The sequence below is a fragment of the Micromonospora sp. NPDC049051 genome (assembly GCF_043197575.1).
GTDB lineage: Bacteria > Actinomycetota > Actinomycetes > Mycobacteriales > Micromonosporaceae > Micromonospora.
In genome coordinates this window covers 1-115,343 of sequence record NZ_JBICTL010000009.1, presented here as the reverse complement: position 1 = coordinate 115,343, position 115,343 = coordinate 1, and the positions used below count along the sequence as shown (strand labels likewise).

Genomic DNA, 115,343 nt, shown 5'->3' with positions numbered 1-115,343 from the left:
CGCCTCGGCCAGGCGCTCGGCGATCCGGACCGCCTCCTCCGGGCGCGCCACCTCGATCACCGCCACGAACTCGTCGCCGCCGATCCGGTAGAGCTCGTCGCCGTGGCGTAGCGCAGCCTCCAGGGCCCGGGCCAGCCGGACGAGCACCCGGTCGCCGGCCTGGTGGCCGTACGTGTCGTTGACGGCCTTGAAGCCGTCCACGTCGATCGCCAGCAGGGCCGTACGCCCCGGGGTGGCGACCGCGATCCGCCGGCCGAACGGCCCGGTGTGCCGTAGCCCGGTCAACGGGTCCGAGTTGGCCTGCTCGCGCAGCCGGGCCAGGGTACGCAGCCGTTCCAGGCAGCTCCACGCCTGCCCGGCGAGCAGCTCCAACAGGTTGACGGTGGTCGGGTCGGGGCGCAGCAGCCGTTCGTCGGCGACCAGCAGCACCCCGCCGTCGTCGGGCTGGCCCACGGGCACCGCGACCAGGGTGCGTACCCCCGCCCGGGTCAGCGGCAGGTGGTCGGGGACGGGCGGGTGTCCCGCCTCGCCGAGCGTGTAGCCCACGCCGTGCCGGTGCGCGCGGGCGACCAGCCGGTCCAGCGCGGCCGGGCCCGCCTCGGTCAGCTCCGCCCGGATCCGGGCCTCCAACTCGCACGGGGTGGCCGGTGGGGTGCCCAGCCGGGGCCCGTCCGGGCCGGCACCGGCCTGGTCGCCGGCGCGGCGGGTCCGGCGTTCGTCGAGCAGCAGCACCGCCGCGGAGAGCGTGGAGACGTCCCGGGCCGCGGCGATCGCGGCGGCGAACAGGTCCCACTCCGTCGACGCGGCGGTCAGCGCGGCGGTGTGCCGGAGGAGCTTCTCGCTGCGGCTCTCCGCCGGTGGCCCGCCGAGCGCCACGATGCGGGCGCCGAGCCGGGCCGCCAGCCGCTCGGCGGTGTCGCGCCACGGGGCCAGGTCGGTCGGGCCGCTCCATTGCAGGTCCAGCACGCCGAGGGGCCGGCCCGCCGGGTCCAGCACCGGTACGCACACCTCGGCGGTGACGTCGGGGCGTACCGGGATGTAGTCGGGGTCCTCGGTGACGTCGGGCACGACGGCGGTCTCGCCGGAGGCGTACACCCGGCCCACGATCCCGGTCTTCGGCGGCACGGTGGAGAAGACCTGCCAGGAGCCGGTGGCCGCGACGCAGCGCAGCCGGTCGTGGACGTGCAGGAGGACGGAGATGGTGGCCGGCGCGTGCCGGGCGAGCGCGGTGACCGCGTACCGGCACGCCTCGACGGCGGTCGACGCCATGGGGAGGCGGACCGTGACGTCACGGATGACTCGCTCGTGATCCACTCGGCACGTCGTTCCAGGTAGGGAGGGCTGCGACCGGCGGGCGGGCCCGGATCAAGCGTACTCAGCGGGGGCCCGGAGCGCCGTGGCCAAGATCGCTCGGACGCCTTCGTACACATGTGCCATCCACAGGCTGTGGACAGGGCCTGTGGGCACGGGCAGGCCGCACGCCGGGGCTCGCGGCGATAGCGTGAGGGTCCCGGTCGAGTGGAGGCACCGATGCTCATCGCCCAGCTCAGTGATCCGCACCTGACCACCGGCGCGCTCGCCGCCGAGCCGGCCGCCGGGCTGCACCACGCCCTCGGGCGGGTGCTGGCGCTGAATCCCCGGCCCGACTGCGTGGTCGTCACCGGCGACCTGGTCGATCGTGGCCGTCCCGACGAGTACGCGACGCTGCGCGAGATCATCGGCCGGTTCCCGCTGCCGGTGCACCTGGTCGCCGGCAACCACGACGACCGGGAGTCGCTGCTGGACGCGTTCGGCGGCACCCTGTGGCTCGGCGGCGGCTTCTCGGCGTACTACCACGTGGACCACCCGGAGGCCACCGTCGTGGTGCTGGACTCGGTGATGCCGGGCGGGGACGGCGCCGGCTGTCTCGGCGAGGACCAGCTCGGCTGGCTGGACGGGGTGCTGGCCGGCCGCCCCGAGGTGCCGGCCGTGGTCTGCCTGCACCACCCGCCGGCGCCGGTCGGCATCCCGTTCCTCGACGGCATCGGGCTGACCGACGGCGACGCGCTGGCCGAGGTGGTCCGCCGGCACCCGCACGTCGTCCGGGTGATCGCCGGGCACGTCCACCGCCCGGTCACGGTGACCTTCGCCGGCACGGTGCTCACCACCGCGCCGAGCACCTGGCGGCAGAGTTCGCTCACCACCAGCGCCGACGAGCAGATCGGCTGGGTCGCCGAGCCGACCGGCTTCCTGCTGCACCAGGTCACCGGGAGCGGATGCGTCACGCACCTGGTGCAGGCCAGCCACGCCGCCGGCATCACCTGCCCGTTCTGAGGCGCGGGCGGGGCGGGCCGCGATGGGCGAGGTCTGGTACGTCGCGTACGGGTCGAACATGCACGCCGCCCGGCTGGGTTTCTACCTGGCCGGGGGCTGCCCGCCCGGCGGGCGCCGGACGTACCCGGGCTGCCGGGACCCGCGACCCCCGAGGCGTACGGTCCCGGTGGCGCTGCCCGGCGGGGTCTACTTCGCCGGCGAGTCCCGGGCCTGGACCGGCGGGATGGCGTTCTACGACCCGGCGCTGCCGGGCGAGGCGGCGGCCCGGGCCTACCTGCTCGACGTCGGGCAGTTCGCCGACGTGGCCGCCCAGGAGATGTACCGGGAGCCCGGCGCCGACGTCGACCTGATCGCCGAGGCCGTGGCCACGGGGCGGGCCACCCTCGGACCCGGCCGCTACGAGACGCTGCTCTGCCCCGGCCGGCTCGACGGGCTCCCACTCCTGACCTTCACCGCCCCGTGGGCGGCGTCCGAGGTGCCGTGGCGCGCGCCCGCCCCGGCCTACCTCGGCATGATCGCCCGGGGCCTGCGCGAGTCGCACGGCTGGGACAGCGACCGGATCGTCGCCTACCTGCTGGCGCGCCCCGGCGTCGCCGGTGCCTGGGACGCGGCGGCCGTCACGGCGCTGACCGTCGCGCCGGAGCCGCGCGAAGTGCCGGGATGAGCGTCGCGTCGGCTGCTATCCGGCACCGAACGCCGGCCGGTGACGGGACGGTCGGTGTCCGGCGGCTCACCGCCCGGTCATCCCCGCGTCCCGTCGGACGACCGGCGTACGTCCCGTCGGGCGGGAGCTGATCAACCGGCCAGCCGCAATCGCCCGGCGCGGTCGTTTCACTGTCCACAATCGCCTTCCGGCGTCGATAACCTCGGCCAGCCGTGCGTGGGGCACGGCGCAACGGCTCATCCGCCGGCCTGCGGGCCGGCTGTCCCTGTGGGGGAATCGCATGAGAAGAAGGCTGATCGGTCTCGCGGTGGCGTTCGCCGTCACGGTGGGCGTCTCGCTGACCACCGCAGGCCCGGCCCAGGCGGCCACCCCGGCCATCCAGATCACCAAGGTCTACTACAACTCGCCGGGGGCCGACAACCGCTCGAACTCCAGCCTCAACGCCGAGTACGTCCGGCTGACCAACCGGCGCTCGACCACCCTGAACCTGAAGAGCTGGACGCTGCGCGACAAGTCCAACCACGTCTACAAGTTCTCGGGCGACTTCAAGCTGCGCCCGGGCGCCAGCGTGGTGATCCACACCGGACGGGGCACCAACAGCTCGACCCACCGTTACTGGGGCTCGCGCGCCTACATCTGGAACAACACCGGCGACAAGGCGTACCTGCGCAACTCGTCCGGCACCCTGATCGACTCCTGCTCGTGGGGTAGCAGGGGCAGCTACACGAACTGCTGACGTGGGCACCGGCCCCGGGCGACCGGGGCCGGTGGTCAGACGCCCTCCGGCCGCCCGCGTGCCACCTCGGGACACCCGCAGTCATCAACAGTGGACGATCGGCGAACCCCTGCCGGGCATGTCGGAAACGTCCGCGCGGATCTCACCGGCCGCAGGCGTATCCCCAGCTCCCTGGGCCGCCCCGGTCGCGCGGTGACCGGCGGCGATGAGAGGCTGTCGGCGATCCGGCGGCGGTCACCCATCGCCGCCGACCGCGACCCGAACCCTGCCGACGGCGCGGCCGACCCGGCGTGAACCGCCGCCCGGGTGCCCGCGCCGGCTTCCCACGAGGAGTTCCATGTCCATCTCCGGGACGCGCCGGGCCGCCATCGGCCTGACCGTGCTCGCCGTGGCCGCCTTCGGCGCGGTCACGACCACCCCCGACCAGGCGGACGCCGGCCCGAAGCCGGTCGCCGTCAAGCTGCTCGCCCTCAACGACTTCCACGGCAACCTCGAACCGCCCTCCGGCTCCAGCGGCAGCATCGCCGGGCAGCCCGCCGGTGGCGTCGAGTACCTCGCCACCCAGCTCGCCGCGCTGCGCGAGCGCGCCGCCAAGAAGCAGAACACCATCACCGTGGCGGCCGGCGACCTGATCGGCGCCTCCCCGCTGCTCTCCGCCGCGTTCCACGACGAGCCGGCGATCGAGGCGCTGTCGCTGGCCGGGCTCGACTACGCCAGCGTCGGCAACCACGAGTTCGACGAGGGCGCGGACGAACTGCTGCGGATCCAGAACGGCGGCTGCCACCCGGTCGACGGCTGCGCCGACGGCACCCCGTACAAGGGCGCCGGCTTCCAGTACCTCTCCGCGAACGCGTTCAAGACCGCGACCGGCCAGCCGCTGCTGGCCCCGTACGCGATCCACAAGGTGCAGGGCGTCAAGGTCGGCTTCATCGGCATGACGCTGGAGGGCACCCCGCGGATCGTCAGCCAGCAGGGCGTCGCCGGCCTGACCTTCGCCGACGAGGCGCAGACCGCCAACCGCTACGCCCGCGAGCTGCGTCGCCAGGGCGTCGAGGCCATCGTCGTGCTGCTGCACGAGGGCGGCACCCAGGACGCCACCGGCGGCATCAACGACTGCAAGGGCATCTCCGGCCCCATCGTGGACATCGCCAACCGGATGGACCCGTCGATCGACGTGGTCGTCAGCGGCCACACCCACCAGGCGTACAACTGCGAGATCGGCGGCAAGCTGGTCACCAGCGCCAGCTCCTTCGGCCGCCTGGTCACCGACATCGACCTCTCCATCGACCGGCGCACCGGCGACGTGATCAGCGCCCGGGCCGAGAACGTGGTGGTCACCCGGGACCTCGACCCGGACCGGGCGCAGACCGACCTGATCAACCGCTACAAGACCCTGCTCGGCCCGGTCGCCGGCCGCGAGGTCGGCCAGACCACCGAAGAGATCAAGAAGACCCAGGAGACCCTCTTCGGTACGCACCTGGGTGAGTCCCCGCTGGGCAACCTGATCGCCGACGCGCAACTCGCCGCCACCGACGACGAGCAGGGCGCGGTCGCCGCCTTCATGAACCCCGGTGGCGTACGCGCCGACCTCGACGCCGGCCCGGTCACCTACGAGGAGGCGTTCACGGTGCAGCCGTTCGCCAACAACCTCGTGACGCTCGACCTCACCGGCGCGCAGCTCTACTGCCTGCTGGAGCAGCAGTTCGTCGCCGGCCGGACGCTCTACCCGTCGTCGACCGTCCGGTACGTCGTCGACCCGGCCGGCACCACCGGCACCGTCGCCGACGCCTGTGCCGGCACCCGGGTCGTCCGGGGCAGCCTCACCCTCGGCGGGGTGGCGGTCACCGCCGACGCCACGTACCGGATCACGGTGAACAACTTCCTCTCCGGCGGCGGCGACGGCTTCACCGTCCTGACGGGCGGCACCAACGCGGTCACCGGAATGATCGACCTGGACGCGTTCGTGGCCTACCTGACCGCGCAGTCCCCGGTCTCGGCGCCGACGCTGGACCGCATCCGCACCACGGCGGAGGTTGCCGCCTCCTGACGGCAGCGGTACGCACCGACGGGCCCCGGAGCACCCGCTCCGGGGCCCGTCGACGTCGGGAAGGGAGCCACGCCGGGAAGGGAGCCGTGCCGCGGCCGGGCGGGCCGACGCGGTGGCGGTGTCCCAGCGGCGCTTCCGGGGACGCCCCGGGGCGCTCAGGCTTTGGCGGGGGCCGGCTCGGCGGCCGGCGGGGTGGCCGGCGCGCGGCCGTCCTGGGCGGTCGTGAGCAACCGCCGCAGGGAGAGCGCGATGAGCGAGGCCACCAGGCAGCCGCTGACGACCGCCACGACCCAGATCCGGCCGTTGGCCGCCCCGATCAGCGGGCCCGCCGTGACCGGGCCGATCACCCCGCTGACGCCGAAGATCATCGAGCTCATGGCGTTGTAGCGGCCCCGCAGCTCGTCCGTGGCGAGGGCGTTGGTCAGCGCCGGCATGACCGGCGACAGCAGCGTCTCGCCGAAGCCGAAGACCGCCGAGCAGGCCACGACGCAGAGGGCGGCGAGCAGGGCGTTGCCGGGGCCGACCACGCCCCCGGCCCCCAGCACCAGCCAGGCGGACGCGAAGACCCCGCCGACGACCGCCAGCGCGCCCGTCCGGCTGCGCCCCTCCATCCGCCGCAGGACCAGCAACTGGGAGAGCACGATCATCACCGTGTTGCCGGCCAGCGCCCAGGCGACCACGCGCGGCGTCACCTCGACCACCCGCACGGCGTACGCGGTGAAGCCGACCTCGATCTGCGCGTAGCCGCAGGTGGTCAGGACCAGGCCGAAGATGACGAGCCGCCGGAACGGGCGGTCGCGCAGCACGGTGAGGTAGCCGCCGGCCGACCTCTGCTCCCCGGCGGGCCCGGCGGCGAGCCGGCGGCCCACGTGCGGCAGGGTCAGCAGGATCAGCGCGGGCATCAGGTAGCTGATCGCGTCGAGCACGTAGATCGCCTGGAAGGTGACCGCGCGGGCGGTGTCGACGATCGCGCCGGAGGTCAGGCCGCCGACGCCGATACCGAGGTTGAGCAGGGCGAAGTTCAGCCCGAACACCCGTTGCCGCTCGTCGGCGTCGGTGATCGAGGCGAGGATCGTGTTCTGCCCGGGCCAGATGACGGAGCTGCCCATCGCGACCAGCGTCATCACCCCGAACGCCGAGGGCGTCGAGTCGACCAGCGCCAGCGAACCGGTGCCGACCGCCTCGATCAGCAGGCCCGACAGCAGGATCCGGCGCGCGCCGAACCGGTCGATGAGGGTGCCGCCGATCGGCGACAGCGCCAGGGTGATCACGCCGTACCAGCCGATGACCAGGCCGGCCCGGGTGTCGGTGAGGCCCCGCACGTCGGTCAGGTAGATGAACAGGAACGGCAGGGTGAGGCCGCGCCCGATCGCCGACAACAGCGTGCCGACGAGCATCCGCCGGGCTTCGGGACGGCGGGGCAGGGCGCGACTGAGCATCCCCCGATTCTGTGTCGTGGGTGTGACGCGGCGCGAGGCCTTTTGCCGTCGAGTTTTCCGGCCGCCGTGTGCGTGGGGTCACACCCCGGGCGCGGCGGCGGGGCGTCGTACCCTTCTGCGATCCTGGTCGCGATGACCACCACCTGGCGGCACCTGCCCGCACCGGCCCGCGAGATCGCCACCGCCACCACCGACGCGGTCGCCGCCGCACGCGAGCGCGCGCCCGAGGCGTACGACGTCGCGGTGGCCCGGCTCGCGGCGGCCGAATGGTCCGGCCTGGTGCTCGGCGCGGTGGTCCGCCTGCTGTTGGAGGAGACCCACCCCGACGGCCTGGACGGCGACGACGTCCGTCAGGTGCTCGAAGGTTGCGTACGCGACGCCGCGCAGTGGCGGTCCGACGTGGACCCGCACGTGGTGCTCGTCCTGCTGGCGGGTGCCCTCGGCGTCTACGACCCGGACGGCGACGAGTCGCCGCCCGACCCGCCCGCCGTGGCGCGGCACGCGCCGCTGCTCGTCGCCGACCTGCTCGCCGCCACCGGCCGGCCCGTCGACGGATATCTGACGGCGGCGTTCACCGAGATCGCCCGCACCGAACGGCAGGACTGACCGGCTACTGAGGGCTGGTGTCTAGGACGCCTGGCGGACGGGCAGATCGGCCAGCCAGACGTCGGCCAGGTCGGCGAGGGGGACGTCGAGGGCCTGGCTGAGGCAGACGACGGTGCCGAACGCCGGTGCGGGCAGGCGGCCCGCCTCGATCTTGCGCAGTGTCTCGGGGGAGATGCCGGCTGCCAGGGCCACCTCGACGAGGCTGCGGTTGGCCCGCGCGGCCCGGAGGGCGGCTCCGAGGCGCTGGCCCGCGGCGATCTGTTCGGCGGTGAGTGGTTGGCGAACCATGGCAGCAGGATATCCCTCCTGAGCGCCCCGACCTGGCGTGGTATAAAAATACCGGTATAAAAATACCGCGCGGGAGAGGGAGGCTGTCGTGATCGAGCTCAAGTCCGCCGAGGAGATCGGCCGGATGGCGGTGACCGGGCAGTTCGTCGGCGAACTGCTCGCCGAGCTGAGCGGTGTCGCCGCGGTCGGGGTCAACCTGATGGACCTCGAACACCACGCCCGTCGCCGGATCGCCGAACGCGGCGCCGAATCCTGCTACTGGGACTACGCCCCGTCGTTCGGTCGTGGCCCGTTCCGCAACGTGCTGTGCCTGTCGGTCAACGACGCGGTGCTGCACGGCCTGCCGCACGACTACGTCCTGCGCGACGGTGACCTGCTCAGCATCGACATGGCGGTCAGCATCGACGGCTGGGTCGCCGACTCCGCGCTCTCCGTCGTCGTCGGCACCCCCGACCCGGCCGACCTGAAGCTGATCGAGGCCACCGAGGTCGCGCTGGAGGCCGCCATCGCCGCAGCCCAGCCCGACGGTCGCCTCGGCGACATCTCCGCCGCGATCGGTGAGGTCGCCCGCTCCTACGGCTACGGCGTCAACGCCGAGTTCGGCGGCCACGGCATCGGCCGCACCATGCACGAGGCCCCGCACGTCTCCAACGACGGCCGCCCCCGGCGCGGCCTGAGACTCGACCCCGGCCTCACCCTCGCCATCGAGCCCTGGTTCTGCCGCTCCACGGACAAGATCAAGTTCGACGGGGACGGCTGGACGATCCGCTCCGCCGACGGCTCCCGTACCGCCCACTCCGAGCACACGGTCGCCATCACGGCCGCCGGCCCCCAGGTCCTGACTTGCCGCCCCACTCCCGGCGACGCCCCGGCCGACGCCACCAGGAAGCCCGCCGCAGCCGCCTGAGCCCTCGCCCACCCGGGACCTGCCAGCCTTCGGAGCGACGGCACGCGCGCTACGGGCCAGCCCGGGACAGGATCGTTCAGCCCAGCCCGAGGGTGACGGCGAGCTGCGTGAGCGTCGCCGAGGCGTGCGGAGCGCGGGTCACCTGGGCCAGCACGCCCCGGGCCGCCGGTCGATGCCGGATCTCGGCCGGTGCGGTGCGTTCGGCCTCCAGCAGGGCCCGAGCGGCGTTGGCCGGATCGTCCGCGCCCAGGTACGCGCGGGCCGCGTCGACCAGGTGGGCGGCGCGGTGTTCGGCGGGCAGCCACAGCCAGCCGTCCCGCCGGATGGTCTTCTCGTGCCAGGCCACCGCGTCGCGGGCGTTCCCGAGTTCGACCGCTGCGGTGGCCCTGGCCAGGTCCACCGCCGTCGCCCCGAATCCGGTCCGGTGGTGGTCGTCTCCGTCCCCCACGCGGACAGCCATGTCGGTGGCCTCGTCCAGCAGCCTGGCAACGGCGGACTCGTGCCCGTAGGCGGCTGCCGCCAGAGCCGCCTGCACGAGCAGCGTTCCGCACAGGGACAGCTCGGCGGCGGTGCCGGACTCGACCACGGGCGGGGCGATCCGGTACGCGGCAGCCACCATCGCCGGCTTCGCCACCCGTGCCCGCCCCGACGCCCGCAGGACCTGACCGAGCTGCACCGCCGCGGCGGCGATGAGGAACCGGTCACCGGTCGCGGCGATCATGGCCCGATCGGCGGCCAGCCACGCCAGGTCGACCTCGCCGAGCTTGACCAGCAGCGCGGCCGTGATCCGGCCTCCACCAGAGGCACCCGGGCCGCAGCGGGATCGTCGGCGTGGGTGCGCTGCGCGTCGACCAGCAGGTCCGGCAGCAGGTGGATCACCTGCGGGTAGCGGGCGTGCTGGAAGGTGGTCCACACGTGCGCGACATCCCGGGCCACCCGGTCAGCGGGCAGGACCGGGCGGCGGGCCGCCGGGCGTCCCAATGCGATCTCGTACGTGGACAGGGCCGCCCGGATCCGCTCCACACCCTCGGCGCGTTCGGTCACCTCAGCGGGCTGGACGCCCCGACCGAGCAGCATGGCCGTGTCGATCCGCAGCACGGCGGCGATGTCCTGGAGGGTCGACACCCTGTCGAGGGCGCGGACACCCCGCTCGACCTTGTCCACCCAGCTCTTCGACTTGCCCAGCCGGTCGGCGAACACCTGCTGCGACAACTTCCGCCGCCCCCGCCAGTACGCCACCCGCCGCCCGATCGGCAGCCGCTCACTGCTGTCCACGCCGCCACCGCCGGTCGGGCAGAGCACGGGCGATCTCCTCGGCCGGTATCCGTTCGGCCTCCGCCTGCGCGAGAAGGCGCTGCTTGGCCGCCTCACGTTCCGCCTGCTGGATCTGCTCGCCTCTGGCCTGGTCCGGAGCTTCGTCGCTCATCCCGCCTCCGCTGGTAGGGGCGCGGCGACGCTGCTCTCGCATTAACGACACCGCCGCACCCGAGTTGGCGACGCAACGAAGGCCGGGTTCTCGCCTGGCAGCGCTTGCCGCGTCTGGGATCTACTTTGGTGACCCCACGATTACGCTCGGAAGCGTCTCGATGCTTTCAAGACCTTTCACGGGGGCTCCGGTGGATGACCTCGGCGCAGAACTGAGGCAGGCTCGTACCGAGGCCGGCGTGACGCTGGCCTCCATCGCGGCCCGTACCTGCTACTCGGCATCGCACCTGAGCAACGTCGAGGCGGGACGCCGAACCGCGACACCGGACATCGTGCTCGCCTACGCGCGAGCGTTGGGAGACCCGGACGTGCGACGCAGACACCTGCTCAAAGCCGCGACCATCGGCCCGATCGCCGCCAACGAGCTGATCCGATCCGGCTTCACCGCAGCGCTGACCGGCAAGCGGGACAGCGAGGACCGCTGGCGCGACCGGGTCGACCAGTACGGCCGCGACTACATGGAGATCGGCGCCGACTCCCTCCAGGTCCAGCTCGCCGGTGACCTCGTCGTCCTGCAACAGCAGCTCGACTCCCCGGCGATGTGGGCGACTGCCGCCCGCGCCCTCACGACCTACGGCAAGACCACCAAGGACCCGACCGAGGCGATCGGCTGGTACGATACCGCCCGGATCGCCGCCGACCGTTCCGACGACCTGGCCGTCCGGGTCTGGGTACGCGGCCGGGCCGCCATCGCCCTGGCCTACGAGGGTGCAGCTCTGCCCGTCGCCAAGCGGTACGCCGACGAAGCCATCGCCCTGTCCGACCGGCCGTCCCTCGGACGCCTCCAGGCACTGATGGCCCGCGCACACGTCGCCGCCGGGCGAGGCGATATCGGCGGAGCAATCACGGCCGACGAGGACGCACGACGGATTTTCGACCTAGCTGCCTCACCAGACGGGGAGATCTCCGACGCCGCCGTACCCGCCTGGCGAATGGCCACCTTCCGGTCGATGCTCTACGCCCGACTTGGCATGACCGGCCCCGGTGAGCAGGCCCAAGCCGACGCCGACCGGCTCCGGCCGGCATCACTGACCCGGTTCGCCACCCACATCGAGTTGCATCGCGCCCTCATGATGACCAAGTCCGGAGACCGGTCCGGAGGACTCGCCTACGCCCGACGAGCCTGGGCGACACTGCCAGCAGACCGCCGCTCACAGACCCTCGGACTGGTCCTACAAGAAGTCGAGAGAGCAGCGCGCCACCCAATCTGACCCGAGGCGGGATCGGACCGCTGCCCTGCAAAGCGTCGCGGGTTGCTCGGTATTCTCCGGTCGACAGCATCTGATCCTGTTTATCGCCGCTGGCATCGACCAGAACGTGGTCGCCCACGACCGTAAGCACATCACGTCTTTCACGGCCCTGCGAGAGCACTGATCGCCGGAAACGAATCAAGGCCCCTCCGGTGGAGGGGCCTTGACCTGCTGTTACCTCTGGTCGGGGTGGCCGGATTCGAACCGACGACCTCTTCGTCCCGAACGCCCGTACGACTCGCTAGAGGGTGCCAACGGTTGTTGCCGGCTGCGGCGTAGTGCAGGCTGCGCGCCGTTCCACGTCAACGGCTGTCGTTCGCTGTCGTTTGGCGTGCTGACTTCCTGCTGACTCTGCCGACTGCACGTACCAGGCGGCGTCGGAGAGAGTGACGACGTGACGACTGGACCCGACCCGCAAGCCGAGTGGTGGATCACCTCCGACGTTGCTGCCTACATCGGGGTTCAGGTGGCAACGGTGGTGACGTACCGGAAGCGTGAGCAGATGCCCGCTCCTGACATGACGGTTGGGCGTACGCACATGTGGCGACCAGCACGGATCATCGAATGGCACGCCGCCCGTCCCCGTCCCGGCGTCGGGGGCCGCTCTGGCTCCAAGAGGAGCTAGGAGGCGTTTGGTTGCTCGGGAGCGGAGGGTGTGGGATTCGAACTCACGAAGGACATCGCTGCCTCCCGGTTTCCAAGACCAACCGTTGCAAGCCTCTGAGCAGGCAAGATGCCGGCGATTGGTCCCTCCCGTGTCGGCCATTTGCCGCCAGGCCGCTTAGACACCTGTCCTGCCCCGTCCTGCGGACGTGAGTTGGACGTGCCGGCTGCTCGCGCTGCCGGCCGCCGAGGCAGGGGGCCGCGAGCTCACGCCTATCGCGGCAGCTCACGCCTTTCTGCTGGCTGCCTCTAACTCAGTAGGCGGCGCGGTCGAAGAGAATCTGTGGGAAGTGTGCCATTTAGCATACTTGGGAAAAACATTCAAGGCGCGATGCGCATTGATGAAAGGCATGATCCTCGTTATGCTTCAAGGGTCCGACAGCGGGAGGAGAAAATAATGCGAGACTTGCGGAAATCGACCCTTAGGGGTCTGACCGTTACCGCAATGGCATTCGGGGGTTTGGCTGTGGCAGCAACTCCCGCCATGGCTGACCACGGGGCATACATGACGGTTTCGTATTGGAACAATGGTAACGATTGCAACAACATGGCAATCGCTTACAACTTCAACCCGTTGGACGACTGGACGGATGCTAGCTGCCACTACGTCAATGGCCGGTGGGCCCTAGTGGCAAAGCACGCCTAGTGCCCTGACAAATTCAAGCGATGCTGGTCGGGCCGCTCTTGACGGCCCGGCCAGCATTGCGTGCCGTTCAAACCGAACTCGACACTTTGCATGAGCAGCGACGCCGCCGCAGGTCAGTTACGTGTGGCACTGAATGCGCCCTCAATGGGTTGCAGATGTGGCGCTTTTGCATAGAACAAAGCGCATTGCTGGCGGCTGGAGAGTTTACAGTCTTGAGCCCCGATTCCCTTGTGGTAATCATCCGTTGCTGCCTGCGCCCAGAGCTGCAGCTCGACGAGGACCACGCTAGCGGCGTCTTGCCCCAGTAGCGCTCGTGTCGAAGAATAAGCCAGCGAACGGAATTTCTCAGTTTGGCTCCACGCCAAAATCCGCTCAGCCGTGTCGCCAGTAGCTCGGGCTACGACTCTCTCCGCTGCCACTTTTTCCGAACGGCGAGTCACTCTACCGCTGGCTTGGCTTCGTCCGCACAGCCAATCCTGCCATGCGACTTCGACTGCCTGCGTCAGACGCCTGAGAACTACCGCCGGGTGATTAACCGCTCAGCGTCCGAGCGCTTGAAGCTCTTCAAGGAAGGCGGCGGCCTGTTGTTCTGACGGGTATTTGTCGGCAAGAACTCGGCGCAGTTCGCCCGAAACCATGAGCAGCGAAGGAAGAGACTTCCGTTCACCCGATATCGCGCGCTGACCGAGGGATACGGCTTGCTCAACGTCGCCTTCACGGGCGGCCACTACGCCGAGAGTGATTTCCGCCTCCGCAATTCTCATGGGCTTGCGCGGCGTGCCGTCCATGTCAGTTGAAGACCGTATTACCTCCTCGGCATAGACCCGTGCCCGCTCGTTGTCGCCAAACAGTCTGTAGCAGTCCATCGCGTAAAGGTCGAACTTTGACGGATCGACTACGAAGTGATGGTCAACGTCTTCCGGGTAGGGCAGGGTTTCCAAGATTGCCCGGCCCTGGTCTAGGGCCTTTTCCATCTCGCGGCGGTCGCCAATACGTGCCCAAGCCTTCGCCTTCTGTGCTGCAAGCTGGACGGTCACGCTCCTGTGACCAGCGACGAACTCGCCCGCGTTGGCTGCGGCAATCACTCCCCGGTAATCCCCCTGCGTAATGGCGAACCATGCCGCCATTTCGTGCGCCCACCCCATCACGTCGGCGTCGCCGGCTACCTCGCCTAGGGAGAGCGCCGCCCGTTGTGTAGCCCTCGCCTCATGCCGGCGGCCCATGTCGTATTCCACGCAGCCGATCAGCAGGGATACCGTTCCTGCCAGTGAGAGAACTTCCTGATGTTGGGACAGGGTTAGGCGACGGTCCAAAAGGCTGCAAATTCGCCTCAGCCACGCGTGGCCCTCGATAGCGAGCTGTTCCGGGCTCATGTACGGATATTCGGAACAGAGGCGATCGGCAGTAATGCGCAAAGCCTCCAAGGTTGCGGGAGATGCGTCGGAAGTGCGCAGCCGAGACACCAGCTCAAGGGTGTTCATACCGACACCGCTTAGCAGTTCCGAATCTCCGCTTCGGTGACTCGGGGAAGAATGCCGCGCTGACAGTTCCGAATGTCTTTGCAATGAGCGGCTTGTAAAAGTCGTCAGGCTCGACCTCGCCCGCTTCCCATCGCTTCCAATTCCTGAGCAAGCTTGAGGCAGAAGGAATCCTCTTGTCGGCGTGGCTCTCCAATGCTCGAACGGCGTCCATCTGGGACCAGCCTCGCGCCTGTCGCTCTGCCCGCATCCGCCGCGCCCATGCCGGCCTGTCGTCGCCGTGCGTGCCGTCGCTCCCCATGCGGCCAGTATCGCGTCGCCGGTGCGGTGACAGGGAAGGGGACAACGGCCTGTCCCTACCGATGACACTCGTCGCCCGCCCCATGACCGACCAATGTGGAGGCCAAGACGGGTCGGGAGCGCCGGGCGACTTCCGTTGACGCGATGGGTCGACGAAGTGCTAGTTGAGCTAGTAATTTCCGGGTTGAGGGCGCGCTAGCTGAGTTAGTAATTGGCCTCGGAAGTTGGCCCCGGCGGGCTCCTACCCCCGCCGAGGCCGGCACATCAACGGCTCTCCCAGCGAAAGGAGTACGAAGATGCAGGTCAAGGGTATATCTCGGTAGCGCCAACGATGGACAGCCGCGCGTTCGCGGGGCTGGCGGTCCAGTACCGGCCAGCACGGCTGAACCCGGCGGGGGTGTGCCTGTACTGCGAGACGCGCTGGTGCCGGTCGTCGAAGTGCATCGAGGCGCACGCGGCGTCGCTGTGGGCCCCCTGCCCGGTGTGCGACGGGTTCAGCTTCGGTCGCTGCAACAACTGCATGAACGGCGTGGTGGAGGTGTCCCGAGACGGCCTGATTGAGTTGGCCGATCGGGTGCTGCCGCGCCGTGCGGAAGAGCCTGTCGCGTACGCGGTGGCGGCGTGATGGAGACCCGGTGGAAGCGACTGGGGTTTGAGCGTGGTTGGTCGCAGCGTGACGTGCTGCGGCGCTTGGCGGCGGCGGCCCGCCGCCAGGGCGTGGACCTGCCGGCCGAAGAGTCGGTGAAGAAGCAGCTCAGCCGGTGGGAGAACGGGCACAGCCGCCCAACCTCGTTCTACTACGGCCTGCTGACCGAGGTGTTTGACCTGCCGCCGGACGACGGCCCGATGCCGGTCGCCGCGCCGAAGCCGGGCACGGTGACCGCCGAGATGGCGTCGCTGCGCGCCGAGGTCGCCCGCCTGGCCGAGTTGGTGTCGCGCCTGACAACCCCGGTTGCCGCCACCCGGTGACGCAACGCCCGCGGGCGGGTGACGGAACCCGCCAGGCGGCAAGCGTCACGAGATCAAATTGGCAACCAGTCACGCTCGGGGCCGGCGTCACGGACCCGGGTCCGACCAGCACCGATCCCACCCTCTACCCGACGAACGGGAGTCACGCTGTGACCGCCACGAGCAACGGCAGAAGGGACCGCCTGACGGCGGACTCACCACCACCACCGACCACGCCGGCCGATCTTCGAACCCGGGTGTCCGACCACCACAACCGGCTGAAACACCCCGCAGCGCCGCGACGGGCGGACCTGATCCCGCTGCGCTGTGTTTCAGCCGGTCTGACCCGGAGATGCCTTCCGCGCCGGACGGTCTGGACGGCGTTGCCGCTGGGTCCGGCCCGGATGGCGAACCGGTTTACGAAACGGCCGGCGCGGATCAGGGTGAGCCCGCCGCGTCTGCCCGCCGCATCCTGCTGACCCCGGCCTCTCAGATCAAGATGAAGCCGGTCGCGTGGACGTGGACCGACCGCATTCCGTCCGGTGCGCTCACGGTGATTCCCGGCCGGGAGGGCATCGGCAAGTCTCTCACCCTGGCGTGGCTCACCGCGCAGATCACCCGGGGCGTTCTGCCGGGCCGGCACTACGGCACCCCGCGCCCGGTCATCTACGCGGCCACCGAAGACTCGTGGTCGCATACCATCGGCCCGCGCCTGTTCGCCGCTGGTGCCGACCTGGACCTGGTGTACCGGGTCGACGTGCAGCACGACGGCGGGTTCGACGCGCTCACCCTGCCGCGCGACTGCTTGGCTCTCGGCCGGGAGATCACCCGTCTCGGCGTGGCACTGCTGGCCGCCGACCCGCTGCTGTCCCTGATCCACAGCTCGATCGACACGCACCGGGACCGCGACCTACGGACCGCGCTTGAGCCGCTGGTGAACATGGCCGACCGCACCGGGTGCGCGGTGGTCGGCCTGGCGCACTTCAACAAGTCGGCCAGCGCCGACGCGCTCAACCTCATCACCGGGTCGCGGGTGTTCTCTGCCGTCGCGCGAGCGGTCATCGCCATCGCCCGCGACGACGAGGCCGGCGACGGCTCGTGCGTCATGAGCCAGGCGAAGAACAACCTCGGCCGCCTCGACCTGCCCTCGCTGCGGTACGTCGTCGAGTCGGTGGAGATCCCCACCGACGAGGGACCGGCCTACGTCGGGAAGCTCACCGTCACCGGAGAGTCCGACCGGTCGGTATCGGACATCCTCGGCGACGGCGCGGCCGGCGGCGACCGCGAGGACCGCCCTGAACGAGACGAGTGCGCCGCCTGGCTGGCCGACTACCTCATTGCCCAGGGCGGCGAGGCTGCCCGCGAAGACGTGCTCAAGGCCGCCCGCGCCGCCGGCTTCGCCGAAGCGACGCTCAAGCGCGCCCGCACCCGCGCCCGCGTCACCACCACCCGCGCCGGCTTCCCGTCCCGGTCGATCTGGCAACTCAACCCCGGTGACGGACCGTCACCGACGCTGCCAGTCAGCTCACAGTCGGCGCAGTCAGCTCACCTCACGAAAGCTGAGCCGACTGGCCTGACTGAGCCGACTGGCGCTCTCACTGGCCGAACTGGTCACGTTCCGTCACCCCGCTAGCCGTCGCCAGGTGTCAGCGCTGTCAACGCCTGTCAACACCGGGCGTTGACAGCCTGACACCGGCACTGAACAGCACAAACACGCCGATCACGTGAGTATCAACGTGTCAACGCCCCCACCACCGTTCGCGCCGGCCCACAGCGGCCAGGCTGGCGCGAACCGGCTCGTTCAGAGCCACACAGCACCCCCTAACATCCGCCGACCCCGGATCTTGGCTCCACGGCGCTTTCATCGGCCCGCCCTACGCCGTTCTGTCGGGCCGCCCGATCCGCCCTCCACAGAGACAGAGCACGGGCGGACGGCCGGCACGGGCCGCCTCAGCCGCCTGACGCAACCCCGCCGGCAGGCTTCCGTCACCCGTCCGGACGCCGGTCAACCGGCGAAAACGTGCCCGCGTCGGCCCCTAGCCCTAGGACCACGCCCCTCCTAGACCTAGGACCGCCCCTAGGACCCGACACCGCCCACCACCAGCGACCTAGGGCCTAGGACCACCCACCCACCACCCGCGACAACGCCCGAAAGGAGCGACCAATGACCACCCGCCACCACCTAGCCGACCCGCGACGGAAGCCACCTGGCGACAACCCCGGTTGTCACCACACCGCCCAGCTCGACCGCGGGCGCTGCGTCACGCCCAGGTGGCTTTCCGCCGGCGGCATCCGTCACCCGCCACCGGTTCGCGGCCCGCCCGCGACCAGTCGCGCCGACGCGACCCACGCCGCGACCGGCACGGACAGCAGCAACACGGCCAGGTCGCGGGTCGCGGCCACCACCACCCACCCGCCGAACCGACCCGCCGCATGGGTTCAGCCGGCCACCGGCCGCGCCCGCAACCGATAGCGGGCCGGACAGAGGTAGCGCGAACGCTACCCCGGCCGCTACCGGGCCTAGCAGTGCAAACGGCCGGAGGCAGCGGGTAGCGCCACCTCGCCGACAGCCCGAAAACCCCCTCTACAGCCCTCAACCGACCTGCGACAGCCGCTACCGCTACCCCAGGAGGAAGCACCCGTGAGCACGGTCATCCCGTTCCCACAGCGCCCCACCCCGACCGACGCGGGGGGCATCTCCACCGGCCGGCTCGCGCCGGTCGCTCGCGCCGTCTACACCGTCGCCGAGACAGCGCACATCCTGTCCCTGTCGCTCGGATCGACCTACGCCCTTGTCCGTCCCGGCGAGATCCCCGCCATCAAGCTCGGCGGCCGGTGGCTCATCCCCAAGCGCCGACTCCACCAGTGGCTAGACGAGCTGCCCGAGGCCACCACCGAAGACGTAGCCGCCGAGCTGGACCGCCTTGACCGCCAGGAGCAACGCAAGCGCTGCCGCAACGGCGCATGACAGCCAGTCGGGCCGCTAGGTCTAGCCCCGCCACCCGCTAGACCTAGCGGCCCCGCTAGCGGCCCACACCCGCCGCGACCTGGCACCTAGCCGCCTATCCCCACCACCGGCCACCGGCCCACCAACACGGCTTAAACACCGCTGCGGAGTGTTCCAGCCAGGGTTAGCCGTCGCGCCACGACGCACAGCAGACAGGCGCGAGATGCGCGCTCCGTGACCGGATTAGCCGGCCCTACAGGCCCCGCCGAGGGTGCTAGCCCTAGCACCCCGACCTGCTAGCGCTAGCAGAGGTGCTAGCAGCAAATCCCCGACCCCGCCAGCGGCCTAGCAGATAGCAGCCCACCAGCAGAAACAGCCCGAATCCCGACCCAAGGCGAATCGGCACCGCCGCAAGCACTGCTAGCTAGCCCACCAACCGACCCGACCGCAAATTACACACCGTGACCCGCAGGGGAGATCTACAACCGTGGGATTCGTTATCCGAACCGACGCCGGCACCTACCGCGCGAACTGGCGCGACGCCACCGGCCGGCAGAAGGCCAAGACCTTTCCGACCAAGCGCCAGGCGAGAGACTTCCTCGCCGAGACGGAGGCGGCGCTTAGCCGGGGCACCTACGTGGACCCGCACGCCGGCCGCGTGCTCTTCGAGGTCTACGCGGCCAAGTGGACCGCCGGCCGCAACGACGAGGTGGTGACCATCGCACGCGACGCCTCGGTGATGCGACACCGGGTGCTGCCCCGCTGGGGTGCGGTCCCAGTGGGCCGGATCAACCACTCCGATGTGCAGCAGTGGGCGACCGAGCTGGGTCAGCGCCTGGCCCCGGCGACCGTCCGGGAGTGCTGCCGCCTCCTGCGGGCCGTGCTGGCGCTGGCCGTCCGCGATCGCATCATCGCGGAGAACCCGGCCGATGGAGTGCGCCTGCCGAAGCGCCGCCGCGTCGACGCTGACGAGCAGGTCATTACCCGAGAGGCGTTCGCAGCGCTGCTGCCGGAGATCCCCGAGCGCTACCGGGCGTTGGTAGCGGTGGCGGGCGGCACCGGGCTGCGCTGGGGTGAGTGCGTGGGCTTGACGTGGGACGTGATCGACCTGGACAAGGCCACGGTCAAGGTCGGTCGGGTCGGTGTAGAGGTGGCCGGCACGGTGACCTTCAAGCCCTACCCGAAGTCGCGGGCGGGCCGGCGTTCGGTGCCGCTGCCGCCGTTCGCGATGCGGGAGCTGCGGCGCCACCGCGAGGCCGTTACGCCGGGCGCGGCCGGCGAGGTCTTCACCAACGAGGCGGGCGGATCGATGCGCCGCACCGTGTTTCGCGCCTGGATCTGGCGACCGGCGCTCGTGCGCGCCGGACTTCTCGGCCAGGTCGTCCAGGTCGGCCCTCGCGTGTGGCGCGCGACCTGGCGGGACCGCGACGGCAACGAGGTCAGCGAGGAACTTCGAACCGCCCGCGTGTCTCGCATGGCACAAGGCGGGCTGCGCTTTCACGACCTGCGGCACTCGTACGCCACCTGGCTCATCACGGACGGCGTGCCGCTCAACGACGTTGCCCGCGTGATGGGGCACGAGCAGATCTCGACCACGCTCGACCGCTACACGCACGCGTTCGAGGCTGGCGCGGACCGGGTGCGGGAGTCGTTCGCTGACTTCCGACCAGAGCGACGACCAGGACGGCGGGCCGGCAGCGGCGTAAACCGATGAGCTAGATCACGGCGGACATAAAGAAAGGCCAGGTGAGATGCCCTCTCACCTGGCCTTTCTCATCTCGGTCGGGGTGGCCGGATTCGAACCGACGACCTCTTCGTCCCGAACGAAGCGCGCTACCAAGCTGCGCCACACCCCGAGGCGTGCCGACAAATAGTAGCCCACCCTGCTCGGGGGTCAAACTCGGTACCCCCACCGCTGGCGCGAGCCCTGCCTGGGCCACGCGAGACCCGTCGGCACCGGGCGCACCGGCGCCTGATGTCGTAAACGATTCAGCTCGACAGGGCGAACAACGCCCACGCCCGACCCGACGCCGCACGCTCTCGCCGGCAGCCCGGGATCTCGACCGCCGAGCCTGCCTCACGCAGGCCCACCAACCCGGGCACCGCCGGCCCGGGCCAATCGGCGCCCGGCCCAACCGACCCGGGCGCCGAGGCCCGCCCGCCCGGCCCACCAACCGGCCGCAGACCGGGCCGCCGGACACGCAGGCGCCCGGCGGCCCGGCAGACCGCAGCCGTACGGGTCAGCGGGGGATCAGGGTGAGCACGCTCGCCTCCGGCGGGCAGGCGAAGCGGACCGGCGCGGTCGGGTGGGTGCCGAGCCCGGCGGAGACGTGCAGCCACGAGTCGGAGCCGGGCCAGCGGTGCAGGCCGCGCGCCATGGAGCGGGGCAGGCCGCAGTTGGTGACCAGCGCGCCGACCCCCGGTACGCAGACCTGGCCGCCGTGGGTGTGCCCGGCGAGCAGCAGCCCGAAGCCGTCGGCGGCCATCCGGTCGAGGACGGCCGGCTCGGGGGAGTGGGTGAGCGCGATCGACAGGTCGGCGGCGGGCGGCACCGGCCCGGCCACGGAGTCGTAGTCGTCCCGTTCGACGTGCGGGTCGTCGACGCCGAGCAGCTCGACGGCCCGGCCGCCGGCCTTGACGGTGGTGCGGGCGTTGTTCAGGTCCGCCCAGCCGGCGCTGACGAGGATGTCGCGCAGCTCCTCGTGCGGCAGCTCGACGCCCTCCGTGTACTCCCGGTCGGGCAGGAAGTAGGTGAAGGGGTTCTTCCAGACCGGCCCGGTGTAGTCGTTGGAGCCGAAGACGAAGGCTCCCGGGTAGTCGAGCAGCGGCTGGAGGGCGCGCAGCACGCCGGGCACGGCGTCGGGGTGCGCCATGTTGTCCCCGGTGACCACGACCAGGTCGGGGTCGAGCGCGGCCAGCGACGCCACCCAGCGCTGCTTGCGACCCTGGTCGGGCATCATGTGCAGGTCCGACAGGTGCAGGACCCGCAGCGGCTCCGCGTTGGCCGGCAGCACCGGCACGTCGTACCGCCGCAGGGTGAACATGTTGCGCTCGACGAGTGACGCGTACGCCAGGGTCGCCGCGCCGAGGGCGGCGGTCCCGGCCGCGAGCCGGAATAGTGTGCGCTTTCGCATGCCGTTCAGGGTAGTTTCACCGTCCATGAGCACGCTGAAGGACCGTCTGACCGCCGACATGCGCGCCGCCCTGAAGGCGCGCGACGAGCTGACCACCTCGACGCTGCGGATGGCGCTGGCCGCCGTCGGCACCGCCGAGGTCGCCGGCAAGGCCAAGCGCGAGCTCACCGACGACGAGGTGCTCGCGGTGCTGACCAGGGAGGCGAAGAAGCGCCGGGAGGCCGCCACCGCCTTCGGCGACGCCGGCCGCACCGAGCAGGCCGCGAAGGAGGTCGCCGAGGGTGAGGTGCTGGAGCGCTACCTGCCGAAGCAGCTCTCCGACGGCGAGCTGACCGAGCTGGTCGCGGGGGCGCTCGCCGCGGGCGGCTTCACCGGCAAGGCGCAGATGGGCCCGGCCATGAAGGCGGCCCAGGCGGCGGTGGCCGGCCGGGCCGAGGGGGGTCGGGTCGCCGCGGAGGTACGCCGACAGCTCGGCCTCTGACCCGGAGCACACCGACCCGCGTACGCGAAACGGGCGGGCACCCCGCGAAGGGTGCCCGCCCGTGGCGTTTTCGTACGGCCGGCTCAGCCGCCGGGGCGACCCGGCGGTCGGCCGGGAGTGCCCGGCCTGGTGTTGTCGGGCGGGGTGCCCGAGCCGGGGGTGGCGCTGCCGCCGCCGGCGCTGATCTGGATGGTCACCACGCCGCCCTTGATGGTGCGGCCGTCGGGGCTGGTGCCGGCGGCCTTGCCGGCGGGGCAGCTCGACGGGACCTTGACGTCGGAGATGACCGCGTCGAAGCCCTCCGCCTCGATCCGGGACTTCGCCTGCTGCGGGTCCAGGCACTTCACGTCGGGGATGCGGCGCTGGTCGCCCTCACGGATCTTCTGGCCCGGGGGCTCGAAGTTGATCCGCTTCTTGCCCTTCATGGCGTCGCGCAGCGTCTCGTAGACCGGCGGGTTGATGCCGTCCTTCTGGTTGTGCTTCATCTTGACGTTGGTCTGCGGCCAGTCCGGGTCGGCCATGATGCCGGCCACCGCGTACTGCTTGGTCATCGCGACCAGGGAGGCGGTCTTCTCCGAGTCGGTGGTGCCGGACTTGCCGGCCACCGGCGCGTTGACGATGCCCCGGACGTTCGCGGCCGTACGGCTGCCGCCGCACTTGCTGGTGGAGGAGTTGTCACCGACCGGGCAGCGGGCGGCGTCGACGGCGGCGCGGGCCACCTCGGTGCTGACCCGCTTCTCGCAGCGCGGGTTGGCGACGTCGAGCTTCTTGCCCTCCGGGTCCTTGATCGTCTGCACCGGGATGGGCTCGCAGTACTTGCCGTCCGCCGCGAGGGTGGCGTAGGCGTTGGCCAGCTCCAGCGGAGTGGTCTGCGAGACACCGAGGGTGAAGGCGCCCCACTGGTGCGCGGCCTCCTTGGTGCCGCTCAACCGGAGATCCTCGGTGGTGCGGAACTGGATGCCGAGCCGCTTGGCCACGTCGACCACGTTCTCCGCGCCGACCTGCTGCTGGAGCGGCACGAAGTACGTGTTGATTGACTGGGCGAAGGCGCTCCACATGTTCTGCACGCCGCCGGCCTTCTTGCCGGAGTTGGTCGGGCAGTACAGGTTGGTGCCGGGGCAGGCGGCGGGCCCGGGCTGGATCTTGTATTCCGACCGGAACTGCTGCGGCGCGTTGATCGTGTAGCCGAGCGGGATGCCCTTCTCCAGCGCGGCCACGATGGTGAAGATCTTGAAGGTCGAGCCGGCCTGGTAGCCCGTGAGGCCGTCGCCGCCGGTGAGCAGCGGGTTCACCGTGTTCGGGTAGTTGCCGAGCTTGTCCTTCTTGCGCTGCTTGGGATCACTGTGCGGCTTGTTGGCCGGCTTGTTCGGGTCGTCGAGCTTGAAGTTGCGGTTCACCGCCAGCGCCCGCACGTAGCCGGTGCCCGGCTCGACCACCGCCACCATGGCGGCTTCCTTGCTCTTCTCCGACTTCGCCTTGCGGACGGCCTTGTCGGCGGCCCGCTGGGCCTGCGGGTCCAGCGTGGTGACGACGGTGTAGCCGCCGCTCTTCAGCCGCCGCTCCCGGTCGTACGAGGTCGAGCCGAACGTCTCCTGCCCCATCCACCAGCGGTAAAAGTAGTCGCAGAAGAAGCCCCAGCCCTTCTCGTTGGTCGAGACGCAGCCGTTGGGGGCCCGCTTGCCGGTGACCTTGAGCTGGACGGCCTTCGCCGCGTCCGCCTCCTGGCGGGTGATGGCGCCGGTCTCGACCATGTTCTCGATGACGTAGTCGCGCCGGGCGACCGCCGCCTTGTAGCCGCTCTTGGTGGTCGGGTCGTTGGTGCTCGGCGCCTTGACCATGCCGGCGAGCATGGCCGCTTCCTCGATCTTCAACTTGCTCGGCGGCTTGTTGAAGTAGACCTGGCTGGCGGCATAGATGCCGTACGCGCCGTTGCCGAACGCGGCGATGTTCAGGTAGCGCTCCAGGATCTCGTCCTTGGAGAGCTCCTTGTCGATCTGGAGGGCGTAGCGCATCTCGCGCAGCTTGCGGGCGCTGGTGTCCTCGGTGGCCGCCACGACGTCCGCCGGGTGGCTCGCCGAGTAGGCGATGGCGAGGCGGACGTACTGCATGGTCAGCGTCGAGGCGCCCTGCTGGCTGGACGCGTTGGACTGGTTGTTGACGAAGGCCCGGGCGATGCCGTTGAGGTCCACGCCGTTGTGCTTGTAGAAGTCGTGGTCCTCGGCGGCGATGATCGCCTTCTGCATGATGGGCGCGATGTCGGCCAGCTTCACGTCGCGGCGGTTCTCGTCGTACATGGTCGCCAGCGGGGTCTTGCCGTCGGCGGCGAGCAGGTAGCTGATCTGCGGCGCGCGGGCCACCGTCAGCTCCTTGGGCAATGCGCCGAAGGTCTCGGCGCCCGCCTTCGCGGCAAGCCCGGACATCGCCACCGCGGGGAAGGCCGCCGCCGCGACCACCACGCCGGCCAACAGGCCACATATGAGTAGCGATGCGGCGTTGGTCAGCACATTGTGGTCACGTTTCCGCATCCAGGTCACCTCGACAGGGTACGCGAGTAGGGAACGAGGGGCGCTGGGGCGTTCTTTCCCCATTTCCTGCGCGCGCCGACCTCGTTGTGCTAAACGCATGACCCCCGGTAGGTGGTTGCGTGGATCCGGCGCCGAGTCTCCCTCCTGCCGGAGGGGGCCCGCAGCGTTTTCACGGACTCCGACGGGGTAACCGGCGGTCGCGAAGCCCGGGAAGCCGGGAGTGTCCGGAATGATGGATTTCGCCGACAACGTTGCGTAATCAGTCGACTACAGAGCATGATGGTGGCGGCGACAGCGCCACATGTCGTCCGTGCCGCCTTGGGGAAGGCAGGCCGGGCGCTCGGGGGGAATTGCCGGCTGGTCCGCGACGGGGTCGGTAGGTACTGCAAGGGGGGACGTGTACAGATGGGCATGATCACTGACTGGCCGTCGCTGGCGGCGTGTCAGAACGGCGACCCGGACGCGTTGTTCGTACAGGGCGCCGAACAGAACGTGGCGAAGCGGATCTGCCGGAGCTGCCCAGTTCGGTACGAGTGCCTGGCCGACGCGCTGGACAACCGGATCGAGTTCGGCGTGTGGGGCGGCATGACCGAACGCGAACGCCGCGCGCTCCTGCGCCGTCACCCGCAGGTGGCGAGCTGGCGCAAGATGTTCGAGGCCGCGATGAAGAAGAACGCCAAGGACAAGACCGGCAAGGACAAGATCCTCGTCACCACCGCCGGCTGAGCGGCGGCGTCGGAAAGTCCTGACCTGCTGCCATCCGGGCGCAGGCGGCCGTCACGGCCGGCTGATCGCCGTACCGATCGTCCGCAGCCCGTCGACGTCGTGCACGTCGGCGGGCTGCGCCGTGACCGACACGGCCGGCACCGCCGGGAACGCCTCGGTGAACCGAGCCGCCACCTGCCGCTCGCGTACCGCCTGCTGGGCCAGCGCGGCGTGGGCCCGCAGCACGTCGACGGTGCCCTCGTGCCCGCCGAGGTCGGCCAGCCGCTCCGCGGCGGCCAGGCTCTCCGCCGCGTCGAGGCCGGGCACCGCCGAGCGGTGCACCCGGTTGAGCACCAGGCCCGCCAGCGGCATCTTCTCCTCGCGCAGCCGGCCCGCGAAGTAGGCGGCCTCCCGGACCGCGTCCGGCTCGGGCGCCGCGACCAGCAGGAACGCCGTCTCCCGCGCCTGGAGGATGCGGTACGTCTGCTCGGCGCGCTGGCGGAAGCCGCCGAACATCGAATCCAGGGCGGCGACGAAACCGGAGAGGTCGGTCAGCAGTTGTGCCCCGAGCACCTTCTGCACGACCTTGGAGAACATTCCGAACGAGGCCGTGACCAGGCTGAACATGCTCCGACCGCCGGTCCGCGCCGGGGCCAGCAGCAGCCGCAGCATCCGCCCGTCGAGGAAGCGGGACAGGCGGGCCGGGGCGTCCAGGAAGTCCAGCGCCGAGCGGGACGGCGGGGTGTCCACCACGATCAGGTCCCACTCGCCCCGGGCGTGCAACTGGCCCAGCTTCTCCATCGCCATGTATTCCTGCGTGCCGGCGAAGGTCGAACTCATGGCCTGGTAGAACGGGTTGGCGAAGATCTCCGCCGCCTTCGCCGGATCGGTGTGCTGGAGCACCACGTCGTCGAAGGTGCGCTTCATGTCGAGCATCATGGCGTGCAGCTCGCCGCCGCTGGCCTCGACGTCGATGCCCTTGACCTGGCGCGGGGTGTTGTCCAGCTCGGTCAGCCCCAGCGACTGGGCCAGCCGGCGGGCCGGGTCGATGGTGAGCACCACCGTGCGCCGGCCGTGCCGCTCCGCGGCGCGCAGCGCGAGCGCGGCGGCCGTGGTCGTCTTCCCCACCCCACCCGCTCCGCAGCACACCACGATCCGGACGCCCGGATCGGCGAGGATCTGGTCGACGTCCAGTTGCGGCGCCGCGTCTTCGGAAGGCACCAATCGAGCGTATCGGGCCGGTTCGCTCCGCGCGCCGTGCCGGTGACAGGTGTGAGTCAATCGGCCCGGACGAGGGCCTCGGCGAGCCGGTCCAGGCCGGCCCGGTCCACGCCGTCGGGCAACAGCGGCAACTCCGTCATCGGCAGCCCCAGCTCCACCAGGTCGGTCCGGAGCGAATCCTCCAGCTCACGGCGTACGGCCTGGTCGCGTGCCTCGGCGGCCAGCCCGGCGACGGTGTCCCGATCGGTCGGCAGCCCGGCGGCGCGCAGCCCCCGCTCCAGCTCGGCGGCGGCCACCACCCGCCCCGCGGGCAGCGGCGGCCGGGCGCCGTTGACGATCACCCGCCCCACCGGGAAGCCGAGCTGGGTCAGCTCGGCGATAGCGTCGACCGTCTCCTGGACCGGCATCTCCTCCAGCAGGGTGACGACGTGCACGGCGGTGATCGGGGAGCGCAGCAGGGCGGCGACGCCCTCGCTCTGGGTCTTGATCGGGCCCACCTTGGCCAGCCGGGCCGTCTCGGCGGTGACGTTGAGGAACCGGCCGATCCGCCCGGTGGGCGGCGCGTCCAGCACCACGGCGTCGTACGCGCGCCGCTGCCCGTCGGTGCGGGTGGTGGCCTCCTTCACCTTGCCGGTGAGCAGGACGTCCCGCAGGCCCGGGGCGATGGTGGTGGCGAAGTCGATCGCCCCGAGCTTGCGCAGCGCCCGGCCGGCCGCGCCGAGCTTGTAGAACATGTCGAGGTACTCCAGCAGGGCCTCCTCGGCGTCCACCGCCAGGGCCCGCACCTCCCCGCCGCCCGGCGCGTCCGTCAGGTGCCGCTCCTCGTACGGCAGCGGATCGGCGCCGAAGAGCTGGGCGACGCCCTGCCGCCCCTCGACCTCGACCAGCAGCGTGCGCCGGCCACCGGCGGCCAGCGCCAGGGCCAGCGCCGCCGCGACGCTGGTCTTGCCGGTGCCGCCCTTGCCGGTCACGACGTGGAGGCGGGCCGGCCACTTCGTGCCGGCCGGATCGGCCGGCGACTCTGCTGCACGCACCCGTCGAGCCTATCCAGGCCGCCGGCTCAGGCGACCTCGCAGACCCACCAACCCGTCTTCTTCACCACGGTGAACCGCAGGTCCTGGTCGGCCACCTTCTCGTCGGCGGTGGTCATGGTGACCTTGGTGGTGACCGTGGCGCGCTCGCCGGTCTGGTTGTCCACCTGGGGGGTGCTCCACCGGAACCGGGGGTTCTGGTAGGCCGACACGTGCTTCTCCACCTCGGCCACCTTGGCGGCGATCTTCTTCTCGTCCCGGGACGAGGCGCAGACCAGCCCGGCGGCCCGGTCCGCGTCGCGCTCCTGGTAGACGGCCTTGAGGAACTCGTCCACCGCCACCGCCGGCTCCTTGGCGCCCTCGCCGCTCTCGGCGTTGCGCAGCGTCAGGAACGCGACCACGCCGCCACCGGCGCAGAGCAGCAGGATCACGGCGAGGGCGATGGAGGCGATGAGCGCGCCGCGCTTCTTCTTCGGCGCGGCGGGCGGCTGGTAGGGCGGGTACCCGGCCGGGGGAGGCGGGATCGACGGGTCACCGGCGGTGGCCGGGCCGGCGGCCGGGCCGGGCGGGCCAGCGGCCGGGCCGGGCGGTACGGCGACTGGGCCGGGCGGTACGGCGGTCGGGCCGGGCGTCTCGGCGGCCTCGGGAGCCGGTGGGAAGCCCGGCTGGTCGGCCGGCGGTCCGACGGGGCCACCGTTGGGTGGTTGGGTCATCTCATCCCCCGGGTTGCGACGTCGTCGCCTGGGGGCGACGAGCGTGATCGAGCTGGCGGCGAGCCGGCGAGCGCCCGTCCGACCGGAAGGGTAGCGGTCGGTTCACGCCTGCGGGGGGCGGCGGGTGCCGTCAATTTCCTTACCCGCACTGTGTCGCATATGTGACTTTGCGTGATCGCATGTGCGCGTCCGGTTGTCGCGACTGTCGCGGCAGACCTACGTTCTCACCGGCGCGGGGGGCGGGCCCCGACGATGTGCCCGGGCCCGCAGGCGATGACGTGACCAGGTACGACGCCCGGAGGCAAGGCATGCGCGACGTGGACAACACCCCTCGAGCCCAGTTCCCGGGCGGCCGGGCGCGGCGGCCCGGCTCCCCGGGTGAAGCCGAGGGCGGCGCCGGCCTGCCCATCAACGAACGGTCGTACCGGCGGCTCGCCGAGCCCGCCGAGGTGCTGCGCCCCGGGGGCCGGGACGAGGAGGAGCCCGGGTTCGTCATCCACCTGCCGATCCGGGTCGCCGACCTGAAGGCGGCCACGGCCCTGGCCGGTACGGTCGCCACCTCGCTGAGCTTCCTGGCCGAACTCGACGCCGGCGAGACCACCGTGTCCAGCACGGACGACCAGAACAACCGGCACCGGGTCTTCTGCGACCTCCTCCTGCCCGACCGCTCCCGCTGCCCCCAGCCGTACGAGCACGGCGGCCCCTGCGGCGAGGTGTCGGCGCCCCCGGAGCAGCGTCCCGCGCCCCGCCCGTCCGCCGGACCGTAGGCTGTGCCCCGAGAAGTCGAACTCCATCCGAGGGAGCCCTCCACCTATGCAGAAGTGGGAATACGCCACGGTCCCGCTGCTGGTCCACGCGACCAAGCAGATCCTCGACAACTGGGGTGAGGACGGGTGGGAACTCGTCTCCGTGGTTCCCGGTCCCAACCCAGAGCAGCTCGTCGCCTACCTGAAGCGGCCGAAGGCATGAGCGAGCGGAGCGAGCGAATCATCCTGAACGGCGCGTCGGGGCCTCATGACGCCGCCGAGCGCAGCGAGGTGGCGGCATGAGTAACGGCCCACACGCGAAGCTCGCCGAACTCGGGCTCACGCTGCCCGAGGTGGTCCCGCCGCTGGCCAGCTACGTGCCGGCCGTCCAGTCGGGGCAGCACGTCTACGTCTCCGGGCAGTTGCCGATGGTCGAGGGGAAGCTGCTCGCCACCGGCAAGGTAGGCGCCGGCGTCTCCGCCGAGCAGGCCAAGGACCTGGCCGAGCGGTGCGCGCTCAACGCGCTGGCCGTGATCGACTCGCTGGTCGGCCTGGAGAACGTCGTCAAGGTCGTCAAGGTGACCGGCTTCGTCGCCGCCGCCTCCGGCTTCACCGCCATCCCGGGCGTGATCAACGGCGCGTCCGACCTGTTCGGCGCGGTCTTCGGTGAGGCCGGCCGGCACGCGCGCAGTGCCGTCGGCGTCGCCGAGCTGCCCCTGGACGCCCCCGTCGAGGTCGAGGTCATCGTCGAGGTCGCCTGACCCCGCGCCGCCTCCCCGCGATCCTGCGTCTCGCCCGGCAAAAGCCGTGAAGTGGGACGTATCCACAGCCGGATCTGCAAGATCGCGGGGAGTGGCCGGCGGGGCCGTACGATCGCAGCCATGACCGGGCACTTCACCGCGCCGGCGGCGACGCTCGCCGGCGAACTGCCGGACTGGGTGACGCTGCTGCGTGCCCCCAACCCGGGGCCGATGACGCTCGACGGCACCAACACCTGGGTGCTGCGCGCCCCCGGCCAGGAGCACGCCGTCGTCGTCGATCCGGGCCCGGCCGACGAGGGGCACCTCGCCGCTATCGCCGCACAGGGCCCGATCGGCCTGGTGCTGATCACTCACGGCCACCCCGACCACACCGACGGCTCGCGCCGCCTGCACGAACTGCTCGGCGGGGTGCCCGTACGCGCCGCCGACCCGGCGCACACCATCGCCGGGCAGCCGTTGACCGGGCCGGGGGAGGAACTCGGCGGCCACGGGCTGGGCGTACGCCTCGTGCCGGCCCCCGGGCACACCGGCGACTCGGTCTGCTTCCTGGTCGAGCACGGCGACGAGCGGGTGGTCCTCACCGGCGACACGATCCTGGGCCGGGGCACCACCGTGGTCGCCCACCCGGACGGGCACCTCGGGGACTATCTGGCCAGCCTGGAGCTGCTCTCGACGTACCGGGGGATCGCGGCGCTGCCGGGGCACGGCCCGGCGCTGGCCGACTGCGGCGCCGCCGCGGACTTCTACCTCGCCCACCGCCGCGCCCGACTCGACCAGGTCAGGGCGGCGGTCGCCGCGGGCGCCACGACCGCCGCGGAGGTGGTCGCGGCGGTCTACGCGGACGTCGACCGATCGCTGTGGTGGGCCGCGGAGTGGTCCGTGCGGGCCCAACTGGAATACCTGGGCCGGGAATCCGGCGGAGGCGCCGCGGGGTTGGAGCAAGCGTGACCTGCCCGGTGTGCGGAACCGTCGCCGTCCCCGGCGGGCGGTTCTGCCACAACTGCGGCGCCGCCCTCCCGGCCGCCGCGACGCTGCCCGCGGCCGAACGCCGCGTGGTGACGGTGCTCTTCGGCGACCTGTCCGACTTCACCTCCTGGTCGGAGGACCTCGACCCGGAGCGCGTCGGCGCGGTCACCGACCGGGTGCTCGCCGCGCTGGCCGGCGCCGTGAAGACGTTCGGCGGCCACGTCGACAAGCTCACCGGTGACGGGATCATGGCGGTCTTCGGCGCGCCGGTCGCGCACGAGGACGACGCCGAGCGGGCCGTGCGCGCCGCGCTGTCGATGCAGCGGGCCGTCCGCCGGGTACTCGACGACGAGCGGGGCGGCGGCGCGCCGCTCGGCCTGCGGGTCGGCCTGAACACCGGCGACGTGATCGCCGGCATCCAGGCCGCGATCGAGTACACGGTCATCGGCGACACCGTCAACACCGCCGCCCGGCTGGCCGATGCCGCCGCCGTCGGCGCGGTCTACGCGGGGGCGCGGACCTCCGCCGCCACCCGGCACGTCGCCTCCTGGCGGGCGCTGCGTCCGCTGCGGCTCAAGGGCAAGCGCGAGCCGGTCGAGGCGTACGAGCTGCTCGGTCTCCTCGACGCCCCGGGCACCCGCTCCGGTCTCGGCGACGAGGCCCCCTTCGTCGGCCGGGAGACCGAGATCGGTCGGGTCGCCGGTCGGCTGGCCGAGGTTATCGACCGCGCCGAGCCCCGGGTGCTGCTGATGACCGCCGAGGCCGGGATCGGCAAGTCCCGCTTCGCCGCCGAGGTGGAACGCCTCGCGGCCGGCTACGACGTCGGCGCCGGCCGGTACGCCGCGCACACCGGCGCCCGCGTGCTGTCGGTGCGCTGCGCCGCGTTCGGCGAGCGGCGCCGGCTCGCGCCCCTGGCCGACCTCGTCCGGGCGGCGGTCGGCCTGCCCAGCGACGCCGCCACCGCGCTCACCCGCCCGGCCGTCGAGGAACGCCTGCGCCGCCTCGCCCAGCGACTCAGCCGCTCCGGGGAGCCGGCGCCCGTCGCCACCGACCAGCTGCTGGCCCTCCTCGGGTACGCCGAGCTGCCCGGTGGCGGCCCGGCCGAGCAGGGCGAGTGGGGCACCGCGCAGCCCGCCGACGCCGAGGCGGTGCCGAACGCGGTCGCGGACCTGCTCACCGGGCTCGCCGGGGAGGCGCCCCTGGTGGTCGTCGTCGACGACCTGCACGACGCCACCGCCGAGACCATCCGGGCGCTCGGGGTCACCCTCTCCCGGATCGCCGGACCGGTGCTGGTGCTGCTGCTCGGCCGGCCCGAACTGGTCCGTACCGCCGGGGCGCTGACCCGGGTCGCGGACGCCGAGGTGCACGCGTTGCCGCCGCTGCGCGGCGCCGACGCGGCCCGGCTGCTCACCACCTACCTCGGCGGCGGCCGGCTGCCGCAGGCCGACGCCGACCGGCTGCTCGCCACCGCCCAGGGCAACCCGTTCTACCTGGCCGAGCTGGTCACCCTGCTGATGGAGCGGGGGGCGCTGACCGCCGTCGTCGACCGGCGCTCCCCGAACCCGGGCAGCTGGCGGCTGGCACCCGGCTCGCTCGGCAGCCGCCTGCTCTCCCGCGACCTGGCCGCGGTGCTCGCCGCGCGCATCGACGCGCTGCCGGCGGAGGCCCGCTCCGTGCTGCGCGACGCGGCGGTCGTCGGCGACACGGTGCCGGACGGGGCGCTGGAGGCGCTGCGCGAACAGCGGGCCGGCCGCGACGGTCGCCCGGCGGCGGTGGTCGCCGTCGAGTTGGAACGGGCGGTGGAGGAGCTGCTGCAACGCCGCATGCTGCACCGCACCCGCAGCGGGTACGCCTTCGCGACCCCGTTGATGCGGGAGGCCGCGTACGCCGGGGTGAGCAAGGCGGAGCTCGCCGAGCGGCACGCCGCGCTCGCCCGGTGGGCCGCGGCGGACCCGCCGACGGGCGCGGGCATGCCGGGCGGATTCACCGAGGCCACCCGTGACGTCTTCGTGGCCCAGCACGTCGAACGGGCTGCCGCGCTGGCGGACGCGGTCGGGTTGCGGCCGGACGCGCCCGCGCGGGCCGTCGTCGGCCTGGGCGTCAGCGCGCTCGGCCGGGCCGCGCGTCGTTCGTTGCAGGCGGGCGAGCCTGCGCTGGCCGTGGAGTACGCCGACCGCGCCGCCGAGCTGGCCCGCGACGGGGTGCCGGTGGCCGACCGGGTGGTGCACGCGCGGGCGCTGCTCCAGGTCGGCCGGCCCGCCGACGCCCTCGCCTCCGCCGAGAAGATCGCCGCCAACGCCGGCGACGAGTCCGCCGTGCGGACCAGCGCGCTGCTGCTCGCCGGGCAGGCCCACCAGACCATGGGCGACCAGGCGCGGGCGACGGCCTGCTGGCAGGAGGCGTTGCAGGTGGCCACGGCCGGCGGGCTGCCGACGCTGCGCGCCTCGGCGATGCGTCGCCTCGGCATGGCCGACTTCATCGAGGGGCGCCTGGGCCAGGCCAGCAGCCGGCTCGCCGCGTCGTACCAGCTGAGCCTCCAGGCGCAGGACCGCCGGGGGCAGGCGTGGTCGTTGCAGAACCTGGCGTGGGTGACCACCACCCGGGGCGACTTCGCCGGCACCGATGCCGTGCTCGGCCGGGCCGCGCGCCTCTTCGCCGAGCTGAAGGACCCGTACGGGCGGGCGTGGCTGCGCGGCACCACCGCGTTCGCCCGACTGCTGGCGGGCCGGCTGCGTGAGGCGTGCCGGATGGCGCAGGTCTTCCTGCCGTTCGGCGAGCGGGTCGGCGAGGCGTGGGCGGTGGGCACGTTGCGCGCGGTCGAGGCGTTCGCCACCGCCGAGCTGGGCGAGCTGGCCGAGGCGGACCGGGGGGCCCGCAGGGCGTACGGGGAGTTCGTCGCCGCCTCCGACGACTGGGGGCGCGGGTTCGCGCTGGTCGTCCGGGGGGTCGTGGCGCGTGGGCTGGGCGAGCCGGGGCACGCCGTCGACCTGCTCACCGACGCCCTGACGTACGCGGAGCGGACGTCGCACCCGCTGCTCACGGGGATGGCCGGCACGCTGCGCGGGTTCGTGGCGCTGGATCTGGGCGACTGCGAGACGGCCGAGCGGGACGCCCGTTCGGTGCTGACCGCCGTCGAACCGCACAACCCGCAGGCACCCGCCCAGGTGGGGCCCCGGGTGCTGCTGGCCACCGCCCGGCTGGCCGCCGGCGACTCGGCGACCGCCGTCGGGCTGCTCGCCCCGGTGGCCACCGCCGCCGCCACCGGGCCCTCGCTGCTCTTCTCCCGCCGTCAGACCATGGCCCGCTACGCCTCCGCGCTGCTCGCGCACGGCCAGTGCGAGCAGGCGCTGGACTGGGCGCGGCGGGCCGTCACCGCCCCGTCGGAGGACGTGCGCAGCCAGGTCGTGGCCGCGAGCGTGCTGGCCGAGGCGCTCGCGGCCTGCGGCCGGCCGGAGGAGGCGCTGGCCAGCGCGGAGGAAGCGGTCCGCCTCGCGTACGCGACCGAGCAGCGCAGCGAGCGTCCCGCCGCCGACGCCCTGCGCGCCCGCCTCGCCACCCCCTAGTCCGCCGCCCGGAATCGACAAAGCTCTGACGATTCTGGGGATGCGGTGTGTCGGGGGTGGCCGATAGCGTGTCAGGTCCGAGGGGCGGTCGGCCGTGCGACCGTGTGGGTCTGGGGGAGGGCCGTGATGAGGTTGCCGCGTTCGGCCGCCGGGTGGACGATCGCGGTCTTCGGCGTGCTGGCCCTGCTCATGGGGGCGATCGGGCTCGTCTGGCCGGAGGCGCTGCTGCACCTGCTCGGTCTAGAGGTGCCCGCGACGCGCGCCCCGGGCGACCACACCGGCACCTTCCTGACGGCCTCCTCGATGGCCTCGTTCAACATGGGGGTCTACTACCTGCTCGCCACCGCCACCGAGTGGCGCCCGTTCTTCCGCTTCACAGTGGTGTTCCGGCTGGTCACGTTCACGGTGTTCAGCATCGCGGTGCTGACCGACGTCGCGCCGGGGCGGTTCTTCGGGGTGGCTGTCTGGGAGGCACTCGGCGCGGTGGCGACCCTTGTCGGGCTCCGGTGGGACGACCGTCGCGCGGCTTCCAAGGCGGAGGGCGGCGGGAGTGTTCTCACCGCCGGTGCCGTCCCGGCCACTGATGCGGTTCGTTGAGCCGCCGGCCCGGTTGGGTATTTTCAGAGCTGTGACCGAGACCCCGCCCGGTGCCCTGCCGGTGCCCATCGTGCCCGGTCTGACCGATCTACACGTGTTTGCCAGGGGTGGCTACGCGACCATCTACAAGGCGACCCAGATCTCGGTGGGGCGCGAGGTCGCGGTCAAGGTGGAGAACCGCACGCTCGACAGCGAGCACGACCAGGCCCGCTTCCTGCGCGAGGCGCGGGCGGCCGGGCGGATGTCGTCCCACCCGCACGTGGTCGACCTCTTCGACGTCGGGGTCACGATCGACCAGCACCCTTATCTGATCATGGAGCTCTGCGACGGCTCGTACGCCGAGCGGATGCGGACCTCGCCGCTCGGGCCCGCCGAGGCGCGCGACCTCGGGGTCAAGATCGCCGACGCGATCGCCCACTCGCACGCCGCCGGGGTGCTGCACCGCGACGTCAAGCCGGCGAACATCCTCCACTCGCACTTCAACTCCGCCGTGCTGGCCGACTTCGGGCTGGCGGTGGTGGCCGAGATGCGTGACGCCTCGGTCGCCCTGGAGGTGCTCACCCCGGCCTACGCGCCGCCGGAGATGTTCAACCACGCCCCGCCGTCGCCCGCCGTCGACGTCTACGCCCTCTGCGCCACCCTCTACGCGGTCATGCACGGTCGGCCGCCGCGCTGGCAGTCCGAGCGCAATCCCAGCCTCGTCACGGTGCTGGAGATGTTCCACCAGCCGGTCCCCGGCCTGCCCGGGGTGCCGGTCGAGATGATCGACGTGCTCCGGGCGGGGATGTCCAACGATCCCGGTGAGCGGCCCTCGGCCGTCGAGTTGCGTGACCTGCTGGCCGGCCTGCCGCTCGGTCCGGCCGGCTCCCCGGCGGGCGGCACGGGAGTGCCGGGACCGATCAGCGGCGGGCACGGCCCCGTCGGCCCGTACGCCGTCGACCACGTCTCCCAGCCCGCCCCGCGACAGCCGGTGGAGGATCTGCACCCCACGGTGCCCGCGGCCGGCCGGCGGCGTCGGCGGCGCTGGTTCCTCGGTGGTGCCGGGATGGTCGCGCTGGCCGCCTCGGCCGGCGCCGGTGCCTGGCTGGGCGGCGCGGTGTTCAACCCCGGCCCGGCGCCGCCGGCCGAGGTGGTGGCGACGAGCGCGGTGCTGCCCGCGTGCGCCCTGACGGCCGGGCTGCCCGCCGGCGCGGGCTGCGCCGACGAGCTGGAGTGCTTCGGGCCGATGGAGGTGCGCGGCGCGCGGGCCCGGGCGGCCCGGGTGCCCTGCGACGGGCAGCACACCTGGGAGAGCTACGCCCAGGGCAGGCTCCCCGACACCCTGGTGGGTGCCGACCACGACAAGGTCAGCGCGGACGCGACGGTACGCAAGGTCTGCAACGAGACCACCTTCCGGCTCACCAGCGGGATCAGCTACGCCGACGGCTGGAACCTGGAGGTGCTGCCCCCGGCCGGGGCGGACGCCGACCGGACGTACCGCTGCCTGGCCGGGCGCGGGCTCGACGCGCTCGCCTCACCCACCCTCACCGGGCGCTGAAGCGCTCGTCGGCCCGACGCGACTCCTGCGCGCTCGTCGGTCCGGCGCTGCTTCTGCACGGTCGCCGGTCCGGCGCCGCTCCCTGGGCGCTCGCTGGTCCGGCGCTGCTTCCCGGGCGGTCGGGCGAGGACGGGCGGGGGGAAAGGATGCGCGCGGTCGCGCGGGTGGATCAGGCGCCGCGTCCCCGGTGGTGCTCGCGCATGGCGCGGACGGCCTCCCGGTGGTCGAGCGACTCGAGCGTGTCGGCGTCGATGCCGTACAGGCCGCCGGCCGGCTGACCCGGGCCGCTCGGCGTGACCGCCGGCTCGGTGCCGTCCTCCTGCCGGGCCGCCGCCACCGAAACCGCCGCGACCATCGTCGCCAGTACGCAGAGCAGCGCCAGCGTCACGCCGACGAGATCCTGGCGCCCCCACACGATCAGCGTCACCAGCAGGGCGGCCGCCACCAGCGTGGCGACCACCGCCTTCGCCCGTGCATCGGGCCTCGCGACTCTCACCCGTCCAGGATGTCCGAGCGGGCCCCGCTGTCAACAGGAACGGCGACACCAGATGCGATGATCTCCGCCGAAGATCGTCCCCCGTGGGAGAGGAGTGCCGGTGACCCGCGTCCTCCGGACCGTCGCCGCCGTGCTGGTGTCGGCTGCGCTGGCGGCGTGCGGATCGGACGGAGAGCCGGCGACCCCGCCGCCGCCCGCGAGCGACGTCGCGTCCGCCCCGTCGTCGTCCGCCGCCCCGTCCTCGACCGCCGCCCCGTCGTCTGCTGCTCCGTCGTCGGCCGGCACGCCGTCGTCGGCGGGCCCCGCGCCGTCGGCCGCCGGCAGTCGCGGATACGCCAACCCGGACGCGGCGATCGCCGGGCACCTGGCGGCCGTCCCCGGGGTCCGCTACCTCGGCCTGTGCAAGAACGCGAAGCGCGATCCGGCGGCGTTCTGCGCCCTGCGGATGGGCTTCGTCGGCCAGGACGAGGTCTACGGACTGGGCGCCCCCCACAGCGACGTCGTCGCCTTCCTGCTGTTGAGCAAGGGACCCGGCGGCTGGCGCGTGGTGGACGACCACACGCCCGACGGCGGTACGCCGGCGCCGCCGTGGCTGGCCGACGTGGGATAGCCGTTCCGACGGAAGCGCCAACAGCGTCAACGGTGAATCAATCGTTACATCAGATGGCGGATTGTCGGATATATGGCCCCTCGCCGGCCTGTAGTCATGTCGCGCGATCCCTAAAGTGACGGAGGTCGAGCCACGGCTCGATCGTCCTGTCGCCCCACCGGAAGGCGTCCACATGCCACGACGAAACCGGTCCCTCGCCGCTGCGGGAATCGCCGGCGTCCTCCTCGCCGGCGCCGCGGTCGCACCCGCCACCGCCGCACCGTCCCCCGTCGGCGGGGACCGTCCGGTCACCTCCGACCGGACCAGCCCGCAGGAGGCGCGCCGGGTCGACCGCGTGCCCACGCCCACACTGGACTGGTACGCCTGCTACGACTACGCCGAGTGCGCCACCGTCCGGCTGCCCCGCGACTACGACCGGCCGAACGGTCCCACGACCCAGGTCGCCGTGCTGCGCGTCAAGGCCCGCGACCAGCAGCGGAAGATCGGCAGCCTCTTCATCAACCCGGGCGGCCCCGGCGGCTCCGGCACCGACGTCGCGCTCGCCGCGCCGTACTTCCTCGGTGACGAGGTGCTCGACCGCTTCGACATCGTCGGTGTTGACCCGCGCGGTGTCGCGGCCAGCCAGCAGGTCAGGTGCTTCCCCTCCGTCAAGGAGCAGACCCGCGCGTACGCCGGGCTGAACGTGGCGTTCCCGTGGACGAAGGCCGAGGAGAAGGCCGGCATAGTCTCCTCGAAGGCCGTCGGGAAGGGCTGCTCCACCACGGGTCGGCCGCTCACCGGCGCGATGTCGACGGCCGAGGTGGCCCGCGACATGGACGTGCTGCGCCGCGCCGTGGGCGACCGGAAGCTCACCTACCTCGGCTTCAGCTACGGCAGCATCCTCGGCCAGTACTACGCGAACATGTTCCCGGACCGGGTCCGCGCCCTGGCGATCGACGGCGTGCTGAACCCGAACGAGTGGGTCGGCCAGGGCAAGGCGCGCAGCCTGTCCCAGGAGGACCGGATGCGCAGCGCGCAGGGCGCGTACAAGGCGCTGCGGGAGATCCTGGTGCGCTGCGACCGGGCCGGCGTACAGGCGTGCCCGCTGGCCGAGGGCGACCCCGTCGCGTCGTTCGACCTGGTCGCGAAGCGGCTGCGGGCCAAGCCGGTGGTCATCGAGGACCCCGACTTCGGCCGGGTCACCATCACGTACGCCGACTTCATCGCCGCCAACCTCAGCGTGCTCTACGGCCCGACGGGCTTCGTCGAGGTCGTCGACATGACCTCCGCCCTGCTGGTGCTCACCGATCCGGCGTCGTCCCCGGCCGCCCGTCGTCCCGCGTCGGTCACCGTGACCCGGCAGGCCGCCAAGGCCCGCGAGCAGGCCCGCCGGTACGACTTCCCGTACGACAACGGGTTGGAGACCTTCCTCGGCGTGGACTGCACCGACGCGTACCACCCGAAGGACGCCGGCTCGTTCCCGGCACTGGCCGCCAAGGCCGACAAGCGCGACCCGTACTTCGGCCGGCTCTGGACGTGGGGCACCTCGTCGTGCGCCCGCAAGACCTGGACCGTGCGGGACGAGGACGCCTACACCGGGCCGTTCAACCGGCGCACCGCCGCGCCCGTGCTGGTGGTCGGCAACTACTGGGACCCGGCGACCAACTACCGGGGCGCGGTCAGCTCGGCCCGGCTGCTGCCGAACAGCCGCCTGCTCAGCAGCGACAGCTGGGGGCACACCGCGTACGGGACGTCGGCCTGCGTGACCGGCGCCGTCGACGCGTACCTGCTGCGCGGGGCGCTGCCGGCCAACGGCAAGGTCTGCGTGGGCGACGTCCAGCCGTTCGTGGAGTTGCCGGCGGAGCCGGAGGCGACCCGGCGGGCGGAGGCGTCGAAGGGCGCGCTGGCCGCCGAGGGTGCCCCCGGGCGGGGCGAGCCGAAGCGGCTCCCGCCGGTGGTCGCGCCGCTGCCGGCGGTCGGCGCGCTGACCGTCCGCTGAGGACCCGGGGTGCGACGGGCGATCGGGCGCCCGCCGCACCCCGGCCCCGCGGTCCGCGAGGAGCGCTCTGCCGACTGGCAGGGAAGCCACGGTGCGGGTCACCGACGCCATCGGAACAGCTCAGCCACGGCCTTGATGATGCCGGGCCGGTCGCCAGGCACATCCGGTGCACCCAGCGATGATCAGGACGCCATGGACCTCAAAACTGCCGGGTCACGTCCATGGCGTCCTGATCGTCAGGGGCATGCCCCGCCGGGATGCCTCACTCGTCGGTCCTCGGTCGGCGGCGTCAGTAGGACTTGTCCTGGCCGAGGACGTGCTGGGCGACGAAGTTGAGGATCATCTCGCGGCTGACCGGGGCGATCCGGCCGGCGCGTACCGCGCCGAGGAGCGTGGCCACGCCGTACTCGGTGGTCATGCCGGCCCCACCGAGCACCTGGACGGCCGTGTCGACGGCCAGCGCGGCGGCCTCCCCGGCGGCGTACTTGGCCATGTTGCCGGACACGCCGGCCTCCAGGTCGCGGCCCGCGTCGTAGAGGCTGGCCGCCTTGTGGATCATCAGGCGGGCCAGCTCGACCTGCACCGCCGCGTGCGCGAGCGGATGGGCCACGCCCTGGTGCGAGCCGATGGTGCGCCCGCCCCAGACCTTGCGGGTGGCCGTGTACTCGCTGGCCCGTTCGATGGCGTACCGGCCGGTGCCGGCGCCCATCGCGGCGACCGTGATCCGTTCCGGGTTGAGCCCGGCGAAGAGCGCCGGCAGGCCGGCGTCCAGCGACTCGCCGACCAGCGCGTCGGCGGGTACGCGCACGTCGTCGAGGTAGAGCAGGAACTGGTTCTCCGGGGACAGGATCTCCATGTCGAGCTTGGAGCGGGTCAGCCCCGGCGCGTCGGTCGGCACCACGAACAGCGCCGGCTTGAGCTTGCCGGTGGTGGCATCCTCGGTGCGGGCCACCACCAGCACGTACGACGCCTCGTCGACGCCCGAGATGTAGCACTTGCGGCCGGAGATCAGCCAGTCGTCGCCGTCGCGGCGGGCCACCGTGCCGAGCCGGTGGAAGTTGGAGCCGGCCTCCGGCTCGGTGATCGCGAAGACCACCTTCAGCGAGCCGTCCGCGAAGCCGGGCAGGAAGCGCTTGCGCTGGTCCTCGGTGCCGTGCCGGGCGATCACCGTGGCCGCGATGGCCGGCGAGACCACCACCAGCAGCAGCGGGCAGCCGGTCGCCGCCAGCTCCTCGCAGACGATGGCCAGCTCGGTGATGCCGCCCCCGCCGCCGCCGTACTCGGTGGGGATGTTGACCCCGAGGTAGCCCAGCCGGCCGGCCTCTTCCCACAGTTCGGTGGTGTGCTCGCCGGCCTTCGCCTTGGCGACGAAGTAGTCGTGGCCGTACCGGCGGCCGAGGGCGCGGACGGCGTCGCGGAGCTGGTCCTGCTCGGGGGTGAGGTCGAAGTTCATCGGGGGGCCTCCAGCATCACTCGGGGTTGACCACGGCCAGCACGGCACCCGTGTCGACCTGCCCGCCGGCGGCGACCGGAAGCTCGGCGACCACGCCGTCGGCCGGGGCGAGCACGGGGTGTTCCAGCTTCATCGCTTCCAGGGTCAGCAGCAGCTCGCCGGCCGCCACCCGCTGCCCGACCTCGACGTGCACCCGGGTCACCGCGCCGGGCAGCGGCGCGACCAGCGACCCGGCCGCCAGCTCCGCCGTGGGTTCCGGGAAGCGTGGCAGCTCCGTGAGGCTCGCCGCCCCGTCCGGGCCGTCCACGAAGACCTCCGACCCCACCCGGTGTACGCGGTACGCCCGCCGTACCCCGTCGACGTCGAGCACCACCCGGTCCGGAGCGGCCTGGACCAGGCTCACCACGGGCGTCGGCTCGTCTGCCGCCGTCCTTTCCGGCGTCGGCCCGCCTGCCGGGGCCACCGCGTTCGGCACCGGCCCGGCCGCCGGGGCTGCGTCCGCGGACGCTCCGGTGGAGCCGGCGCCCGCCGAGGTCGACCACTCGGCCAGGCCGCCAGAGCGGTCCAGGCGGTAGCGGACCCCGATCTCGTCGTCCGGGCCGGCGAAGCGGGTGGCCTGCGGGAACGCCGGCACGTTGCGCCAGCCCGAGGGGAGCCCCGCCAGCACCGGCGCCTCGGCCCGCCGGGCGGCGGCGGTGGCCAGCGCGGCGGCCAGGGCCACCAGGGGGAGCTGGTCGGCCGGCAACAGCGGGGCGAACACCTCGGGGTGCCGGTCCAGGAAGCCGGTGTCGACGTCGACGGCGGCGAACTGCGGGCTGCGCAGGACACGGACCAGCAGGTCCCGGTTGGTGGCGACGCCGTGCAGCTCGGCGCGGGCCAGCGCGCCGGCCAGGGCGCGGGCCGCCTCGGCGCGGGTGGGCGCCCAGGCGATCACCTTGGCGAGCATCGAGTCGTAGTGGACGCCGACCTCCGAGCCGTCGACCACGCCGGAGTCGAGCCGCAGGCCGACCGCCTGGAGGTTGCCGAACTCCCGGGCCACCCCCGGGACCGCGAACCGCTGGAGGGTGCCCGTGGCGGGACGCCAACCCTGCGCAGGGTCTTCGGCGCAGAGCCGCACCTCGATCGCGTAACCGCGCATCGAATGCGGGTCGGTGGCGCTCTCCGGCAGGGGCTGGCCCTCGGCGACGAGCAGTTGCAGGCGGACCAGGTCCAGGTCGGTGGTCAGTTCGGTGACCGGGTGTTCGACCTGGAGACGGGTGTTCATCTCCAGGAAGTAGATCTCCCCGTCGGGCGCGAGCAGGAACTCGACCGTGCCGGCGCCGACGTAGTCGACGGCCCGGCCGGCGGCCACCGCCGCCTCGTGCAGCCGCTCCCGCACCTGCGCGGGGAGGACTCCGGGCGCCTCCTCGACGATCTTCTGGTGGCGGCGCTGGATCGAGCAGTCCCGAACCCCGAGGGCGGCCACCGTACCGTGGGTGTCGCCGAAGATCTGCACTTCGACGTGTCGGCCGCGCTCGACGTACCGCTCGATGAAGATCGTGCCGTCGCCGAACGCGCCGGCCGCCTCACGGCGCGCGGAGGCGACGGCCTCGGCCAGCCCGGCGGCGTCGCGGACGACGCGCATGCCGCGCCCGCCGCCCCCGGCGGACGCCTTCACCAGCACCGGGAACTCGGTGATCTCGTCGGCGTCGGTCCAGGTGGGCAGCATCGGCACGCCCGCCTCGGCGAGCAGGGCCTTCGCCGCCATCTTGTCGCCCATCGCGGCGATCGCCTTCGCTGGCGGACCGACCCAGGTCAGCCCCGCGTCGGTCACCGCGGCGGCGAACTCGGCGTTCTCGGCGAGGAACCCGTAACCGGGGTGGACCGCGTCCGCCCCGGCCTTCCGGGCCGCGTCGAGGATCAGATCGATCCGCAGGTACGTCTCGGCGGGCGTGTTCCCGGGCAGCCGGACGGCGTGGTCGGCCTCGGCGACGAACGGCGCGTCAGCGTCGGCGTCGGCGTGTACGGCCACCGTCTCGACGCCCAGCGCCCGACAGGTGGCGAAGACCCGGCGGGCGATCTCGCCCCGGTTCGCCACCAGAAGTCTCGTGATCACTGAGCCTGCCTTTCGTTCGCGACTGCGGGACTCCGCTTCGCTGCGTTCCTCGCGCTCACGTTCGGAGCCTGCCTTTCGTTCGCGACCGCGCGGGAATCCGCAGCGTTCCTCGCGCTCACATTCGGAAGACGCCGAAGCCGTCGGCGCCCCTGACCGGTCCGTTGTGGATCGCCGACAGGCAGAGCCCGAGGACGGTACGGGTGTCGCGCGGGTCGATCACCCCGTCGTCGTAGAGCCGGCCGGAGAGGAAGAGCGCGTCGGACTGCGACTCGATCTGCTGCTCGACCATCATCCGCATCGCGGCGTCGGAGTCCTCGTCGTAGTCGCGCCCCCGGGCGGCGGCTGCCTGCCGGGCCACGATGGACAGCACGCCCGCGAGCTGCGCCGGCCCCATCACCGCCGACTTGGCGTTCGGCCAGGTGAACAGGAACCTCGGGTCGTACGCCCGCCCGCACATGCCGTAGTTGCCAGCGCCGTAGGAGGCGCCCAGGTTGACCGTCAGGTGCGGCACGGTCGAGTTCGACACCGCGTTGATCATGAGCGCGCCGTGCTTGATGATGCCGCGCTGCTCGTACTCGGTGCCGACCATGTAGCCGGTGGTGTTCTGGAAGAAGATCAGCGGGGTATCGGCGGCGTTGGCGAGCTGGATGAACTGCGCCGCCTTCTGCGCCTCCTCGCTGAACAGCACGCCCCGCGCGTTGGCCAGCACCCCGACGGGATAGCCGTGCAGCTCGCCCCAGCCGGTCACCAGGGCGGTGCCGTAGGCCGGCTTGAACTCGTCGAACTCGCTGCCGTCGAGCACCCGGGCCAGCACCTCGCGCGGGTCGAACGGCACCTTCAGGTCGGCGCTGGCGATGCCGAGCAGCTCCTCGGGGTCGTACTTGGGCGGGGCCGGGAACGGGTTGCGCGGCGCAGGGCCCTGCTTGCGCCAGTTCAGCCGGCGTACGCACTGCCGGGCCAGCCGGATGCCGTCGGGCTCGTCCTCCGCGAGGAAGTCGGCCAGGCCGGACGTGCCCGCGTGCATGGCCGCCCCGCCGAGGGACTCGTCGTCGGTGACCTCGCCGGTGGCCATCTTCACCAGCGGCGGCCCGGCCAGGTAGACCTGCGACCGGTCCCGGATCATGATCACGTGGTCGGACATCCCCGGCACGTACGCGCCCCCGGCGGTGGCGTTGCCGAAGACCACGCTGACCGTGGGGATCTTCGCGGCCGAGAGCCGGGTCAGGTCGCGGAACACCCGCCCGCCCGGGATGAAGATCTCCGCCTGGGTGGGCAGGTCCGCGCCGGCCGACTCGACCAGGTTCACCATCGGCAGCCGGTTGGCCAGGGCGATCTCGCCCGCCCGGCGGGTCTTCGCCAGCGACCACGGGTTCACCGCGCCGCCGCGTACCGTCGGATCGTTGGCGACGATCAGGCACTCGACGCCCTCGACGACGCCGATGCCGGTCACCACGCTGGCGCCGACCGGGAAGTCGGTGCCGTACGCCGCCACCGGCGACAGCTCCAGGAACGGGCTGTCCGGGTCGACCAGCAGCTCGATCCGTTCCCGGGGCAGGAGCTTGCCCCGCTTGTGGTGCCGGGTCACGTACTTCTCGCCGCCGCCGGCGCGGGCCTGGTCGAGGGCCGCCTCCAGCTCGGCGAGGCGCTCCAGCAGCGCCTCCCGGTTGGCGCGGTGCCCCGGCGAGGACGCGTCGACCGCGCTGCGCAGAATGGTCACAGGCCCATGCCCTTCGCGATGATCTCGTTCATGATCTCCGTGGTGCCGCCGCCGATGCCGAGGATCCGGGCGTCGCGGTAGTGCCGCTCCACCTCGGCGTCGCGCAGGTAGCCGAAGCCGCCGTGCAGTTGGAGCGCCTGGTCGACCACCTCGGCGCAGGCGGCCACCGCGACGTTCTTGGCCATCGCCACCTCGGTCACCACCGGTTCGCCCGCCGCGACCCGCGCCGCCACCTCGTGCACGTACGCGCGGGCCGCCTCGGTGCGGGTGTGCATCTCGGCCAGCCGGTGCCGGATCAGTTGCCGGCTCGCCAGGGGGCGGCCGAAGGTGGACCGGTCCCGGCACCAGCGCACCGTCAGCTCCACGCAGCGCTGCGCGGTCGCGTACGCCTGGGTGGCCAGCGAGAGCCGTTCCGCGGCGAAGTTCTGCATGATCGCCAGGAAGGCCGTGTCCTCCGCGCCGACCCGGTTCGCCACCGGCACCCGTACGTCGACGAAGGAGAGCTCGGCGGTGTCCGAGCAGTGCCAGCCGAGCTTCTCCAGCCTGCGCCCGACGGTGAAGCCGGGCGTGTCCTTGTCGATCACCAGCAGGGTCAGCGCGCCGGTGCCCGGCGGCAGGGTGCAGACGGCGGTGGTCACGAAGTCGGCCCGTACGCCGCTGGTGATGTAGGTCTTCGACCCGTTGACCACGTAGTGGTCGCCGTCGCGCCGCGCGTGGGTGCGCAGGCTCGCCACATCGGACCCGCCGTCGGGCTCGGTGATCGCCAGCGCGCCGATCATCGTGCCGGCCAGCGTCGGCCGGACGTACCTGTCGATCAGCTCCCCGTCGCCGGAGGCGACGATGTGCGGCAGCGCGATGCCGTGGGTGAAGAGCGCGGCGATCAGCCCGGACGAGCCGCCCGAGCGGATGATCTCCTCGGTGACGATGATCGAGTCGAGCAGGTCCCCGCCGCTGCCGCCGACCGCCTCCGGGAAGCCGATGCCGAGCAGGCCGAGCTTGGCGGCGGTGGCGTGCAGCTCCCGGGGGAGTTCCCCGGCCCGCTCCCAGTCACTCAGGTGCGGCAGCACCTCGCGGGTGACGAAGGCCCGGGTCAGCTCCCGCAGCTGCCGGCGTTCCGGCGTGTCCACGATGGTCATCGCTCCTCCCCGGGCGTGGCGCCGCCGGCCGGGGAGCCCGGGCCGGCAGTGAGTTCCGCCGGCAGGTCGACGAGCCGCGAGCGGAGCAGCTCGCCGAGCGCCTTGGCCTGCGGATCGAACCGGGTCGAGGCGGCCACCCCCTGCCCGAGCAGGCCCCGGACGACGAAGTTGACGGCCCGCAGGTTCGGCAGCTCGTACCGCTCGACGGTCAGCGGCGCGGTCTCCGGCAGCAGCTCGCCCAGCCGGGCGGTGGTCAGCCAGCCGCGCAGCCACGACCAGGTCGCGTCGGTGCGGGCCCAGACGCCCAGGTTGGCGTCGCCGCCCTTGTCGCCGGAGCGCGCCCCGACCAGCTCGCCGAGCGGCGCGCGCCGGGTGGGCCGGTCGGCCGGCGGGGCCGTTCCTGCGGGCGCCGACTCGTCGGACGCCGTTCCGTCGGACGGGTCGACGGCGGGCGCCGGTTCGTCCGCCGGTTCGGCGGTGCGGGGCGGCGGCGGGATCGGCACCCGCTCGCCGGAGGGGAGCACCGCGACGTGCGGCACCGCGTCCTGCGGCACGGCGTCGGCGGTGAACACCCCGTAGGGCGTCGCGTCGCCGGGCAGCGTCGTCAGGGTGCAGCCGGGGTAGGAGGCCAGCGCCAGCTCCACCGCGGCGGCCGAGAACGCCCGCCCGGCCCGCGCCTTGTCGCCGTCGCGCAGGTGTACGTGCAGCAGCGCGCTCGCCGCCTCCGTGTCGACCGCGTCCGCGTGGTCGGTACGGGCCAGCGTGAACTCCAGCCCCTCCGGACCGACGGCCGCCTCGATCTGGCTGCGGACCAGGGCCGCCTTGGCGGGGATGTCGAGCCCGCACAGGACGAAGGTCATCGAGTTGCGGAAGCCGCCGAGGTTGTTGACGCCCACCTTCAGGGTGCCCGGCGGCGGAGTGCCCCGGACGCCGCTCACGCGTACGCGGTCGGGCCCGTCGGCGGCCAGCTCGACCGTGTCCAGCCGGGTCACCACGTCCGGCCCGAGGTAGGCCGGGCCGCCGACCTCGTAGAGCAGCTGGGCGGTGACCGTCTCCACGGTGACCGCGCCGCCGGTGCCGGGGTGCTTGGTGATCACGCAGGAGCCGTCGGGGTGCAGCTCGGCGACCGGGAAGCCGGGACGCCGCCCCCCGTCGGGCAGCTCGGTGAAGAAGCTGAAGTTGCCACCGGTCACCTGCGCCCCGCACTCGACGAGGTGCCCGGCGACGGTCGCCCCGGCCAGCGCGTCCAGGTCGTCGCGCCCCCAGCCGAAGCGGGCGATCGCCGGCCCGACCACCAGGGACGCGTCGGTCACCCGGCTGGTGACCACGACGTCCGCCCCGCCGTCCAGGCAGGCCGCGATGCCGTACGCCCCCAGGTAGGCGTTCGCCGTCAGCGCGTCGGGTCGGGCGAGGGCGTCGCCCTCGACGTACCCGACGCGTACGGTCAGGCCGAGCCGGTCGGCGAGCGACCCGATGGCGGCGGCCAGGCCGGCCGGGTTCAGTCCGCCGGCGTTGGTCACGATCCGTACGCCCTCGTCCAGCGCGGTGCCGAGGCAACCCTCCAGCTGGCGGAGGAAGGTCTTCGCGTAGCCGAGGGAGGGGTCGCGCAGCCGGTCCCGGCCGAGGATCAGCATGGTGAGCTCGGCCAGGTAGTCCCCGGTCAGCACGTCCAGTTCGCCGCCGTCGAGCATCTCCCGCCACGCCGTGAACCGGTCGCCGTAGAAGCCGGAGGCGTTGCCCACGCGCAACACGCCGCTCACGCCGTCACCCCGCCCACCGTGTCGCTTCCGGGGGCCGCCGGCGGGCGGCCGGGACCCGGTGGGCCGGCGAAGGCCTGCGCCACGTCCAGCCAGGCGTCGGCGACGGGGCCGGTAGCCGAGAGTGCCAGGTCGGCGCGGTGCCTGCGCTGGGTGACCAGCAGGCAGAAGTCGAGCGCCGGGCCGGTGACCCGGTCGGCGGCGTCGGCCGGGCCGTACGTCCAGGTGTCGCCGTGCGGCGCCGTCAGCTCGACGCGCACCGGCGCCGTCGGCACCGGCCGGCCGTGGGCGGCGAAGCTGTGCCCGAGGGTACGGACGCCGAGGTGCGCGACGTGCCGCAGCCGGGCGGTGCCGGGGCGGGTCGCGTCGAGCGCGTCGGCCACGTCCGTGCCGTGGGCCCAGGTCTCCATGATCCGGGCGGTGGACATGGAGGCGGCCGACATGCGGGTGCCGAACCAGGGCAGCTTTCCGCCCGCCGGCACGCTGGCCAGCGCGTCGGCGAGTGCCGCGCGGCCGGCCCGCCAGCGGGGAAGCAGCTCGTCCGGTGGGGCGAGGAACTCCTCCGCGCCGGAGTCGACGAGCCGGGCGGGGTCGGGGGCGGCGAGGACGGCGGCGAGGAACGCCTCGGGATCGGTGGCGGCGAGCAGCGCCACGTGGTCGGTCCAGGCGAGGTGGGCGATCTGGTGTCCGACGCTCCAGCCCGGCGACGGGGTGGCGCGTGCCCAGTCGGCCGGCGGTCGGCCGGTCACCAGGTCGTCGAGCTGCTCGGATTCGTCGGCCAGATCCGCGAGCAGGTCCTTGAGGTCGACCATGGTGCCTCCGGGGGCTGGGCGGGCTGGTCAGGGCGGGCGGTCAGGGGGTGAGCAGGGTGGCGAGCTGGCGCTTCCAGGTGTGCAGCAGGGCGGCCCGGCGGGACGAGTCGTCGTTGAGCAGGTTGGCCACGCCGAGCCCGCGGAGCAGGTCGAGGGTCGCCTGCACCGCCTCGCGTACGCCCGGGCGGCGCTCGTCCACGTCGAGCAGCGCGACGGTGAGCCGGTGCATCTCGCGGCCGACCCGGGCCTCCAGCGGCACCAGGGCCTCGCGCAGCTCCCGGTCGGTGCGGGCGGCGACCCAGAGTTCGAGGGCGGCCACGAAGAGCGGGCCGGTGAAGGCCGCACCGAGCAGGTCGATCACCCGGTCGAGCCGCTGCGGGCCGGGCGGCAGCGCCTCGGCCTCGGTGCGCAGCTCCTCGGCCCGCCGGTCGGCGAGGTGGGCGACGGCGGCCGTGACCAGCGCGGCCTTGGTGGGGTAGTGGTGCAGCTGGGCGCCACGCGAGACGCCGGCCCGGGCCGCGACGACGGTGGTGGTGGTGCCGGACCAGCCGTGCTCCACCAGGCACTCGACGGTCGCCTCCAGCAGCCGGGCCTGGGTGGCGCGGCTGCGTTCCTGCTGAGGGACGCGGGTCGATGCGGGCACGGGGACAGCCTGCCGCTCCGAAAACAAACAGTCAAGACTGACTTTTTCTGGGTGGCCGACTCGCGCCCCTGGCCGATCGACGGGCTGCCGTGCCGCCTGTGCTCGGTGCCGTCGCGCTCAGCGGCCGTCGCGCGGGGCGAACACCGCGAGGGCGGTGGCGTCGCTGTGCCGGGAGCGCAGGTATTCGTCCGCCCACGCGGCGGCGTCGGGAAAGCCCGACCCGGCGGCCACCCGGGCGCAGGCGGCGTCCACGTCGAAGGGGGTACGCCGCAGGTGCACCCCGGGCCCGAGGAGCGCCCAGTAGGCGCCGGGACCGCCGTAGGGCATCCCGACGCTGCCCGGGTTGACGATCAGCCGCCGGTCGGCGAGCCGGGTGAACGGCATGTGGGTGTGCCCGCAGACCACCGTGCCCACCTCGGCCGGGACGTCGGCGAGCACCTCCGCCCAGCGTTCCAGCCGGGAGTCGACGAGCACGACCTCCTCGTCGTCGCGGGGGGTGGCGTGGCAGAACAGCACCGGGCCGAGGCCGGTGACCTCCAGGGTGACCGTCAGCGGCAGCGCGGCCAGCCGGGCCACCTGGTCGTCGCGGAGCTGCTCCGCCGCCCAGTTGGAGACGTCGACCGGCGAAGGGCTGCCGGCCCGCGCCTCCACCAGCTCGCGGTCCGCGTTGCCCCGTACCCAGCAGGCCCGGTCGCCCAAGCCGGTGAGCAGGTCGAGCACCTCCACGGGCTGCGGGCCAGCCGCGATGTCGCCGGTGAGCACGATCAGGTCGGCGGCGGCGACATCCGGCTCGGCCAGTACGGCCTCCAACGCCGGCAGCGCCCCGTGGATGTCGGAGAGTACGGCCACCCGGTCCAGCATCGCCCCAGACTGCGGGAGGGGCGGGCCCCAGGTCCAGGAATTCTGCGCCCGGCAGACGGAGAGACGGAACCGGCCCGGACCGACGAGGCGGTCCGGGCCGGGTGCGTTCCGGCGGCCGTGGACGGGCCACGGCCGGGAGGTCAGACGCGGGCGCGGCGGGCCAGGCGCTCCGGGTCGAGGATGATGATGCTCTTGCCGTCCAGGCGCAGCCACCCACGCGAGGCGAAGTCGGCCAGCGCCTTGTTGACGGTCTCCCGGGAGGCGCCGACGAGCTGGGCGATCTCCTCCTGGGTGAGGTCGTGGGTCACCCGCAGCACGCCGCCGTCGCGGGTGCCGAAGCGGCCGGCCATCTGGAGCAGGTTCTTGGCGACCCGCCCGGGCACGTCCGTGAAGATCAGGTCGGCCAGCGAGTCGTTCGTCCGCCGCAGCCGGCGGGCGAGCACGCGGAGCAGCTGCTCGGCGATCTCCGGCCGGTTGTTCAGCCACGGGCGCAGGGCCTGCTTGCGCAGCCGTACCAGCCGGGTGTCGGTGACCGCGGTGGCGGTCGCCGTGCGGGGGCCCGGGTCGAAGAGCGACAGCTCACCCACCATGTCCGACGGGCCCATCACCGCGATCAGGTTCTGCCGGCCGTCGGCAGCCCGCCGGCCCACCTTGATCTTGCCGGACAGCAGGATGTAGAGACTGTCGCCGGGCTCGCCCTCGTTGAAGACGACTTCGCCCTTGCGTACCTCGAGCGTCTCCATCTCCTTGGCGAGCGCCTCGGCAGCCTCCGGGTCGACGCCCTGGAAGATTCCGCTGCGGGCCAGTACCTCGTCCATCGCGCACCTCCGCCTGCGCGTGCCGTCCGTCGGCCGGGTCCGCCGTCCGCTGATCCCTCGCGCGTCGCCAGTCTAGGCGCATGTGAGCAGCAATCAGAGGTGCACCCCTGGAAACTTGATCGTTGGGCGTAGCCTGCCGGACCTGATCAAGCAGTAGGATCACCCGCCGCGCGGGCGCCGAGCCGGCCTGAGACACCGGGCCGTAGGGTCACCCCGTGCTGACTGAACCCGCGCTGACCGCCCGCCAGGAGGACGGTCGGGACGTACCACTGCTCGTCTGGCGCGCCGAGCGCCCGCTGCGCGCGGTCAGCTCCGCACCGCTGGGCGGCGGGATCGGCGTAAGGCACTGGGTCGTCAACGCGACCGTGCACATGTCGTACGACCGGGACGACCCCGCCGACCACCTGGCCGAACTGGCCGACCGGCTCCACCTCGACGGGCCCGGGGTGGGCCTGCTGACCGGGGTGGACGTCGCCGAGGTCGTGGCCCGGACGGACACCGGCGTGCGGGTCTGGGCGACGGTCGGCCTGGGCACCCCGGTCTGGGCGGCGGAGCCCGCCCCGGCGGTGCTGGCCCAGCGGGTCGGCACGGTCAACATCGTGGCGTACGTCCCGGCCCGGCTCGGCGACGCCGCCCTGGTCAACGCGGTCGCCACGGCCACCGAGGCGAAGGCGCAGGCGATCGCGGAACTGGGCGTGCCGGGCACCGGCACCCCGACGGACGCGGTCACCGTGCTCTGCCCGGTCGACGGCCCCGAATCGGCGTACGGCGGACCGCGCTCGACCTGGGGCGCGCCGCTGGCCCGGGCCGTGCACGCCGCCGTGACCGCCGGCGGGGCGGGCACCGTGGTCCCGTGGTCGGACCGACCGGCGGGCTGACACACCGTCCGATCGGCCCTCGTTTCGGTGTTCCACACCCGATAAGGTCGCGCTCGATGTACGCTGCCGCCTCCCCTCCCCGCCGTCGCGCCGCACTCGGCCTCGGCGCGCTGCTCGCCGTCCTGCTCGCCGCCGGCTGCGGGGGGCCCGACTCCGGGTCCGACGCGGTCTGGCAGCCCGGCGCGGGTGGCGGTGGCACCGGTGCCCCGGACCGCTCGGGCCAGCCCGAGAAGCCCGCCGAGCAGTCCATCTCGCTCTCGGCGACCGGCGACATCATCATGGGCAACGCGCCGAACCGGCTGCCCCCCAACGGCGGGAAGGGCTTCTTCGACTCGGTGCAGAAGGCGCTCGCCGCCGACCTGGTGATGGGCAACCTGGAGGAGCCGCTCACCGTCGACACCGGCACCGGCAAGTGCGGGCCGAACTCGACCCGCTGCTTCCAGTTCCGGGCCCCGCCCGAGTACGCCGCACACCTGCGCGACGCGGGCTTCGACCTGCTCAACCAGGCCAACAACCACGGCTACGACTTCGGCCCGAAGGGCTACGAGAACACCCAGAAGGCGCTGGAGAAGTACGACCTCGCGCACACCGGGGCGCCCGACCAGATCACCGTGGTCGACGTCAAGGGGGTCAAGGTCGCGGTCGCCGGCTTCTCGTCGTACGTCTGGTCCAACAGCCTCACCGACATCGCCGCGGCGAAGAAGGTGATCACCAAGGCGGCCGGCATGGCCGACATCGTCGTCGTGCAGGTGCACATGGGCGGCGAGGGCTCCGAGAAGACGCGGGTGCGGCCGGGCACCGAGATGTTCCTCGGGGAGAACCGGGGCGACCCGGTGAAGTTCTCCAAGGCGATGATCGACGCCGGGGCCGACCTGATCGTCGGGCACGGCCCGCACGTGCTGCGCGGCATGGAGTTCTACAAGGGCCGGCTCATCGCGTACAGCCTGGGCAACTTCGCCGGCGGGGGCAACTCGCTGAGCAACGCCGGCCGGCTCGGCTGGGGCGGGGTGCTGAAGGTGTCGCTGAAGCCGGACGGGAGCTGGGACGGCGGCTCGTTCGCCTCGACGTACATGAACTCCATCGGCAAGCCGACCATGGACAAGGACGACCGTGGGCTGGGCCTGCTGAAGCAGCTCACCAAGAGTGACTTCCCGGAGACCGGCGCCGTCTTCGACGACTCGGGCAAGATCAGCGCGCCGCAGGGCGGCTGACCGGGGGCGCGCGGCGCGTGGGCCCGGCCGGGCGTCGGTCGGGCGACGTAGGCTGGCCGTCGTGACCACGAGTTCCTCCGGCTTCACCGAGACCGACCTCGGGCGCACCCGTCGCGCCCGGCGGATCGGCCGGGTGCTGACCGACACCCACCCCGACGCGCACTGTGAACTGGACCACTCCAACCCGCTGGAGCTGGCCGTCGCGACGATCCTCTCCGCGCAGTGCACGGACAAGAAGGTCAACGAGGTCACTCCGAAGCTCTTCGCCCGCTATCCGACCGCCGCCGACTACGCGGGGGCGGACCGGGCCGAGATGGAGGAGCTGATCCGGCCCACCGGCTTCTACCGCAACAAGACCGACTCGCTGATCAAGCTCGGCCAGGCCCTCGTGGAGCGGTACGACGGCCGGGTCCCCGGCAAGCTCGCCGACCTGGTGACGCTGCCCGGCATCGGCCGCAAGACCGCCAACGTCATCCTCGGCAACGCCTTCGACGTCCCCGGGATCACCGTCGACACCCACTTCCAGCGGCTGGTGCAGCGCTGGCGGCTGACCGCCGAGACCGACCCCGTCAAGATCGAGCACGCGATCGGGGCACTCTTCCCCCGGCGCGACTGGACCATGCTGTCGCACCGGATCATCTTCCACGGCCGGCGGGTGTGCCACGCCCGCAAGCCGGCCTGCGGCGCGTGCACGCTGGTCAAGCTGTGCCCGTCGTACGGCACCGGCCCGACCGAGCCGGCGGCGGCCGCGAAGCTGCTCAAGGGCCCCCGGGCCCGGGACCTGGCGGTGGCGGCCGGGGTCGACCCGGAGCTGGTGCCGGTCCAGGCCGTCGTGGCGGAGGCACCGTGAGCGCGAGGAGCGGGCGGGTGTCGCGAGCCCCGCGGTCCCGGAACACGGTGAACCGATGAACCGCCGGCTCGCCGCCCTGCTCGTACCCGTGCTGCTGGCCGCCGCCGGGTGCACCGCCGGCGCCGAGGAGAAGGAGCCCGGTCCCTCCGCCCGGCAGAAGGCCGCCGCCAACCGGCCGTCGCCGTTCCAGGACTGCGCCGCCCTCGGCACCCCGCCCGCGTCCGCCCCGTCGGCGTCCCCGTCCGGGGGCGAGGCGCTGCCCGAGCTGACCCTGGAGTGCTTCACCGGCGGCGCCCCGGTCGCCCTGCGGGACGTACGCGGCCCGGCGGTCATCAACGTCTGGGCCTCCTGGTGCCCGCCCTGCCGCAAGGAGCTGCCCGCCTTCCAGCGGCTCAGCGACCGGGCCGCCGGCCAGTTCCGGGTGGTCGGCGTCAACAGCGGGGACAGCCGCGAGGCCGCCCAGTCCATGGGCGAGGACTTCGGCGTCCGCTTCCCCGTGCTGATCGACCAGGGTGAAGGACTCAAGCGCGAGCTGAACCGCAAGGGCATCCCCCTGACCGTCCTCGTCGACGCTCAGGGCCACGTCCGGCACATCGACTCCACCGGCGCCCTCGACGACGCGCGCCTGACGGAGCTGGTCCGCCAGCACCTCGGCGTGACGGTGCCGGCATGAGCCGCGCGGCGGGAGGCGGGCGTGCCGGCGTGAGCCGCGCGGCGGGGCACGGGCCTGCCGGCATGAGCCATGCGGCGGAGCACGGGGCTGCCGGGGTGCGCGGCCGGTGGGGCGCGGGGGTGCGGGCGTGAGCCGGCAACCCCCGGGCTGGTTCGACCCGCTGCTGACCCGGCTCGGCACCGCGCGCAGCGAGGACTTCACCCGGCTGGTCACCCCGGAGAGCGGGGGGCGGGAGAGCGCGGTGCTGGTGCTGCTCGGCGAGGAGCCCGGCACGGGCCCCGACGTGCTGGTCCTCCAGCGGGCCGCCACCCTGCGCAACCACGCCGGCCAGCCCGCCTTCCCCGGCGGCGCGGCCGACCCCGAGGACGCCGACGCCCGCGCGACCGCCCTGCGCGAGGCGAACGAGGAGGTCGGCCTCGACCCGGCCAGCGTCACCGTCATGGCGGAGCTGCCGAAGCTCTGGATCCCGGTCAGCGACTTCGTGGTCACCCCCGTGCTGGCCTGGTGGCACGCCCCGCACCCGGTGCACTCCCGGGAACCGGCCGAGGTGGCGCACGTGACCCGGCTGCCGGTCACCGAGCTGGTCGACCCGGCGAACCGGATGCAGGTCCGCCACCCGAGCGGCTGGGTCGGTCCGGCCTTCTCGGCGCGCGGGATGCTGGTCTGGGGCTTCACCGGCGGGGTGCTGGCCACCCTGCTGGAGATGGGCGGCTGGGCGCGCCCGTGGCCGCGCGACCGTGTCGTGGAGCTGCCGCCGAGCGGGGCCGCCCCGGCGCCCTCGGCCGGCACCGACGCGGTCGACGAGACCCCGGTGCGTTGACCGGACGGTCACCTTCCGCAAGCGATGGTCATCTCGCGGGCCCGGTGCCCGTACGCTTGACGCGTGTCCGCCGTGGATCTCGTACTGCTGCTGCTCATGCTCGTGTTCGCGATCAGCGGATACCGCCAGGGCTTCGTCATCGGGGTGCTGTCGTTCTCCGGCTTCTTCCTGGGCGCGCTCGTGGGCCTCCAACTGGGGCCGCTGCTGGCCCAGCAGTTCGTGGACAGCGGCACGAGGGTCCTGATCTCGCTGGTGGCGATCTTCGGGCTGGCGGTGGTCGGCCAGGCGATCACCGGCTGGCTCGGTTCCCACCTGCGCAAGACGATCACCAGCGACGTCGGCAGGCGGATCGACGACGTCGGCGGGGCGTTCGTCTCGCTCTTCGCCGTGCTGCTCGTCGCCTGGCTGGTCGCGGTGCCGCTCGGCTCGTCGTCCGTACCCTGGCTGGCCTCCTCGGTACGCAACAGCGCGCTGCTCACGGTGGTCGACCGGGTCCTGCCCGACCAGGCGCAGCAGCTCTCGACGGCGCTGCGGGACACCGTGGACACCAACGGCTTCCCCGACGTCTTCGGCGACCTGGCACCCACCCGGGCCCGGCAGGTGTCCCCGCCCGACCCGGCGCTCGCCGGCTCCCAGGTGGTCGTCAACAGCCAGCGCTCGGTGGTCAAGGTGCTCGGCTCCGCCCCGAGCTGCTCCCGCCGCATCGAGGGCTCCGGCTTCGTCTACGCCGACGACCGCGTGATGACCAACGCGCACGTCGTCGCCGGCACCCGCTCCACCGTCGTCGAGCTGAACGGTGACCGGTACGACAGCAAGGTGGTCGTCTACGACCCCGACCGGGACCTGGCCGTGCTGCACGTGCCCGGGCTGCCCGGCCCGTCGATGCGGTTCGCCGCCGGCAACGCGGGCAGCGGCGCGGACGCGATCGTGCTGGGCTTCCCGCTCGACGGGCCGTACAACGCGCAGTCGGCGCGGATCCGGGACGTCGACCGGATCACCGGGCCGGACATCTACTCCTCGGGCAACGTGACCCGGGAGGTCTACACCATCCGGGCGCTCGTGCAGAGCGGCAACTCCGGCGGCCCGCTGGTCTCCTCGAACGGGCTGGTACTCGGCGTCATCTTCGCGGCGGCGGCCGACGACCCGAACACCGGCTTCGCGGTGACCGCGGCCGAGGCCCGCCCGGTCGCCCTCGCCGGCGCCGAGCGCACCCGCGCCGTCGGCACCGGAGACTGCACCTGACCGTCAGCTTTCCTGCGCCGGCCTGTGGCCTGCCGTCGGCCCGCGACCCGTCGCCGGCCTGCGCTCTGCCGTCGGCCCGTGACCCGTCGCCAGCTCCGGGCCGTTCGCCGGTCCCGGGCCCTTCGGTGGCGCCGGCCTGCCGGGCGGGGTGGCCCGCCAGACGGTGAGGGCGGCGGCGGTCGCGGCCACCACCGCCGCGCCGAGCAGCCAGCCGGCCAGCACGTCGCTGGTCCAGTGCACGCCGAGGGCCACCCGGCTGAACCCGGTGACCAGGGCGAGCAGCAGGGCGGCCGTCCACACCACCCGGCGCGGGGCCGGGCGGGCGTGCGGGAGGAACACCACCAGCAGCACCCCGGCGGCGAGGGCGGCGTTGAGCGCGTGCCCGGACGGGAAGGCCAGGCCGGGCGCCTCGGCCACCGGATCGGGCAGTTCCGGCCGGGACCGGCCGAAGAGCAGCTTGAGTAGCGGGCCGAGCAGGCCGCCGACCGTCATGGTGACGGCCACCCAGACCGCCAGCTGCCGGGCCCCGCGGCGGAGCAGCCAGAGCACCAGGACCAGGGCCCCCACGCGCAGCGGCATCGGGGCGAACACCTCGGTCCAGAGGGTCATCAGGCTCACCCAGGCCGGGTGGTCGGCGGCGTGCCCGGCCAGCGCGTCGGTGACCGCCGTGTCGAGTCGGCGCAGCGGGGGCCAGGCTCCCAGGACCAGGACCGCCAGCAGCGTGAACGGCACCGCCACCAGGAACACGGCGGCCGCCGCGAGGGTCAGCCGCAGGCCCCGGGGACCATCCGGGTGCAGCCGACGGCCGCGCCATGAGGCACGCGGCGGGGCGGCGAGGGTACGCGGGCCGGGTGGGCTCATGACAACTCGTCGTACCCGGGACGCGACCCGCTCAGACCCGCTTCCGGCTCAGCGTGACGGTGGCGGCCGCCGCCACGTCCCGGCCGGCCGTCGTGGCGAGCCCAGCGGGGTCCACTGGCGGAACCGGCGCACCGTCAGCGCCGCCCCGGTCAGCAGGGCGACGAAGAACGCGGCCCCCGTCCAGAGCCGCTCCGGCGTGGTGTCCTGGTGTGCACCCGCCGGCTGCGCCGCCCACCGGGACTCCTGGCGCGGCACGGTGAAGCCGAGCGGGTCGCCGTTGACCCCCGCGATGTCGGGCTGCGCCGCTCCCGGCGCGGGACCGAACCCGACCACGCCCGGCGAGGAGTCGTCGTCCAGCGGGTTGCGGCCCACCGGGCTCACCTCGGCGTTCAGCGCGGCGACCGGGTCGACCATGCCGTACCCGAAGCGGTCGTCCCGGCCCGTCGGGCCGATGTCGCGGGCGGTGGTGAGCAGCCGGTTGACCACGTCGCCGGCGGACATCTGCGGGTAGCGGGCCCGTACCAGCGCGGCCGTGGCGGCGACCAGCGGAGCTGCGAAGCTGGTGCCCTGCACCCGCCAGTAGCCGCCCGGCCGGGCCCCGACCAGGCCGGTGGCGGGGGCGGTGAGCACGGTGGCCCGTCCGGTGATCGAACCGGACCAGAGGTTGTCGCTGTCGCGTTCCGAGCCGGCGACCGCGATGACGCCCGGCTCCCGGGCCGGGTACCAGACCTTCGCGTTGGACGAGGTGCCCAGGTTGCCGGTGCAGGCGACCACGACGACGTCCCGGACGAAGGCGTAGTCGAGCGCCGCCGCCAGGGCGGGGCTGTCGCCGCTGCCGCCGAGGGACAGGTTGATCACGCGGGCGCCGTTGTCGACGGCCCAGCGCACCCCCTTGGCGACGATCAGCGCGTCGTCGTAGCGGTTCTCGGCGTCGAGGACGCGTACCGGAAGGATCCGGGCGTCCGGCGCCAGGCCGACGGCCCCCCGCTCGTCGTCGTTGCGGCCGGCGATCAGCCCGGCCACGGTGGTGCCGTGGCCGACCGGATCGGGGTCGCCGGCAGCCCCGTCGGGCGCGACGAGGTCGAGGCCGGGCAGCACCTGGCCGGCCAGGTCGGGGTGGTCGGCGTCCACACCGGAGTCGATCACCGCGACGGTGACCCCCTTACCGGTCGAGCTGCGCCACGCCGTCCTCGCCTGCAATAGGTCGAGCTGCCACTGGTCGTCGCGGACCTGGTCGGGACGCTTCCTGCCGTCGGGCGCCGCGAGCGCCACCCCGACGGCGGCCGGCTGCTGGAGGACGGGTCGGGCGGTGGGCTGCCGAGGGGCGGCGTCGGCGGCCGTGACCGGGACCGCGACCGATACCGCGGCGACGGCCACACCGAGCAACGTACGTCCGGCGATCCGCCGAGCCGCTGGCGGACAACTGTGCCGCACGGTCGTCACATCCTCAGGCATTCATCGCGACGCAAACATGACGATCGGAGATTACCGGTTCCCGGAGGTCCTGCGGGGCGTTCTGGGGACACCGGTCACGGCGGGGGCAGATGGGCCAGCTGGACCAGGCGTACGCCCTCGCGCCGGGTGACCAGCCGGCCGCGTCCCGGGGGCAGCGGGCCGGGCCGGACCGGGCCGACCAGCGCCCCCTCCTCCGGACTGCCCGCCATCACCAGGCCCGAGGTGGACAGTTCACGCAGGCGCTGCACGAGCGGCTCGTACTGGGCCCGGCCGGCACCGCCCGAGCGGCGGGCGAGCACCAGGTGCAGCCCGACGTCGCGGGCGTGCGGCAGGTGCTCCTCCAGGGCACGCAGCGGGTTGGCCGGCCCGCTGGCGACCAGGTCGTAGTCGTCGACCAGCACGAACAGCTCCGGCCCGGACCACCACGACCGCTGCCGCAGCTGCGTGGGCGTGACGTCGGGCCCCGGCACCCGTCCCGCCATGTAACCGGCGGCGGACTCGATCAGGTCGGTGGTGTGCGCCGCCGCGGAGCCGTACCCGATCAGGTGCGGCGACGCCGACTCGGTGAGGTCCACCAGGCTGCGGCGGTAGTCGACCAGGATGACCCGGGCCTGCTCCGGGGTGAACCGGGTCATGATCGAGATGGCCAGCGCGCGCAGGAACGACGACTTGCCGCACTCGGCGTCGCCGAAGACCACGAAGTGCGGCTCGGTGGCGAAGTCCAGCACGACCGGACGCAGGTCCGCCTCGGCGATCCCCACCGGGATGCGCAGGCCGGTGGTCGCGGTCAGGTCCAACTCGGCGTACGGGAGCACCGGCGGCAGCAGCCGCACCGGAGGCGCGACCGGCCCGGTCCAGCCCTCGGCGGCCCGCTTGACCAGGTCCGCGGTGTCCCCCGTGGAGGCGGCCAGCTGCGGCAGGGCGGTGAGGAAGTGCAGGCTCTCCGCCGTGACGCCCCGGCCGGGGGTCTTCTCCGGCACGTTCGTCGCCGCCCGGCGGGCCACCAACGAGTCGGCCGGGTCGCCGAGGCGCAGCTCCAGCCGGGAACCGAAGAGGTCCCGGATCGCCGGCCGGAAGTCCAGCCAGCGCACCGCCGTCGCCACCACGTGCACCCCGTACGACAGTCCCCGGGTGGCCAGGTCGGTGACGAGCGGTTCGAGGTCGTCGTACTCGCCGCGCAGGGTGGCCCAGCCGTCCACCACCAGGAACACGTCGCCGAACGGGTCGGTGCCGGGCTGGCCGGTGCCCGCCAGCGCGGCCCGGCGCTGCCGCCAGGCGGCCATCGACTCCACGCCCAGCTCGGCGAAGTGCCGCTCCCGGTCGACCAGCAGGGTCGCGATCTCGCCGACCGTACGCCGCACGGCCGTCGGGTCGGCGCGGCCGGTGACCCCGCCGACGTGCGGCAGGTCCCGCAGCGCGGCCAGCCCGCCGCCGCCGAAGTCGAGGCAGTAGACCTGCACCTCGGCCGGGGTGTGGGTGAGTGCCAGGGCGCAGATCAGCGTGCGCAGCGCGGTCGACTTGCCGCTCTGCGGACCGCCGACCACCGCCACGTGCCCGGCGGCGCCGTCCAGCGCCAGCCAGAGCAGGTCGCGGCGCTGCTCGAAGGGCTTGTCGACCACCGCGACCGGCACCTGGAGCGCGCCGTGCAGCTCGGGATTGCCGAAGGTGAGGCCGCGCGCCGGGTCGGCGCCGACCGGCCCGAGCAGCTCGTCCAGCGCCGGCGCCGGGCCGAGCGGCGGGAGCCAGACCTGGTGGGCGGGCGGCCCCTGCCCGGCCAGCCGGTCGACCATCAGCTCCAGCAGGCTCTCCGTGCCGCCCTCGTCGGCGGTGGCGGGCAGGGCGGGCGGCCCGACCGGCTCCGGCCGGGGCACCAGGTGGGTGGAGAAGGCGAGCAGTCGCGGGGCCCCCGTGCCGCCCGCGCCCGGCGTCGCGCCGCGCCGGCGCAGCGCCCCCGAGACGTACGCGGCCTTGAAGCGCACCAGCGGCTCGGTGCCGAAGCGCAGGTAGCCGTGGCCGGGGGAGCGGGGCAGCTCGTGCGCGTCCGGCACCCCGAGCACCGTGCGGGACTCCAACGCCGAGAAGGTCCGCAGCCCGATCCGGTACGACAGGTGGGTGTCGAGCCCGCGCAGCCGCCCCTCCTCCAGCCGCTGACTCGCCAGCAGCAGGTGCACGCCGAGCGACCGGCCCAGCCGGCCGATCTGCACGAACAGGTCGATGAAGTCGGGCTTGGCCGAGAGCAGCTCGGAGAACTCGTCGCAGATCAGCAGCAGCGACGGCAGCGGGGCGAGCGGGGTGCCGGCGGCGCGGGCCCGCTCGTAGTCGCGCAGGCTCGCGAAGTTGCCGGCCCGGCGCAGCAGTTCCTGGCGGCGGACCAGCTCGCCGTTGATGGCGTCGACCATCCGGTCGACCAGCGGCAGCGCGTCGGCCAGGTTGGTGATCACCGCGGCGGTGTGCGGCAGCCGGTCGAAGGAGGCGAAGGTCGCGCCGCCCTTGAAGTCGATCAGTACGAAGTTGAGCTGCTCCGAGCTGTGCGTGGCGGCCAGCCCGAGCACCAGCGTGCGCAGCAGTTCGGACTTGCCGGAGCCGGTCGCCCCGATCAGCAGGCCGTGCGGCCCCATCCCGTCCTGCGCCGACTCCTTCAGGTCCAGCTCGATGGCGCCGCCGTCGGTGCCCACCCCGATCGGCACCCGCAGCCGTTCCCGGGCGGACCGGGGCGCCCACCCCTGCTCGGCGGTGAAGCTCTCCGGGTCGCCGAGGCCGAGCAGCTCGGGCAGGCCCAGCTCCGCGCCCGGCGGGGCGTCCGGGCCGCGTGCCGCCGTGGCTAGCCGCAGCGGGGCCAGCCGCCGGGCGACGGCCTCCGCGTCGACGAGGTCCAGCCGGTCCGCCGTACCGACCTCGGCGTGTCCCTCCGCCGAGTGGGAGTGCAGCCGGCCGCCGCGCAGCTCCAGCAGCAGCGCGAAGCGGTCCAGCAGGCGCGGCGGCGGGGTGTCCAGGTCGATGATCGTGACGGCGTCGATGCCCCCGTCGCCGGTCAGGTCGGTGGCCCCGGTCAGGTCGCCCCCGTCGAGCACCACCACCACGTGCGGGCCGTCGGTGGCCGGGCCGGCCGGGCTGAACCGGGACCGGCTCGCCAGCACCTCGTCCAGCAGCCCCTCCAGCTCCGTCCCCGCGCTGGTGACCAGCCGGACCGGGCCGAGCGCGTCCGTGCGGGTGGGGTGGTGGGCGTGCGGCAACCACTTGACCCACTCCCAGGCGGCCCGCCGTTCCGGCCCGGCGCAGACGGCGACGAGCAGTTCGTCGGGGGCGTGGAAGACCGCGAGCTGGGCGAGCATCGCCCGGGCCAGCGCCTGGGCGGCGGGCCCGTCGCCGGCCGGACCGACGTCGCGGACGAAGACCCGGGCGAAGCTGCGCAGGGAGAGCGCCACCGGCAGGTCGGGCACCACGCAGTACGCGTCCAGGAAGCGGCGCAGCGCGCCGGCGGTCATCGGCTCCAGCTCCTCCAGCGGGCGGGTGACCGGAGGGACCAGCGGGGTGGCGAGGGTCTGCGGGCCGACGGCGACCCGGACCACCGCGAAGTCGGGGTCGGTGGGGCGGCGTTCCCAGACCCGGTGGCTGTCGACGGTCGACCAGAGCCGGCCGGGATCCGGATGCCGGTAGTAGAGCCCGGCGCGCTGCTGCCCGGCGGTCTGCCGCACCCGGCGCCGCAGCACGGTCAGGTGCCGCAGGTAGTCGCGCCGGGCGGCCATCATCTCCGACTTCTTCGGGGTGCCGGAGGCGCTGCCCCACGACGTCACCAGCATCGCCAGCGAGGAAAGCCCGAACATCCCGCCGACCACGTACGAGTAGGCGCCGCCGCCGCGGCCGAACATCATCGCCATCGCCACCGTGCCGCCCAGCATCGGCAGCACCATGAGCAGCTGCTGCCAGCGCCCGCCGGCGACGGCGGGGATCTCCGGCGGCGCGTCCACCGGCAGCTCACCCACCGGGATCTCCGGCGCCGGGCGGCGAGGTGGTCGCTTGATGACGACAGTGGACACTCGACCTCCTGACAGCGCTCGGTAACCCGAGCCTGGCTCATGGTAGGTAAAGTCCTGTCGTCCGCGCAGCCACCAACCCCGCCAAACATGGAGATCAGTCGATGAATATCGGGCTGGCCCGGGTCACCATCAACGCCCCCCAGCGGCGGGTGGACGTCGCCCTGCCCGAGCAGGTGCCCCTGGCCGAGCTGCTGCCCGAGGTGCTGCGGCACGCCGGCGAGGGGCTGGCCGACGACGGCGAGCGGCACGGCGGCTGGGTGCTGCGGCGTACCGACGGGGCGGTCCTGGCCACCGCCCAGGCGCTGCTGCCACAGGGCGTACGCGACGGCGAGGTGCTGCACCTGGTGCCGGCCCGCGCGCAGTGGCCCGAGCTGGAGTACGACGACGTGGTCGAGGCGATCGCCGACGGGGCCCGGCGGCGCGGCGGGGCGTGGTCACCGGGCGCCACCCGGGCCGCCGCCCTGGCCGGGGCCGCCGTGCCGCTGGCCGTCGGGCTGCTCGCCGTGGCGGCCGGCGGCCCGGCACACGAGGCGGCCTGGCCGGCCGCCGCCGTGGTTGCGCTGCTGCTCACCCTCGCCGGGGTGGTGGCGTCCCGCGCCCACGCCGACGGGTCAACCGGCGCGACCCTGGGCGGCTACGCCCTGCCCTACGCGGCGGTGGCGGGCGCCCTCGCGGTCGCCTCCGGCGACCCGGTCGGGCCGGTCCCGGGGCTGCGCTGGGTCGGCGCGCCCGAACTGCTGGCCGGCTCCGTGGCGCTGCTGCTGGTGTCGGTGCTCGGGCTGGTCGGCGTCGCCACCCGGCTGCGGGTCTTCGTGGCGGGTGCCACCGCGGGGCTCGCGGGCGCGCTCGCCGCGCTCGGCGCACTGCTGCTCAGCCCGGCCGGTACGGCGGCGGTGCTGCTCTGCGTGCTGGTGTTCGCCGTGGGGGCGGTACCGCTGCTGGCCATCCGGCTCGGCAAGGTGCCGCTGCCCCCGATCACCCTGCCCAGCGGCGAGCCGGGCGGCGCCGACCGGGCCCGCGAGCTGCCCGACCGGGACCGGGTCTACGCGGCGGTGGCCCGCACCGAGGAGATGCTCACCGGGATGCTGCTCGGGCACGCCGTGCTCGCGGTCGCCGCCGCGGTGGTGTTGAGCCTCTCCGGCGGCACGGCCGGCCGGCTGCTGGTGGCGGTCGCCGCAGCCGTCCTGCTGCTGCGCTCCCGGCTCTTCGTGGCCCTGCGCCACCGGGTGCCCACCGTCGCCGCCGGCCTCGCCGGGTACGCCGTGCTGGGCGCCGTGCTCGTCGAGCGGTCCGGCGCGACCGGCCGGCTCGCGCTGGTCGTGGGCGGGCTGGCGCTGGCCCTCGTGGCGGTGGCCGCCGGCACCACGTACGCCCGCCGGCCGGTCTCCCCGTACGTCGGCCGGATCGCGGACCTGACCGACACGGCCCTGGTGGTGTCGGTGGTGCCCGTCGCCTGCGCGGTGCTCGACCTGTACGAACGGGCCCGGGGGCTGCTCGGCTGAGCGGCCCCCGGGCCCGTCGGTGGTCGGTGCCGGGTCAGTGCGTGGACTCGCCGCGCGCCTCGGCCTCCTTGGCGCGCCGGTACGACGCCGCGATCTCCGCTTCGGCCTCGATGCGCCCCACCCACGTGGCGCCCTCGACGGACTTGCCGGGCTCCAGGTCCTTGTAGACCTCGAAGAAGTGCTGGATCTCCAGCCGGTCGAACTCGCCGAGGTGGTGGATGTCGCGCAGGTGCTCCTGGCGCGGGTCCTCGTAGGGCACGCAGAGGACCTTGTCGTCGCCGCCCTTCTCGTCGGTCATGCGGAACATGCCGATGGTGCGGCACCGGATCAGGCAGCCGGGGAAGGTGGGCTCGGGGACCAGCACGAGCGCGTCCAGCGGGTCGCCGTCCTCGCCCAGTGTGCCCTCGATGAAGCCGTAGTCGGCCGGGTACTGCGTGGAGGTGAAGAGGGTACGGTCCAGCCGGATCCGGCCGGTCACGTGGTCGACCTCGTACTTGTTGCGGTGACCCTTGGGGATCTCAACCGTCACGTCGAAATCCATCTGCACGCTCCCTCGTTTGCCCACGCTGGCCAACGGAAACCAGCGGCACGCCGCCCCCGCACGGGTGAATGCCCACCCGCAGGCTCCGGCCGCCGCATAGTGTTCGGACCGAAGTAGTGTCACCCAAGCAGATTTTCGCGGGGCGAGGAGGGGGCCGTGGGGAGGGAAGATTCACACTACCGTCCGGACACCGACGCTGGACGGGGTACCGGGCGATCTGCTTCCGGCGGCGCGACCGGCCGGTTCCCGGTGCCCGACGCCCATCTTCCCCGCCCGGCCGCGTCCCCCGGCGCCGCCGACCTGACACCCGGTCCGCCCCCGGCCAACGGCGCCCCGGCCGGCCCCGGTGGTGCGGCCGGTCCCGGCACCCCGGGCGGCCCCGGCGGTCCGGCCGGCCCGGGCGGCTTGAGCGGTCCCGGCGTCGTGAACGGTCCTGGCGTTCCGGGTGGTCCCGGCGTCCTGAGCGGTCCCGTTGGCCAGGTCGGCGCGACCGGCCCGTCGGGCCAGGAAGCTCCGCCGGGGTCGACGGATCTCTGGGCCGCCGCCGCGACCCGGCCCGCCGGCGGGCCACCGGGCCCAGGTGCCCCGGAGCCGCCCGCGTCGCCCGCGCCGGCCCCCCGGCGTCGGCGGGCCCTGCCCCTCGTGCTGGCGGCGGGGCTCGTGCTGGTGCTGGCCGCCGTCGGGATCGCCGTGGTCCGCCCCGGACCGGTGGCGGACTGGCTGGGCGACGGGTCCGCCGGCCGGGACACCCCCTCGCCGGCCGCGGAACCGGCGCCCGTGGCGGTGCTGGCCGGCGCGGACGCGAACGCCCCGATGCCCACCCCCGAGGGTGTACGCGCCGCGCTCGCCCCGCTGGTGGACGTGCCCGCCCTCGGCGACCGGGTGCACGTGTCGGTGGCCGACGTGACCACCGGCCAGCCGCTCTTCGGCCGGGGTGAGGACGACGGCACGGTGCCGGCCTCGGTGACCAAGCTGGTCACCGGCGTGACGGTGCTCGCCGCGCGGGGTCCGGCGTACCGCATCCCGACCCGGGTGGTGGCCGGTGCGGCACCGGGCGAGGTGGTGATCGTCGGCGGCGGGGACCCGACGCTGGCGGTCGACAAGAACGGCTTCTACCCCGGCGCGGCCCGCCTGGACGACCTCGCCGGCCAGGTGCGCGACGCCCTCGCCGGCACGAAGCCGACGAAGGTGACGGTCGACTCGTCGCTCTACTCCGGTCCGCTCTTCGAGCCGGGCTGGGACGACGACATCCCCACCGGCGGCTACGGCGGCGCGATCACGGCGCTGATGACCGACGGGGCCCGCAGCGACGTGACCCGCGCGAAGAAGGACGCGGCGGCCGGCAACCACTGGGCCGAGCGGGTGACCCAGCCCGACCTCGCGGCCGGCCGGGCGTTCGCCCGGCTGCTCGGCCTGCCGGCCGGTGCCGTCGCCCGGGGCACCGCCCCCGCGGCGACCACGGCCTCCGCCACCGGTGCTCCGGGGCCCGGCGCGGAGCTGGGCAGGGTGGAGTCGCTGCCGATGGTCCGGCTGGTCGACATCATGATCAGCGACAGCGACAACATCATCGCCGAGGCGTTGGCCCGGCAGGTCGCGCTGGCCCGCAACGAGCCCGCCTCGTTCGTCGGCGCCGGCGCGGCGATGGACGCGGTGGCGGGGGAGCTGGGCCTGCCGGCGGACGAACTCACCCTCGCCGACGGCAGCGGCCTGTCGCGCAGCAACCGGATCAGCCCTTCGCTGCTCACCGACCTGATCGCGCTCGCCGGCGCCGGCAGCCGCCCCGAACTGGCCGCGATCTTCGGCGGCCTGCCCGTCGCCGACTGGTCCGGCACCCTCGCCGACCGGTACGAGACGGCGGCGACGAAGGCCGGTGCCGGGGTGGTCCGGGCCAAGACCGGGACCCTGACCAAGGTGCACGCCATCGCCGGCCTGGTCAGTACGGCCGACGGACGGCTGCTCACCTTCGCGGTGCTCACCGACGCGGTGCCCCCCGACGGGCTGACGGCGGCCCGGGGCGCACTGGACCGGATCGGCGCCGCCCTGGCCGGCTGCGGCTGCCGCTGACCGGCCCCCGGACGGGCCGCCGTGCCGGTCGCCGGGCACGTGGGGGCCGGGCGCCGGCAGGCGTGGCGCCGGCGTCGATCGCCGGCGCGAGCCCGGGCCGGGGTGTCGCGGCGCGGGTACGGTGGGGTGCATGGCGCAGTTCGTGGACTGGGATCTGGCCGCCGCGACCGCGGGGGCGCTGAGTAAGTCGGGCCCCCGGGTGTCATACACCGAGGCCACCGACGTGGTCGCTGAGCTGCGGCGGTTGACCGACGAGGCGGCGGGGCACGTCGCGGACTACACGGGCCTGCGCTCGCAGGTGTCCCACCCGCCCGTACGGGTGGTGGACCGGCGGGACTGGGCGGCGACCAACATCGCCGGGCTCCGCGAGGTGATCACCCCGCTGGTCGGCCGGCTCACGAAGGACAAGCAGCCGGGCGCGCTCACCGAGGCGATCGGCTCCCGGGTCACCGGAGTGCAGGCCGGCACCGTGCTGGCGTACCTCTCCGGCCGCGTCCTCGGCCAGTACGAGGTGTTCTCCGCCGACCCGGGGCAGCTGCTGCTGGTCGCGCCGAACATCGTCGAGGTGGAACGCAAGCTGGGGGCCGACCCGCGGGACTTCCGGCTCTGGGTCTGCCTGCACGAGGTGACCCACCGCACCCAGTTCACCGCCGTGCCGTGGATGCGGGCGTACTTCCTCAGCGAGGTGCAGGCCTTCGTGGACGCGTCGTCCAGCGGCGGCGAGCACCTGCTGGAGCGGCTGCGCCGGGGCGTGGCCACGCTCTCCGACGCGATCAAGGACCCGGAGAGCCGCACCAGCGTGCTGGACATCGTGCAGACCCCGGCGCAGCGGGCCGTGCTGGACCGGCTGACCGCGCTGATGACCCTGCTGGAGGGGCACGCCGAGTTCGTCATGGACGGCGTCGGCCCGCAGGTCGTTCCGAGCGTCGAGCGGATCCGGGCGGCGTTCAACCGGCGCCGGGAGGCCGGCAACCCGCTGGAGAAGGCCATCCGCCGGCTGCTCGGCATCGAGGTCAAGATGCGCCAGTACGCCGAGGGCCGCAAGTTCGTGCACGGAGTCGTGGACCGGGTCGGCATGGAGGGCTTCAACAAGATCTTCGGCTCGCCGCTCACCCTGCCCCGGCTGGAGGAGCTCGGCGACCCGGACGCCTGGGTCGCGCGGGTGCACGGGCCGGTCGGCCCGGCCCCGACCGTCGGCTGACCGTACGCCGGTGGCCGCGCTCGCCCCGCCGGTGGCCGCGATCCGCGTCGCGGTCCGCCGCGCGCTCGCCGACCTGCCGCCCGGCGGCCCGGTGCTGGTCGCCTGCTCGGGCGGCGCGGACTCGCTCGCGCTGGCCGCCGCCACCGCGTTCGTGGCGCCCCGGATGGGCCGCGCCGCCGGCCTGGTGACGGTCGACCACGACCTCCAGGAGGGCTCGGCGCGGCGGGCCGCGGCGGTGGTGACGTGGGCCCGCGAGGTCGGCCTGGCGCCGGTCGAGTCGGTGCGGGTCGAGGTGGCCGGCCGACCGGGCGGGCCGGAGGCGGCGGCCCGCGAGGCCCGTTACGGGGCGCTCGCCGAGGTGGCCGACCGGCTCGGGGCGGTGGCCCTGCTCACCGGGCACACCCGCGACGACCAGGCGGAGACGGTGCTGCTCGCGCTCGCCCGGGGCGCGGGCCCGCGCGGCCTGGCCGGGATGCCCGCCCGGCGGGACCTCGACGGGGTGCCGCTGCTGCGCCCGCTGCTGGAGGTCAGCCGGGAACAGACCCGTACGGCGTGCGCGGTGCTCGGGCTGAGCCCCTGGGAGGACCCGCACAACGCCGACCCGTCGTACGCCCGGGCCCGGGTCCGGGCCGACCTGCTGCCCGCCCTGGTCCGCGCGCTCGGGCCGGGGGTGCTGGACAACCTGGCCCGTACGGCCCGGCTCGTGGCGGCGGACAACGCCGTCCTCGACGAGGTGGCCGACGCCGCGCTGGCCGGCGTCCGGCACCCCGACGGCGGGCTCGCGGTGCGGGCGCTGGCCGAGCTTGCGCCAGCGGTACGCGGCCGGGTGCTGCACGCCTGGGCCCGCGAGCTGGGCGCCCTGCCCGCCGCCCTGTCGCACCGGCACGTGGCGGCCCTGGAGGCGCTGGTCACGGGCTGGCGGGGGCAGGGGCCGGCGCACCTGCCGGGCGGGCTGCGGGTGCTCCGCCACGACGGCCGGCTCACCGTCGCCGGTTCCCGCTGATCCGCTGGCGCCGTGGCCCCGGGGGCCGGTTCCGGGGCCGCGGGATTCGCCGGCAGGCGGTAGACATGGCGCATGGCGTACCCCCGACAGCCGCTCTTCGCGCCGCAGGGCGCGGTGGCGACGAGCCAGCCGCTGGCCGCGGCCGCCGGCCTGGCCGTGCTGCGACGCGGCGGCAACGCCGTCGATGCGGCCCTGGCGACCGCGATCACCCTGACCGTGGTGCAGCCGCCGTCCAACGACATCGGCGGCGACCTGTTCGCGATCGTCTGGGACGGCGAGCGGCTGCACGGCCTCAACGCCTCCGGCCGGTCCCCGGCGGCCCTGACCCGCGAGCTGGTGCTCGCCGCGACCGGGGGGCGCGGCGCGGCCCCGGTCGACGCGCTCGGCGGCGCCCAGTGGGCGGGGCCGGCGATGCCCGCCCGGGGCTGGCTGCCGGTGACGGTGCCCGGCGCCCCGGCGGGCTGGCGCGACCTGCACGACCGGTTCGGCTCGCTGCCCTTCGCCGACCTCTTCACCGACGCGATCGGCTACGCCGAGCACGGTCACCCGGTCTCCCCGGGGGTGGCGGCGATCTGGTCCCGCGCGCTCGCCGCGCCCGGCCCGACCGGGGCGGAGTTCGACGAGTTCGACCGGCTGTTCGCGCCCGGCGGGCGGGCCCCCCGGGCCGGGGAGCGCTGGCGCAACCCCGACGCGGCCCGGACCCTGCGGCTGATCGCCGACACCGGGGCCGAGGACTTCTACCGGGGCGGCATCGCGGAGGCGCTCGCCGCGCACGCGGCCCGCACCGGCGGCCTGCTCACCGGCGACGACCTGGCCGGGCACGCCTCGACCTGGGTGACCCCCGTGTCCGCCCGCTACCGCGGTCACGAGGTCTGGGAGCTGCCGCCCAACGGGCAGGGCCTGGCGGCGCTGCTGGCGCTGCACATCCTCGACGGGGCCGACCTCGCGGGGCTGCCCCTCGCCGAGCGGCTGCACCGGCAGATCGAGGCGATGAAGCTCGGCTTCGCCGACGCGCACGCCCACGTCGCCGACCCGCAGCGGGTTCCGGTGCCGACGGAGGCGCTGCTCTCCCCGGCGTACGCGGCGACCCGCCGTGCCCTGATCACCGAGCGGGCCGGGGAGCCGACCGCCGGCGATCCGGAGCGCGGCGGCACGGTCTATCTCTGCACCGCCGACTCGGGCGGGATGATGGTCAGCCTGATCCAGTCGACCTACCTGGCCTTCGGCTCGCGGGTGGTGCCGCCCGGGCACGGCTTCGCGCTGCAGAACCGGGGGCTCGGGTTCCGCCTCGACCCGGCCCACCCCAACGTGGTGGGGCCGGCGAAGCGGCCGTACCACACGATCATCCCCGGCTTCCTCACCCGCGACGGGCGGCCCGTGGGCCCGTTCGGGGTGATGGGCGGGCACATGCAGCCGCAGGGGCACGTGCAGCTGGTCTCGGCGACCCTCGACGGCGGGCTCGACCCGCAGGCGGCGCTGGACGCGCCGCGCTGGTACTGGCACGCCGGTCGGTCGGTGCTGGTCGAGCCGGAGCTGGTGGCCACCGCCGAGGGGCGGGCCGCGGTCACCGAGCTGCGGGCCCGGGGTCACGAGATCGCCGTCGCGCAGGAGCCGGCGGTCTTCGGGCACGGGCAGGCGATCTGGCGGCTGCCGGACGGCGGTCACGTGGTCGGCTCGGAGCCCCGGATCGGTGGCGGGATGCTCGGCTGGTGAGCGGACGGCCGCCCCGGGCGTGCCGTCGGCCCCGCTGACGGTGGCCGTGGTCCGTCGCCGAGGGCCCGGGGCTCAGGCCTCCACGCGCTCGCGGAAGGTGGCCCGGTAGGTGTGCGGGGTGGCGCCGACCCGGCGGGCGAAGTGGTGCCGCAGCGCCGCCGAGTCGCCGAAGCCGGCCCGGTCGGCCACGGCCTCGACGCTGAGCCCGGTCTCCTCCAGCAGCCGCCGGGCCAGCAGCACCCGCTGGTTGGTCAGCCAGTCGTGCGGCGTGGTGCCGGTCTCGGCGCGGAACCGCCGGGCGAACGTACGCGGGGACATCTCCGCCCGCGCGGCCAGCTCGTCGACGGTGACCGGATGGTCCAGGTGCCCCATCAGCCACTCGAGCAGCGGCTCCAGGGTCGGCGCCTCGGGGGTCCTGGGGATGGGCGCCTCGACGTACTGCGCCTGCCCGCCGTCGCGGTGCGGGGGCACCACCATCCGCCGGGCCAGTCGGGTGGCCGTCGCCGAGCCGTGTTCCTGGCGGACCAGGTGCAGGCACGCGTCGATGCCGGCCGCCGTACCGGCGCTGGTCAGCAGCCGGCCGTCCTGGACGTAGAGCGAGTTGCACCGGACCCTGGCGGTCGGGTGGCGACGTTGCAGCTCGTCGACGTACCGCCAGTGGGTGGTGCACTCCCGGCCGTCGAGGAGACCGGCCTCACCCAGCACGAACGCGCCGGAGCAGACGCTGAACACGTACGCCCCGCGGTCGGCGGCGCGGCGCAGCGCGGCGAGCACGGTGGCCGGTACGACGGTGCCCGGCTGGTGGGCGGGGACGGCGACCAGGTCGGCCTCCTCGATCGGGCCGAGGTCGGCGTGCGGGGTCAGGTGGAATCCCGACGAGGTGCGGACCGGGGCTCCGTCGGGGCTGCACACGTGGAACCGGTAGTCGGGGAACCCGTCGGCGGTGCGGTCGGTCCCGAACACCTCCGCGAGGACTCCGAGCTCGAACGTGGCGACCCGGTCCAGGGCGAGGACGGCGACCGATCTGAGCATGTGACGAGGGTAACCGCGATGATGGCAGGAAATCGAGGAGCAGTGGCATTCCTGCCACTGTCCGGGCGGCGGCCGGCGGCGGAAACTGGTTCCAGTCCGGTGCGCACCGGCGGCGAAAACCACAGCAATCATGCGAAAGCGAGCGCCGCCATGGAGATCCTGTTCTTCCTCTTCTTCCTGCTCATCCTCGCGCTGGCCTCGGTCGCCGGCCTCGGCGCCGACAGCCGGGACTCGGCCGACTGGAAGCCGTCAGACGACGGCCGCCGCTGGCGGTCGCGGGTCTGCTGAGGTGGTTCGCACCCTTGGCGACCTTTGTGCAGGGCGGGGCCGCGCTCGAAAGGGGCGGCCCCGCCGACGGGGACCGTCGGGCGTACGGCAGGCTAGGAGCCATGTCTGACGGCTCCTGGTACGACGCCGACATCGACCACGTGATCATCTCCGAGGCGCAGATCCGCGAGAAGACCGCGGAACTCGCCAAGCAGGTCTCGGCGGACTACGCCGACGTCGATGACGGGCTCCTGCTGGTCTGTGTCCTCAAGGGCGCGGTGATGTTCATGGCCGACTTCGCCCGGGCGCTGGGCCGCAGCGGGCCGCCCGCCGAGCTGGAGTTCATGGCCGTCTCCTCGTACGGCCAGGGCACCACCTCCTCCGGGGTGGTCCGCATCCTCAAGGACCTGGACCGGGACATCGCCGGCCGGCACGTGGTCGTGGTCGAGGACATCGTCGACTCCGGTCTGACCCTGTCCTGGCTGCTGCGTTACCTGGAGTCCCGTTCGGCGGCGAGCGTCGAGGTGGTCGCGCTGTTCCGCAAGCCCGACGCGGTCAAGGTGCCGGTGCCGGTGAAGTACGTCGGCTTCGACATCCCGACGGAGTTCGTGGTCGGCTACGGCCTCGACTTCGACGAGCGCTACCGCGAGCTGCCCTACGTCGGCGTGCTCAAGCCCGAGGTGTACGCCCGGGCCTGAGCCCTCCCGCGCGGGCCGTCACCTGGGCGCCGATCGAGCGGACGTTCAGCGGGCTCTCAGCGAACCGGACTACGGTGGAGGCCGGTGGCGTGGAGGCACCCTCCACGCCCGGCCCCTCGAACCGCGTGACCGGGCGGACGGGAGGTCGGGTGAGGAGCTCGCGTCACGCCGGCTTACCCGGTTCGCCCTACGCGTAATTGTCGGGCTCGCAGGCCCGATCCGCGCGCACGATGATCGGATCGTGCGCGTTCGCGGGGCTCGCAAGCTCGCTCGGTGCGCGCGCAACTGTTCCCTTTGTGCGCGACTGCGGGGCTCGCAAGCTCACTCCTCGCGTACACGGTGTACCGTCGAATGACCGCGGCGCGGCAGTTCGCGCCTCGGGGTCGAGCCGGCCCGCACGGCGGCTCCGGCCGCCGCCGCAGGCGGCGACACCATCAGACGGTCAGGACGTCGATCAGGAGGATGCGGGCGCCTCGGCGCTCGACAACAGCATGGAACGTACGCGTTTCTTCCGCCGACCGGTGGTCTGGATCATCCTGGTCATCCTCGGCGCCGTTGTGCTCAGTCAACTGTTCACCGCTGGTCCCAGCTACCACAAGGTGGACACTTCCGTTGCGCTCGACCAGCTCAACAAGGGCGGCATCGAGAAGGTCGTCTTCCAGGACAAGGAGCAGACGCTCCGGCTCGACCTGAAGGACAAGACCAAGTTCGGTGACACCGACACCGACCGGATCGAGGCGCAGTTCCCCTACGAGGTCGGCGGCCAGGTCTGGAACGAGGTCCTCGAGGCCAAGGCGAACAACCGGGTCACCGGCCCGGCCAACGTCGAGGTGTCGTCCGACAGCATCTGGGTGAGCCTGCTGGTCAACCTGCTCCCGATCGCCCTGCTGGTGCTCCTGCTGCTCTTCTTCATGTCGCAGATGCAGGGCGGCGGCTCCCGGGTGCTCAACTTCGGCAAGTCCAAGGCGAAGATGATCACCAAGGACACGCCGAAGACCACGTTCGCGGACGTGGCCGGCGCCGAGGAGGCCGTCGAGGAGCTGCACGAGATCAAGGACTTCCTGCAGAACCCGGCGAAGTACCAGGCCCTGGGCGCCAAGATCCCGAAGGGCGTCCTGCTCTTCGGCCCGCCCGGCACCGGTAAGACGCTGCTGGCCCGCGCCGTCGCCGGCGAGGCCGGGGTGCCGTTCTACTCGATCTCCGGTTCGGACTTCGTGGAGATGTTCGTCGGCGTCGGCGCCAGCCGGGTCCGCGACCTCTTCGAGCAGGCCAAGGCGAACGCCCCGGCCATCGTCTTCGTCGACGAGATCGACGCCGTCGGCCGCCACCGCGGCGCCGGCATGGGCGGCGGTCACGACGAGCGCGAGCAGACCCTCAACCAGCTGCTCGTCGAGATGGACGGCTTCGACACCAAGGGCGGGGTCATCCTGATCGCCGCCACCAACCGGCCGGACATCCTCGACCCGGCGCTGCTGCGCCCGGGCCGGTTCGACCGGCAGATCCCGGTGGACGCCCCCGACATGGAGGGCCGCAAGGCGATCCTGCGGGTGCACGCCAAGGGCAAGCCGTTCACCCCCGACGTCGACCTCGACGCGGTGGCCCGGCGCACCCCGGGCTTCAGCGGCGCCGACCTGGCCAACGTGATCAACGAGTCCGCGCTGCTCACCGCGCGTAAGGACCAGCGGGCGATCACGAACGACTCCCTGGAGGAGTCGATCGACCGGGTGATCGCCGGTCCGCAGCGCCGTACCCGGGTGATGAGCGACCAGGAGAAGAAGATCACCGCGTACCACGAGGGTGGGCACGCGCTGGTCGCCTGGGCGCTGCCGCACGCCGCGCCGGTGCACAAGGTGACGATCCTGTCCCGCGGGCGGTCGCTGGGCCACACCCTGGTCCTGCCCACCGAGGACAAGTACACCCAGACTCGCGCCGAGATGGTCGACACCCTGGCGTACGCGCTGGGTGGCCGGGCCGCCGAGGAGCTGGTCTTCCACGAGCCGACCACCGGCGCCGGCAACGACATCGAGAAGGCCACCCAGCTGGCCCGTGCGATGATCACCCAGTACGGCATGAGCTCCAAGCTCGGCGCGATCAAGTACGGCACCAGCGGCGACGAGCCGTTCCTCGGCCGCAACATGGGCCACGAGCGGGACTACTCCGACGCCGTCGCCGCCGAGATCGACGGCGAGATGCGGGCGCTCATCGAGCTGGCCCACGACGAGGCCTGGGAGATCCTGGTGGAATACCGGGACGTCCTGGACAACATCGTGCTGGAGCTGATGGAGAAGGAGACCCTCTCCACCGCCGACATGGCCCGGATCTGCGCCCGGGTGGCCAAGCGGCCGCCGATGGCGCCGTACAACGGCTTCGGCAAGCGCCAGCCCTCCACCGAGCCGCCGGTGCTCACGCCGGCGGAGAAGGACGCGCTGAAGGTGCAGGCCCAGGCCGACGGCGCCGAGGCGACGGTGGGCGGCGGCAGCCCGAACAACTCCAACAACTCGGACGGTACGCACTGAGCACCGACCCGACGGCCAGTTCCCGGGACCACCGGGGACTGGCCGTCTCCGCAACCGAGCCGGACGGCGACGACACCCTCGACTACGTCGCCGCGCGCCTGATCAGCGGCAAGCTCACCGGTCGGCCCGTCGAGGAGACCATGGACCTCGGGCGGATCGAGAAGGCGGTCCGCGAGATCCTGATCGCCGTCGGGGAGGACCCGGACCGCGACGGGCTCCAGCAGACCCCGGCCCGGGTCGCTCGCGCGTACGCCGAACTCTTCGCCGGCCTCCGGGTCGACCCGGCCCAGGTGCTCAGCACCACCTTCGAGGCCAACCACGAGGAGTTGGTGCTCGTCCGGGACATCGACGTGATGAGCCTCTGCGAGCACCACCTGCTGCCGTTCCGGGGCAGCGCCCACATCGGCTACATCCCGGGGCCGGACGGCCGGATCACGGGCCTGTCCAAGCTGGCCCGGCTGGTCGAGGTCTTCGCCCGCCGGCCGCAGGTGCAGGAGCGGCTCACCTCCCAGATCGCCGACCTGCTGATGGAACGGCTCGCGCCGCGCGGCGTGGTGGTGGTGCTCGAGTGCGAGCACATGTGCATGGCGATGCGCGGCATCCAGAAGTCGGGCGCCAAGACCATCACGTCGGCCGTGCGGGGCACCCTCCAGCGCGACGCCAAGTCGCGCGCCGAAGCGATGGCGCTGATCATCCCCCGCTGACCGGCCAGGTCACCTCCCTACCGACCGGCTGACCCGTCGACCGGTCAGCCGGTCAGCATCGCGTGCAGCAGGCCCGCGCTGACCAGCACCGCCGGGACCAGGCACACCAGCGCCCCGAGCCGGGTCGTGCGCTCCACCCGTCCGCCCTCCGGCGGCGGGAAGAGCCGCCCGATGCCGATCCAGCCCGCCGCGAACGCCACCGCCGGCATCGGCAGCCCGCAGACCAGCGCGGCCACGCTCGCCGCCCCGGTGCCGGTCGCCACGAACAACAGCACCTGGATCGCCGGCACCAGCAGCGCCAACGGCCCGTACACCAGCAGGTTCCGCAGGCGCGGCGGCCAGGCGGCCATCCGGGGCAGCCCACGTGCGGAGAGCGTCGCGTCCGCGGCGTCCGCCCGGCCCCGGGCAGCGCGCAGCGCGGCCAGCACCGCCGCCGGCCCGCCCGCCATCGCCCGGGTCGCCTCGGTCACCTCCGGCGGCGTCGGGACCAGGGAGATCGGCGGTACGCCCCGCTCGCGCAGGAGAACCTCCTGCGCCGCCAGCCGGGTCCGTACGGCGGTCAACTCCTCGCGGGCGGCCTGCACCGACCGGGCCTGCTCGCCCGCGGCGGTGGCCGCGTCGCGGCGCACCCCGTCGAGCTGCCGGGCGGCGGCGAGATACTCGGTCCAGGCGACGGACACGGCGTCGACGCCCCCGACGGATCCCGCCGGCCCGGCCCCGCCGGTGCGCTCCCCGTCGGCCGCCACGGCCTCGACCGCTGTCGGACCGGCACCGGAACGTTGCCGCCCCGGCGCGACGCGCCCGGTCGTGTGCGGGGTCCCGACGCGGCTCATACCGGCTCCTCCTCGGCGAACGGGACCAGCACGGTGCCCTGCCCGCCGGGGCCGTCCCAGAGCACCGCCCGGCCGGGGCGGGGCCGCCACTGCACCTGACGGCCGAAGACCGACGCGAGCTGCGCGCCCGGCAGGTCCACCACGGCCACGGCGGCGAGCTTGTCCACCTCGCCCTCGGGCTCCAGCAGCGCCGCGAACGACGGCACCGTCCGCCAGCGGCCCAGCAGGTGCCGGCCGGCGGGCGGTCCCTCCCGCAGGAGCGTGCGCAGCCGCTCAGGGGGCAACTGCTCGGGCGTCGGCACGTCCAGTCCGAAGACGACCAGGTAGGCGGGCACGGCGTCGTCCATGGCGGCGAGCAGGCCGGCGAGGTCCACGCTCTCCACCGGGTGCCGCCCGGCCAAGTCGGCCGCCAACGCCTCGGCCACCGACCGGCAGTCCTCGTCCGGCGCGGCGAGCACGAAGCGGGCGCTCCCCGGCGGGTGGTGCGCCGCCACGCTGCGAGCCGCGGTGGCCAGCAACCGGATCGCCTCCGGCCCGGGGCCGAGCACGGCCAGGTTCCGCCCCGGGGCCGGCCCGAGCGACACCGAGACGGTGCTGCGGGGCACGTCCACAGCCCGGCCCAGCAGGGCCGCGGGGCCGGGCGCCTGCCCGGCCAGCGCGGCCCGGTACCGGGGATCGTTGCGCAGCAGCGGGCGAGCGTAGCCGGCGAAGACCACCGGCGGGGTGGCCCCCTCCGGGCGGGCCGACCAGAGTCGGTGCCGCAGCTCCTCCACCGTGTCGGGATGGTCCTGCGGGTCCGGGAACCGGACCATCCGTTCGTGCCCCCGGATCGCGCCCCGGGGCCCACCGAGCCCGCCGGCGGTGTTCACCACCGCGCTGCCCACCGGCAGCCCGGCGGCCGAGTCGTTCGTCGGCTCCAGCACGGAGCTCCCGCCAGGCAGCGCCACCCGCACCGGGAACTGCCCCAGCACCGAGTCCCGGTCCGTACGCGAGCCCAACCCCAGGTCGCCCTCGCCGGCCAGCACCAGGTGCACCCCGTACGCGCGGCCCGTGCGGGCCAACCCGTCCAGCCGTGCGGCGGCGTCGGCGGCCAGCCGGTCGCGCTCGGCGAAGAGCAGCGGGAGGTTGTCGAGCACGCAGACGACCCGGGGCATGGGCCGGTGCTGTCGCAGCTCGGCGAAGCGCTGGCCACCGGCCCGGGCACCCGCCTCCTCGCGTCGCCGCACCTCCGCCGACAGCTCGTCGAGCAGACTCAGCACGTACTCCCGGTCGGCGGCCATCGCGGCGGCCCGCACCTGCGGGATCCACGACCGGTCCCGCTCGGTCTGGAGGAACTCCACGAAGGACTCCGCGTCGGCGAGATCCGCCAGGTAGAGGACCAGCTCGTCGGGGCCGTAGCGGGCGGTCAGGCCGAGCAGCGCGGACGTGAGGAAGGTGGAGCGGCCCGCGCCCGAACGGCCGCTGACCAGCCAGTGCGGCGTCAGCTCCGTGAAGCCGAGCGACACCGGACGGCCCCCGGCATCCCCGACGGTCGTGCTCAGCCCACCCACGCCGCTCGTCGTCCACAACTCCTCGTCGGCCGACGGCAACAGATCGGTCAGCGTGAGCCGGGAACCCGCCTCCACCTGGTCGGCCAGCCGCCGGCAGACCGCGTCGACGAGTTCGGTCGGCGGGTCCGCCTCGATGAAGACCGGCGAGTTGAGCCCGCCCGGAGGATCGGCGCCCGGGCCGGCGAACGCCCCGCCCGGCGGATCACCCAGCAGCGCGTACGCCGTGCGGACCGCCAGGGTCGTCGCCCACGGCAGCGGCTCCCGGACGTCCGCCGGCGGCCAGCCCGCCACGACGAGGTGCAGGCCGGCGGACCGGCCCGGCTCCGCCAGGGTCTCGATCCGGGCCAGATCGGTTGGTCCGGTCGACTCGGGCAGCGCGGCGATCACCAGCAGCAGCGTCCGGTCGTGCCGGCGACGCCCGCTCGTGCCGGGGGTGACCCACTGCTCGGCCTCCGTGAGCACGGCCCGCAGACCCGTCACGTCCAGCGCCGGGGGTGGCAGCAGCCCCGCGTCCGCGAGCGGCGCGAACGGCGCGAGGGCCGTGCCGGTGGCGTCCACCGCGCGGACCAGCAGCGCCCCGGCCGGGGTCGCCGCCAGCAACCGCAGCAGTACGCTCCGCAGCAGTCCCGCCACCCGGGGATCCCGGGCGTCGACGTCCATCGTGAGGTGACCCGTGCCGAGCAACGGCACCAGCGCGGGAAACCGGGCGTCGTCCAGCGGCGCCGCCGTCCCGACCCGGACGAAGGGGGGCGGACCCTCACCGGCCGGTGTGGTCGGTGCCGTCGCCTCCAGGGGAGCGCCCGCCCAGCCGGGGGCCAGCACCGCCGCCGCGGACCGGAGGCGGTCGGCCAACTCGTACTGGCGGCGCTGGTCGGCGGGGGCGGGCCGGGTGTCGTCGAGGACGCTCGCGGCGGCGGTCGCGGTGGCTGCGGCCCGCCTGTGCAGTGCGGCGGCGCGGTTCGTACGTCCCTTCGGACCGGCCACCGCGTCCACCCCCTCTGCCCGAGGTCGGCAACCCCTCCCCGCGCAGAGACCGTAACCCAGCCGAGCCGACTCGTCCGGGATGCGCGGCGGCACTGCGCCGGGGATGTCGTGGATCTCACCGATGGGCAGTGGTCCGTCACGATCCGCTGGATCTGAGGCATTGGGTCTGCCGCGTCCAGCCGCTAGCCTCAGGGGGTGGAATCAGTGCAGCCCCCCGCCGGTTCCCAGGTCTCCCGCGTACCGGCGCAACGGCCTCCCTCCGATCACCTGGCGCCGCCTTCGCCGGCCCCGGCACCGGAGCGGCCACGGCGGCGGCTGCGCACCTTGCTCACGGTGGTCACGAGCCTCGTCGTGGCACTCTGCCTCGGCGGGGTGGCCGCCGGATACGTGCTCTACAACCGGGCCGCGACACCTGACCGGAGCGCGCCCGACGTGGTGGTGGACAACTACCTCCGTGCGTTCCTCGTGGACCGCAACGACACCCGCGCAAACCTCTTCACGTGCGATGGAAACGGCGACCGGACTGCGGTTGCCGCATTGCGCAGCGAGATCGAGCAGCGTGAGGCCAACTTTGGCGTTGTGGTCAGGGTCAGTTGGGGGCCGCTCACCCGAACCGAGACGAGCGACGGCGAGTCGGTTGCCACGACGCTTACCATCTCCGGCTCAGCCAACGGCCAGCCTCGCAGCAGCAGGCGCGAGGACTGGGTGTTCAATGTGCTGGAAGGAAGCGAGGGGTGGCGGGTCTGCAGTGGCTCTAGGGCTGCCTGAGTTCACTCGATCCAGAGGAGATGGACCGGGACCTCCAGTGTGGTTGGTGACTGGCCTCGCCAGGCCCAGCGGTACCAGTCCACCTCCGGCGTCACCCGGACGCAGATGTCGCCATCCGCGCCGGAGTAGGTCTCGGTGACGGCTCGCAGATCCCGGTGTTCCACGGAATCCACGACATGTACCACGCGCCGTCCTGCGACGGCGTCCGACTCGAAGACCGGGGTCGGCATACGGTGCGTCGGGGCGTCCAGGGACACCAGGCGGACGCCCGTCTCACGTTCCGCTGAGTCGCCCGGCCGTGTCCCCACCGTCTCCACCCAGACGCGCTCCACGGGGACCAACGGGGCGAAGACCTCCACCTGGTCGGACTCCGCCCGGTACCACTCGTGCTCAGGAATCACCGGCACGTAGGTCCGACTGCCCTGCACCACCCGGTCGTCGGCGCGAAGGTCGCCGCGCCAACCGTGTCCGGGCAGGCCGACCAGCACGCGTTGCCCGCGGAGTTCGACGCGGCCGGTGGCCGGCATGATCTCGATCGGTCGGGGTGGCCTGGGCGCCCAGTCCGGGTGGTCGGCGAACGGGTCGGGAAGTGGCTCGTTCATGACGGCGAGCGTCTCATCCCACGCCCTTGAGCGGCGCGCCACGCGATCGCATGAACGGCACCGGGTTGATGGCGCCCCGGCTGCTTCTGTCCCCGTCCTCGTGCACCTCGAAGTGCAGGTGCGGGCCCGAGGAGTTGCCACTGCTGCCCACCTGGCCGATGACCGTACCGGCCTCGACGAGTTGGCCGACCCTGACACTGGGCCTGCTGACCATGTGGCAGTAGCGGGTGATGAAGCCGCCAGCGTGCAGGACGTCGACGAACCAGCCGCAGCCGCCCTTGTCCGGCCAGCCGTCGACGTTGCAGGTGCGCCGGCCCCTGTTGTCCGGGTCGCAGCGCGACACCAGGACCCGCCCGGTGGCAGCGACCCGGATGTCCGTGCCCTTCGGCGCGGCGATGTCGACCCCGTTGTGCCCGGGCCGGCTCGTGGTGCGGAATCCCGAACCGACGCCGCCCGGGATGGGAGCGGTCCATCCCGAGGCCGCGATTTGTCCCTTCTCGGCGTCGTCGCACTTCCGCTCGCCATCGATCAACGCGATCCGGGCCGCCCCGCCAGCCAGCGCGTTGACGATCTGCGCGGCCACGTCCTCGTGCTTGGCGTACGCGTCCGGGAAGGCGCTGATCTGCACGGCCTGCGCTGCTCTGGTCAGCGACATCGTCTCCCAGCCGGGCACCTGGACGAGTTTCTCGTAGAACTTCCGGGCCGCGTACTCGGGCGTCATCCGCTGCGCCACCGTGCCCCAACTCGCGCGTTGCTGGAAGAGACCGACGGAGTCGTGGTCGGCACCGACGCCCTCGTTGGGCAGGTCCTCGGACTCGCCGACGGTCCGGTTCGCGAGGTTGCGCAGTCGGGACTCCTGCATGGCGGTTGCCACGGCGATCACCCAGCCCCGTGGCGGAACCTTCATCTCCTGCCCGACCTTGATGATCCGGGCGGCGTTGCGGAGCTGAACCTGACCGTATCCCGACATCCGGGGTATCTTGCCGCGAACATCGACCCGGTAGTCCTCCTTGCAGTCCATGCTGACCGCTGTCATGAGGTCTGCGGACTCTCCACCGAGTTCCGTGAGGAAGAAGGCACCCGCGCCGCCGGTGCAGCAGAGCAGAGCGAGCGTCGCCGTCAATCCGGCGGCCAGTGCGCCGAGTCGGAGTCGTCGACGGCGGGGGCGTACCTCGTCGCTCATGCCTGCTCCCAGTCCACCGCGTCCACCAGCCACCGACCGTCGGGTGCCACCAGTTCGAGGCGGAGCCGTCCCGTGTCCAGCGGAACCAGCACCTCGACGAAGTTCTCCGCTCGGGGCCGGAGCGTGACGTCGCCGTTCACCTGCCCGGCCGGCACCCCCGACGGGTCCACGCCGGCCAGCTTGTCGGTCAGCGCCGGGGTCGACAGGGGACGCAGGTCCTCCTGCCACCGTTCCGCCGTGATGCCCGGCTTGCCGAGCCAGGCGGTGACGAAGCGCGCGGCCGTCTGCTCCGGTGTGAGTTCGCCAGGGCGGGTGACCGGGGAAGGCGGAGCACCCGTCGAGAACGCCCCGTCGTCACCGGCGGTCGGGGCGACGGTGGTGATCGGTCGGTCGGGGCGGTTGCTGAGCCCGGAGGTGGAATCGCCGGGCCCGGAGACCAGCCGCGCCGCTCCGATGATCCCGAACACGAGTACGGCGATGCCGATCGCGATGCCGAGCCGGGATCGGAGTACCCGGGTGACGAGAAATTCGATCGCTCGCCGCACCGCACTCACCGGGCCTCGGAGCGGATCCGGGGAGCGGACCGGTCAGGCGTGCGTTCCGCAGACCCGGGACGGTAGATGGCGAACGAGGGGCTCTCGTCCGGCACATCCGGCTCCGTCCACGTGGCGGGCTGCCGCCGCCGGGGTCGGGGCGCGGCCGGGCGGGAGGTGCGCCGGTCCTCGGACGGCGCGGCGTCGTCGGCGGCCTGCTCGCGGCCGTCGGGGCGCTGCCGATCCTGGCTACTGGGGGCGGTGGCTTGCCCACCACGGGTGGCGGCGTGCGCCGGATCCTCCCGCCGGGCCTCGGGCCGAAGGGTGGGCTGCTGCGCCACGACGCCACGACGCCGGCCCATCGCCGGCTCGGCCGTGCCACCGGGTTCCGCGACGTCGAGCCGGGCAGCGGTACGCATGTCCCGGAAGAAGCGTCGGTGCCACGAGCCGGCCGAACTGACCGCCTCGCTGCTGTCCTTGCCGCCGAGTTGGGTGATCCGCCGGTAGGGGCGTAGCAGCAGCCAACCGACCACACCGCAGAGCCAGACCAGCACCACCTGGAGCCAGCCGGGCAGGGTGGGGGTGCTCATGATGAGGTCGACCGCGAAGAGATAGATGGCGGCCCCGGTGCCGAAGATGGCGATGTTGAAGACGGCGGCGACCACCGCGTTGGCCAACCGCCGCAAGCCGGCGCTGGCCGGACGCATCAGGCCCACCGTGCCGAGGATCGGCGCGGCGATCACCGCCCAGCGGAAGATCAGGAAGCCCAGCAGCACCAGCAGCGAGGCGGTCAGGTCGAACATGGCGAAGAGCACGGCGGCCAGCACCGCGATGAAACCGGCACCGACCCGGTCCATGTCCCGGACGCCCTGGAGATACTCGTACGCCTCCGGGTCCTCGGTCTCGATCTGTTGTGCGACCCGCGCCCACTGCTGCTGCTTCGCCTTGATGGTGGCCTCGCGCGTGGCCGGATTCGACCGGAGCTTCGCCGCTTCCTCCCAGGAGAGCGCCTTCGCGTCGTAGAGGGCGGGTCCGTACTTCTTCGCGGTCTCGCTGTCGGCGGAGCCGAGCACGCCCCGCAGCCAGTTGCGGTAGAGCATCGCCTCGGTCGCGGTGTCACTGGCCCGTACCGCAGGGGGCCGGTTGTCCTTGCACGCCTCCGGATTCGGATCGTCGCACTGGCTTGGAGGGGTGTCCTTGGTGGCCGGACCCACCGCGTCGTGTACCACGCCAAGCGTGGTGACGAGGGTGCCGTCGGCGATGTTGGCCGACTTGACCGGCCAGGCGGCCAGGGCGGTCACCGCCACCATCACCAGCAGGGCCCAGCCTGCCGTGGTCATCGCGTTGCTCATGTCGGACTGGCGGGAGCGCCAGAGCAGGTACAGACCGACCACGCAGAGAGTGACGATGCCGAAGACGCTGAACACCTTCTGGTAGACGGCCTTCGTCGCCTGGTCCACCAGCGGGTCGGCCCAGCCCCACATCGAGCGCGGATCCCAGGCGCGTTCGCGCAGGGCGTTCGAGGCGCCCACGATCGCCGTGGCGATCATGAACTCGCCGTTGGCCACGGTGTTGGTGAACTTGTAGTCGGGGTGCAGCACCGCCGTCGCGCAACCGCTGTCGACGTCGTACGTGGAGTAGCTGTATCCGGCGTAGCCGTAGTCGCTGTAGAAACCCTTCGGGCCCGGCTTCGTGGCCGATTCCGGTCGTGACGCGAACCAACCGGCGAGCCCGGAGTCGGGCGCACCGGGGGTCGGGGCGTTCCGGCACTTGACGTCGTCCTCGGCGACTTCCTTGAGCTTGGCGACGCAGGCGCGGAAGTCGGCCTGCCACTCCGGGGTGGTGCAGAGGTCGGCCTTCGCCTGGGCCGTCAGCGGGGCGGGGCCGGCTGCCGTGGCGCCGACGGCCGGCCAGCCGATCGTGGCCCCGGCGAGTACGCCGAGCGCGAGCAGGAACGCCGCCAACCGTGCCCGGGCCCGCGCCATGTCACGCCTCCATGTTCGGCAGGATTGCCGGCAGTACCCCGGCCGCCGCGGCGATCGCGGCGGGGGTGGTGTCGAGGTGGTCCAGCAGCCCGTCGACGTACGAGACGTCGACCCGGACCTTCTGCACTCTGCCGTCGACGTCCCGCATCACGAACTCCCGGAAGCCGAGCCGGGTCGCGCTGGTGGCGTCGGCGGCGGAGAGGGAGGCCAACGTGGCCTCGTAGCCGTCGTCGACCGGCACCCGCAGCAGCCGGAGCGCTTCGGAGGCGATCTCCGCGTCCTCGGCGATCCGGCCCACGAAGACGGTGGAGACCAGGTTCTGCACGTCGAGGCCGAGGATGTCCTTCGGGTTCTGGGAGGCCACCAGCGCGGCGAGGTTCCACTTGCGGGAGTCGCGCGCGAGCCGGACCAGGAACGACCGTCCGGAGCGCCACCCTTCCATGAAGTGCGCCTCGTCCAGCCCGACCAGCTTGCGCGACGACATCGAGCCGCCGTAACAGCGGCGTACGGCGAGCCGGTGCGCGGTGTGCAGCATCGGCAGGGCCAGCGACTCCTCGGCGGACCAGTATTCGCGCTCGATCTTCAGGTCGGGCAGTCGCAGCCCGGCCATGGTGATCACCGTGAGCGCGGCGTCCGCGCCCAGCAGTCCCTCCGGCGGCCGGCCGAAGAAGAGCATGGCCAGCGGCATCTCGGCGGTGTCCAACAGCAGGTTGGCCAGTTCCCTGCCGGCGTCGTCGTCGACCTGGCTGAGGCAGGCGACCACGTCGTCCAGGGTCGACGTCTCCTCCGCCGGCACCTGGCGTACGGCGTGCCGGAAGAGGGTCGCGGTGGACGCCTCCCGGGCGACCTGCGGGGGCACCAGCATCATGCAGATGTCCTGCACCAGCATCCGCCGCTCGGCGCGGGCGTTGGAGACCGCGATCTCGAACTCGCGGTCCCCCGAGGCCCCGGTGCCGAACTCGCTGCGCAGCGGCGTCGGGATGAGCGAGTACGGGGCCAGGGTGCCGTGCTCGGAGCCGGTCAGGTTCAGCACGCGCGCGTACGGCCGCAGTTCCGGCATGGCGCAGAGCCGGGCGAGCGGGCCGGACGGGTCGAGCAGCGTCACCTGCACCCCGCGTCGGGCCGCGAGGTAGCCGAGCGCGCCGAGCAGGGTCGACTTGCCGCCGCCCGGTTCGGCGACGAAGACGGCGAGCCCGGAGCGTTCGCGTACCTCCATCGGGAAGTGCAGGTCGAGGAAGACCGGCCGGCGGCAGGTGCCGGCGGTGCGCCCGATCAGGTCGCCGCGCCGGTCGCCGACGGTGGAGGCGGCCTGGGGGAGCGCGGCGGCGAGCAGGTTGACCGGCATCCGCCGGACGTAGCCGGTGTTGGCGATGGGTTCGCCGGGGATGAACTCGCGGGCCAGCCAGTCCTGGTTCTTGGGGTGTTGCAGCGAGATCCGCAGCTCGCGGGAGTAGAGCTGGATAAGCCGGCGGGCCCGCTCCAGGCACTCCTCGCGGTTGCGGCCGCCGACGGCGATCCGGTGCCAGCCGTGCGCGCGGGCGGAGTCGACCGGCAGCCCGGTCGTCATCTCGTCACCGATCACCAGGGCGCGCTTGGCGAGCCGCTCCAGCTCGGGCGGGGCGTCGATGCCGTGCTCGGCGTAGTCGAGCTGCTGGGAGCGGATCATCCGCAGCCGGTGTTCGAGGTTACGGAAGGAGTCGCCCGAGCCGAGGATGTCGACGCGGGTGGAGAGCTCCATCGGCCACGGCAGCCGCTCGTGGAAGTGCAGCCAGGGCTCGTGTCGCTCGGGGATCTCCAGCGGCTCCATCCGGCCGACCGCCAGCACGGCGACGTGTCGTTCCTCGCCGGTCATCCGGTTGACCAGCTTCACCGTGGAGCCGTACGGGGTGCGGTAGCGCTCGACCTGCTCGGTGAGGGCGAGCAGGTCCCCGCGTTCCCAGCGCCCGTCGGTGAGCGGGGACAGCTCCCCGGGCGGCGCCATGCACAGCGCCACCGAGCGGTAGAGCAGCCACTCCAGCTCCTGTGCGGTGACCCGCCGGCCGCGCATGCCGAACGCGCCCAGCACCTCGTCGAACTGCTCGACGGTGCGGCCGAGCTTGCGGCGCTCGCCCTCGGCCACGCCGCGGCCGAAGGTGCGCAGCACCCGCTCGCTGAGCGAGTCGCCGAGGGACCGCCGGGCGAAGGTGACGCCGAGGTAGGTCTGCCCCTCGGCATGGTTGACCGAGAGCAGGTGCCGCTGCGCGGCGACCAGGTGGTCGCCCCAGCTGGCGGTGCCGGGGACGTCGGGTAGCGGCGCGGCGGTGTGCGCGTCGACGGTGCGGGCCCACTCGTCGGCCGGGAAGGGCCGGGTGGTGCGTCGCAGGTGCAGCCGGAAGCCGGCCAGCCCGGCGTACTGCTCGGAGATCGCCGAGAGCAGCGCCTCCCGTTCCGCGTCCGGCCGGAACGCCCAGCGCACCTCGGGCAGCCAGTACCAGGCGGTGACGGTGTTGGGGGTGAAGGTCAGGTGGCCGGCGATCTCGGTGATGGCCAGCTCGACCGCCGGATCCCGGTCGCCGAACTTGATCTTCGGTGGCTTGACCCGGACGGGCTTGGTGGGCTGGCCGCGCCGGCCGGCGGAGCGCTGCCGTGGCGCAGCGACCTCCCGGCCGGCCCGCTCCGGCTGGCGCTCCCCGCCGGGGCGGGACGCCAGCGGGGCGGCCGGTTCCGGCCCGGTCGGGGCGAGTGGCGCCGGCCCGGGGGATACGGCGTGGGCCGGCGGCGGTGCCGTCGGGGCGGCCGTCGTGTCCTGCGCCGGTGGGCGGGTCGTCGGCAGCCGGTCCCCGGGCTGGTGGGGCACCCGGGACCTGGCCGGCCGGGTGGGCGGCTCGTGGGTGGCCGGAAGCTGGTCGACGGTCGGTGCCGCCTGGGCGGGCGTCCGGTCGGTGGCGTCGCCCGGGTGGCCCCGGTCGGCCCGGTGGCCTGCCCGTACGGGCGGCGGGGTGGGTACCGGCGGGAGCGCCGCCGGGGCGGCCGGTTGCGGCGGGGCGGCGGGGTGTTCCCGCCCGCTGCTCCGCTGTGGGGGTGCCGCCGGTCGGGGCGCGCCGGGGCGCGTACCGCCGAACAGGTCGAGGAAGGGCGAGTCGATGTCTGCGCTGTCGCTGGCGGCGGGCTGCGGCTCGGCCGGCGGCGTCCGGCGTGGTGCCGGACGGGGTGCCTGGAAGACGCCCACGCCGCCGTGCCCGGGTGACGTCACCAGGGCCGGGTCGAGGGCGACCTCGTCCGCCTCGGGATCATCCACGTAGTCGAACGACCGCGCACGGTTACCGTGCGGGACGGCCGGACGCCCTGCCGGGGAACCCGGCGTGGAACTGCGATTCATGCGACCGCCTCATCCGCGTCGTTCGACTGCCTGGTCGGGGTGCGACCGGTCATGCCAGTTCCTCCCGGATCCTGATCCGACTGCCGACCAGGCGGGGATCCCGCTGCTCCGCGGCCGGCTCCCGGGTCCGCCGCCAGTCCGTCAGCGCGGTGCGGATCACCATGCGCGCGGGCCGGTCCGGGTCGACGTACCGGAAGATGAACGAGGTGCTCACGATGGCGAGCGCGATCTCCCAGGCCGGGAAGAGCTCGACCTGCAACGTGAACAGCCAGTGGATGAACATGTAGAGGGGAACGAGCAGCATGAACAGCCCGTACTGGGCGTACGGCAGGTGGACGGGAAGGGTGTAGCCGGGCGGCCCGAGGTAGACCAGGCGAGCCCGGTAGATGTCGTCGTCGGTGCGCAGCCGCATCTCGTGCCCGCGCCTATTCGAAGATCAGGTCGATCAGGTAGTCGCCGATGAAGAAGAGTGTGGCGGCTCCGGCGATGAAGGCGAGCCCGACGATCGCGATCGCCGAGCTGGTGAGGACCTTGGAGATCTCACCCCGGCTGGCCCGCCCGATGAAGATGACGCCCAGCACGGCCAGCAGGATCGGTGCGATCTTGCTGGCGAAGAACGTGACGACACCCTCGGTGTCGATGCCTTTGGGCGCGGGCTCGGCGAGTGGAGTCGACGCCAGGGCGGAGAGCGTGTGGGTGGCGGCGGACGTCGCCGTCTCCATCAGCTCGATGGCGATCACTGGAACCTCCCCAAGTCGCGGCCGGCGGCGCGCGGTGGTGCAGTAGGCATGCCTGGCGGGAACGGTGCTCCCTGCGCAGCGTCGGCGACCCTGCGTACGTCACCCACCACCGAGGGTGGCGAGTTTTGGGCGGATTTTCCCGCTTCGGCCCTCCCTCCAAGCTTCGCCATCTCGATGCCGGGCAGTTCCAAAGCGTACGGGCACCCACTGTTTGCGACAAGCCGCGAAGAGTCTGCCCGATCCGCCCCGGACGACCGATCGTACACCCGTTCGAATCCGCATGTCATCGCCCTCGACCCGGCCCGCCCGGAGCGGTCCAGGCGACCGGTACCGTCTAGCCGTGACCGATCTGGTACGGGCCTCGGCCCCGGTGGTGATGGGCGTCCTCAACGTCACGCCCGACTCCTTCTCCGACGGCGGACGGTACGCCGACCTCGACGCCGCCGTCGGACACGGCGTCCGGCTGCGGGCCGACGGCGCCCACCTGGTGGACGTCGGCGGCGAGTCCACCCGGCCCGGCTCCGACCGCGTCGACGCGCAGACCGAGACGACCCGGGTGGTCCCCGTCATCCGGGAGTTGGCCGCCGCCGGTGTGCCCGTCAGCATCGACACCACCCGCGCGCGGGTCGCCGAGGCGGCCCTCGCCGCCGGTGCGGCCGTGGTCAACGACGTCTCCGGCGGCCTCGCCGACCCCGACATGGCCCGGGTGGTCTCGGACGCCGGCTGCCCCTGGGTGCTCATGCACTGGCGGGGCCACTCCCGACAGATGGGGGAGCTGGCCCGCTACGCCGACGTGGTCGCCGAGGTACGCGACGAGCTGGGCCGCCGCGTCGACGAGGCGCTGCGGGCCGGGGTCGACGCCGACCGCATCGTCGTCGACCCGGGGCTGGGCTTCGCCAAGACGGCCGCGCACAACTGGGAGCTGAGCACCCGCCTGCCCGAGTTGCTGAGCCTCGGTTTCCCGCTGCTCTTCGGGTCCAGCCGCAAGTCGTACCTGGGGCGGCTGCTGGCCGGTCCCGACGGCACCCCCCGCCCCACGGACGGCCGCGACGTGGCCACCGTCGCCACCAGCCTGCTCGCGGTGGCGGCCGGTGCCTGGGGCGTACGCGTGCACGACGTCCGGGCGACCGTGGACGCCCTCGCCGTCTGGCAGGCCACCGGCGCGCCCCGCCTGGCCCCCGCAGCCGACCCGATCCTGGCCCCCGCCGCCACCGGAGGAACCCGGGGCGCGGTCGGGGCGGACCTCACCCGCGAGCACGGAGGAGACCGATGACCGACCGGATCCAGCTGACCGGCCTGCGGGCGCACGGGCGGCACGGGGTGTACGACTTCGAGCGCGAGCAGGGGCAGGACTTCGTCGTCGACGCCGTGCTGGAGATGGACCTCGCCCCGGCCGCCAGCTCGGACGAGGTGGGCGACACCGTCCACTACGGCGAACTGGCCGAGCGGTTGGTGGCGGTGGTGACCGCCGAGCCGGTCAACCTGATCGAGACCCTCGCCGACCGGCTGCTGGCCGTCTGCCTGGCCGATCCCCGGGTCGAGGTCGCCACGATCACCGTGCACAAGCCGGAGGCGCCCGTCCCGCACGCCTTCACCGACGTGGCCGTCACGATGACGCGGCGGCGCGACCGGTGACCCGCGCCGTGCTCTCCCTGGGCAGCAACCTCGGCGACCGGCTGGCCCACCTGCGCGGTGCCGTCGCCGCGTTCGGCGACAGCGTGCTGCTGGTCTCCGGTGTCTACGAGACTCCACCGTGGGGGGACACGGACCAGCCCGCGTACCTCAACGCCGTGCTGCTCGCCGAGGACCCGGCCGCGGGCCCGTACGACTGGCTGGAGCGGGCCCGGGCGGCGGAGCGTGCCGCCGGGCGGACCCGCGACCCGCAGCGGCGGTTCGGGCCACGGACCCTGGACGTGGACGTCATCGCCGTGTGGAGCGACGGCGACGAGCCGGTGCTCAGTGACGACCCCGAGCTGATCCTGCCGCACCCTCGGGCCCACCTGCGGGCCTTCGTGCTGCGGCCGTGGATCGACCTCCAGCCGTACGGGCGGCTGCCCGGGCACGGTTGGCTGACCGACCTGCTCAACACCGCTCCGGTGGCCGAGGACGCGCTGGATCTGCGCCCCCGGCCGGATCTGGCGATAGAGTCGACGGCATGACCCAGTGGAGCCGGCCGGCATGACGCAGGCGCAGTCCCCAGGACCGGGCGGAGCAGGCCCGGAGCGGTCCCGGATGGGTCCCACCCGCATCTCCACCCTGCTGGTGGCCGGCCTCGGGGCCGCCGCCGTGGCCTGGTTGCTGATCAGCACCCTCTACTACGACTACCTGCCGGAACTGCCCTGGCTGCCGGTGGTCACGCTCGCCGCGCTGGCCGTGCTGGAGGCGTACGCCGCAATCAACACCAGGGGGCGCATCGAGCGCAGGCCGGGCCGCGAACCGGTGAACGCCCTGCTGGTGGCCCGGTTCGTGGTGTTGGCGAAGGCCTCCGCGCTGGCCGGCGCGATCTTCGCCGGGTTCTACGCCGGGCTGACCGGCTGGCTCTTCGTGGAGCGCACCGACGCCGCGATGGGCGACCGGCCGATCGCCGGCGCCGGGCTGCTCGCCGCCCTGGCGTTGGTAGCGGCGGCGCTCTGGCTGGAGCGTTCCTGCCGGGTTCCGGAGCAGGAGGACGACGAGGACCGCGAGCCCGGCGGCCGGGAGGGCCGCCCCGGCGCGCGCTGATTCCGAGGGGTTACGCCCGGCCTCCCGCGCGGGTACCGTGCCTGCGACCGAGAGCAACGCCGCCCCGGTCCGCCGGCGCGTCGGGCCTGGGGTGGCCACGTGGGAGGCGGCGTCATGCGGTACGACGAACCGGGGCGTGAACCGTCCCCCGAGCCCTCGTCCGGCATCCCCGCCTCGGTCCTGGAGAACGTCTTCGACGACCCCGCGCACGGCGAGCCCGGCCGCGACCGGTTCGGCGTCCACGTCGTCTGGGAGCTGCTGCTCCTGGCCGGGCTGGGTCTCCTCACGTATCTGCTCTGGGCGGAGGACCCGGCCGCGCTGCGCGGCGACGGGCTGCGTTCCCTGCTCCTCGACGTGGTCGTGCTCGGGCTGCTGGCGCTGGCCGCGGGGCTGACCCTGCGTACCGCCGCGGTGAACCTGGCCGTCGGCCCCGTCGCGGTCGCCGCCGCGCTGCACGTGGCCGAGCAGGGCGACCGGGGCGTCAGCGCCGCCGCCGGCCCGGCCCTGCTGGTCGCCGCGCTGGGCGGGCTCGCCCTGGCGCTGGTCGTGGTGGTGCTGCACGTTCCCGGCTGGGCCGCGTCCCTCGCCGCCGCCGCCGGAGTGATCGTGTACATCCAGCGGCGCTCCGCGGCGGTCCTGCCGCAGGGCGACTACGACCCGGAGCGCGCTGCGCTGTACCTCTTCGTCGGGTTCGCGGCCGTCGCGGTGCTCGGCGGCCTCTTCGGTTCGGTGCGGGCCGTCCGGCGGGTGGTCGGCCGGTTCCGTCCGGTCGTGGACCCGGCCCGCCGCCGGGGCGCGGTGGCGGCGGTGGTCACCACCGGCGCGCTCGTCGGCTCCACGGTGCTGGCCGCGCTGGCCGGCATGCTCGTCGCCAGCCGGGACATCGCCCCGGTCGCGCCGAACCCCGGGCTCGACTGGACGGTGCTCGCGGTCGGCCTGGCGCTGCTCGCCGGCACCAGCGCCTTCGGCCGGCGCGGCGGCGTCTTCGGCACGCTGCTGGCGGTCTGCCTGGTCACGGTCCTCCTCGCGTACGCGCGGGCCCGGGGCTGGACGGTGAGCCGGTGGGCGGTCGGCGCGGCGGCGATCGGCGTCGGGCTGCTGGTCACCCGGCTGGTCGAGACGTACGGACGGCCGGCGACCGGTGCGGCGGAGCCGGTGTTCTCCGGGGACGGGCGGTTCGGCGTGGGCTGGACGGCGCCATCCGCGGACCCGGTGGGCGACTGGCCCCCCGCCGTGCCGAGGCGGTCCCCGGAGAGCCCCGTGGACCCCTGGCGCGACCCCGGCTGGGAGAGCGGCCCGCGCCGGTGGGACGGCGGCGACCGGTGAGCCGTGCCGCGTCCACCGGGCCGGGAGTGATCTCGGCGGTTAGGCTCGCGGAATGACCGACACACCATCGACCTCGGCCGGCCCGTCGTTCGAGGAACTCGACGCGCTGTCCACTGAGGAGCTGCGGGAGCGGGCGTTCGCGGTCGCCCGGGAGCATCGCGACGTGCGCTTCTTCTGGTCCGTGCTGCGGCACCTGCCGAACGCGGACGAGGCCGCCGCCCTCGACGGCGCGCCCAACTCCGTCGGCCCGACGATCGACGAGGCCGCGGCCCTGTGGCGGGAGCTGACCGGGCACGGCTACGAGGAGTCGGCGCCGCTGCTGCGCGCCGCGTTCATCGACTACCTGATGAAGCACCCGCGCCGGTGACGTCGACCGACGGCCCCGGGCAGGTTTGCCCTCCGCGGTCCGCCGGGAACTGAGCCGATCATGGCGCTCACCAACCCGTCGCGGACGGGCGGTCGCTACGGGACGGCGGCGGGCACGGGGGCGCTCGCGGCGCTCCTGCTGGTGGCCGTGTGCGGCAGTCCGGCGTACGTCGGCTGGGCCGCCGGCACCGACCCGAACTCCGCGGGCGGCTGGTACCTGCAACTGCTCTCCTGGCCGGCGTGGCACTTCAACGGCGACGGGGCGACCGGCGGCCTGCTCGTGGCGAACCTGCGGGCCGTCCTGCTGGTCATCCTCGCGGCACTCTTCCTCTATCTGCTGCCCACCTCGCAGGTGGCCCGTGTGCAGGGGTCGGGGACGCAGTTCTTCTCCGGCTGGGCCGCGTACGTCCTGGCCGGCGGCTTCGCCTCGCTGCTCGCCGCCTTCCTCGGCCCGGAACCGTCGCTGCTCACGGCGATCCAGGCGGGCGGCGCCGGCGCGACCTACGGCTTCCTCTCCGGTTGGGTCATCGGCGCGGCCAGCCTCGGCGGACGCGCCTGAACCCGCCGCCCCTCAGCGTCCGGGCCCGCCCAGTTCGAGCAGCCGCGCCCGGCTGAGCACGCCGACGGGCCGCCCTTCGTCGGTCACCACGACCCGGTCGGCGGCCGAGGTCAGCAGCACCCCCAGGGCGTCGTACGCCGAGCCGCCGAGCGGCATCGTCGGCAGCTCGGCCACCCCGGTCTCCGGCAGCGGTTCGACGGACTCGCCGGTGACCGGGGTCACCGCCAGCCGGCGGATGCCCCGGTCGGCGCCCACGAACTCCCGCACGAAGGGTGTGGCGGGCGCGCCGAGCACGGCGGCGGGGGTGTCGTACTGCTCCAGCCGCCCGCCCTCGGAGAGCACCGCGATCCGGTCGCCGAGCCGGACCGCCTCGTCCAGGTCGTGGGTGACGAGCACGATGGTCTTGCGTACCTCGGCCTGCAACCGGAGGAACTCCTCCTGCAACCGGGTACGCACGATCGGGTCGACGGCCGAGAAGGGCTCGTCCATCAGCAGCACGACGGGGTCGGCGGCCAGCGCCCGGGCCACTCCGACCCGCTGCCGCTGCCCGCCGGAGAGCTCGTGCGGGTAGCGGCGGCCGAAGGTGGCCGGGTCGAGCCCGACCAGCTCCAGCAGTTCGTCGACGCGGCGGCGGCTGCGCTGGCGCGGCCAGCCGAGCAGCCGGGGCACGGTGGCGACGTTGGCGCTGACCGTCTGGTGCGGGAAGAGGCCGACGTTCTGGATCACGTAGCCGATCCGGCGGCGCAGCCGGACCGGGTCCACCCGGGTGACGTCCTCGCCGCCGAGCAGGATCCGGCCGCCGGTCGGCTCGATGAGGCGGTTCACCATCCGGAGCACGGTGGACTTGCCGCAGCCCGACGGTCCGATCAGCACGGCCAGCTCGCCGGCGGCGATGTCCAGGCTCAGCTCGCGTACGGCCTCGGTGCCGTCGGGGTAACGCTTGTGGATGCCCTCCAGCACGATCGACGCCGCGCGCGGCTCGGGGCCCTCCGGGGTAACGTCCACACATGTCCTTCCGCCTGAGCTACCGGGCCGACCCGGGTAACCCCTGGTTCTCCTGGCAGTACGTGCGGGACAACTCTGACACGATCCTCGCCGCCGTGCGGGAGCACGCCTCGCTGACCGCCCGCGCGGTGCTGATCGCCGCCCTGGTCGCGCTGCCGCTGGCGGTGGCCGCGTACTGGTACCGCTCGCTCGCCGGGCCGGTCCTGGCCCTCACCGGCGTGCTCTACACGGTGCCGTCGCTGGCGCTCTTCGCGTTCATCGCCCCCTATCTGGGCATCGGCGCGCTGACCGCGCTCAGTGTGGTGGTCCTCTACGCGCTGCTGGTGATCGTCCGTAACGCCGTCGCGGGGCTCAACCAGGTGCCCCCCGAGGTCCGCGAGGCGGCCGAGGGGATGGGGTACGGCCGTTGGGGTCGGCTGTTCCGGGTCGAGTTGCCGCTGGCCCTGCCGGGCATCCTCACCGGGCTGCGGCTGGCCACCGTCTCCACGGTGGCCCTCGTGACCGTGGGCGTGGTGATCGGGCGCGGCGGTCTGGGGCAGCTGATCTTCGCCGGGTTCCAGAACAACTTCTACAAGGCGCAGATCATGACGGGAACGCTGCTCTGCGTCCTGCTCGCCCTGGTGCTCGACCTGGTCCTGGCGGGTGCGGGCAGGCTGCTGACCCCCTGGCTGAAGCGGGCCCGGTGAGCGCGAGGAGCACGGCGCAGCGGAGTCCCGCGGTCTTGGACGGAGGATTGGCCCGGTGAACCCGGTCGAGGCGGCGCTGGTCTGGCTCAACGACCCGCTGAACTGGACGAACCCGGGCGGCATCCTGGACCGGCTCGGCGAGCACCTGTCGATGTCGGCGGCGGCGGTGGCGTTGGGCTGCCTGGTCGCCTGGCCGATCGGGCTCTGGCTCGGGCACTCCGGCCGAGGCGGCGGGCTCGTGGTGCTGGTGTCCAATGTGTCCCTCGCCGTACCCACGCTCGCCCTGCTCACCATCCTGCCGCTGACCTTCCTCGGTTTCGGCCGGCCGTCGGTGGTGGTCGCGTTGGCCGTCTTCGCGGTGCCGCCGCTGCTGGCGAACGCGTACACGGGGGTGCGGCAGGCCGATCCGCAGGCCCGGGACGCGGCACGCGGGATGGGCTTCTCCGGGTGGCAGTTGCTGCGCCGGGTCGAGCTGCCGCTGGCGGTGCCGTACCTGGCGGCCGGGTTCCGCACGGCGGCGGTGCAGGTGGTGGCGACCGCCGCGTTGGCGTCCTTCGTCAACGGCGGCGGCCTGGGCCAGATCATCCGGGCGGGCTTCGGGCTGGACATCGCCGCCGGTGGCGGTCAGATCCTCGCTGGCGGCGTGCTCGTGGCCGGGCTCGCCATGCTGCTGGAACTGGTGCTTGCCCTGGTCGAGCGCCTGGTCACGCCGCGCCCGCTGCGGGGCGACCGTCGCCGGGCGCGCCGCCGCGCCGCGCAGGCGGTGGCCGGGGGCTGAACGCCTCCGCCGCACCTGGACGCCGTGCCCGATCGACGGGTGGATGCGGAATCCGACTCACCTCCGGTGACGATCCGGTGACAAACCGGCTCCCGAGTTGTCGGTGCCGTGTGGAAGATGTTGGGGTGGGAAATGCGGGCGACGCCTGAGTCAGCCGCCCGTGGGACACAGCGGGCGGCCGGACGGAGATCGCCCGTCGGACACGCGGCCGGCCCGGCGGGGCCGCGCCGGGACACGGAAGGCGGGCACTGATGCGCGCGCGTACACGCCTGGCCGTCGGTGCGGTGGGAGCCCTCGCTGCGGCGGGGCTGCTGACCGGCTGCGGTGACGCCGGCTCCTCCGGCACTGACGCCCCCGAGCAGGCGGCGTCCGGGGCCGGCTGCGCGCCGGTCGCCGGTGACCAGCTCGTCGTGCTCGACGACGACAAGAAGCTCCAGAACACGGACAACGTCATCCCGGCGGTCAACGCCGACGCGGCCAACCCGCAGCTCCTCGCGGCGCTGGACAAGGTCTCGGCCGCGCTCGACACGCCGAAGCTGATCCAGCTCAACAAGGCCGTCGATGTCGACCGCAAGACGGCGCAGAAGGCGGCCGAGGAGTTCGCGGCGACCAACGGTGTCACCGCGGGCATCGCCAAGGGGCCCGGCGGGCAGATCGTGATCGGCGCGGCCAACTTCACGGAGAACCAGATCCTGGCCGAGCTCTACAAGATCGCCCTCACCGCGGCCGGCTACGACGCCAAGGTGCAGCAGATCGGCAACCGGGAACTCTACGAGCCGGCCCTGGAGAAGGGCGAGATCCAGGTGATCCCGGAGTACGCGGCGACCATGGCCGAGTTCCTCAACACCAAGGCCAACGGCAAGGACGCCGCGCCGGTGTCCTCGCCCGACCTCGACAAGACCGTCGCGGCGCTCAAGGCGGCCGGCGACAAGGTGGGCCTCGTCTTCGGTACGCCGGCCGCAGCGCAGGACCAGAACGCGTTCGCCGTGACCAAGGCGTTCGCCGACAAGTACGGCATCCGTACGCTCTCCGACCTGGCCGCCAAGTGCTCGGGCCAGGCCACGGTGCTGGCCGGGCCGCCGGAGTGCCCGCAGCGGCCGAAGTGCCAGGCGGGGCTGGTCCAGGTCTACGACTTCAAGGCGGGCTCGTTCAGCTCGCTGGACCAGGGCGGTCCGCAGACCAAGAACGCGCTGAAGACCGGGGCCGCGAGCGTGGGCCTGGTGTTCTCGTCGGACGGCGCACTGGCCGTCGGCTGATCCTCCCCGGCCGCCGGTGGCACGGACCACCGGCGGCCGAGCGGTGGACCGCTGCCCCGCCCGCAGCCGGTCCGTCCAGCAGGCGGCGGCGCGACTGTGGACGCCGCCGCCGGATGCCCCTGCTCGCCATTCCCGGGCGGGGAAACTCTCGGTAGGCTGCGGACCCATGCCAGCCCCGGTCACCCCCGCCGACAAGCGCAGCGCGTCGATGCTCACCATGCTCTTCTGGGCCGGTGTCGCCCTGGCGCCGGTGGCCGCGTTGATCCTCCTCGTCGCCGACGGCAACGGTCCGCTGCGGTTCGCCGCCGTGCTTGCCATCCTGGCCGTCGTACTGATCGGCCTGTCGATCGCGTTGCGCGTCGACGGCGCGGGTCCGGCCCGGACCGAGGAGCTGCTGGACGAGATCGAGCAGCTCCGACACGAGTTGCGCGGGGAGATCGTGGCCGCCGCCCAGCGCGGCAACCAGGCACTCGACCACGCCCAGCGGGCCCAGGAAGAGGTGACCGCGCTGCGTCGGCGGCTGGACGCCAGCAGCGCCGCGCTGGCCGGGGTCGACGCCGCGCCCGGTACCGGCCGGGCCCGGGCCTCCGTCGACGACGCGGTCGCCGGTCGGGGGCGGGTGCCGGATCAGGACGACGCGGTGCCCCGCCGGGGGCGTGCCGACCGGGACGACGAGGAACGGGTCCGCAGGCCGCAGCCGACTCCGCGGACCGAGCGGCCGGCCCCCGGCGCGTACGGCACGGACGGGCCGCCCCCGGGAGCGGGCGGCGGGTACGGCGTGGACCGGTCGGCCGCCGGCGGAACGGCGGGGGTGTACGGGGCGGCCCGGCCGGCGGAGCCGGGGAGCCAGCCCGCCGCCCGCCCCCTCGGGGTGGTGCGGCACACCGAGACCGTGCATGTCACCACCCGGCACACCGTCGTCGACGGCTCCGCGTCCGTGCCCGGCGACCGGGGTGCCCGGTACGGCGGCGGGTACGCGGGCGGTTGGTCGCCCGCGCCGGAGGAGCGGCCGTGGTCGGGCGAGCCGGACGACCGCCCCTGGGCCGGCGACGGGCACGACGACCCGGGCGACCGGTCCCGCCACGACGACCGGCCCCGGTACGAGGAGGGGGCGCGTCATGGCGACCGGCCCCGCCATGAGGAGCGGGCCCGTCACGGCGACGGGGCGCGACCGGGCCCCGGGACCGCCGCCCGGGAGGGCCGGACGGCCCAGCCCGGCGACCGGGGATGGTCGAAGCAACCCGGCGACCGGGAGTTGTCGGAACCGCGCGACGAGCGGGAGTGGGGCCGGCACGACGAGCGGGGGCAGCGGTGGGACGACCGGGGCGGGCCGGGCAGGGGTGCGCCGGCCGCACCGCCCGGCCACGAACGGCCGTATCCGCCCGCCGAGGCGGGAGCGGAGGACGGGGAGTACTGGTCGCAGCTACGCGCCGGGGACCGGTGGGCTGCCGTACGGGACGACGAGCGGGGTCGGGAGCTGCGGGTCGGGGAGCGGCGTGCCGAGGTGCGCACGGACGCCACCGGCACCGAGTACCGCGTCGCGGACCGTTGGGCATCGGTCCGGCGGGACGAGCCGCGCCGGGCGGGAGAGCGCGCGGACGACGGGTGGCGCGGCGGCTGGCCGGAGCCGGCCGACGCCCCGGCCCTGCCTGCCGGCGGGGTGCCGGTGCCCGACGAGTGGCGTCCACCCCGCCAGCGGGGACAGCAGCCCGAGGCGCGGCACGACGCCCGCCAGCCGGAGGCGCACCGCGCCCGTCGGGCGGAGCCCGAGCCGGAGCGGTACGGCTACCCGCAGGAGCGGTACGGCCGGCCGCCGGAGGAGCGGTACGGCTACCCGCCGCAGGACGACGAGCCCCGGGCGGGCGGTGCCCGCAACCCCGACCGCTGGCGCTGACCCCGGCGGCGGCCCGTCAGGATCGGCCGTCGCCGTCCCGGCCAACCGTCCCGAGCCGGCGCAGCCGGTCAGCTCTGCGAGCCGGCCAGTGCGCCGCCGTCCGGCGAACGGGTCCAACCGGGAGCCAACCCGGCGAACGCGACCGGGAGCCGGCCGTCCAAGGGCGGGCCGGGGTCACTTGTCGATGTCGCCGACCACGAAGAACATCGAGCCGAGGATGGCGATCAGGTCCGGCACCAGGCAGCCGGGGAGCAGGGTGGCCAGCGCCTGCACGTTCGCGTACGACGCGGTGCGCAGCTTCAACCGCCAGGGCGTCTTCTCGCCCCGCGAGACCAGGTAGTAGCCGTTGATGCCGAGCGGGTTCTCGGTCCAGGCGTAGGTGTGCCCCTCGGGGGCCTTGAGCACCTTCGGCAGCCGGGTGTTGATCGGCCCGGTGAGCCGGTCCACCCGGTCCAGGCACTGCTCGGCGAGGTCGAGCGAGGCGTACACCTGGTCGAGCAGCACCTCGAAGCGGGCGTGGCAGTCCCCGGCGGTCTTCGTCACCACCGGCACGTCGAGCTGGTCGTAGGCCAGGTAGGGCTCGTCGCGGCGCAGGTCGAGGTCGAGGCCGGAGGCCCGGGCGACGGGCCCGGACGCGCCGAACGCGGCGGCGTCGGCCGCGGAGAGCACCCCGACGCCGACCGTGCGGGCCAGGAAGATGTCGTTGCGCCGGATGAGGTTGTCCAGGTCGGGCATCCGCCGGCGGACCTCGGCGATGGCGGCCCGCGCCCGGCCGGTCCAGCCGGCCGGCACCTCCTCCTTGAGCCCGCCCACCCGGTTGAACATGTAGTGGATCCGGCCCCCGGAGACCTCCTCCATGACCGCCTGGATGGTCTCCCGCTCGCGGAACGCGTAGAACATCGGCGTGATCGCGCCGATCTCCAGCGGGTAGGAGCCGAGGAACATCAGGTGGTTGAGCACCCGGTTCAGCTCCGCGAGGGCCATCCGCAGCCAGGTGGCCCGCTCCGGCACCTCCATGCCCATCAGCCGCTCGACGGCGAGCACCACGCCCAGCTCGTTGGAGAAGGCCGAGAGCCAGTCGTGCCGGTTGGCCAGCACGATGATCTGCCGGTAGTCGCGGACCTCGAAGAGCTTCTCCGCGCCCCGGTGCATGTAGCCGACGATCGGCTCGCAGGCCACCACGCGCTCGCCGTCGAGGACCAGCCGGAGCCGGAGCACGCCGTGCGTGGAGGGGTGCTGCGGCCCGATGTTGAGCACCATGTCGGTGCCGAGCTGCTCCCCGCCGGCCCCGGTGCCGACGGTCAGCTCGCGGAGGTCGCCGGCGTCCGTGGTCATGCCCGTCATCGTGCCATGAACCGCCCGGGGTCGACGCCGACCGGTTGCCGCAGCCACCAGTGCCCGCCCAGCCCGGCCGGGTCGGTCAGTTCGGCCACCGCCGACGCGGCGGCGAGCGCCCGCACGTACCCGGCCGGGTCGCTGGCGGCCAGGCTGAGCGGGGGTCGGCCGCCGTCGGCCCCGAGCGCTCGCAGCGCCTCCCGCTGCGACCCCAGGTCGTACGCGCACCGCGCGACCCGGGCGCCGGCGGAGGCGACCGAGTCGACGGCGACGTGCGCGGTGACGTCGCGGCTCCCGTCCGGCACCGGCGGCACCTGCCGCCCGCCCCGGTACCCGGTCAACGTCCCGTCCACGGGCCGGCCGTCCCGCAGGTGCCCGTAGTCCACGGCCAACGCCAGCCCCCGGTCGACGTGGCCCACGGCGTGCGCCCACGCCTCGTCGCGGGTCCGGCCGATCTCCGCTCTGACTGCTGTCAGGGGTTCCGGCCACCATCGGGTGAGCCAGTCCGTGTCGGCGGCATCGACCGGGTCGCCGACGGTCTCCGCGCCGGTGGCCGGGTCGACCAGCAGGTAGCGCCAGCCCTCGGCGGTGTGCACCGCCACGTCGAGCGGCACGTTGTCCAGCCACTCGGTGGCCACCAGCAGCCCGGCGATCCCGTCGGGGATCTCGTCCAACCAGTCGATCCCGTCGGGCAGGTCGGCCGGTCGGGGCGCCTTCTCGACCGCGGTGAGGCGTACGCGGGAGGCGAGCGGAACCGGTGCGGACGGCGCGGGACCGGCGGACGACGGGCCGGACGAGGCCGGGGGCCGGGCGGCGGCCGGGGGAGCCGGTGTCGCCGGGGAGCCCGTCCGCGCAGGGATCAAGCCTGACCGCCCGGGGCGGGCGGGCTCCCCGGCGACCTCCAGCGCGGCGGAGAGCGCCCGGAGCAGCTCGCCCCGCCCCGCGCCCACGTCGACCACGCGGAGGTCGGCGGGGTGGCCGAGGGCGGCGTCGACCCGCTCGACGAGCCGCAGCAGCGCGTCGGCGAAGGCCGGGGACGCGTGCACGCTGGTGCGGAAGTGGCCGGCCGGCCCCGGCCCGGAGACGAAGAAGCCGCCCGGCCCGTAGAGGGACCGTTCCATCGCGTCCCGCCAGCGCTCCGGCATCAGTCCGTTCCTCGTGCGGCGTGGGTCACCGGCCCGACCCTACGGTCAGCCGGTCGGCGCGGACGTTCCATCCCCGGGCGTGCCGCCGGTGCCGTCGGTGAACGTTTTCACACATCCTTGTCCCGGTTCCGTAACCCCGGCGCATACTTGCCATCGACCGGTACCCCTTCTCGAGGACTGGATCGTCGCCCATGAGCGCACCCCTGCGCCCGCGCCCGGCCGCCCCTGACGGGGCCGCCGCCCCGCCGGCTGCCACTCCCCGTCTCCTCACCGTCGGTGTCGTCGGCTCCGGCCGGGTCGGTGCCGTGCTGGGCGCCGCCCTCGCCGCCGCCGGCCACCGGGTGGTCGCCGCCACGGCCGGCTCCGGCGCTTCCCGGGCCCGGGCGGCGCTGCTGCTGCCCGGCGTGTCCCTTTGCTCCGCCGCCGCCGTGGCGCGGGCGGCCACCGACCTGCTGCTGGTCGCCGTGCCCGACGACGCGCTCGTCGGGGTGGTCACCGCGCTGGCCGACGGCGGTGCGCTGCGCCCCGGCCAGGTGGTCGCGCACACGTCCGGCGCGCACGGGCTGGCCGTACTCGCCCCCGCCGCCGCGGTGGGCGCCCGACCGCTCGCCCTGCACCCCGCGATGACCTTCACCGGTACGCCGGACGACCTCGTCCGGCTGGCCGACATCTCGTACGGGGTGAGCGCCCCGCCGGAGCTGCGCCCCCTGGCCGCCCGGCTGGTCGCCGACCTCGGCGGGGTGCCGGAGTGGGTCGGCGAGGCGGACCGGCCGCTCTACCACGCGGCGCTGGCACACGGCGCCAACCACCTGGTGACCCTCGTCAACGAGGCGGCCGACCGGCTGCGCGACGCCGGGGTGACCCAGCCGGAGAAGGTGCTCGCTCCGCTGCTGCGCGCCGCCCTGGAGAACGCGCTGCGTCTCGGCGACGACGCGTTGACCGGGCCGGTGTCCCGGGGCGACGCCGGTACGGTCGAGCGCCACCTGGCCCGGCTCGCCGCGACCGCCCCCGAGTCGGTCGCGCCGTACCTGGCCCTGGCCCGGCGTACGGCCGACCGGGCGATCGCCGCGGGCCGGCTGCGGCCGGCGGACGCGGAGTCGCTGCTCGGCGTGCTCGCCGGCGACCGGCGGGAGGTGGCCGCGTGACCGGGCTGACCGTGGACGGAGGGGACCGCGTGACGGAACTGGTGCACGGCCGTGCCGAGCTGGCGGCGGCGCGCGACGGGCTCAAGGGCACCGTGGGTGTCGTGATGACGATGGGCGCGCTGCACTCCGGGCACGAGACGCTGCTGCGGGCGGCCCGGGAGCGGGCCGACCGCGTGATCGTCACGATCTTCGTCAACCCGTTGCAGTTCGGCCCGAACGAGGACTTCGACCGCTACCCGCGCACCCTCGACGCCGACCTGGAGATCTGCCGGCGGGCCGGCGCGGACGTGGTCTTCGCACCCTCGGTGGCCGACATGTATCCGGACGGCCAGCCCCGGGTCCGGGTCGACCCGGGCCCGCTGGGCGAGGACCTGGAGGGGCAGAGCCGCCCCGGGTTTTTCCACGGGGTGCTCACGGTGGTGCTGAAGCTGCTCCAGCTCACCCGCCCCGACCTGACGTTCTTCGGCGAGAAGGACTACCAGCAGCTGACCCTGGTGCGGCGGATGGCCCGGGACCTCGACGTGCCGGTCGAGGTGGTCGGGGTGCCGACCGTGCGGGAGCCGGACGGGCTGGCGCTGTCCAGCCGCAACCGCTACCTCTCCCCGGCCGAGCGGGAGGCCGCGCTGAGCCTGTCGGCGGCGCTGCGGGCCGGGGCCGGAGCCGCCGACGAGGGCGGTGACGCGGGGGCCGTGCTCGCCGCCGCGCACGCGGCCTTCGGCGCCGGTACGCCCGGGGCGCGCCTCGACTACCTGGTGCTCACCGACCCGGACCTGGAACCGGGGCCGGTCGCCGGGCCGGCGCGGCTGCTCGTCGCCGCCTGGGTGGGCGCCACCCGGCTGATCGACAACGCGCCGATCCGGCTCGCCCCCCGTTCCTGAACCACCGCTACCCTCCGCGAAAGGCATCCCGATGCTGCGCACCATGCTCAAGTCGAAGATCCACCGGGCCACCGTGACCCAGGCCGACCTGCACTACGTCGGCTCGGTGACGGTCGACGAGGATCTGCTCGACGCCGCCGACCTGATCCCCGGGGAGCAGGTCGCGATCGTGGACATCACCAACGGGGCGCGGCTGGAGACGTACGTGATCCCGGGCGAGCGGGGCAGCGGCGTGATCGGCATCAACGGTGCCGCCGCCCACCTGGTGCACCCGGGCGACCTGGTCATCCTCATCTCGTACGGGCAGATGGACGACGCCGAGGCCCGCGCGTACCGGCCGCGGGTGGTGCACGTCGACGCCGCGAACCGGGTCGTCGAGCTGAACACCGACCCGACCACCGCCGCCCCCGGCACCGCGGGCGCCCCGATCCCCAACCCCTTCGCCGCCGCCGTCTGACCCGCCCGATCCCGCCGTCACCCGCGCCGTGCGAGGGCTCTGTCACGGTTGGTCCCCTTCGTGACCACGGGGACCGGTCGGGGATCGAAGTGGGCGCCCGTGCGGTCTGTCACCGGAAGGTCATCCCTGGGTAGTCTGGTTGCCCGTCGACAGGCGCGGGTGGCTGGGGGAGGCCGCGGTGCGACGTGCGATGACCACCCTGCTCGCGGCCGTCGCCGCGGCCGTTCTCCTGACCGGGTGCGCCGGGTCCGGCGGGCTGGACGGTGACCTGGTCGACGACTGGGCGGCCCCGCCCGCGCCCGGGCCCTTCACCCCGGCCGCCGGGGTGTGCCAGGTCGCCGACTTCGCCGACGTCGTGGCCCTGGCGGCGTACGCGCCGGTGGACTGCGCCGTTCCGCACCGCGTCGAGACGGCGCACGTGGGCGCCTTCCCGGCCGAGCGGCCCGCCCCGCCGCCCGGTGGGTCGGCCGAGCTGCGGGGCGCGTTCGCCGACTGCGACACCCGGGCGAGCGCTTACGTGGGCGCCGACTGGCGGGCTGGACGGCTGCGGCTGGCGGTGGCGGTGCCGTCCGGGCCGGGCTGGACGGCCGGCGCCCGCTGGTACCGGTGCGACCTGACCGAGGTGAGCACCGCCGAGGCCGCCGCCACCGTGGTGGTGCGCACCGGAAGCCTCCGGGACGCGCTGCGGGGGCCGTCCCCGCTGCGGCTGGGCTGCCAGCAGGCCCGCTCCGTCGGCGGGTCGGTGCGGACGCTGCTCCCGGTCGACTGCGCCAGCCGGCATGACGCCGAGTTCGTCGGGGTGTGGCGGGCACCCGACCGCCCGTACCCGACCCGCCCTGCCGACTGGGCCCCGCTGTACGCCGGTTGCCGCTCGGTGCTCGGCCGCTACGTGGGGGTGCCCGACGACGCCGACCTGCGCTTCCGCAGCGGCGTGGTGGTCCGTCCGCCCGGGGCGGGCCGGTGGCGCGTCGGCGACCGGGGCGTGCGCTGCTACCTCTGGCTCGACGACCGTACGGTGACCGGCTCGCTGCGGGGCGCGGGCCCGGCGGCCCTCCCGGTCCGGACGCGGTAGCGCGCCGGCCCATCCGGACGACCCGGACCCGTGGCGGCACGGCGGCCCGCACGCGTGGCACCGGCCGGCCTGCCCGGCCCGGTCCGGGACCCCATGGCCCAAACCACTCGTCCCGCCCCCGCCGCCCCTCGCGAGGGTGCTTCGGGTTGACTGTGGGCATGGAGCTTCCGACCGTCGACCTTCCGGCGCTGCCCAGACTGCTGGCCGCCCCCGCGCCCGGCTGGGTGGAGACCACCGACGTCATCGTGGTCGGATCCGGTGTGGCGGGCCTGACCGCCGCACTGCACCTGCGCGAGGCGGGGCTGCACGTCACCGTTGTCACCAAGGTCAATATCGACGAGGGGTCGACCCGCTGGGCGCAGGGCGGCATCGCCGCCGTGCTCGACCCGCACGACACCCCCGCCGCGCACGCCTCGGACACCGAGATCGCCGGCGTCGGGCTCTGCGACCCGGCGGCGGTGCGGGTACTGGTCGAGGAGGGCCCGACCCGGCTGCGCGAGCTGATGCGGATCGGGGCGGAGTTCGACCGCAACGCGGACGGCTCGCTGATGCTCACCCGGGAGGGCGGGCACCGGGCCGACCGGATCGTGCACGCCGGCGGCGACGCCACCGGGGCCGAGGTGCAGCGCGCCCTGCACGCCGCCGTCCGCCGCGACCCGTGGATCCGGCTCGTGGAGCACGCGCTGGTGCTGGACCTGCTGCGCGCCCCCGGGGACGGCCCGGGCGGGCTCGGCCCGGCCTGCGGCATCACCCTGCACGTGCTCGGCGAGGGCAGCGAGGACGGCGTGGGCGCCATCCTGGCCCGGGCGGTCGTCCTGGCCACCGGCGGCATGGGCCAGATCTACGCGGCGACCACCAACCCGGCCGTGTCTACCGGCGACGGGGTGGCCCTCGCGATGCGGGCCGGTGCGGCGGTCACCGACGTGGAGTTCGTCCAGTTCCACCCGACCGCGCTGATCACCCCGGCCGGCACCGGTGTGCCCGGTGCCGGGCACGCCCAGCAGCCGCTGGTCTCCGAGGCGCTGCGCGGCGAGGGCGCGCACCTGGTGGACGGCGACGGCAAGCGGTTCATGGTCGGGCAGCACGAGCTGGCCGAGTTGGCGCCCCGGGACGTGGTGGCCAAGGGCATCCACCGGGTGCTGCTGGCCACCGGCGCGGACCACGTCTTCCTCGACGCCCGGCACCTGGGCGGCGACTTCCTGGCCCGGCGCTTCCCGACCATCGTCGCGTCCTGCCTGGCCATCGGGGTCGACCCGGCCACCGACCTGATCCCGGTCGCCCCGGCCGCCCACTACGCCTCCGGCGGCGTCCGCACCGATCTGCGCGGCCGCACCTCCATCCCGGGCCTGTACGCCTGCGGCGAGGTCGCCTGCACGGGCGTGCACGGCGCGAACCGGCTGGCCAGCAACTCGCTGTTGGAGGGGCTCGTCTTCTCCCGGCGGATCGCCGAGGACATCGCCGCCGGGCTGCCCGAGCAGGTCCAGCCGGCGCCGACGGGGGCCTGGGTGGGCGGCGAGGGCTGGGTGGTGCCGGCCGAGGCGACGCCGACGCTGCAACGGGCGATGACCCGGGGCGCGGGCGTGCTCCGCTCGGCGGACACCCTCGCGGGGACCGCCGAGACGCTGACCGGGCTCGGCGAGGGCCGGGGCCGGCCCCGGACGGCCGACTGGGAGGCGACGAACCTGATCACCGTGGCGTCGACGCTGGTCGCCGCCGCGTACGCCCGCCGGGAGACCCGGGGCTGCCACTGGCGGGAGGACTTCCCGACGGCCGACGAGCTGTGGCACGGCCACCTGGTCGGCGCGATCGGGGCGCAGGGCCGGTTGACGCAAGCGTGGGAGGGGACCCGATGACGGAGTCGACGGAACGGGCACTGCGGGACGCGGGCCTCGACCCGGCGCAGGTGCGGCGGGTGATCGAGGGCGCGCTCGCCGAGGACCTGGGGCCGGACCTGCTGGACGTCACCAGCGTCGCCACCATCCCGGCCGGCCAGACCGACACCGCCGACCTGGTGGCCCGCGCCGACGGCGTGGTGGCGGGGCTGGCCGTGGCGGCGGCCGTGTTCGAGACGGTCGGCGAGGCGACCGGCGCCGGCCGTACGGTCGAGGTGTCGGTGGTGGCCCACGACGGCGCGCGGGTGGCGCGCGGCGACGTGCTGGCCACGGTGACGGGCCCGACCCGGCTGCTGCTCACCGCCGAGCGGACGGCGCTCAACCTGCTCTGCCGGATGTCCGGGGTGGCCACCCACACCCGGGCCTGGGCGGACGCCCTGGCCGGCACCAAGGCGATGGTGCTGGACACCCGCAAGACCACCCCGGGCCTGCGCGCCCTGGAGAAGTACGCGGTGCGCGCCGGCGGCGGCACGAACAAGCGGATGGGCCTGCACGACGTCGCGATGATCAAGGACAACCACAAGTTCGCGGCGGGCGGCATCACGGCCGCCTTCCGCCGGGTCCGGGAGGCCTTCCCGGACGTGCCGGTGCAGGTCGAGGTGGACACGGTCGCCGAGGCGATGGAGGCGGTCGAGGCCGGTGCGGACTTCCTGCTGCTGGACAACATGACCCCGGAGATGCTCACCGAGGTGGTCGCGTCGGTGGGGGACCGGGCGGAGCTGGAGGCGACCGGCGGGCTGACCCTCGACGTGGCGGCGCGGTACGCGGCGACCGGGGTCGACTTCCTCTCCGTCGGGGCCCTGACGCACTCCTCGCCGATCCTCGACATCGCCATGGACCTGCGCACCGGGTGAACCTGCGGCCGACCGTTGTCTAGGCTGCGTGCGTGCTGCTCTGCATCGACATCGGAAACACCAACACCGTGCTGGCGACCTTCGACGGCGACAAGCTGGTGCACTCCTGGCGAATCAAGACCGATGCGCGGTCGACGGCCGACGAGCTGGGCCTGAAGTTCCGGGGCCTGCTCGCCGGGGACGCCGTGGAGATCACCGGGGTGGCGGCCTGCTCCACGGTGCCGGCCGCGCTGCGCTCGCTGCGTAACATGCTGTCCCGCTACTACGCGGACCTGCCGAGCGTGATCGTCGAGCCGGGGGTACGCACCGGTGTGCAGCTCGCCATCGACAACCCGAAGGAGGTGGGCGCCGACCGGGTGGTGAACACCCTGGCCGCGTACACCCTCTACGGCGGGCCGTCGATCGTGGTGGACTTCGGCACCACCACCAACTTCGACGTGATCAGCGCCCGGGGCGAGTTCCTCGGCGGCGCCTTCGCCCCGGGCATCGAGATCAGCTTCGACGCGCTCGCCGCCCGGGCCGCCCAGCTGCGGAAGGTGGAGGCGACCAGGCCCCGCTCGGTGATCGGCAAGAACACCGTCGAGTGCCTCCAGTCCGGGCTCTACTTCGGTTTCGCCGGGCAGGTGGACCGGATCGTCGAGCGGATGATCGAGGAGATCGGCGAGGTGAGCGCCGTGATCGCCACCGGTGGGCTGGCCTCGCTCGTGATAAACGAGTGCCGCACGATCACCCACCACGAGCCGATGATCACCCTGATCGGCCTGCGGATGGTCTACGAGCGCAACGTCTGACCCGGGCGTCGCCGGGCCGGGGCGTAGTGGGGCCGGTCATGCGGGGCGGTTATCCCGTAACGCCCCGCTGGAGGCTTGAGTACGCTCGGGGCCTGACCCCGCCCGAAATCTCCTTCTGAGGAAGCGTGCCGTGACCGAGCAGAACCCCGTGCCAGTCGATCCCGCCGACGACCTTCCCGAGCAGATGAAGGTCCGCCGGGAGAAGCGGGACCGGATGCTCGCCGAGGGCGTCGAGCCGTACCCGATCGGATTCCCCCGCACCAGCACGCTGGCCGACCTCCGGCAGAAGTACGCCGACCTGCCGACCGACACCGCCACGGGCGACCGGGTCTCGGTGACCGGCCGGGTGATCTTCGTACGCAACACGGGCAAGCTCTGCTTCGCCACGCTGCGGGACGGCGACGGCACGGAGTTGCAGGCCATGCTCTCCCTCGACCGGGTCGGCGCCGACCGGCTGAACGACTGGAAGCGCCTGGTCGACCTCGGTGACCTCGTCGGGGTGACCGGCGAGGTGATCACGAGCCGGCGCGGCGAGCTGTCCGTGCTGGCGGAGCAGTGGGCGGTCACCGCGAAGGCGCTGCGCCCGCTGCCGGTGGCGCACAAGCCGCTCAGCGAGGAGGCGCGGGTCCGGCAGCGCTACGTGGACCTGATCGTCCGGCCGCAGGCCCGCCAGATGGTACGCACCAGGGCCGCGGCCGTACGCAGCCTGCGCGACTCGCTGCACGCCCGGGACTTCATCGAGGTGGAGACGCCGATGCTGCAGCTGCTGCACGGCGGCGCGGCGGCCCGGCCATTCGTGACCCACAGCAATGCGCTCAACACCGATCTGTATCTGCGAATCGCACCGGAACTGTTTCTCAAGCGGGCCGTCGTCGGCGGCGTCGACCGGGTCTTCGAGATCAACCGCAACTTCCGTAATGAGGGTGTCGACTCTTCGCACTCGCCGGAGTTCGCGATGCTCGAGGCATACGAGGCCTACGGCGACTACGACACCATGGCCGAGCTGACCCGGAATCTCGTACAGCAGGCGGCGGTCGCCGTCGGCGGCTCGACCGTGGTGACGCACGCCGACGGCCGGGAGTTCGACCTGGGCGGCGAGTGGCGGTCGGTGACCCTCTTCGGGTCGCTTTCCGAGGCGCTCGGCGAGGAGGTCACGGTCCGCACCGAACGGCCCCGCCTGGTGGAGTACGCCGACAAGGTGGGCCTGGCGGTCGACCCGAAGTGGGGGCCGGGCAAGCTGGCGGAGGAACTGTTCGAGGAACTGGTCGTGCCGGGCCTGACGGCGCCCACCTTCGTCCGCGACTACCCGGAGGAGACGAGCCCGCTGACCCGGGCGCACCGCAGCGAGCCCGGACTGGCCGAGAAGTGGGACCTCTACGTGCTCGGTTTCGAACTCGGGACCGCGTACTCCGAGCTGGTGGACCCGGTGGTGCAGCGGGAGCGGCTGGTGGCCCAGGCCCAGCTCGCCGCCCGCGGCGACGACGAGGCCATGCGGCTGGACGAGGACTTTCTCCGGGCGATGGAGTACGGAATGCCGCCGGCCGGGGGTATGGGAATGGGAATCGACCGGCTGTTGATGGCGCTGACCGGCCTGGGAATTCGGGAAACCATCCTCTTCCCCCTGGTTCGCCCCGAGTAGTCGCGCATCTCCGCCGGGTCGTTCCCGCATCCTATTGACGCGGCAAGCGTCGCGCAGGTTATCGTGCTCTCAGTTTGCAGGATCACCCTGCTCGAAAGGAATGTGGGACGTGGCCAAGCAGATCATTCATAAGCTGGTCGATGACCTGGACGGCGGGGACGCTGACGAGACGGTCAAGTTCGCCCTCGACGGCGTTCAGTACGAGATCGACCTGTCGGGCCCGAACGCCGAGAAATTGCGCGACGTATTCGCCCCGTACATCGCCCACGGCACCAAGGTGGGTAGGGGCGGGGTCGTCGTCGGCGGTCGGGCCGCGCGCGGTCGGGGCGGCGCCACCGCCGACCGGGAGCAGAACAAGGCGATCCGCGCCTGGGCCAAGAAGGCCGGCAAGGACATCTCCGACCGGGGCCGGATCCCGCAGGAGATCGTCGACGAGTACCACGCGAAGGCCGGTCACTGACCGGGAGCGTCGACGGGCGACACCGACGCCGGGCCGGAGCACGACTCCGGGCCGGCGTCGCCGTATCCGCCCGGGACCGCCTCCGAGCGGGAAGAATTCCGTCCCGGCGGTAGTTGTCCACAGGCGGTGGAGAATCTGTCCACAGCCTGTGGACAGGCTCCCCGGCGGCCCGGATCCGGGCGGCGCCAGCACCGGCGCGACCCGTGTGACGGGTTCCGCGACCGGGTGCGAATTTCGCTCTGCGCGTACAGGCGGGGGTGCCGGAACACCCCCTGAGCGCGGACGGTTGAGCAAAACGACGCGTACACGGCCTCCGGCGGGGACACACGACCTCAGCGGAGTCGGTTCGCGGCGATAGAGTAAGGAGGCACGGACGCCCGTCCCGGTCGTCCGCGCACCGGCCCCGCCACGACTTCTTGACCATCAAGATCGAGTGCGCACGGCACGTGAGGAGCACGAGGGCATGTTCGAGCGGTTCACCGACCGAGCGCGACGGGTTGTCGTCCTGGCCCAAGAAGAGGCCCGGATGCTCAACCACAACTACATCGGTACGGAGCACATCCTGCTGGGCCTGATCCACGAGGGTGAGGGCGTCGCCGCCAAGGCTCTGGAGAGCCTCGGCATCTCCCTGGAGGGTGTGCGGCAGCAGGTCGAGGAGATCATCGGCCAGGGTCAGCAGGCGCCGAGCGGGCACATCCCGTTCACGCCGCGGGCCAAGAAGGTGCTGGAGCTGTCCCTGCGCGAAGCGCTGCAGCTCGGCCACAACTACATCGGCACGGAGCACATCCTGCTCGGGCTGATCCGCGAGGGTGAGGGCGTCGCCGCCCAGGTGCTGGTCAAGCTCGGCGCCGACCTCAACCGGGTCCGCCAGCAGGTGATCCAGCTGCTCTCCGGCTACCAGGGCAAGGAGCCGGCCGCGGCGGGCGCCGCGCCGGGCGAGGCCGCGCCGTCCACCAGCCTCGTGCTGGACCAGTTCGGCCGCAACCTGACCCAGGCCGCCCGCGAGGGCAAGCTCGACCCGGTCATCGGGCGCGAGAAGGAAATCGAGCGGGTCATGCAGGTGCTCTCCCGCCGTACCAAGAACAACCCGGTCCTGATCGGTGAGCCCGGCGTCGGCAAGACCGCCGTGGTGGAGGGGCTGTCCCAGAAGATCATCAAGGGCGAGGTGCCCGAGACGCTGAAGGACAAGCAGCTCTACACGCTCGACCTCGGTGCCCTGGTCGCCGGTTCCCGCTACCGCGGTGACTTCGAGGAGCGCCTCAAGAAGGTGCTGAAGGAGATCCGCACGCGGGGCGACATCATCCTCTTCATCGACGAGATCCACACCCTGGTCGGTGCGGGTGCCGCCGAGGGCGCGATCGACGCGGCGAGCATCCTCAAGCCGATGCTGGCCCGCGGCGAGCTGCAGACCATCGGCGCGACCACCCTCGACGAATACCGCAAGCACCTGGAGAAGGACGCCGCCCTCGAGCGCCGCTTCCAGCCGATCCAGGTGGGTGAGCCGTCGCTGGCCCACACCATCGAGATCCTCAAGGGACTCCGCGACCGCTACGAGGCGCACCACCGGGTCTCGATCACGGACGCGGCCCTCGTGGCGGCCGCGACGCTGGCCGACCGTTACATCTCCGACCGCTTCCTGCCGGACAAGGCGATCGACCTGATCGACGAGGCCGGTGCCCGGATGCGGATCCGCCGGATGACCGCGCCGCCAGACCTGCGTGACTTCGACGAGCGCATCGCCCAGGTGCGTCGCGACAAGGAGTCCGCGATCGACGCGCAGGACTTCGAGCGTGCCGCCCAGCTGCGCGACAAGGAGAAGCAGCTGCTCGGCCAGAAGGCCCAGCGGGAGAAGGAGTGGAAGGCCGGTGACCTGGACGTCGTCAGCGAGGTCGACGACGAGCAGATCGCCGAGGTGCTCGGCAACTGGACCGGCATCCCGGTCTACAAGCTGACCGAGGAGGAGACCTCGCGCCTGCTGCGCATGGAGGACGAGCTGCACAAGCGCGTCATCGGCCAGGAGGACGCGGTCAAGGCGGTCTCGAAGGCGATCCGGCGTACCCGGGCCGGTCTGAAGGACCCGAAGCGTCCGTCGGGCTCGTTCATCTTCGCCGGCCCGTCCGGTGTCGGTAAGACCGAGCTCTCCAAGGCGCTGGCCGAGTTCCTGTTCGGCAGCGAGGACGCCCTCATCCAGCTGGACATGTCCGAGTTCCACGACCGCTACACGGTCTCCCGGCTGGTGGGTGCTCCTCCCGGCTACGTCGGCTACGACGAGGGCGGCCAGCTGACCGAGAAGGTGCGGCGTCGGCCGTTCTCGGTGGTCCTCTTCGACGAGATCGAGAAGGCCCACCCGGACGTGTTCAACACGCTGCTCCAGATCCTGGAGGACGGTCGGCTCACCGACGGTCAGGGCCGGATCGTGGACTTCAAGAACACGGTCATCATCCTGACCACCAACCTGGGCACCCGCGACGTCGCCAAGGCGGTCTCGCTCGGCTTCCAGGCGTCGGAGGACTCCGAGTCCAACTACGACCGGATGAAGCAGAAGGTCAACGACGAGCTCAAGCAGCACTTCCGTCCCGAGTTCCTCAACCGGATCGACGACACCATCGTCTTCCACCAGCTGCGCCAGCAGGAGATCCTCTCGATCGTCGACATCATGATCCAGCGGATCGAGGGCCAGCTGCGGAACAAGGACATGGGCCTGGAGCTGACCGACAACGCCAAGAAGTACCTGGCGAAGAAGGGCTTCGACCCGGTGCTCGGTGCGCGTCCGCTGCGTCGCACGATCCAGCGCGACATCGAGGACAACCTGTCCGAGCGGATCCTCTTCAACGAGCTGACCCCGGGTCAGATCGTGGTGGTGGACTGCGAGGGCGATCCGGAGAACATCGACAAGTCCAAGCTCGTCTTCAAGGGCGCGGACCGGCCGGCCACCGTGCCGGACGCCGTCCCGGCCGACCTCGGTGGCACCGCCGCCGCAGGCGCGGACGAGTAGGACCGAACAGCAAGAGGGCGGCGGCCCGGTGGTACATGCCACCGGGCCGCCGCCCCTTTTCGGTCGCCACACCGCCCGACCTGGTGCTCACCGACGTGACGCACCGAGCCTGGCCCCGCCCCGCGCCCCACCTCTGGTCCCGGCCCCGCCTCATATCCGGGGCGGACCCCGCCGCGCGCCCGGGCCTAGGCCGCCCACACCCCGGGCCCCGCCTCGCCCTACACCCTGGGCCCCGCCTCGCCCTACACCCCCGCCCCGCCTACACCCCCGGGCCCCGCCCCGCTCACACCTGTGGCCTGACGCCGGGCTTGGTGCCTGGCATCGGGCCTGGGCTGCCTGGCATCGGGCCTGGGCTGCCTGGCACCGGGCTTGGGCTGTCTGGCACCGGGCCTGGGCCTGGGCCTGGGCGCACCCTGCTATCTGCCCTGTCGAGCTGATGTCGCAGACGATTCAGCGGCCTCCGATCCGCGCCGCCTCCGTGTGCAGGCGGCCAGCGAGGCCACGCACCGACGTCGACGGCAGCAGGCTGTTCCGCGCGCCGTATCGAGCTGATGTCGCAGACGATTCAGCGGCCACCCGATCGGCCAGCCTTCGTCGTATCTGCGAGCGAGGGCCGCAGTTGGTTGATTGGTCGAGTCGTTTACGACATCAGCTCGACAGTGCGATGCCGGCGCATCCGCACCCGCGACCGACCGCGATCAAGATGCGACGTGTCGAGCGGTATGTCCGGTCGGCGATGCCCGGTACTGCGCCGAGTTGTCGGCAGCGTCCCGGGGCGTCCCGTGGCTGGGGCCACCCCGACGGCGGAATCGCGGGCGGGCCCGGGTCGTTGAACATGGCATACCCCCGGCGCTCCCCGCACACGAGCGGCCTGGTTTTCGCCGCTGGCCCGATCGGCCCGCCGGAATGGACGACCGGGCCGGGTCGTTGAGACCCCCCGGACGCCCGAGCAGGCGTCACCACCGACGCCCCAGCAGGCCTTTGAGATACCCCCGGACGCTCGAGCAGGCCCCGCCGCCGCAGCGATCCGTTCTGACTTCCCCCTCCGCGACCACACCCACCCCCCTGGTGTGTGTCGCGTACCCCCGATCGAAAGGTGCCCCCATCATGCGTACCAACATCTTCCGCACCAGCGCCCTGACCGTTGCCGGGCTCGCCTTCGCCGGCGGCGCCATCGCCGGCCCGATCACCGCCGCACACGCCGCCTCCCCC

The 115,343-nt window shown here is 73.5% G+C and carries 99 protein-coding genes and 1 tRNA gene (1 of these 100 running past the window's edge); 60 read left to right on the top strand and 40 right to left on the bottom strand.

Features of this window, described 5'->3' with window-relative positions:
* Positions 1-1,314 carry the 5' portion of a diguanylate cyclase gene (locus ACGFIR_RS28600; RefSeq protein ID WP_393148297.1) on the bottom strand. 147 nt of this gene lie to the left of the window's left edge, so the window shows 1,314 of its 1,461 coding nt (coding positions 1-1,314); it begins with the start codon at positions 1,312-1,314; its stop codon lies beyond the left edge, outside the window.
* Between the two features lie 216 nt (positions 1,315-1,530).
* On the opposite strand from ACGFIR_RS28600, the gene ACGFIR_RS28595 reads away from it, so the two are divergent.
* The 4 genes from ACGFIR_RS28595 (at position 1,531) to ACGFIR_RS28580 (ending at position 5,760) form a co-directional block, all read left to right on the top strand.
* Positions 1,531-2,313, top strand: coding sequence for a phosphodiesterase (locus tag ACGFIR_RS28595; RefSeq protein ID WP_392997901.1), 783 nt, complete (start codon positions 1,531-1,533; stop codon positions 2,311-2,313).
* A gap of 22 nt (positions 2,314-2,335) precedes the next feature.
* The gene (locus tag ACGFIR_RS28590) at positions 2,336-2,977 is read left to right on the top strand and encodes a histone deacetylase (RefSeq protein ID WP_393148295.1); all 642 of its coding nucleotides are present in this window, start codon (positions 2,336-2,338) and stop codon (positions 2,975-2,977) included.
* A gap of 280 nt (positions 2,978-3,257) precedes the next feature.
* Positions 3,258-3,713 carry a lamin tail domain-containing protein gene (locus ACGFIR_RS28585; RefSeq protein ID WP_392997903.1) on the top strand — a complete coding sequence of 152 codons (456 nt, stop codon included), beginning with the start codon at positions 3,258-3,260 and terminating at the stop codon, positions 3,711-3,713.
* A 337-nt stretch (positions 3,714-4,050) separates the two neighbouring features.
* A complete protein-coding gene (locus tag ACGFIR_RS28580) occupies positions 4,051-5,760 on the top strand; it encodes a bifunctional metallophosphatase/5'-nucleotidase (protein ID WP_393148293.1) in 1,710 nt (569 codons plus the stop codon).
* Positions 5,761-5,915: 155 nt separating this feature from the next.
* On the opposite strand, the gene ACGFIR_RS28575 is transcribed toward ACGFIR_RS28580, so the two are convergent.
* Positions 5,916-7,199: an MFS transporter gene (locus ACGFIR_RS28575; protein WP_392997905.1), complete on the bottom strand. Its 1,284-nt coding sequence runs from the start codon at positions 7,197-7,199 to the stop codon at positions 5,916-5,918.
* A 132-nt stretch (positions 7,200-7,331) separates the two neighbouring features.
* Between ACGFIR_RS28575 and ACGFIR_RS28570 the strand changes: the two genes are divergently transcribed.
* Positions 7,332-7,805 (top strand): hypothetical protein, encoded by a 474-nt coding sequence (locus ACGFIR_RS28570; protein ID WP_392997906.1) that lies wholly within the window; start codon positions 7,332-7,334, stop codon positions 7,803-7,805.
* A gap of 21 nt (positions 7,806-7,826) precedes the next feature.
* Here ACGFIR_RS28570 and ACGFIR_RS28565 read toward each other — a convergent pair whose 3' ends face one another.
* Positions 7,827-8,093: a helix-turn-helix domain-containing protein gene (locus ACGFIR_RS28565; RefSeq protein WP_392997907.1), complete on the bottom strand. Its 267-nt coding sequence runs from the start codon at positions 8,091-8,093 to the stop codon at positions 7,827-7,829.
* Between the two features lie 88 nt (positions 8,094-8,181).
* Here ACGFIR_RS28565 and map point away from each other — a divergent pair, with 88 nt between their 5' ends.
* Positions 8,182-9,000, top strand: a complete 819-nt coding sequence (gene map, locus ACGFIR_RS28560) for a type I methionyl aminopeptidase (RefSeq protein WP_393148291.1) — start codon at positions 8,182-8,184, stop codon at positions 8,998-9,000.
* Positions 9,001-9,076: 76 nt separating this feature from the next.
* On the opposite strand, the gene ACGFIR_RS28555 is transcribed toward map, so the two are convergent.
* From ACGFIR_RS28555 to ACGFIR_RS28545, 3 genes are read right to left on the bottom strand one after another with little or no spacing between them, the layout of a single operon-like run.
* A complete protein-coding gene (locus ACGFIR_RS28555) occupies positions 9,077-9,721 on the bottom strand; it encodes a hypothetical protein (protein WP_393148289.1) in 645 nt (214 codons plus the stop codon).
* Positions 9,718-10,275 carry a helix-turn-helix domain-containing protein gene (locus ACGFIR_RS28550; protein ID WP_393148287.1) on the bottom strand — a complete coding sequence of 186 codons (558 nt, stop codon included), beginning with the start codon at positions 10,273-10,275 and terminating at the stop codon, positions 9,718-9,720. Before ACGFIR_RS28550 ends, ACGFIR_RS28555 begins: the two co-directional genes overlap by 4 nt.
* Positions 10,262-10,426 carry a hypothetical protein gene (locus tag ACGFIR_RS28545; RefSeq protein WP_393148285.1) on the bottom strand — a complete coding sequence of 55 codons (165 nt, stop codon included), beginning with the start codon at positions 10,424-10,426 and terminating at the stop codon, positions 10,262-10,264. The genes ACGFIR_RS28550 and ACGFIR_RS28545 overlap by 14 nt, the downstream gene beginning before the upstream one ends.
* Before the next feature lie 190 nt (positions 10,427-10,616).
* On the opposite strand from ACGFIR_RS28545, the gene ACGFIR_RS28540 reads away from it, so the two are divergent.
* The gene (locus ACGFIR_RS28540) at positions 10,617-11,696 is read left to right on the top strand and encodes a helix-turn-helix domain-containing protein (protein ID WP_393148367.1); all 1,080 of its coding nucleotides are present in this window, start codon (positions 10,617-10,619) and stop codon (positions 11,694-11,696) included.
* 1,887 nt (positions 11,697-13,583) lie between these two features.
* On the opposite strand, the gene ACGFIR_RS28535 is transcribed toward ACGFIR_RS28540, so the two are convergent.
* A complete protein-coding gene (locus tag ACGFIR_RS28535) occupies positions 13,584-14,525 on the bottom strand; it encodes an XRE family transcriptional regulator (protein WP_393148283.1) in 942 nt (313 codons plus the stop codon).
* A 628-nt stretch (positions 14,526-15,153) separates the two neighbouring features.
* On the opposite strand from ACGFIR_RS28535, the gene ACGFIR_RS28530 reads away from it, so the two are divergent.
* From ACGFIR_RS28530 to ACGFIR_RS28510, 5 genes are all read left to right on the top strand, one after another.
* Positions 15,154-15,447, top strand: a complete 294-nt coding sequence (locus tag ACGFIR_RS28530) for a hypothetical protein (protein ID WP_393148281.1) — start codon at positions 15,154-15,156, stop codon at positions 15,445-15,447.
* Positions 15,444-15,791 (top strand): hypothetical protein, encoded by a 348-nt coding sequence (locus tag ACGFIR_RS28525; RefSeq protein WP_393148279.1) that lies wholly within the window; start codon positions 15,444-15,446, stop codon positions 15,789-15,791. Before ACGFIR_RS28530 ends, ACGFIR_RS28525 begins: the two co-directional genes overlap by 4 nt.
* A gap of 331 nt (positions 15,792-16,122) precedes the next feature.
* Complete coding sequence (locus ACGFIR_RS28520; RefSeq protein WP_393148277.1) at positions 16,123-17,403, top strand: AAA family ATPase; 1,281 nt, start codon at positions 16,123-16,125, stop codon at positions 17,401-17,403.
* Between the two features lie 1,008 nt (positions 17,404-18,411).
* Positions 18,412-18,738 carry a helix-turn-helix domain-containing protein gene (locus ACGFIR_RS28515; RefSeq protein WP_393148275.1) on the top strand — a complete coding sequence of 109 codons (327 nt, stop codon included), beginning with the start codon at positions 18,412-18,414 and terminating at the stop codon, positions 18,736-18,738.
* Positions 18,739-19,204: 466 nt separating this feature from the next.
* Positions 19,205-20,431 (top strand): tyrosine-type recombinase/integrase, encoded by a 1,227-nt coding sequence (locus ACGFIR_RS28510; RefSeq protein ID WP_393148273.1) that lies wholly within the window; start codon positions 19,205-19,207, stop codon positions 20,429-20,431.
* A 68-nt stretch (positions 20,432-20,499) separates the two neighbouring features.
* On the opposite strand, the gene ACGFIR_RS28505 is transcribed toward ACGFIR_RS28510, so the two are convergent.
* A tRNA-Pro gene (locus ACGFIR_RS28505) sits at positions 20,500-20,573 on the bottom strand.
* 384 nt (positions 20,574-20,957) lie between these two features.
* Positions 20,958-21,851 (bottom strand): metallophosphoesterase, encoded by an 894-nt coding sequence (locus ACGFIR_RS28500; RefSeq protein WP_392997921.1) that lies wholly within the window; start codon positions 21,849-21,851, stop codon positions 20,958-20,960.
* Positions 21,852-21,876: 25 nt separating this feature from the next.
* On the opposite strand from ACGFIR_RS28500, the gene ACGFIR_RS28495 reads away from it, so the two are divergent.
* Positions 21,877-22,332, top strand: coding sequence for a GatB/YqeY domain-containing protein (locus ACGFIR_RS28495; RefSeq protein WP_392997922.1), 456 nt, complete (start codon positions 21,877-21,879; stop codon positions 22,330-22,332).
* Positions 22,333-22,415: 83 nt separating this feature from the next.
* On the opposite strand, the gene ACGFIR_RS28490 is transcribed toward ACGFIR_RS28495, so the two are convergent.
* Positions 22,416-24,857: a penicillin-binding protein gene (locus ACGFIR_RS28490; protein ID WP_393148271.1), complete on the bottom strand. Its 2,442-nt coding sequence runs from the start codon at positions 24,855-24,857 to the stop codon at positions 22,416-22,418.
* A 405-nt stretch (positions 24,858-25,262) separates the two neighbouring features.
* On the opposite strand from ACGFIR_RS28490, the gene ACGFIR_RS28485 reads away from it, so the two are divergent.
* Positions 25,263-25,583 (top strand): WhiB family transcriptional regulator, encoded by a 321-nt coding sequence (locus ACGFIR_RS28485; RefSeq protein ID WP_132238543.1) that lies wholly within the window; start codon positions 25,263-25,265, stop codon positions 25,581-25,583.
* Positions 25,584-25,634: 51 nt separating this feature from the next.
* Here the strand turns inward: ACGFIR_RS28485 and ACGFIR_RS28480 are convergent, their stop codons facing one another.
* The 3 genes from ACGFIR_RS28480 to ACGFIR_RS28470 are packed head-to-tail and all read right to left on the bottom strand — an operon-like array spanning position 25,635 to position 28,527.
* A complete protein-coding gene (locus tag ACGFIR_RS28480) occupies positions 25,635-26,786 on the bottom strand; it encodes an ArsA family ATPase (RefSeq protein WP_392997924.1) in 1,152 nt (383 codons plus the stop codon).
* A gap of 53 nt (positions 26,787-26,839) precedes the next feature.
* Entirely contained in the window at positions 26,840-27,817 is a 978-nt protein-coding gene (locus ACGFIR_RS28475) for an ArsA family ATPase (RefSeq protein WP_393148269.1), read from the bottom strand.
* A gap of 26 nt (positions 27,818-27,843) precedes the next feature.
* Positions 27,844-28,527, bottom strand: coding sequence for a hypothetical protein (locus ACGFIR_RS28470; protein ID WP_393148267.1), 684 nt, complete (start codon positions 28,525-28,527; stop codon positions 27,844-27,846).
* Positions 28,528-28,835: 308 nt separating this feature from the next.
* Here ACGFIR_RS28470 and ACGFIR_RS28465 point away from each other — a divergent pair, with 308 nt between their 5' ends.
* The 7 genes from ACGFIR_RS28465 to ACGFIR_RS28435 all read left to right on the top strand — a co-directional run bounded on the left by ACGFIR_RS28465 (position 28,836) and on the right by ACGFIR_RS28435 (position 36,697).
* Positions 28,836-29,294 carry a hypothetical protein gene (locus ACGFIR_RS28465; RefSeq protein ID WP_392997927.1) on the top strand — a complete coding sequence of 153 codons (459 nt, stop codon included), beginning with the start codon at positions 28,836-28,838 and terminating at the stop codon, positions 29,292-29,294.
* A 46-nt stretch (positions 29,295-29,340) separates the two neighbouring features.
* Positions 29,341-29,496, top strand: coding sequence for a DUF4177 domain-containing protein (locus tag ACGFIR_RS28460; RefSeq protein ID WP_013736319.1), 156 nt, complete (start codon positions 29,341-29,343; stop codon positions 29,494-29,496).
* A gap of 76 nt (positions 29,497-29,572) precedes the next feature.
* Positions 29,573-30,034 (top strand): RidA family protein, encoded by a 462-nt coding sequence (locus tag ACGFIR_RS28455; RefSeq protein ID WP_393148265.1) that lies wholly within the window; start codon positions 29,573-29,575, stop codon positions 30,032-30,034.
* A 120-nt stretch (positions 30,035-30,154) separates the two neighbouring features.
* Positions 30,155-30,982, top strand: coding sequence for an MBL fold metallo-hydrolase (locus ACGFIR_RS28450; protein WP_393148263.1), 828 nt, complete (start codon positions 30,155-30,157; stop codon positions 30,980-30,982).
* Complete coding sequence (locus ACGFIR_RS28445) at positions 30,979-34,563, top strand: adenylate/guanylate cyclase domain-containing protein (RefSeq protein ID WP_392997930.1); 3,585 nt, start codon at positions 30,979-30,981, stop codon at positions 34,561-34,563. The genes ACGFIR_RS28450 and ACGFIR_RS28445 overlap by 4 nt, the downstream gene beginning before the upstream one ends.
* A gap of 126 nt (positions 34,564-34,689) precedes the next feature.
* On the top strand, positions 34,690-35,160 hold the full coding sequence (locus ACGFIR_RS28440; protein ID WP_393148261.1) for a hypothetical protein: 471 nt from the start codon (positions 34,690-34,692) through the stop codon (positions 35,158-35,160).
* 31 nt (positions 35,161-35,191) lie between these two features.
* Complete coding sequence (locus ACGFIR_RS28435) at positions 35,192-36,697, top strand: protein kinase (protein ID WP_393148259.1); 1,506 nt, start codon at positions 35,192-35,194, stop codon at positions 36,695-36,697.
* Positions 36,698-36,866: 169 nt separating this feature from the next.
* Here ACGFIR_RS28435 and ACGFIR_RS28430 read toward each other — a convergent pair whose 3' ends face one another.
* On the bottom strand, positions 36,867-37,193 hold the full coding sequence (locus ACGFIR_RS28430; protein WP_392997933.1) for a hypothetical protein: 327 nt from the start codon (positions 37,191-37,193) through the stop codon (positions 36,867-36,869).
* Between the two features lie 100 nt (positions 37,194-37,293).
* Between ACGFIR_RS28430 and ACGFIR_RS28425 the strand changes: the two genes are divergently transcribed.
* Complete coding sequence (locus tag ACGFIR_RS28425) at positions 37,294-37,803, top strand: hypothetical protein (RefSeq protein ID WP_393148257.1); 510 nt, start codon at positions 37,294-37,296, stop codon at positions 37,801-37,803.
* A gap of 172 nt (positions 37,804-37,975) precedes the next feature.
* Complete coding sequence (locus ACGFIR_RS28420) at positions 37,976-39,781, top strand: alpha/beta hydrolase (RefSeq protein WP_393148255.1); 1,806 nt, start codon at positions 37,976-37,978, stop codon at positions 39,779-39,781.
* 289 nt (positions 39,782-40,070) lie between these two features.
* Here ACGFIR_RS28420 and ACGFIR_RS28415 read toward each other — a convergent pair whose 3' ends face one another.
* The 9 genes from ACGFIR_RS28415 to ACGFIR_RS28375 form a co-directional block, all read right to left on the bottom strand.
* Positions 40,071-41,234, bottom strand: a complete 1,164-nt coding sequence (locus tag ACGFIR_RS28415; RefSeq protein ID WP_392997936.1) for an acyl-CoA dehydrogenase family protein — start codon at positions 41,232-41,234, stop codon at positions 40,071-40,073.
* A gap of 16 nt (positions 41,235-41,250) precedes the next feature.
* On the bottom strand, positions 41,251-43,329 hold the full coding sequence (locus ACGFIR_RS28410) for a biotin carboxylase N-terminal domain-containing protein (RefSeq protein ID WP_393148253.1): 2,079 nt from the start codon (positions 43,327-43,329) through the stop codon (positions 41,251-41,253).
* A 115-nt stretch (positions 43,330-43,444) separates the two neighbouring features.
* Positions 43,445-45,046 (bottom strand): acyl-CoA carboxylase subunit beta, encoded by a 1,602-nt coding sequence (locus tag ACGFIR_RS28405; protein WP_393148251.1) that lies wholly within the window; start codon positions 45,044-45,046, stop codon positions 43,445-43,447.
* Positions 45,043-46,182: an acyl-CoA dehydrogenase family protein gene (locus ACGFIR_RS28400; RefSeq protein ID WP_392997939.1), complete on the bottom strand. Its 1,140-nt coding sequence runs from the start codon at positions 46,180-46,182 to the stop codon at positions 45,043-45,045. Before ACGFIR_RS28400 ends, ACGFIR_RS28405 begins: the two co-directional genes overlap by 4 nt.
* Positions 46,179-47,942, bottom strand: a complete 1,764-nt coding sequence (locus ACGFIR_RS28395; RefSeq protein ID WP_393148249.1) for an acyclic terpene utilization AtuA family protein — start codon at positions 47,940-47,942, stop codon at positions 46,179-46,181. Before ACGFIR_RS28395 ends, ACGFIR_RS28400 begins: the two co-directional genes overlap by 4 nt.
* A complete protein-coding gene (locus tag ACGFIR_RS28390) occupies positions 47,939-48,751 on the bottom strand; it encodes a TIGR03084 family metal-binding protein (protein ID WP_393148247.1) in 813 nt (270 codons plus the stop codon). Before ACGFIR_RS28390 ends, ACGFIR_RS28395 begins: the two co-directional genes overlap by 4 nt.
* A 40-nt stretch (positions 48,752-48,791) precedes the next feature.
* A complete protein-coding gene (locus ACGFIR_RS28385) occupies positions 48,792-49,394 on the bottom strand; it encodes a TetR/AcrR family transcriptional regulator (RefSeq protein WP_392997942.1) in 603 nt (200 codons plus the stop codon).
* A 117-nt stretch (positions 49,395-49,511) separates the two neighbouring features.
* Positions 49,512-50,255 (bottom strand): metallophosphoesterase family protein, encoded by a 744-nt coding sequence (locus tag ACGFIR_RS28380; protein WP_392997943.1) that lies wholly within the window; start codon positions 50,253-50,255, stop codon positions 49,512-49,514.
* Between the two features lie 140 nt (positions 50,256-50,395).
* A complete protein-coding gene (locus tag ACGFIR_RS28375) occupies positions 50,396-51,073 on the bottom strand; it encodes a Crp/Fnr family transcriptional regulator (RefSeq protein ID WP_088981720.1) in 678 nt (225 codons plus the stop codon).
* A 215-nt stretch (positions 51,074-51,288) separates the two neighbouring features.
* Here ACGFIR_RS28375 and ACGFIR_RS28370 point away from each other — a divergent pair, with 215 nt between their 5' ends.
* From ACGFIR_RS28370 to ACGFIR_RS28345, 6 genes are all read left to right on the top strand, one after another.
* Entirely contained in the window at positions 51,289-51,951 is a 663-nt protein-coding gene (locus tag ACGFIR_RS28370) for an adenosylcobinamide amidohydrolase (RefSeq protein WP_392997944.1), read from the top strand.
* Between the two features lie 56 nt (positions 51,952-52,007).
* The gene (locus tag ACGFIR_RS28365; protein ID WP_393148245.1) at positions 52,008-53,162 is read left to right on the top strand and encodes a CapA family protein; all 1,155 of its coding nucleotides are present in this window, start codon (positions 52,008-52,010) and stop codon (positions 53,160-53,162) included.
* A gap of 61 nt (positions 53,163-53,223) precedes the next feature.
* Positions 53,224-54,012 carry an endonuclease III gene (nth, locus tag ACGFIR_RS28360; protein WP_392997946.1) on the top strand — a complete coding sequence of 263 codons (789 nt, stop codon included), beginning with the start codon at positions 53,224-53,226 and terminating at the stop codon, positions 54,010-54,012.
* Positions 54,013-54,067: 55 nt separating this feature from the next.
* A complete protein-coding gene (locus ACGFIR_RS28355) occupies positions 54,068-54,685 on the top strand; it encodes a TlpA family protein disulfide reductase (protein WP_393148243.1) in 618 nt (205 codons plus the stop codon).
* A 127-nt stretch (positions 54,686-54,812) separates the two neighbouring features.
* Positions 54,813-55,505 (top strand): NUDIX hydrolase, encoded by a 693-nt coding sequence (locus ACGFIR_RS28350; RefSeq protein ID WP_392997948.1) that lies wholly within the window; start codon positions 54,813-54,815, stop codon positions 55,503-55,505.
* Positions 55,506-55,568: 63 nt separating this feature from the next.
* Entirely contained in the window at positions 55,569-56,747 is a 1,179-nt protein-coding gene (locus tag ACGFIR_RS28345) for a MarP family serine protease (RefSeq protein WP_392997949.1), read from the top strand.
* Positions 56,748-56,750: 3 nt separating this feature from the next.
* On the opposite strand, the gene ACGFIR_RS28340 is transcribed toward ACGFIR_RS28345, so the two are convergent.
* From ACGFIR_RS28340 to eccCa, 3 genes are all read right to left on the bottom strand, one after another.
* Positions 56,751-57,608 carry a phosphatase PAP2 family protein gene (locus ACGFIR_RS28340; protein ID WP_393148241.1) on the bottom strand — a complete coding sequence of 286 codons (858 nt, stop codon included), beginning with the start codon at positions 57,606-57,608 and terminating at the stop codon, positions 56,751-56,753.
* A 48-nt stretch (positions 57,609-57,656) separates the two neighbouring features.
* Positions 57,657-59,063, bottom strand: a complete 1,407-nt coding sequence (gene mycP, locus ACGFIR_RS28335; protein ID WP_393148239.1) for a type VII secretion-associated serine protease mycosin — start codon at positions 59,061-59,063, stop codon at positions 57,657-57,659.
* Positions 59,064-59,137: 74 nt separating this feature from the next.
* The gene (gene eccCa, locus ACGFIR_RS28330) at positions 59,138-63,100 is read right to left on the bottom strand and encodes a type VII secretion protein EccCa (protein ID WP_393148237.1); all 3,963 of its coding nucleotides are present in this window, start codon (positions 63,098-63,100) and stop codon (positions 59,138-59,140) included.
* Positions 63,101-63,201: 101 nt separating this feature from the next.
* Between eccCa and eccD the strand changes: the two genes are divergently transcribed.
* Positions 63,202-64,602, top strand: a complete 1,401-nt coding sequence (gene eccD / locus ACGFIR_RS28325; RefSeq protein WP_393148235.1) for a type VII secretion integral membrane protein EccD — start codon at positions 63,202-63,204, stop codon at positions 64,600-64,602.
* A 34-nt stretch (positions 64,603-64,636) separates the two neighbouring features.
* Here the strand turns inward: eccD and ACGFIR_RS28320 are convergent, their stop codons facing one another.
* On the bottom strand, positions 64,637-65,143 hold the full coding sequence (locus ACGFIR_RS28320; RefSeq protein WP_392997954.1) for an inorganic diphosphatase: 507 nt from the start codon (positions 65,141-65,143) through the stop codon (positions 64,637-64,639).
* 633 nt (positions 65,144-65,776) lie between these two features.
* Between ACGFIR_RS28320 and dacB the strand changes: the two genes are divergently transcribed.
* From dacB to ACGFIR_RS28300, 4 genes are all read left to right on the top strand, one after another.
* Positions 65,777-67,207, top strand: coding sequence for a D-alanyl-D-alanine carboxypeptidase/D-alanyl-D-alanine-endopeptidase (gene dacB / locus ACGFIR_RS28315; RefSeq protein ID WP_393148365.1), 1,431 nt, complete (start codon positions 65,777-65,779; stop codon positions 67,205-67,207).
* Positions 67,208-67,337: 130 nt separating this feature from the next.
* Complete coding sequence (locus ACGFIR_RS28310) at positions 67,338-68,408, top strand: zinc-dependent metalloprotease (RefSeq protein ID WP_392997955.1); 1,071 nt, start codon at positions 67,338-67,340, stop codon at positions 68,406-68,408.
* A 10-nt stretch (positions 68,409-68,418) separates the two neighbouring features.
* Positions 68,419-69,411 carry a tRNA lysidine(34) synthetase TilS gene (tilS, locus tag ACGFIR_RS28305; protein WP_393148233.1) on the top strand — a complete coding sequence of 331 codons (993 nt, stop codon included), beginning with the start codon at positions 68,419-68,421 and terminating at the stop codon, positions 69,409-69,411.
* Positions 69,412-69,483: 72 nt separating this feature from the next.
* The gene (locus ACGFIR_RS28300) at positions 69,484-71,124 is read left to right on the top strand and encodes a gamma-glutamyltransferase family protein (protein ID WP_393148231.1); all 1,641 of its coding nucleotides are present in this window, start codon (positions 69,484-69,486) and stop codon (positions 71,122-71,124) included.
* Positions 71,125-71,196: 72 nt separating this feature from the next.
* Here ACGFIR_RS28300 and ACGFIR_RS28295 read toward each other — a convergent pair whose 3' ends face one another.
* Positions 71,197-72,156, bottom strand: coding sequence for a GlxA family transcriptional regulator (locus ACGFIR_RS28295; RefSeq protein WP_393148229.1), 960 nt, complete (start codon positions 72,154-72,156; stop codon positions 71,197-71,199).
* Between the two features lie 150 nt (positions 72,157-72,306).
* Here ACGFIR_RS28295 and ACGFIR_RS28290 point away from each other — a divergent pair, with 150 nt between their 5' ends.
* The 4 genes from ACGFIR_RS28290 (at position 72,307) to folE (ending at position 76,341) form a co-directional block, all read left to right on the top strand.
* Complete coding sequence (locus ACGFIR_RS28290; RefSeq protein WP_392997959.1) at positions 72,307-72,444, top strand: hypothetical protein; 138 nt, start codon at positions 72,307-72,309, stop codon at positions 72,442-72,444.
* Positions 72,445-72,545: 101 nt separating this feature from the next.
* Entirely contained in the window at positions 72,546-73,121 is a 576-nt protein-coding gene (hpt, locus tag ACGFIR_RS28285) for a hypoxanthine phosphoribosyltransferase (protein ID WP_392997960.1), read from the top strand.
* A 491-nt stretch (positions 73,122-73,612) separates the two neighbouring features.
* Positions 73,613-75,637 (top strand): ATP-dependent zinc metalloprotease FtsH, encoded by a 2,025-nt coding sequence (gene ftsH / locus ACGFIR_RS28280; protein WP_392997961.1) that lies wholly within the window; start codon positions 73,613-73,615, stop codon positions 75,635-75,637.
* 38 nt (positions 75,638-75,675) lie between these two features.
* Complete coding sequence (gene folE / locus ACGFIR_RS28275) at positions 75,676-76,341, top strand: GTP cyclohydrolase I FolE (protein WP_121401600.1); 666 nt, start codon at positions 75,676-75,678, stop codon at positions 76,339-76,341.
* A 44-nt stretch (positions 76,342-76,385) separates the two neighbouring features.
* Here folE and ACGFIR_RS28270 read toward each other — a convergent pair whose 3' ends face one another.
* Both ACGFIR_RS28270 and ACGFIR_RS28265 read right to left on the bottom strand, forming a co-directional pair.
* A complete protein-coding gene (locus ACGFIR_RS28270; RefSeq protein ID WP_393148227.1) occupies positions 76,386-77,174 on the bottom strand; it encodes a hypothetical protein in 789 nt (262 codons plus the stop codon).
* A complete protein-coding gene (locus ACGFIR_RS28265) occupies positions 77,171-79,717 on the bottom strand; it encodes an FtsK/SpoIIIE domain-containing protein (protein WP_393148225.1) in 2,547 nt (848 codons plus the stop codon). Before ACGFIR_RS28265 ends, ACGFIR_RS28270 begins: the two co-directional genes overlap by 4 nt.
* Positions 79,718-79,912: 195 nt before the next feature.
* Here ACGFIR_RS28265 and ACGFIR_RS28260 point away from each other — a divergent pair, with 195 nt between their 5' ends.
* Positions 79,913-80,476 (top strand): hypothetical protein, encoded by a 564-nt coding sequence (locus tag ACGFIR_RS28260; RefSeq protein ID WP_393148363.1) that lies wholly within the window; start codon positions 79,913-79,915, stop codon positions 80,474-80,476.
* Between the two features lie 2 nt (positions 80,477-80,478).
* Here the strand turns inward: ACGFIR_RS28260 and ACGFIR_RS28255 are convergent, their stop codons facing one another.
* The 7 genes from ACGFIR_RS28255 to ACGFIR_RS28225 are packed head-to-tail and all read right to left on the bottom strand — an operon-like array spanning position 80,479 to position 88,877.
* Positions 80,479-81,078 (bottom strand): hypothetical protein, encoded by a 600-nt coding sequence (locus tag ACGFIR_RS28255; protein WP_393148223.1) that lies wholly within the window; start codon positions 81,076-81,078, stop codon positions 80,479-80,481.
* Positions 81,079-81,091: 13 nt separating this feature from the next.
* Complete coding sequence (locus tag ACGFIR_RS28250) at positions 81,092-82,261, bottom strand: M23 family metallopeptidase (protein WP_393148221.1); 1,170 nt, start codon at positions 82,259-82,261, stop codon at positions 81,092-81,094.
* Positions 82,258-82,815: a hypothetical protein gene (locus tag ACGFIR_RS28245; RefSeq protein WP_393148219.1), complete on the bottom strand. Its 558-nt coding sequence runs from the start codon at positions 82,813-82,815 to the stop codon at positions 82,258-82,260. Before ACGFIR_RS28245 ends, ACGFIR_RS28250 begins: the two co-directional genes overlap by 4 nt.
* Positions 82,812-84,779, bottom strand: coding sequence for an MFS transporter (locus tag ACGFIR_RS28240; protein WP_393148217.1), 1,968 nt, complete (start codon positions 84,777-84,779; stop codon positions 82,812-82,814). Before ACGFIR_RS28240 ends, ACGFIR_RS28245 begins: the two co-directional genes overlap by 4 nt.
* 1 nt (position 84,780) lies before the next feature.
* Complete coding sequence (locus ACGFIR_RS28235; protein WP_393148215.1) at positions 84,781-88,137, bottom strand: ATP-binding protein; 3,357 nt, start codon at positions 88,135-88,137, stop codon at positions 84,781-84,783.
* A gap of 49 nt (positions 88,138-88,186) precedes the next feature.
* Positions 88,187-88,549 carry a hypothetical protein gene (locus ACGFIR_RS28230; RefSeq protein ID WP_089003089.1) on the bottom strand — a complete coding sequence of 121 codons (363 nt, stop codon included), beginning with the start codon at positions 88,547-88,549 and terminating at the stop codon, positions 88,187-88,189.
* Between the two features lie 13 nt (positions 88,550-88,562).
* Entirely contained in the window at positions 88,563-88,877 is a 315-nt protein-coding gene (locus ACGFIR_RS28225; RefSeq protein ID WP_392997969.1) for a hypothetical protein, read from the bottom strand.
* A gap of 340 nt (positions 88,878-89,217) precedes the next feature.
* Between ACGFIR_RS28225 and folP the strand changes: the two genes are divergently transcribed.
* The 7 genes from folP (at position 89,218) to ACGFIR_RS28190 (ending at position 93,849) form a co-directional block, all read left to right on the top strand.
* Complete coding sequence (gene folP / locus ACGFIR_RS28220) at positions 89,218-90,150, top strand: dihydropteroate synthase (RefSeq protein WP_393148213.1); 933 nt, start codon at positions 89,218-89,220, stop codon at positions 90,148-90,150.
* A complete protein-coding gene (folB, locus tag ACGFIR_RS28215) occupies positions 90,147-90,512 on the top strand; it encodes a dihydroneopterin aldolase (protein WP_393148211.1) in 366 nt (121 codons plus the stop codon). The genes folP and folB overlap by 4 nt, the downstream gene beginning before the upstream one ends.
* Complete coding sequence (gene folK / locus ACGFIR_RS28210) at positions 90,509-91,036, top strand: 2-amino-4-hydroxy-6-hydroxymethyldihydropteridine diphosphokinase (RefSeq protein WP_393148209.1); 528 nt, start codon at positions 90,509-90,511, stop codon at positions 91,034-91,036. Before folB ends, folK begins: the two co-directional genes overlap by 4 nt.
* Positions 91,037-91,109: 73 nt before the next feature.
* Positions 91,110-91,598, top strand: coding sequence for a DUF3180 domain-containing protein (locus ACGFIR_RS28205; RefSeq protein WP_392997973.1), 489 nt, complete (start codon positions 91,110-91,112; stop codon positions 91,596-91,598).
* 114 nt (positions 91,599-91,712) lie between these two features.
* The gene (locus ACGFIR_RS28200) at positions 91,713-92,924 is read left to right on the top strand and encodes an ABC transporter permease (protein WP_393148207.1); all 1,212 of its coding nucleotides are present in this window, start codon (positions 91,713-91,715) and stop codon (positions 92,922-92,924) included.
* A 52-nt stretch (positions 92,925-92,976) separates the two neighbouring features.
* Positions 92,977-93,291: a hypothetical protein gene (locus ACGFIR_RS28195; protein WP_392997975.1), complete on the top strand. Its 315-nt coding sequence runs from the start codon at positions 92,977-92,979 to the stop codon at positions 93,289-93,291.
* Between the two features lie 60 nt (positions 93,292-93,351).
* Positions 93,352-93,849 (top strand): hypothetical protein, encoded by a 498-nt coding sequence (locus ACGFIR_RS28190; RefSeq protein WP_393148205.1) that lies wholly within the window; start codon positions 93,352-93,354, stop codon positions 93,847-93,849.
* Between the two features lie 12 nt (positions 93,850-93,861).
* Here ACGFIR_RS28190 and ACGFIR_RS28185 read toward each other — a convergent pair whose 3' ends face one another.
* A complete protein-coding gene (locus tag ACGFIR_RS28185; protein ID WP_392997977.1) occupies positions 93,862-94,854 on the bottom strand; it encodes an ABC transporter ATP-binding protein in 993 nt (330 codons plus the stop codon).
* A 2-nt stretch (positions 94,855-94,856) separates the two neighbouring features.
* On the opposite strand from ACGFIR_RS28185, the gene ACGFIR_RS28180 reads away from it, so the two are divergent.
* The 4 genes from ACGFIR_RS28180 (at position 94,857) to ACGFIR_RS28165 (ending at position 99,468) form a co-directional block, all read left to right on the top strand.
* Positions 94,857-95,540 (top strand): ABC transporter permease, encoded by a 684-nt coding sequence (locus ACGFIR_RS28180; RefSeq protein ID WP_392997978.1) that lies wholly within the window; start codon positions 94,857-94,859, stop codon positions 95,538-95,540.
* Between the two features lie 55 nt (positions 95,541-95,595).
* On the top strand, positions 95,596-96,318 hold the full coding sequence (locus tag ACGFIR_RS28175) for an ABC transporter permease (protein ID WP_393148203.1): 723 nt from the start codon (positions 95,596-95,598) through the stop codon (positions 96,316-96,318).
* A gap of 251 nt (positions 96,319-96,569) precedes the next feature.
* Positions 96,570-97,574 (top strand): glycine betaine ABC transporter substrate-binding protein, encoded by a 1,005-nt coding sequence (locus ACGFIR_RS28170; protein WP_392997979.1) that lies wholly within the window; start codon positions 96,570-96,572, stop codon positions 97,572-97,574.
* Between the two features lie 166 nt (positions 97,575-97,740).
* Positions 97,741-99,468 (top strand): hypothetical protein, encoded by a 1,728-nt coding sequence (locus tag ACGFIR_RS28165; protein ID WP_393148201.1) that lies wholly within the window; start codon positions 97,741-97,743, stop codon positions 99,466-99,468.
* A 174-nt stretch (positions 99,469-99,642) separates the two neighbouring features.
* Here ACGFIR_RS28165 and ACGFIR_RS28160 read toward each other — a convergent pair whose 3' ends face one another.
* Together ACGFIR_RS28160 and ACGFIR_RS28155 are read right to left on the bottom strand one after the other, a co-directional pair.
* Positions 99,643-100,812, bottom strand: coding sequence for an NADH-quinone oxidoreductase subunit D (locus ACGFIR_RS28160; protein WP_392997981.1), 1,170 nt, complete (start codon positions 100,810-100,812; stop codon positions 99,643-99,645).
* The gene (locus tag ACGFIR_RS28155) at positions 100,809-101,948 is read right to left on the bottom strand and encodes an SAM-dependent methyltransferase (protein ID WP_393148199.1); all 1,140 of its coding nucleotides are present in this window, start codon (positions 101,946-101,948) and stop codon (positions 100,809-100,811) included. The genes ACGFIR_RS28160 and ACGFIR_RS28155 overlap by 4 nt, the downstream gene beginning before the upstream one ends.
* A 191-nt stretch (positions 101,949-102,139) precedes the next feature.
* Here ACGFIR_RS28155 and ACGFIR_RS28150 point away from each other — a divergent pair, with 191 nt between their 5' ends.
* From ACGFIR_RS28150 to ACGFIR_RS28105, 10 genes are all read left to right on the top strand, one after another.
* Positions 102,140-103,093, top strand: a complete 954-nt coding sequence (locus ACGFIR_RS28150; protein ID WP_393148197.1) for a Rossmann-like and DUF2520 domain-containing protein — start codon at positions 102,140-102,142, stop codon at positions 103,091-103,093.
* A gap of 29 nt (positions 103,094-103,122) precedes the next feature.
* A complete protein-coding gene (panC, locus tag ACGFIR_RS28145) occupies positions 103,123-103,971 on the top strand; it encodes a pantoate--beta-alanine ligase (protein WP_393148361.1) in 849 nt (282 codons plus the stop codon).
* A gap of 31 nt (positions 103,972-104,002) precedes the next feature.
* A complete protein-coding gene (gene panD / locus ACGFIR_RS28140) occupies positions 104,003-104,428 on the top strand; it encodes an aspartate 1-decarboxylase (RefSeq protein WP_392997984.1) in 426 nt (141 codons plus the stop codon).
* Positions 104,429-104,618: 190 nt separating this feature from the next.
* Positions 104,619-105,500, top strand: a complete 882-nt coding sequence (locus tag ACGFIR_RS28135; protein WP_393148359.1) for a septum formation family protein — start codon at positions 104,619-104,621, stop codon at positions 105,498-105,500.
* A 158-nt stretch (positions 105,501-105,658) separates the two neighbouring features.
* Positions 105,659-107,353 (top strand): L-aspartate oxidase, encoded by a 1,695-nt coding sequence (locus ACGFIR_RS28130; protein ID WP_393148195.1) that lies wholly within the window; start codon positions 105,659-105,661, stop codon positions 107,351-107,353.
* Positions 107,350-108,246: a carboxylating nicotinate-nucleotide diphosphorylase gene (gene nadC, locus ACGFIR_RS28125; protein WP_392997986.1), complete on the top strand. Its 897-nt coding sequence runs from the start codon at positions 107,350-107,352 to the stop codon at positions 108,244-108,246. The genes ACGFIR_RS28130 and nadC overlap by 4 nt, the downstream gene beginning before the upstream one ends.
* Positions 108,247-108,278: 32 nt before the next feature.
* Positions 108,279-109,037, top strand: coding sequence for a type III pantothenate kinase (locus tag ACGFIR_RS28120; protein WP_393148193.1), 759 nt, complete (start codon positions 108,279-108,281; stop codon positions 109,035-109,037).
* A gap of 130 nt (positions 109,038-109,167) precedes the next feature.
* Positions 109,168-110,676, top strand: a complete 1,509-nt coding sequence (gene lysS / locus ACGFIR_RS28115) for a lysine--tRNA ligase (protein WP_392997988.1) — start codon at positions 109,168-109,170, stop codon at positions 110,674-110,676.
* A gap of 109 nt (positions 110,677-110,785) precedes the next feature.
* Positions 110,786-111,136 carry an Lsr2 family protein gene (locus ACGFIR_RS28110; RefSeq protein WP_392997989.1) on the top strand — a complete coding sequence of 117 codons (351 nt, stop codon included), beginning with the start codon at positions 110,786-110,788 and terminating at the stop codon, positions 111,134-111,136.
* A gap of 463 nt (positions 111,137-111,599) precedes the next feature.
* Positions 111,600-114,131, top strand: a complete 2,532-nt coding sequence (locus ACGFIR_RS28105; RefSeq protein ID WP_357722695.1) for an ATP-dependent Clp protease ATP-binding subunit — start codon at positions 111,600-111,602, stop codon at positions 114,129-114,131.
* Positions 114,132-115,343: the final 1,212 nt, after the last annotated feature.

Coding starts and splice junctions, on each gene's coding strand:
- ACGFIR_RS28595 (WP_392997901.1), top strand. CDS start 1,531: ATGCTCATCGCCCAGCTCAGTGATCCGCACCTGACCACCGGCGCGCTC.
- ACGFIR_RS28590 (WP_393148295.1), top strand. CDS start 2,336: ATGGGCGAGGTCTGGTACGTCGCGTACGGGTCGAACATGCACGCCGCC.
- ACGFIR_RS28585 (WP_392997903.1), top strand. CDS start 3,258: ATGAGAAGAAGGCTGATCGGTCTCGCGGTGGCGTTCGCCGTCACGGTG.
- ACGFIR_RS28580 (WP_393148293.1), top strand. CDS start 4,051: ATGTCCATCTCCGGGACGCGCCGGGCCGCCATCGGCCTGACCGTGCTC.
- ACGFIR_RS28575 (WP_392997905.1), bottom strand. CDS start 7,199: ATGCTCAGTCGCGCCCTGCCCCGCCGTCCCGAAGCCCGGCGGATGCTC.
- ACGFIR_RS28570 (WP_392997906.1), top strand. CDS start 7,332: ATGACCACCACCTGGCGGCACCTGCCCGCACCGGCCCGCGAGATCGCC.
- ACGFIR_RS28565 (WP_392997907.1), bottom strand. CDS start 8,093: ATGGTTCGCCAACCACTCACCGCCGAACAGATCGCCGCGGGCCAGCGC.
- ACGFIR_RS28555 (WP_393148289.1), bottom strand. CDS start 9,721: ATGATCGCCGCGACCGGTGACCGGTTCCTCATCGCCGCCGCGGCGGTG.
- ACGFIR_RS28545 (WP_393148285.1), bottom strand. CDS start 10,426: ATGAGCGACGAAGCTCCGGACCAGGCCAGAGGCGAGCAGATCCAGCAG.
- ACGFIR_RS28535 (WP_393148283.1), bottom strand. CDS start 14,525: ATGAACACCCTTGAGCTGGTGTCTCGGCTGCGCACTTCCGACGCATCT.
- ACGFIR_RS28530 (WP_393148281.1), top strand. CDS start 15,154: ATGGACAGCCGCGCGTTCGCGGGGCTGGCGGTCCAGTACCGGCCAGCA.
- ACGFIR_RS28520 (WP_393148277.1), top strand. CDS start 16,123: ATGCCTTCCGCGCCGGACGGTCTGGACGGCGTTGCCGCTGGGTCCGGC.
- ACGFIR_RS28500 (WP_392997921.1), bottom strand. CDS start 21,851: ATGCGAAAGCGCACACTATTCCGGCTCGCGGCCGGGACCGCCGCCCTC.
- ACGFIR_RS28495 (WP_392997922.1), top strand. CDS start 21,877: ATGAGCACGCTGAAGGACCGTCTGACCGCCGACATGCGCGCCGCCCTG.
- ACGFIR_RS28490 (WP_393148271.1), bottom strand. CDS start 24,857: ATGCGGAAACGTGACCACAATGTGCTGACCAACGCCGCATCGCTACTC.
- ACGFIR_RS28485 (WP_132238543.1), top strand. CDS start 25,263: ATGGGCATGATCACTGACTGGCCGTCGCTGGCGGCGTGTCAGAACGGC.
- ACGFIR_RS28470 (WP_393148267.1), bottom strand. CDS start 28,527: ATGACCCAACCACCCAACGGTGGCCCCGTCGGACCGCCGGCCGACCAG.
- ACGFIR_RS28465 (WP_392997927.1), top strand. CDS start 28,836: ATGCGCGACGTGGACAACACCCCTCGAGCCCAGTTCCCGGGCGGCCGG.
- ACGFIR_RS28460 (WP_013736319.1), top strand. CDS start 29,341: ATGCAGAAGTGGGAATACGCCACGGTCCCGCTGCTGGTCCACGCGACC.
- ACGFIR_RS28455 (WP_393148265.1), top strand. CDS start 29,573: ATGAGTAACGGCCCACACGCGAAGCTCGCCGAACTCGGGCTCACGCTG.
- ACGFIR_RS28450 (WP_393148263.1), top strand. CDS start 30,155: ATGACCGGGCACTTCACCGCGCCGGCGGCGACGCTCGCCGGCGAACTG.
- ACGFIR_RS28440 (WP_393148261.1), top strand. CDS start 34,690: ATGAGGTTGCCGCGTTCGGCCGCCGGGTGGACGATCGCGGTCTTCGGC.
- ACGFIR_RS28420 (WP_393148255.1), top strand. CDS start 37,976: ATGCCACGACGAAACCGGTCCCTCGCCGCTGCGGGAATCGCCGGCGTC.
- ACGFIR_RS28415 (WP_392997936.1), bottom strand. CDS start 41,234: ATGAACTTCGACCTCACCCCCGAGCAGGACCAGCTCCGCGACGCCGTC.
- ACGFIR_RS28400 (WP_392997939.1), bottom strand. CDS start 46,182: ATGACCATCGTGGACACGCCGGAACGCCGGCAGCTGCGGGAGCTGACC.
- ACGFIR_RS28390 (WP_393148247.1), bottom strand. CDS start 48,751: ATGGTCGACCTCAAGGACCTGCTCGCGGATCTGGCCGACGAATCCGAG.
- ACGFIR_RS28380 (WP_392997943.1), bottom strand. CDS start 50,255: ATGCTGGACCGGGTGGCCGTACTCTCCGACATCCACGGGGCGCTGCCG.
- ACGFIR_RS28375 (WP_088981720.1), bottom strand. CDS start 51,073: ATGGACGAGGTACTGGCCCGCAGCGGAATCTTCCAGGGCGTCGACCCG.
- ACGFIR_RS28365 (WP_393148245.1), top strand. CDS start 52,008: ATGTACGCTGCCGCCTCCCCTCCCCGCCGTCGCGCCGCACTCGGCCTC.
- ACGFIR_RS28355 (WP_393148243.1), top strand. CDS start 54,068: ATGAACCGCCGGCTCGCCGCCCTGCTCGTACCCGTGCTGCTGGCCGCC.
- ACGFIR_RS28340 (WP_393148241.1), bottom strand. CDS start 57,608: ATGAGCCCACCCGGCCCGCGTACCCTCGCCGCCCCGCCGCGTGCCTCA.
- mycP (WP_393148239.1), bottom strand. CDS start 59,063: ATGCCTGAGGATGTGACGACCGTGCGGCACAGTTGTCCGCCAGCGGCT.
- eccD (WP_393148235.1), top strand. CDS start 63,202: ATGAATATCGGGCTGGCCCGGGTCACCATCAACGCCCCCCAGCGGCGG.
- ACGFIR_RS28320 (WP_392997954.1), bottom strand. CDS start 65,143: ATGGATTTCGACGTGACGGTTGAGATCCCCAAGGGTCACCGCAACAAG.
- ACGFIR_RS28310 (WP_392997955.1), top strand. CDS start 67,338: ATGGCGCAGTTCGTGGACTGGGATCTGGCCGCCGCGACCGCGGGGGCG.
- ACGFIR_RS28300 (WP_393148231.1), top strand. CDS start 69,484: ATGGCGTACCCCCGACAGCCGCTCTTCGCGCCGCAGGGCGCGGTGGCG.
- ACGFIR_RS28295 (WP_393148229.1), bottom strand. CDS start 72,156: ATGCTCAGATCGGTCGCCGTCCTCGCCCTGGACCGGGTCGCCACGTTC.
- ACGFIR_RS28290 (WP_392997959.1), top strand. CDS start 72,307: ATGGAGATCCTGTTCTTCCTCTTCTTCCTGCTCATCCTCGCGCTGGCC.
- hpt (WP_392997960.1), top strand. CDS start 72,546: ATGTCTGACGGCTCCTGGTACGACGCCGACATCGACCACGTGATCATC.
- ftsH (WP_392997961.1), top strand. CDS start 73,613: ATGGAACGTACGCGTTTCTTCCGCCGACCGGTGGTCTGGATCATCCTG.
- ACGFIR_RS28270 (WP_393148227.1), bottom strand. CDS start 77,174: ATGAGCCGCGTCGGGACCCCGCACACGACCGGGCGCGTCGCGCCGGGG.
- ACGFIR_RS28255 (WP_393148223.1), bottom strand. CDS start 81,078: ATGAACGAGCCACTTCCCGACCCGTTCGCCGACCACCCGGACTGGGCG.
- ACGFIR_RS28250 (WP_393148221.1), bottom strand. CDS start 82,261: ATGAGCGACGAGGTACGCCCCCGCCGTCGACGACTCCGACTCGGCGCA.
- ACGFIR_RS28240 (WP_393148217.1), bottom strand. CDS start 84,779: ATGGCGCGGGCCCGGGCACGGTTGGCGGCGTTCCTGCTCGCGCTCGGC.
- ACGFIR_RS28235 (WP_393148215.1), bottom strand. CDS start 88,137: ATGAATCGCAGTTCCACGCCGGGTTCCCCGGCAGGGCGTCCGGCCGTC.
- ACGFIR_RS28230 (WP_089003089.1), bottom strand. CDS start 88,549: ATGCGGCTGCGCACCGACGACGACATCTACCGGGCTCGCCTGGTCTAC.
- folB (WP_393148211.1), top strand. CDS start 90,147: ATGACCGACCGGATCCAGCTGACCGGCCTGCGGGCGCACGGGCGGCAC.
- ACGFIR_RS28205 (WP_392997973.1), top strand. CDS start 91,110: ATGGGTCCCACCCGCATCTCCACCCTGCTGGTGGCCGGCCTCGGGGCC.
- ACGFIR_RS28200 (WP_393148207.1), top strand. CDS start 91,713: ATGCGGTACGACGAACCGGGGCGTGAACCGTCCCCCGAGCCCTCGTCC.
- ACGFIR_RS28195 (WP_392997975.1), top strand. CDS start 92,977: ATGACCGACACACCATCGACCTCGGCCGGCCCGTCGTTCGAGGAACTC.
- ACGFIR_RS28190 (WP_393148205.1), top strand. CDS start 93,352: ATGGCGCTCACCAACCCGTCGCGGACGGGCGGTCGCTACGGGACGGCG.
- ACGFIR_RS28180 (WP_392997978.1), top strand. CDS start 94,857: ATGTCCTTCCGCCTGAGCTACCGGGCCGACCCGGGTAACCCCTGGTTC.
- ACGFIR_RS28170 (WP_392997979.1), top strand. CDS start 96,570: ATGCGCGCGCGTACACGCCTGGCCGTCGGTGCGGTGGGAGCCCTCGCT.
- ACGFIR_RS28165 (WP_393148201.1), top strand. CDS start 97,741: ATGCCAGCCCCGGTCACCCCCGCCGACAAGCGCAGCGCGTCGATGCTC.
- ACGFIR_RS28160 (WP_392997981.1), bottom strand. CDS start 100,812: ATGACGGGCATGACCACGGACGCCGGCGACCTCCGCGAGCTGACCGTC.
- ACGFIR_RS28155 (WP_393148199.1), bottom strand. CDS start 101,948: ATGCCGGAGCGCTGGCGGGACGCGATGGAACGGTCCCTCTACGGGCCG.
- ACGFIR_RS28150 (WP_393148197.1), top strand. CDS start 102,140: ATGAGCGCACCCCTGCGCCCGCGCCCGGCCGCCCCTGACGGGGCCGCC.
- panD (WP_392997984.1), top strand. CDS start 104,003: ATGCTGCGCACCATGCTCAAGTCGAAGATCCACCGGGCCACCGTGACC.
- ACGFIR_RS28135 (WP_393148359.1), top strand. CDS start 104,619: ATGACCACCCTGCTCGCGGCCGTCGCCGCGGCCGTTCTCCTGACCGGG.
- ACGFIR_RS28130 (WP_393148195.1), top strand. CDS start 105,659: ATGGAGCTTCCGACCGTCGACCTTCCGGCGCTGCCCAGACTGCTGGCC.
- nadC (WP_392997986.1), top strand. CDS start 107,350: ATGACGGAGTCGACGGAACGGGCACTGCGGGACGCGGGCCTCGACCCG.
- ACGFIR_RS28105 (WP_357722695.1), top strand. CDS start 111,600: ATGTTCGAGCGGTTCACCGACCGAGCGCGACGGGTTGTCGTCCTGGCC.